The sequence below is a fragment of the Pedococcus sp. P2_A3 genome (assembly GCF_056405035.1).
This window is the reverse complement of the sequence record NZ_JBFUCW010000004.1, coordinates 112,846-206,339: the sequence shown is the minus strand read 5'-3', so window position 1 is coordinate 206,339 and position 93,494 is coordinate 112,846. Positions and strand designations below refer to the sequence as shown.

At 71.2% G+C, this 93,494-nt stretch carries 91 protein-coding genes (1 of these 91 running past the window's edge); 46 read left to right on the top strand and 45 right to left on the bottom strand.

The window, feature by feature from the left end:
- Positions 1–185 precede the first annotated feature (185 nt).
- Positions 186–1,862: a PucR family transcriptional regulator gene (locus AC1DX8_RS05315; RefSeq protein ID WP_477628873.1), complete on the bottom strand. Its 1,677-nt coding sequence runs from the start codon at positions 1,860–1,862 to the stop codon at positions 186–188.
- A 109-nt stretch (positions 1,863–1,971) separates the two neighbouring features.
- Here AC1DX8_RS05315 and AC1DX8_RS05310 point away from each other — a divergent pair, with 109 nt between their 5' ends.
- Genes AC1DX8_RS05310 through AC1DX8_RS05290 form a run of 5 tightly spaced genes read left to right on the top strand, consistent with a single transcriptional unit; the run spans position 1,972 to position 7,086 of the window.
- Positions 1,972–2,868: an oxamate carbamoyltransferase subunit AllH family protein gene (locus tag AC1DX8_RS05310; protein ID WP_477628872.1), complete on the top strand. Its 897-nt coding sequence runs from the start codon at positions 1,972–1,974 to the stop codon at positions 2,866–2,868.
- Positions 2,865–4,481 (top strand): FdrA family protein, encoded by a 1,617-nt coding sequence (locus AC1DX8_RS05305; protein ID WP_477628871.1) that lies wholly within the window; start codon positions 2,865–2,867, stop codon positions 4,479–4,481. The genes AC1DX8_RS05310 and AC1DX8_RS05305 overlap by 4 nt, the downstream gene beginning before the upstream one ends.
- Positions 4,478–5,890 (top strand): YlbE family protein, encoded by a 1,413-nt coding sequence (locus AC1DX8_RS05300; RefSeq protein WP_477628870.1) that lies wholly within the window; start codon positions 4,478–4,480, stop codon positions 5,888–5,890. The genes AC1DX8_RS05305 and AC1DX8_RS05300 overlap by 4 nt, the downstream gene beginning before the upstream one ends.
- Before the next feature lie 49 nt (positions 5,891–5,939).
- On the top strand, positions 5,940–6,812 hold the full coding sequence (locus AC1DX8_RS05295) for a bifunctional methylenetetrahydrofolate dehydrogenase/methenyltetrahydrofolate cyclohydrolase (RefSeq protein WP_477628869.1): 873 nt from the start codon (positions 5,940–5,942) through the stop codon (positions 6,810–6,812).
- Positions 6,813–6,816: 4 nt separating this feature from the next.
- Positions 6,817–7,086: a DUF3017 domain-containing protein gene (locus AC1DX8_RS05290; protein ID WP_477628868.1), complete on the top strand. Its 270-nt coding sequence runs from the start codon at positions 6,817–6,819 to the stop codon at positions 7,084–7,086.
- 59 nt (positions 7,087–7,145) lie between these two features.
- On the opposite strand, the gene AC1DX8_RS05285 is transcribed toward AC1DX8_RS05290, so the two are convergent.
- Positions 7,146–8,138, bottom strand: coding sequence for a malate dehydrogenase (locus tag AC1DX8_RS05285; protein WP_477628867.1), 993 nt, complete (start codon positions 8,136–8,138; stop codon positions 7,146–7,148).
- Positions 8,139–8,283: 145 nt separating this feature from the next.
- Here AC1DX8_RS05285 and AC1DX8_RS05280 point away from each other — a divergent pair, with 145 nt between their 5' ends.
- Positions 8,284–9,285: a GNAT family N-acetyltransferase gene (locus AC1DX8_RS05280; protein WP_477628866.1), complete on the top strand. Its 1,002-nt coding sequence runs from the start codon at positions 8,284–8,286 to the stop codon at positions 9,283–9,285.
- Between the two features lie 67 nt (positions 9,286–9,352).
- Here AC1DX8_RS05280 and AC1DX8_RS05275 read toward each other — a convergent pair whose 3' ends face one another.
- The 5 genes from AC1DX8_RS05275 to AC1DX8_RS05255 all read right to left on the bottom strand — a co-directional run bounded on the left by AC1DX8_RS05275 (position 9,353) and on the right by AC1DX8_RS05255 (position 15,723).
- Positions 9,353–9,871: a hypothetical protein gene (locus AC1DX8_RS05275; RefSeq protein WP_477628865.1), complete on the bottom strand. Its 519-nt coding sequence runs from the start codon at positions 9,869–9,871 to the stop codon at positions 9,353–9,355.
- 202 nt (positions 9,872–10,073) lie between these two features.
- Entirely contained in the window at positions 10,074–10,484 is a 411-nt protein-coding gene (locus AC1DX8_RS05270; RefSeq protein ID WP_477628864.1) for a nitroreductase family deazaflavin-dependent oxidoreductase, read from the bottom strand.
- A 64-nt stretch (positions 10,485–10,548) separates the two neighbouring features.
- Complete coding sequence (locus tag AC1DX8_RS05265; protein ID WP_477628863.1) at positions 10,549–12,762, bottom strand: NADP-dependent isocitrate dehydrogenase; 2,214 nt, start codon at positions 12,760–12,762, stop codon at positions 10,549–10,551.
- A gap of 215 nt (positions 12,763–12,977) precedes the next feature.
- Entirely contained in the window at positions 12,978–13,769 is a 792-nt protein-coding gene (aqpZ, locus tag AC1DX8_RS05260) for an aquaporin Z (RefSeq protein WP_477628862.1), read from the bottom strand.
- Between the two features lie 391 nt (positions 13,770–14,160).
- Entirely contained in the window at positions 14,161–15,723 is a 1,563-nt protein-coding gene (locus AC1DX8_RS05255; protein ID WP_477628861.1) for a S10 family peptidase, read from the bottom strand.
- 50 nt (positions 15,724–15,773) lie between these two features.
- Here AC1DX8_RS05255 and AC1DX8_RS05250 point away from each other — a divergent pair, with 50 nt between their 5' ends.
- A complete protein-coding gene (locus AC1DX8_RS05250) occupies positions 15,774–16,577 on the top strand; it encodes an exodeoxyribonuclease III (RefSeq protein ID WP_477628860.1) in 804 nt (267 codons plus the stop codon).
- 92 nt (positions 16,578–16,669) lie between these two features.
- Here AC1DX8_RS05250 and galK read toward each other — a convergent pair whose 3' ends face one another.
- Genes galK through AC1DX8_RS05230 form a run of 4 tightly spaced genes read right to left on the bottom strand, consistent with a single transcriptional unit; the run spans position 16,670 to position 21,748 of the window.
- Complete coding sequence (gene galK / locus AC1DX8_RS05245; RefSeq protein WP_477628859.1) at positions 16,670–17,833, bottom strand: galactokinase; 1,164 nt, start codon at positions 17,831–17,833, stop codon at positions 16,670–16,672.
- Entirely contained in the window at positions 17,830–18,945 is a 1,116-nt protein-coding gene (gene galT, locus AC1DX8_RS05240; RefSeq protein WP_477628858.1) for a galactose-1-phosphate uridylyltransferase, read from the bottom strand. The genes galK and galT overlap by 4 nt, the downstream gene beginning before the upstream one ends.
- Positions 18,942–19,754, bottom strand: coding sequence for a DeoR/GlpR family DNA-binding transcription regulator (locus AC1DX8_RS05235; protein ID WP_477628857.1), 813 nt, complete (start codon positions 19,752–19,754; stop codon positions 18,942–18,944). Before AC1DX8_RS05235 ends, galT begins: the two co-directional genes overlap by 4 nt.
- Positions 19,755–19,759: 5 nt before the next feature.
- A complete protein-coding gene (locus AC1DX8_RS05230) occupies positions 19,760–21,748 on the bottom strand; it encodes a beta-galactosidase (protein WP_477628856.1) in 1,989 nt (662 codons plus the stop codon).
- A 279-nt stretch (positions 21,749–22,027) separates the two neighbouring features.
- Here AC1DX8_RS05230 and AC1DX8_RS05225 point away from each other — a divergent pair, with 279 nt between their 5' ends.
- From AC1DX8_RS05225 to AC1DX8_RS05195, 7 genes are read left to right on the top strand one after another with little or no spacing between them, the layout of a single operon-like run.
- Positions 22,028–23,383: an ABC transporter substrate-binding protein gene (locus AC1DX8_RS05225; protein WP_477628855.1), complete on the top strand. Its 1,356-nt coding sequence runs from the start codon at positions 22,028–22,030 to the stop codon at positions 23,381–23,383.
- A gap of 27 nt (positions 23,384–23,410) precedes the next feature.
- Positions 23,411–24,337: a carbohydrate ABC transporter permease gene (locus AC1DX8_RS05220; RefSeq protein ID WP_477628854.1), complete on the top strand. Its 927-nt coding sequence runs from the start codon at positions 23,411–23,413 to the stop codon at positions 24,335–24,337.
- On the top strand, positions 24,334–25,266 hold the full coding sequence (locus AC1DX8_RS05215; protein ID WP_477628853.1) for a carbohydrate ABC transporter permease: 933 nt from the start codon (positions 24,334–24,336) through the stop codon (positions 25,264–25,266). Before AC1DX8_RS05220 ends, AC1DX8_RS05215 begins: the two co-directional genes overlap by 4 nt.
- A complete protein-coding gene (locus AC1DX8_RS05210) occupies positions 25,263–27,413 on the top strand; it encodes an alpha-galactosidase (RefSeq protein ID WP_477628852.1) in 2,151 nt (716 codons plus the stop codon). Before AC1DX8_RS05215 ends, AC1DX8_RS05210 begins: the two co-directional genes overlap by 4 nt.
- A 4-nt stretch (positions 27,414–27,417) precedes the next feature.
- Complete coding sequence (trpS, locus tag AC1DX8_RS05205) at positions 27,418–28,449, top strand: tryptophan--tRNA ligase (RefSeq protein ID WP_477628851.1); 1,032 nt, start codon at positions 27,418–27,420, stop codon at positions 28,447–28,449.
- Between the two features lie 41 nt (positions 28,450–28,490).
- Complete coding sequence (locus AC1DX8_RS05200; RefSeq protein ID WP_477628850.1) at positions 28,491–29,006, top strand: 2'-5' RNA ligase family protein; 516 nt, start codon at positions 28,491–28,493, stop codon at positions 29,004–29,006.
- Between the two features lie 2 nt (positions 29,007–29,008).
- On the top strand, positions 29,009–30,091 hold the full coding sequence (locus AC1DX8_RS05195; RefSeq protein ID WP_477628849.1) for a YihY/virulence factor BrkB family protein: 1,083 nt from the start codon (positions 29,009–29,011) through the stop codon (positions 30,089–30,091).
- Positions 30,092–30,224: 133 nt separating this feature from the next.
- Here AC1DX8_RS05195 and AC1DX8_RS05190 read toward each other — a convergent pair whose 3' ends face one another.
- The 6 genes from AC1DX8_RS05190 to AC1DX8_RS05165 all read right to left on the bottom strand — a co-directional run bounded on the left by AC1DX8_RS05190 (position 30,225) and on the right by AC1DX8_RS05165 (position 36,397).
- Complete coding sequence (locus AC1DX8_RS05190) at positions 30,225–31,562, bottom strand: D-alanyl-D-alanine carboxypeptidase family protein (RefSeq protein WP_477628848.1); 1,338 nt, start codon at positions 31,560–31,562, stop codon at positions 30,225–30,227.
- Positions 31,563–31,573: 11 nt separating this feature from the next.
- Positions 31,574–32,341 (bottom strand): succinate dehydrogenase iron-sulfur subunit, encoded by a 768-nt coding sequence (locus tag AC1DX8_RS05185; RefSeq protein WP_477628847.1) that lies wholly within the window; start codon positions 32,339–32,341, stop codon positions 31,574–31,576.
- The gene (gene sdhA, locus AC1DX8_RS05180) at positions 32,341–34,116 is read right to left on the bottom strand and encodes a succinate dehydrogenase flavoprotein subunit (RefSeq protein WP_477628846.1); all 1,776 of its coding nucleotides are present in this window, start codon (positions 34,114–34,116) and stop codon (positions 32,341–32,343) included. The genes AC1DX8_RS05185 and sdhA overlap by 1 nt, the downstream gene beginning before the upstream one ends.
- 28 nt (positions 34,117–34,144) lie before the next feature.
- Positions 34,145–34,615, bottom strand: a complete 471-nt coding sequence (locus AC1DX8_RS05175; RefSeq protein WP_477628845.1) for a succinate dehydrogenase hydrophobic membrane anchor subunit — start codon at positions 34,613–34,615, stop codon at positions 34,145–34,147.
- A gap of 16 nt (positions 34,616–34,631) precedes the next feature.
- Positions 34,632–35,009: a succinate dehydrogenase, cytochrome b556 subunit gene (gene sdhC, locus AC1DX8_RS05170; RefSeq protein WP_477628844.1), complete on the bottom strand. Its 378-nt coding sequence runs from the start codon at positions 35,007–35,009 to the stop codon at positions 34,632–34,634.
- Positions 35,010–35,254: 245 nt separating this feature from the next.
- Entirely contained in the window at positions 35,255–36,397 is a 1,143-nt protein-coding gene (locus tag AC1DX8_RS05165; RefSeq protein WP_477628843.1) for a glycosyltransferase family 4 protein, read from the bottom strand.
- Positions 36,398–36,497: 100 nt separating this feature from the next.
- Between AC1DX8_RS05165 and AC1DX8_RS05160 the strand changes: the two genes are divergently transcribed.
- Complete coding sequence (locus tag AC1DX8_RS05160) at positions 36,498–37,607, top strand: mannose-1-phosphate guanylyltransferase (protein WP_477628842.1); 1,110 nt, start codon at positions 36,498–36,500, stop codon at positions 37,605–37,607.
- Between the two features lie 109 nt (positions 37,608–37,716).
- Here the strand turns inward: AC1DX8_RS05160 and AC1DX8_RS05155 are convergent, their stop codons facing one another.
- Positions 37,717–39,306, bottom strand: a complete 1,590-nt coding sequence (locus AC1DX8_RS05155; RefSeq protein ID WP_477628841.1) for an ABC transporter permease — start codon at positions 39,304–39,306, stop codon at positions 37,717–37,719.
- A complete protein-coding gene (locus AC1DX8_RS05150; RefSeq protein ID WP_477628840.1) occupies positions 39,303–40,229 on the bottom strand; it encodes an ABC transporter ATP-binding protein in 927 nt (308 codons plus the stop codon). Before AC1DX8_RS05150 ends, AC1DX8_RS05155 begins: the two co-directional genes overlap by 4 nt.
- A 53-nt stretch (positions 40,230–40,282) precedes the next feature.
- Between AC1DX8_RS05150 and AC1DX8_RS05145 the strand changes: the two genes are divergently transcribed.
- From AC1DX8_RS05145 to AC1DX8_RS05105, 9 genes are all read left to right on the top strand, one after another.
- Complete coding sequence (locus tag AC1DX8_RS05145) at positions 40,283–40,771, top strand: GbsR/MarR family transcriptional regulator (protein ID WP_477628839.1); 489 nt, start codon at positions 40,283–40,285, stop codon at positions 40,769–40,771.
- Between the two features lie 170 nt (positions 40,772–40,941).
- A complete protein-coding gene (locus AC1DX8_RS05140; RefSeq protein ID WP_477628838.1) occupies positions 40,942–42,549 on the top strand; it encodes an acyl-CoA mutase large subunit family protein in 1,608 nt (535 codons plus the stop codon).
- A gap of 96 nt (positions 42,550–42,645) precedes the next feature.
- On the top strand, positions 42,646–43,857 hold the full coding sequence (locus tag AC1DX8_RS05135; protein WP_477628837.1) for an amidohydrolase: 1,212 nt from the start codon (positions 42,646–42,648) through the stop codon (positions 43,855–43,857).
- Positions 43,858–44,004: 147 nt separating this feature from the next.
- Positions 44,005–45,048 (top strand): BMP family lipoprotein, encoded by a 1,044-nt coding sequence (locus AC1DX8_RS05130; protein ID WP_477628836.1) that lies wholly within the window; start codon positions 44,005–44,007, stop codon positions 45,046–45,048.
- A 284-nt stretch (positions 45,049–45,332) separates the two neighbouring features.
- Positions 45,333–46,799 carry an ABC transporter ATP-binding protein gene (locus AC1DX8_RS05125; protein WP_477628835.1) on the top strand — a complete coding sequence of 489 codons (1,467 nt, stop codon included), beginning with the start codon at positions 45,333–45,335 and terminating at the stop codon, positions 46,797–46,799.
- Complete coding sequence (locus AC1DX8_RS05120) at positions 46,796–47,914, top strand: ABC transporter permease (RefSeq protein WP_477628834.1); 1,119 nt, start codon at positions 46,796–46,798, stop codon at positions 47,912–47,914. The genes AC1DX8_RS05125 and AC1DX8_RS05120 overlap by 4 nt, the downstream gene beginning before the upstream one ends.
- The gene (locus tag AC1DX8_RS05115) at positions 47,911–49,176 is read left to right on the top strand and encodes an ABC transporter permease (RefSeq protein ID WP_477628833.1); all 1,266 of its coding nucleotides are present in this window, start codon (positions 47,911–47,913) and stop codon (positions 49,174–49,176) included. Before AC1DX8_RS05120 ends, AC1DX8_RS05115 begins: the two co-directional genes overlap by 4 nt.
- Before the next feature lie 87 nt (positions 49,177–49,263).
- Positions 49,264–49,662: a cytidine deaminase gene (locus AC1DX8_RS05110; protein ID WP_477628875.1), complete on the top strand. Its 399-nt coding sequence runs from the start codon at positions 49,264–49,266 to the stop codon at positions 49,660–49,662.
- A gap of 206 nt (positions 49,663–49,868) precedes the next feature.
- The gene (locus AC1DX8_RS05105) at positions 49,869–51,158 is read left to right on the top strand and encodes a thymidine phosphorylase (RefSeq protein WP_477628832.1); all 1,290 of its coding nucleotides are present in this window, start codon (positions 49,869–49,871) and stop codon (positions 51,156–51,158) included.
- Here AC1DX8_RS05105 and AC1DX8_RS05100 read toward each other — a convergent pair.
- Both AC1DX8_RS05100 and AC1DX8_RS05095 read right to left on the bottom strand, forming a co-directional pair.
- Positions 51,139–52,170: an alpha/beta hydrolase gene (locus AC1DX8_RS05100; protein ID WP_477628831.1), complete on the bottom strand. Its 1,032-nt coding sequence runs from the start codon at positions 52,168–52,170 to the stop codon at positions 51,139–51,141. The two genes, AC1DX8_RS05105 and AC1DX8_RS05100, sit on opposite strands and share 20 nt — an antisense overlap.
- Before the next feature lie 84 nt (positions 52,171–52,254).
- A complete protein-coding gene (locus tag AC1DX8_RS05095; protein ID WP_477628830.1) occupies positions 52,255–52,854 on the bottom strand; it encodes a TetR/AcrR family transcriptional regulator in 600 nt (199 codons plus the stop codon).
- Between the two features lie 101 nt (positions 52,855–52,955).
- Here AC1DX8_RS05095 and AC1DX8_RS05090 point away from each other — a divergent pair, with 101 nt between their 5' ends.
- Together AC1DX8_RS05090 and AC1DX8_RS05085 are read left to right on the top strand one after the other, a co-directional pair.
- Positions 52,956–53,321, top strand: coding sequence for a cupin domain-containing protein (locus AC1DX8_RS05090; protein ID WP_477628829.1), 366 nt, complete (start codon positions 52,956–52,958; stop codon positions 53,319–53,321).
- Positions 53,321–54,493 (top strand): adenosine deaminase, encoded by a 1,173-nt coding sequence (locus tag AC1DX8_RS05085; RefSeq protein ID WP_477628874.1) that lies wholly within the window; start codon positions 53,321–53,323, stop codon positions 54,491–54,493. Before AC1DX8_RS05090 ends, AC1DX8_RS05085 begins: the two co-directional genes overlap by 1 nt.
- A gap of 3 nt (positions 54,494–54,496) precedes the next feature.
- On the opposite strand, the gene AC1DX8_RS05080 is transcribed toward AC1DX8_RS05085, so the two are convergent.
- Positions 54,497–55,321, bottom strand: coding sequence for an RDD family protein (locus AC1DX8_RS05080; RefSeq protein WP_477628828.1), 825 nt, complete (start codon positions 55,319–55,321; stop codon positions 54,497–54,499).
- 22 nt (positions 55,322–55,343) lie between these two features.
- Here AC1DX8_RS05080 and AC1DX8_RS05075 point away from each other — a divergent pair, with 22 nt between their 5' ends.
- On the top strand, positions 55,344–56,339 hold the full coding sequence (locus AC1DX8_RS05075) for a stage II sporulation protein M (RefSeq protein WP_477628827.1): 996 nt from the start codon (positions 55,344–55,346) through the stop codon (positions 56,337–56,339).
- 45 nt (positions 56,340–56,384) lie between these two features.
- Here AC1DX8_RS05075 and AC1DX8_RS05070 read toward each other — a convergent pair whose 3' ends face one another.
- From AC1DX8_RS05070 to AC1DX8_RS05025, 10 genes are all read right to left on the bottom strand, one after another.
- The gene (locus AC1DX8_RS05070; protein ID WP_477628826.1) at positions 56,385–57,677 is read right to left on the bottom strand and encodes a DUF58 domain-containing protein; all 1,293 of its coding nucleotides are present in this window, start codon (positions 57,675–57,677) and stop codon (positions 56,385–56,387) included.
- Positions 57,677–58,786, bottom strand: a complete 1,110-nt coding sequence (locus AC1DX8_RS05065; protein ID WP_477628825.1) for an AAA family ATPase — start codon at positions 58,784–58,786, stop codon at positions 57,677–57,679. The genes AC1DX8_RS05070 and AC1DX8_RS05065 overlap by 1 nt, the downstream gene beginning before the upstream one ends.
- Positions 58,783–60,087, bottom strand: a complete 1,305-nt coding sequence (locus AC1DX8_RS05060) for a DUF4350 domain-containing protein (RefSeq protein WP_477628824.1) — start codon at positions 60,085–60,087, stop codon at positions 58,783–58,785. Before AC1DX8_RS05060 ends, AC1DX8_RS05065 begins: the two co-directional genes overlap by 4 nt.
- Positions 60,084–60,731 carry a DUF4129 domain-containing protein gene (locus AC1DX8_RS05055; protein ID WP_477628823.1) on the bottom strand — a complete coding sequence of 216 codons (648 nt, stop codon included), beginning with the start codon at positions 60,729–60,731 and terminating at the stop codon, positions 60,084–60,086. The genes AC1DX8_RS05060 and AC1DX8_RS05055 overlap by 4 nt, the downstream gene beginning before the upstream one ends.
- A complete protein-coding gene (locus tag AC1DX8_RS05050; protein ID WP_477628822.1) occupies positions 60,728–61,966 on the bottom strand; it encodes a DUF7847 domain-containing protein in 1,239 nt (412 codons plus the stop codon). The genes AC1DX8_RS05055 and AC1DX8_RS05050 overlap by 4 nt, the downstream gene beginning before the upstream one ends.
- Positions 61,967–62,146: 180 nt before the next feature.
- A complete protein-coding gene (locus AC1DX8_RS05045; protein WP_477628821.1) occupies positions 62,147–62,773 on the bottom strand; it encodes a uridine kinase family protein in 627 nt (208 codons plus the stop codon).
- 3 nt (positions 62,774–62,776) lie between these two features.
- The gene (locus AC1DX8_RS05040) at positions 62,777–63,679 is read right to left on the bottom strand and encodes an aldehyde dehydrogenase family protein (RefSeq protein WP_477628820.1); all 903 of its coding nucleotides are present in this window, start codon (positions 63,677–63,679) and stop codon (positions 62,777–62,779) included.
- A complete protein-coding gene (locus AC1DX8_RS05035; RefSeq protein ID WP_477628819.1) occupies positions 63,676–65,124 on the bottom strand; it encodes an aldehyde dehydrogenase family protein in 1,449 nt (482 codons plus the stop codon). Before AC1DX8_RS05035 ends, AC1DX8_RS05040 begins: the two co-directional genes overlap by 4 nt.
- 28 nt (positions 65,125–65,152) lie before the next feature.
- Positions 65,153–66,169, bottom strand: a complete 1,017-nt coding sequence (gene deoC, locus AC1DX8_RS05030) for a deoxyribose-phosphate aldolase (RefSeq protein ID WP_477628818.1) — start codon at positions 66,167–66,169, stop codon at positions 65,153–65,155.
- A gap of 973 nt (positions 66,170–67,142) precedes the next feature.
- Positions 67,143–67,433 carry a hypothetical protein gene (locus AC1DX8_RS05025; protein ID WP_477628817.1) on the bottom strand — a complete coding sequence of 97 codons (291 nt, stop codon included), beginning with the start codon at positions 67,431–67,433 and terminating at the stop codon, positions 67,143–67,145.
- A gap of 185 nt (positions 67,434–67,618) precedes the next feature.
- On the opposite strand from AC1DX8_RS05025, the gene AC1DX8_RS05020 reads away from it, so the two are divergent.
- The 10 genes from AC1DX8_RS05020 to AC1DX8_RS04975 all read left to right on the top strand — a co-directional run bounded on the left by AC1DX8_RS05020 (position 67,619) and on the right by AC1DX8_RS04975 (position 72,785).
- On the top strand, positions 67,619–69,133 hold the full coding sequence (locus AC1DX8_RS05020) for a recombinase family protein (RefSeq protein WP_477628816.1): 1,515 nt from the start codon (positions 67,619–67,621) through the stop codon (positions 69,131–69,133).
- Entirely contained in the window at positions 69,130–69,663 is a 534-nt protein-coding gene (locus tag AC1DX8_RS05015; protein WP_477628815.1) for a hypothetical protein, read from the top strand. Before AC1DX8_RS05020 ends, AC1DX8_RS05015 begins: the two co-directional genes overlap by 4 nt.
- A gap of 337 nt (positions 69,664–70,000) precedes the next feature.
- On the top strand, positions 70,001–70,159 hold the full coding sequence (locus tag AC1DX8_RS05010; protein ID WP_477628814.1) for a helix-turn-helix domain-containing protein: 159 nt from the start codon (positions 70,001–70,003) through the stop codon (positions 70,157–70,159).
- Entirely contained in the window at positions 70,156–70,341 is a 186-nt protein-coding gene (locus AC1DX8_RS05005; protein ID WP_477628813.1) for a hypothetical protein, read from the top strand. Before AC1DX8_RS05010 ends, AC1DX8_RS05005 begins: the two co-directional genes overlap by 4 nt.
- On the top strand, positions 70,338–70,574 hold the full coding sequence (locus tag AC1DX8_RS05000) for a hypothetical protein (protein ID WP_477628812.1): 237 nt from the start codon (positions 70,338–70,340) through the stop codon (positions 70,572–70,574). The genes AC1DX8_RS05005 and AC1DX8_RS05000 overlap by 4 nt, the downstream gene beginning before the upstream one ends.
- The gene (locus tag AC1DX8_RS04995; protein WP_477628811.1) at positions 70,574–70,930 is read left to right on the top strand and encodes a hypothetical protein; all 357 of its coding nucleotides are present in this window, start codon (positions 70,574–70,576) and stop codon (positions 70,928–70,930) included. Before AC1DX8_RS05000 ends, AC1DX8_RS04995 begins: the two co-directional genes overlap by 1 nt.
- A gap of 155 nt (positions 70,931–71,085) precedes the next feature.
- A complete protein-coding gene (locus AC1DX8_RS04990; RefSeq protein WP_477628810.1) occupies positions 71,086–71,370 on the top strand; it encodes a hypothetical protein in 285 nt (94 codons plus the stop codon).
- Positions 71,367–71,678, top strand: a complete 312-nt coding sequence (locus tag AC1DX8_RS04985) for a hypothetical protein (protein ID WP_477628809.1) — start codon at positions 71,367–71,369, stop codon at positions 71,676–71,678. Before AC1DX8_RS04990 ends, AC1DX8_RS04985 begins: the two co-directional genes overlap by 4 nt.
- Positions 71,678–71,872: a hypothetical protein gene (locus AC1DX8_RS04980; protein ID WP_477628808.1), complete on the top strand. Its 195-nt coding sequence runs from the start codon at positions 71,678–71,680 to the stop codon at positions 71,870–71,872. Before AC1DX8_RS04985 ends, AC1DX8_RS04980 begins: the two co-directional genes overlap by 1 nt.
- Before the next feature lie 103 nt (positions 71,873–71,975).
- Positions 71,976–72,785 carry a phage major capsid family protein gene (locus AC1DX8_RS04975; RefSeq protein ID WP_477628807.1) on the top strand — a complete coding sequence of 270 codons (810 nt, stop codon included), beginning with the start codon at positions 71,976–71,978 and terminating at the stop codon, positions 72,783–72,785.
- A 301-nt stretch (positions 72,786–73,086) separates the two neighbouring features.
- Here AC1DX8_RS04975 and AC1DX8_RS04970 read toward each other — a convergent pair whose 3' ends face one another.
- On the bottom strand, positions 73,087–73,323 hold the full coding sequence (locus AC1DX8_RS04970; protein ID WP_477628806.1) for a hypothetical protein: 237 nt from the start codon (positions 73,321–73,323) through the stop codon (positions 73,087–73,089).
- Positions 73,324–73,652: 329 nt separating this feature from the next.
- Between AC1DX8_RS04970 and AC1DX8_RS04965 the strand changes: the two genes are divergently transcribed.
- Positions 73,653–74,015 (top strand): hypothetical protein, encoded by a 363-nt coding sequence (locus AC1DX8_RS04965; RefSeq protein WP_477628805.1) that lies wholly within the window; start codon positions 73,653–73,655, stop codon positions 74,013–74,015.
- Between the two features lie 62 nt (positions 74,016–74,077).
- On the opposite strand, the gene AC1DX8_RS04960 is transcribed toward AC1DX8_RS04965, so the two are convergent.
- The gene (locus AC1DX8_RS04960) at positions 74,078–74,440 is read right to left on the bottom strand and encodes a hypothetical protein (RefSeq protein ID WP_477628804.1); all 363 of its coding nucleotides are present in this window, start codon (positions 74,438–74,440) and stop codon (positions 74,078–74,080) included.
- Positions 74,441–74,643: 203 nt separating this feature from the next.
- On the opposite strand from AC1DX8_RS04960, the gene AC1DX8_RS04955 reads away from it, so the two are divergent.
- A complete protein-coding gene (locus tag AC1DX8_RS04955; RefSeq protein WP_477628803.1) occupies positions 74,644–75,213 on the top strand; it encodes a hypothetical protein in 570 nt (189 codons plus the stop codon).
- Between the two features lie 32 nt (positions 75,214–75,245).
- A complete protein-coding gene (locus AC1DX8_RS04950) occupies positions 75,246–75,557 on the top strand; it encodes an HNH endonuclease (RefSeq protein ID WP_477628802.1) in 312 nt (103 codons plus the stop codon).
- Here AC1DX8_RS04950 and AC1DX8_RS04945 read toward each other — a convergent pair.
- A complete protein-coding gene (locus tag AC1DX8_RS04945) occupies positions 75,511–75,888 on the bottom strand; it encodes a response regulator transcription factor (RefSeq protein ID WP_477628801.1) in 378 nt (125 codons plus the stop codon). The two genes, AC1DX8_RS04950 and AC1DX8_RS04945, sit on opposite strands and share 47 nt — an antisense overlap.
- A 167-nt stretch (positions 75,889–76,055) precedes the next feature.
- Here AC1DX8_RS04945 and AC1DX8_RS04940 point away from each other — a divergent pair, with 167 nt between their 5' ends.
- Complete coding sequence (locus AC1DX8_RS04940; RefSeq protein ID WP_477628800.1) at positions 76,056–76,532, top strand: hypothetical protein; 477 nt, start codon at positions 76,056–76,058, stop codon at positions 76,530–76,532.
- 33 nt (positions 76,533–76,565) lie between these two features.
- Here AC1DX8_RS04940 and AC1DX8_RS04935 read toward each other — a convergent pair whose 3' ends face one another.
- From AC1DX8_RS04935 to AC1DX8_RS04910, 6 genes are all read right to left on the bottom strand, one after another.
- The gene (locus AC1DX8_RS04935) at positions 76,566–78,284 is read right to left on the bottom strand and encodes a phospho-sugar mutase (protein WP_477628799.1); all 1,719 of its coding nucleotides are present in this window, start codon (positions 78,282–78,284) and stop codon (positions 76,566–76,568) included.
- 14 nt (positions 78,285–78,298) lie between these two features.
- Complete coding sequence (locus AC1DX8_RS04930) at positions 78,299–79,150, bottom strand: purine-nucleoside phosphorylase (RefSeq protein WP_477628798.1); 852 nt, start codon at positions 79,148–79,150, stop codon at positions 78,299–78,301.
- Between the two features lie 115 nt (positions 79,151–79,265).
- The gene (locus AC1DX8_RS04925; RefSeq protein ID WP_477628797.1) at positions 79,266–80,354 is read right to left on the bottom strand and encodes an ABC transporter ATP-binding protein; all 1,089 of its coding nucleotides are present in this window, start codon (positions 80,352–80,354) and stop codon (positions 79,266–79,268) included.
- Positions 80,351–81,199, bottom strand: coding sequence for an ABC transporter permease (locus tag AC1DX8_RS04920; RefSeq protein ID WP_477628796.1), 849 nt, complete (start codon positions 81,197–81,199; stop codon positions 80,351–80,353). Before AC1DX8_RS04920 ends, AC1DX8_RS04925 begins: the two co-directional genes overlap by 4 nt.
- A complete protein-coding gene (locus tag AC1DX8_RS04915; protein ID WP_477628795.1) occupies positions 81,196–82,122 on the bottom strand; it encodes an ABC transporter permease in 927 nt (308 codons plus the stop codon). Before AC1DX8_RS04915 ends, AC1DX8_RS04920 begins: the two co-directional genes overlap by 4 nt.
- Positions 82,115–83,251, bottom strand: coding sequence for an ABC transporter substrate-binding protein (locus AC1DX8_RS04910; RefSeq protein WP_477628794.1), 1,137 nt, complete (start codon positions 83,249–83,251; stop codon positions 82,115–82,117). Before AC1DX8_RS04910 ends, AC1DX8_RS04915 begins: the two co-directional genes overlap by 8 nt.
- Positions 83,252–83,425: 174 nt before the next feature.
- On the opposite strand from AC1DX8_RS04910, the gene AC1DX8_RS04905 reads away from it, so the two are divergent.
- Together AC1DX8_RS04905 and AC1DX8_RS04900 are read left to right on the top strand one after the other, a co-directional pair.
- Positions 83,426–84,832 carry an NAD(P)H-quinone dehydrogenase gene (locus tag AC1DX8_RS04905; protein ID WP_477628793.1) on the top strand — a complete coding sequence of 469 codons (1,407 nt, stop codon included), beginning with the start codon at positions 83,426–83,428 and terminating at the stop codon, positions 84,830–84,832.
- 241 nt (positions 84,833–85,073) lie between these two features.
- A complete protein-coding gene (locus tag AC1DX8_RS04900) occupies positions 85,074–85,832 on the top strand; it encodes an antitoxin (protein WP_477628792.1) in 759 nt (252 codons plus the stop codon).
- A 120-nt stretch (positions 85,833–85,952) separates the two neighbouring features.
- Here AC1DX8_RS04900 and AC1DX8_RS04895 read toward each other — a convergent pair whose 3' ends face one another.
- The gene (locus AC1DX8_RS04895) at positions 85,953–87,746 is read right to left on the bottom strand and encodes an acetyl-CoA carboxylase biotin carboxylase subunit (protein WP_477628791.1); all 1,794 of its coding nucleotides are present in this window, start codon (positions 87,744–87,746) and stop codon (positions 85,953–85,955) included.
- A 111-nt stretch (positions 87,747–87,857) separates the two neighbouring features.
- Here AC1DX8_RS04895 and AC1DX8_RS04890 point away from each other — a divergent pair, with 111 nt between their 5' ends.
- Both AC1DX8_RS04890 and kynA read left to right on the top strand, forming a co-directional pair.
- Positions 87,858–88,694: an aldo/keto reductase gene (locus AC1DX8_RS04890; RefSeq protein ID WP_477628790.1), complete on the top strand. Its 837-nt coding sequence runs from the start codon at positions 87,858–87,860 to the stop codon at positions 88,692–88,694.
- A 64-nt stretch (positions 88,695–88,758) separates the two neighbouring features.
- Positions 88,759–89,613 (top strand): tryptophan 2,3-dioxygenase, encoded by an 855-nt coding sequence (gene kynA / locus AC1DX8_RS04885; protein ID WP_477628789.1) that lies wholly within the window; start codon positions 88,759–88,761, stop codon positions 89,611–89,613.
- 54 nt (positions 89,614–89,667) lie between these two features.
- On the opposite strand, the gene AC1DX8_RS04880 is transcribed toward kynA, so the two are convergent.
- A complete protein-coding gene (locus tag AC1DX8_RS04880) occupies positions 89,668–91,047 on the bottom strand; it encodes a glucose-6-phosphate dehydrogenase (RefSeq protein ID WP_477628788.1) in 1,380 nt (459 codons plus the stop codon).
- 87 nt (positions 91,048–91,134) lie between these two features.
- On the opposite strand from AC1DX8_RS04880, the gene AC1DX8_RS04875 reads away from it, so the two are divergent.
- On the top strand, positions 91,135–92,094 hold the full coding sequence (locus AC1DX8_RS04875; RefSeq protein WP_477628787.1) for a PfkB family carbohydrate kinase: 960 nt from the start codon (positions 91,135–91,137) through the stop codon (positions 92,092–92,094).
- On the opposite strand, the gene AC1DX8_RS04870 is transcribed toward AC1DX8_RS04875, so the two are convergent.
- Positions 92,091–92,816, bottom strand: a complete 726-nt coding sequence (locus AC1DX8_RS04870; protein WP_477628786.1) for a M50 family metallopeptidase — start codon at positions 92,814–92,816, stop codon at positions 92,091–92,093. The genes AC1DX8_RS04875 and AC1DX8_RS04870 overlap by 4 nt on opposite strands.
- A gap of 45 nt (positions 92,817–92,861) precedes the next feature.
- Positions 92,862–93,494: the 3' portion of an SDR family oxidoreductase gene (locus tag AC1DX8_RS04865; protein WP_477628785.1), read on the bottom strand. It continues 357 nt past the right edge of the window; the window shows 633 of its 990 coding nt (coding positions 358–990); its start codon lies off the right edge, out of view; it ends in the stop codon at positions 92,862–92,864.

The window sequence follows — 93,494 nt, the reverse complement described above, 5'->3', positions numbered from 1 at the left end:
GGGCACGAGGGGTCAGGGCAGCGTTAGCGTGGGACACGAGGGCCTCCTGTTTTGTGAGCGGATACCTAGGCAGTTCCACTCCACCGCGGGAGGCCCTCCCGCGCCACTGATCAGATCAGCGGATCACACCCACTCAACCAACGTCCCCGGTCAGTACAGCTAGCAAAGGTTCCTGGCGAGGGCGGTCAGATGCCGCGCATCTGGTGCACCTTGAGCGCCAGGGCGAGCTTGAGCCGCAGCTGCGGGTCGGTGGTGAACGGGCCCAGCATCTTCTCCAGCTTCACGATGCGGTAGCGCAGCGTGTTGTAGTGGAAGAACAGCTGGCGCGCGGTCTCGGCCACGTTCATGTTGGTGTCGATGAGGATCGACAGGGTCCTGCGCAGGTCGGCGTTCTCGGCGGAGTCGTCGGTCGACAACGGCCCGAGCGCCTCGTCGACGAACCGGCGCAGGTCGGCGCTGTCCGGGATCAGCGCGAGCAGCCGGAACACCCCGAGCCCGTCGAAGTGGGTCACCGCCGAGTCACCGTGCAGCTGCCGGCCGACGCTCACCGCCGACAGGGCCTCGTCGTAGGCCTGGGGGAGGTCGGCCACGGACTCGACCGGGCGCGAGACACCGGTGGAGAAGGTGCGACGTCCACCGCCGCCGATCCCGCTGATGACGCGGACGATCTCGGTGACGGTGCGCATGATCGCCTCGGTGTCGGCTCCTTCGGGGACCGCGCAGAGGGCCACCACCTCCTGGCTGAACCCCATGACCGGGGCGCGGGGGTCGCGGACCGCCATCGCCTGGTTCCAGGCGCGCGCGAAGCGCTCCTGCAGGACGCCCACCTCCTCCGGCGAGCGGGACGAGTGCGCGTCGTCCTCGTCGGTCTCCGCCACGACGACCACGAGCCGGCGGTCGATGTCCCAGCCGAGCGCCGCCGCATGGGCCACCGCCTCGCCGGGGGTGCCGGCCCGACCGGCCAGGGCGTCACGCAGGAACTCCGCGCGGTACTTGCTCTCCACCGCCGAGACGGCCTGTTCCTTGGTGATCGCCAGTGCCGCGACGGTCGCTGCGCGCTCGAGCAGGTGGACGTCGTCGGCGGTGAGCGACCGGTCGCCCACGAAGGCCGCGAGCAGGCCGTGGTTCAGGTTGCCTGCCGCGATCCGCACCATGGCCCGTCGGGCCTCGACGCCGTGGCTCCGACGGATGCCGACCGGCTCGTGCTCGGTGATCAGCCGCCCGGTGCGGTCGAAGCAGTCGAGCGCCAGCGCCGCCGCGAGGTCCTCGTGGGAACCGGCCTGCGCCAGCACCCGGCCGTCGCTGCTCGTCACCATGGCCGCGCCGCCGAGGAAACCGGCCAGCCGCTGGCAGAGGTCCTCGAGCCCACCGCCGGCCAGCACGACACCGACGAGGATCTGGTGGGCCTCCTCGACGCGCTCGAGGATGCCGGACTGCTGGTCGAGGACCGCGCCGAGCACCTCGGTGACGATGCGTTCGGCCCGCACGGTGCGGGGGGCGAGCACGAGCGGGAGCCCGACCGTGGTCGCCCGCGCGCGCCAGCGGCGGACCTGGTCGGCGGACCCCCCGGCGATGGCCAGGGCGGCGGCGCCGTCGAGGGCGCTCTGGTCGAGGGGGTCCTGACCGGCCGCCTCCCACGCCTCCACGGTCTCGGCGTCGGTGCAGACCAGGTGGTGTCGTGGCGTGGCGGCGGCTCCGAGCAACGACGCCCGCACCACCCCACGGAGCAGCTGGTCGGGTTCGTGGACCAGCTCGGTGCCCGCCAAGGAGGGCAGGGTGAGGAGCCCTTCGAGGCTCACGCCCCCCACGAGGTCGCGGCTCGGAGCGGGGCCGACGGCCGATGGCAACTCCGCGTCAACCACGCCGCCATCCTTGGCAACATTCACCATGAGGTGACTGTAATCGCACTCGATAGCGTCGCTGCGTCAGTCCGCCGAATCACGACGGACCAGCGCGCGGAGGAGGTCGGTGATGGCACCGCCCACGACGACCTGGCCGGCAGCGGTCTCGGCCCGGTCGGTGGCCCTCGTCCACGGTGCACCACGACCAGCCACCGTCCTGGCCGTCTTCCCGACCGCGCTATACCTGCGGGTCGGTGGGCACTGCGACGTGCTGCCCGTCGTCACCCGGGGCGGGCTGCGGCTCCCCACCGCGCTCGCCGTGGCCACCGACCTGCCGACCGTGGGCTGGGGCGCCCAGCCGGGTGACGAGGTCGTGGTCGGCGGTGGAGCGGTGCGCCTGGCCGCGGTCACCCTCCGGGCCGTGCGCACCTGGCACCCGCGCTCCGTCCCGCGCGCCACCACAGCCCTGCGCGGCGGCCGCCTCTCGACTCTGTCGCTGCCCTGGCGTGCCCCCGCCCGAGGCGTCGTCGACCTGCTCCTGCGCCGCGACCGCGCGCCATACGCGCTGGCCGACCGGGTGGGCGCGCTCGTCGGCGCGGGGCCGGGACTCACGCCCAGTGGCGACGACGTGCTGTGTGGCGTCCTGCTCGGGCTGCACCTGCACGCGCACAGTTCACCGGCGCTCGTCGCAGAGCTGTGGCCGGCGGTCGAGCCCCGCCTCGCCGCGACGACGAGCCTGTCCGCGGCCTTGCTGCGCGAGGCTGCCGAGGGGTATGCCGCCGAGCCGGTCACGCGGCTGCTCGAGTGCCTCGCCACCACAGCGACACAGGGCGACGCGGCTCCTCTCCGGGAGGCGGCGCGCGCGGTGCTCGCGATCGGCCACACCTCGGGTGCCGACCTGCTCGGGGGGCTGGCCGGGTGCCTCGACGCCCTGTCCTCGCCGTCCGTCGTCACCCCGCCGACCATGCTGACGACTCCCGCCACGCTGCCCGCCGACCTGCCCGCCACCCCGAGGAGCCTGCCGTGACCGACCACCTCGAGGTCCGCAGCGGTGCCTACTACGACTCGGTCAGCCTGATGCAGGTCTCACGGCAGGTGGCCGGGGCGAGCGGGGTGTCCGCGGCGCAGGTCGCCATGGCCACCGAGCTCAACCTCGAGGTCATCGCGGCCATGGGCTTCGCCGTGCCGCAGGGCGTCCAGCCCAACGAGCTCGTCGTGGCCGTCCGGGCCGAGGACGACGACGGCATCAAGGCCGGGCTGGCAGCCCTCGAGGCGGCCCTGGCCGGCTTGCGGTCGGCCGGGTCGGGCGCGGGGGGTTTCGGTGAGGCTCCGCCACCGCGCACCCTCGGCCGTGCGATCGCCGCAGGTGACGCCACGCTGGCACTCGTCTCGGTGCCGGGGCAGCACGCTGCCGTGGAGGCCTTCGACGCCATCGCCCGAGGGGTCTCGGTGATGGTTTTCTCCGACAACGTGCCCGTCGAGGAGGAGGTGCGCCTCAAGGACGCCGCCGCCCGACAGGACGTGCTGGTGATGGGTCCTGACTGCGGCACGGCCGTCGTGGGCGGGGTGGCGCTGGGCTTCGCCAACGTCGTCGACCGCGGCCAGGTGGGCATCGTCGCCGCGTCGGGCACCGGCGCCCAGCAGGTGATGGCGCTGCTCGACGCCGCCGGAGTCGGGGTCAGCCACTGTCTGGGAGTGGGCGGACGCGACCTCTCGGCCGCCGTGGGCGGGCGGTCCACCCGCCAGGCCCTCGCCGCGCTCGCTGCCGACGACGCGACCGAGTCGATCCTCGTCGTCTCGAAGCCGCCGGCCGCCGAGGTGCTCACCGAGCTGGAGGAGTATGCCGCGGGGCTCGGCACGCCGGTGCACTGGGCGACGCTGGGCGCAGGACGCCCCGACCTCACGGCAGCCGTCGAGACCTTCCTGGGCTCGCTCGGCCGCGAGGTCCCGACCTGGCCGCAGTGGGACGCCCTCGCCACCCCCACCCCCACCACCCCCACCTCCGCCACCTCCGCCACCCCCGCCCTCGGGTCTTTGAGTGATCCGACGGGTCCTGGTCCGTCGGATCGCTCAAAGACTGGGGGTCGGGCGGGTGATGGGTACCTGCGGGGCCTGTTCTGTGGCGGCACCCTGGCCGACGAAGCGATGCTGGTCGCCGCTCAGCAGCTGGGCGACGCCGGGATCAGGTCCAACATCCCGCTGGCGCCCGATCTGGCCCTCGGCGCGGACCTGCGCGCCGACACCCACCTGGTCATCGACTTCGGTGACGACGAGCTCACCCGCGGCCGGGCCCACCCGATGATCGACCCCACGCTGCGGCTCGAGCGGATCGCCGCCGAGGCGACCGACCCGGGCTGCGGGGTGCTGCTCCTCGACCTCGTGCTCGGCCACGGCGCGCACCCCGACCCCGCCCCCGAGCTGGCCGACGCGATCCGGGCAGCCCGGGCGGTGGCCGCGGCCGCGGGTCGTGAGCTGCCGGTCGTGGTCTCGCTGACCGGCACCCGCGGCGACCCGCAGGGCCTCGAGTCCAGTGCCGCCCGCCTGGCTGCGGCCGGTGCCTCGGTGCACCTGTCCAACGCGGCTGCCACGAGGCAGGCGCTGGCCCACCTCGGCCGCGACCGGGACGGAGCGACCCGATGAGCACCCCCCTGCACGGACTCCTGCAGAGCGACCCGGTGGTCGCGACCGCCGGCGCCTCGATGTTCGCCGACGCGCTGCGTGACCAAGCCGTCGAGGTGACCGAGACCGACTGGCAGCCACCGCTGGACGGGACGGCGCCACACCTGACCCGCGTGATGGGCGATCCGCGCCGTGTCGAGGCGAACCGGATCGCCCTGGAACGCATGACGTCGGCGGGGGCCGACTTCGTCGACGTCCGGCCGGCCAGCGAGGCGCTCGGGCTCGAGCGCGGCACCTTCCTCCACGCAGGCCCGCCCATCGAGTGGGAGCGCGCCTCCGGTCCGCTCCGGGGCGCGCTCATCGGCGCGATGCTCTTCGAGGGCATGGCCGACTCGCCCGAGGCGGCCGAGGCCGCCCTGGCCCGCGGAGACGTCGAGCTCGAGCCGTGCCACCACCGTGACGCCGTCGGCCCGATGGCGGGCGTCGTCTCCCCGTCGATGTGGGTCTACGAGCTCCGCGACGAGGTGCACGACCACACCTCCTGGTGCTCCCTCAACGAGGGACTCGGCAAGGTGCTGCGCTACGGCGCGTACGGCCCTGAGGTGATCGACCGGCTGCGCTGGATGAACACGGTGCTGGGACCGTTGCTGCAGCAGGCGATTCGCGCCGCGGGCCCGATCGACGTGAAGTCGATCATCAGCCAGATGCTCCAGATGGGCGACGAGGGCCACAACCGCAACCGTGCTGGTTCGCTGATGCTGCTGCGCGAGCTGTTGCCCTCCCTCATCACCGCCGACGGCTCGTCGGCCGACATCGCCGAGGCCGTGCGCTTCTCCGGCGCCAACGAGCACTTCTTCCTCAACCTCGGGATGCCGGCCTGCAAGCTCTCGACGCTGGCGGCGGAGGGCATCGCCGGGTCGACGGTCGTGACGACGATGGCCCGCAACGGCACCGACTTCGGGATCCGCACCGCGGGCACCGGCGACCGGTGGTTCACCGGGCCGGCCAACACCCCCGAGGGGCTGTTCCTGGGCTCGTACGGCCCCGACGACGCGAACCCCGACATCGGCGACTCCGCCATCACCGAGACGGCCGGCATCGGTGGCTTCGCCATGGCGGCGGCCCCGGCCATCGTGAAGTTCGTGGGGGGCGACGTCCCGCTCGCCCTGCGCGCCACGCGCACGATGTACGAGATCACGGTGGGTGAGCACACGGCCTACCAGGTGCCGATCCTGGAGTTCCGGGGAACGCCCACGGGCATCGACGTCGCCGCCGTGGCGCGCACCGGGATCCTGCCCCAGATCAACACCGGCATGGCCGGCCGGGTCGCCGGCACCGGCCAGGTGGGGGCCGGACTGGTCACCCCGCCGGCGGAGTGCTTCACCCAGGCGGTCGCCGCGCTCGCGGCGGCGGTGCCCCGCGCGGGGTGACGCCCCGCCGGTACGGAGCCGCCGACGCGGCGTGGCAGGATGGGCGACCGTGACGGCACGCATCCTCGACGGCAAAGCGGTCCTGGCGACCATCAAGGACGAGCTCCGCGGGCGGGTGGACGTGCTGCGCGAGCACGGCGTCGTCCCCGGTCTCGGCACGGTGCTGGTGGGGGAGGACCCCGGCAGCCAGTGGTACGTCAACGCCAAGCACAAGGACTGCGCCGAGATCGGCATCACGAGCATCCGTCGTGACCTGCCGTCCAGCGCGACCCAGGCCGAGGTCGAGGCCGTCATCGACGAGCTCAACGCCGATCCCGGGTGCACCGGGTTCCTCGTGCAGCAGCCGACCGGCCTCGACGAGTTCGCGCTGCTGTCACGGGTCGACCCCACCAAGGACGTCGACGGACTGCACCCCACCAACCTCGGCTGGCTGGTCCTCGGCAAGGAGGCGCCGCTGCCGTGCACGCCGGCCGGCTGCATCGAGCTGCTCCGCCGGTTCGACGTGCCGATCGCGGGCGCCCGCGTCGCCCTCGTCGGCCGGGGCATCACCGTCGGTCGTCCGCTCGGCCTGATGCTCACCCGTCGCAGCGAGAACGCCACGGTGGTGCTCTGCCACACCGGCACCCGCGACCTCGCAGCCGAGGTGCGGCAGGCCGACATCGTCGTCGCCGCAGCTGGTCAGCCGGGCCTCATCACGGCCGACATGGTCAAGCCGGGAGCCGCCGTGCTCGATGTCGGCGTGAGCCGGATCGTCGCCGAGGACGGGAAGTCCAAGGTGGCCGGCGACGTGGCTGACGACGTCGCCGAGGTGGCCGGCTGGGTCAGCCCGAACCCGGGCGGCGTCGGACCGATGACGCGCGCGATGCTGCTGTCCAACATCGTGGCGGCCGCCGAGCGCCAGCTCGCCGAGACCTCGGCCTGACCCGGTGACCGCGCCGCGCCTGGGCTGGTGGTGGGTCGCCGCCCCGGTGCTCGTGGCCGGTGTGGTCCTGTTCGCCGTCGACGAGGTGCGCCCGGCCGGCTACACGATGGCGGCCGGCCTGGGCTTCGCGGCCCTGTTGCGCCTGGTGCTGCCGACCGCCCGCAGCGGCGGGCTCGCAGTGCGCTCGCGGGGCGTCGACGTGGCGACCATGGCCGTCCTGGGCCTGGCCCTGGCGTTCATCACCTCAGTGCTCGACCTGTCGCCCCGCAGCTGAACGCGAAGCGGCCGCCCCCGGGTGGGGGCGGCCGCTTCGAGGTATGCGGTGGAGCCGGGTCAGCCGAGCAGGCCGAGACCGCGGACGGCGTCGCGCTCCTCCTCGAGCTCCTTGACGGACGCGTCGATCCTGGCGCGGGAGAAGTCGTTGATCTCCAGGCCCTGGACGATCTGCCAGTCGCCGTTGCTCGTGGTGACCGGGAACGAGGAGATGAGCCCCTCCGGCACGCCGTACGAGCCGTCGGAGCGCACTGACATCGAGACCCAGTCACCCTCGCGGGTGCCGAGCGCCCAGTCGCGGGCGTGGTCGACGGTGGCGGAGGCTGCGGAGGCGGCCGAGGAGGCGCCGCGGGCATCGATGATCGCCGCGCCGCGCTTGGCCACGGTCGGGATGTAGGTGTCGGCCAGCCACGCCTCGTCGTTGACCAGCTCGGCGGCGTTGCGGCCACCGACCTCGGCGTGGAACAGGTCGGGGTACTGGGTGGCGGAGTGGTTGCCCCAGATGGTCATGTGCGTGATGTCGGTGACGGCGGCGCCGGTCTTGGCGGCCAGCTGGCTGATGGCGCGGTTGTGGTCGAGGCGCGTCAGCGCCGAGAACCGCTCCTGCGGGATGTCGGGGGCGTTGCTCATCGCGATCAGCGCGTTGGTGTTGGCCGGGTTCCCGGTCACCGTGACGCGGATGTCGTCGGCGGCGACGGCGTTCAGGGCCTTGCCCTGCGGCGCGAAGATGCCACCGTTGGCCTCGAGCAGGTCACCCCGCTCCATACCCGGTCCGCGCGGACGCGCGCCGACGAGGAGGGCGTGGTTGACGCCGTCGAACACCTTCTCGGCGTCGTCGCCGATCTCGACCTTGGCCAGCGTCGGGAACGCGCAGTCGTCGAGCTCCATGACGACCCCCTCGAGCGCCTTGAGCGCCGGGGTGATCTCAAGGAGCCGCAGCTCGACGGGGGTGTCCGGGCCGAACAGCGAACCGCTCGCGATCCGGAAGAGGAGGCTGTAGCCGATCTGGCCGGCGGCGCCGGTGACGGCGACCTTGACGGGGGTAGTGCTCACGGTGGGCCCTTCACTCTCGGGACTGGTGCGGCTGGTGGCGGGGGGACGGGTTCTCCAGGGTGCTGTCTTCTTCAGGGTGCTGTCCCTCCGGAACCGACGCTAGCAGGGCTGCGGCGGCCACCACCGGGGTGGTTAGGGTCGGACCATGCCGACGCCCGACTTCGTCCTGGCCCTGCGCGAACGGCTGGGTCACGACCTGCTGTGGATGGCGGGGGTGACCGCGGTGGTGCGCGACGAGCGGGGACACGTCCTGCTCGGACGGCGCGCGGACAACGGTCGGTGGGGGCTGGTCAGCGGCATCCTCGAACCCGGTGAGCAGCCAGCCGCCGGGCTGGTGCGGGAGATCGAGGAGGAGACCGGTGTCGTCGCCCGGGTCGAGGCGCTCGCCGGGGTGTGGACCCAGCCGGAGGTGACCTACCCCAACGGCGACCGCGCCCAGTACCTCGACCTGTGCTTCCTCGCCCGGCACGTCTCGGGGGAGGCCCGCGTCAACGACGACGAGTCGACCGAGGTCGGCTGGTTCGCCGTCGACACGCTTCCCGACGGCCTCGCCGACAACTCGCGGCGCAAGCTCGCGAGCGCCCTCGCCTACGACGGACGGGCCAGGTTCGTGGGCGACGGCCTCGGAGCCGGGTATGCCGCCGTGCCCGACGACCGCGCGCCGGCGCCTCTCGCCGTGCTCGGCGATGGCGGCGTGGTGCTGCGCAGGGCCACCGCCGGCGACGTCGCTGCGATCGTCGGGCTGATCGCCGACGACCAGCTCGGGGCGACCCGCGACGACCCCGGCGACCTCACGGCATACCTGCGGGCCTTCGCGGCGATCGACGCGGACCCGTCGCAGCTGCTCGTCGTGCTCGACGACGGCGGTGCGGTCGTGGGCACGATGCAGCTGAGCTTCATCCCCGGGTTGTCGCGCGGCGGCGCGACGCGGGCCCAGGTGGAGGCGGTGCGGGTGGCGGCGAGTCGCCGCGGCCACCGTCTCGGGGAGCAGATGATCCGGTGGGCCGTGGACGAGTCATCACGCAGGGGCTGTCGACTCGTCCAGCTGACGACCGACAAGAGGCGCGGCGACGCCCACCGGTTCTACGAACGGCTCGGGTTCACGGCATCGCACGAGGGGTTCAAGCTGTCCCTGGGCGCGCACTGAGCCTGCCGCCGACACGCTGAGGTGGGCCCCGGGGTCCTGCTGGCGCCCGGGGCGCCGCCTCAACGTCTCAGTGCGCAGGCTTGTAGGCGATCTGGATCTGGATGGCCACGCCGGGAGGCGGCCTGAACCCGAAGACGCTCGTGGCGGTCTGGTGCCCGGGTACCAGGCTCAGCCCGGTGTCGTTGGCCGTGAGGGTCTCGACGTCGACCTGGCCACGGAACCGGTTCGTGTCGACCTCGTCCGTGAAGAGGGTGGTCGGCCCGGCGCTGCCGGGAGCCACCCACCAGCGGGTGATCTCCGCCTTGAGGCTCACTGCGCCGCTGAACTCGCCGTGCGCACAGCCCGCACCGTCAAGCTCCCCGGACGTCGCTCCGGTGACGGGGTTGCGGTCGAGCTCGGCCCAGGCCCAGAAGCCCCCGAGGTCGCTGCCACAGAACGCCGTGGTGTTGCAGTTGTAGGACATCTCCAGCTGGTAGACGTCGAGGCCGCCGTTTCCGGTGGTGGCCTGCGCCCCCGACGGGGCGAGCAAGAGGACTGAGGCAACGCCGAGCGCCAGTGCGGCCAGGCGCGCGAGTAGTCGTTTCATGGGCATTCCCCTGGGTGAGTCGGGCATGCCACGCGCCGGCGGCCCGTGGCAGGTCGAGTCGAGGTGGTGCGGACGCCTGGCTGGCCACCCACCACGGTAGGACGGCCCTGTGCGACGGGCATCCACCACGATGCGTAGGCGAGGTGGAGTCACCGAACCGGGTCCCGGCTACGCGTCAGGAGACGCGGCGCAACCAGATCAGTCAGGAGACGCGACGCAACCGGATCACCGGCATGACCCGGGTGGTCTTGGTCTCGTAGTCGCCGAACCCGGGACGGAGGGCGACGATGGTCGGCCAGGCCGCCGCTCGCTCCTCGGCGTCGAGCTCCTCCGCGTCGACCTGGAAGCGCTCGGTGCCGACCTCCACGTCGAACCTCGGGTGGGCACGCACGTTGTGGTACCAGTCAGGGTTGGTCGGCGCACCACCCTTCGACGCCACGACGAGCATCGAGCCGTCGTCCTGGGGGAAGTAGACGAGCGGGTTGACCCGGACCGTGCCGCTCCGGGCGCCGATGGTGTGCAGCAGGATCATGGGCGCGCCCTCGAAGTAGCCGCCGACGCGACCCTCGTTGGCGCGGAACTCCGCAATGACCGATTCGTTCCAGTCGCTCATGCCTGTGCCAACCGCTCGGGCGGCCGGGTCATTCCGGGCGCCCGAGCGGTCGGCGTGGGACGGGTCAGCGCAGGGCGGCCAGCGCCTTGTTGAAGGTGGCGGACGGGCGCATCACGGCGGTCGTCTTCTCCGCGTCGGGGCGGTAGTAGCCCCCGATGTCGGCCGGGTGACCCTGCACCGCGAGGAGCTCCTCGGTGATGGTCGACTCCTGCGCGGCAAGGGTCTCGGCCACGGTCGCGAACGACGCGGCGAGCTCGGCGTCCTCGGTCTGCGTCGCGAGCTCGTGAGCCCAGAACAGCGCGAGGTAGAAGTGGCTGCCGCGGTTGTCGATCTGGCCGACCTTGCGGGCCGGGCCCCTGTTCTCGTTGAGCAGCCGCTCGGTGGCGCGGTCGAGGGTGTCGGCCAGCACCTCCGCCCGGGCGTTGTCCGTCGTCGTCGCCATGTGGCGCAGGCTCTCCGCGAGGGCCAGGAACTCGCCCAGGCTGTCCCAGCGCAGGTAGTTCTCCTGCACCAGCTGCTGCACGTGCTTGGGGGCCGATCCACCCGCACCGGTCTCGAACAGGCCGCCACCGTTCATCAGCGGCACGACCGACAGCATCTTGGCGCTGGTGCCGAGCTCGAGGATCGGGAAGAGGTCGGTGTTGTAGTCGCGCAGCACGTTGCCGGTGACCGAGATGGTGTCCTCGCCCTTGCGGATCCGCTCCACCGAGAAGGTGGCCGCGTCGACCGGCGACATCACCCGGAGGTCGAGGCCCTCGGTGTCGTGCTCCGGGAGGTAGGCGTTGACCTTCGCGATGAGGTTGCGGTCGTGGGCGCGTGACTCGTCGAGCCAGAAGACCGCAGGCGTCTGCGAGGCCCGGGCCCGGGTGACCGCCAGCTTGACCCAGTCGCGGATCGGGGCGTCCTTGGTCTGGCAGGCGCGCCAGATGTCGCCCGGCTGCACGTCGTGCGACATCAGCACCTCACCGGCCGCGTTGACGACCTGCACGGTGCCGGCCTCGGTGAGCTCGAAGGTCTTGTCGTGGCTGCCGTACTCCTCGGCCTTCTGCGCCATCAGCCCGACGTTGGGGACCGAGCCCATGGTGGTGGGGTCGTAGGCGCCGTTGGCCCGGCAGTCGTCGATGACGGCCTGGTACACCCCGGCATACGAGCTGTCGGGGATGACGGCCAGGGTGTCGGCCTCGGCGCCGTCGGGGCCCCACATGTGGCCGGAGGTGCGGATCATGGCCGGCATCGACGCGTCGACGATGACGTCGCTGGGCACGTGCAGGTTGGTGATCCCCTTGTCGGAGTTCACCATCGCCAGCGGGGGACCGTCGGCGATGCCCTTGTCGATGGCGGCCTTGATCTCGGCCCCCTTGTCGCCGAGGGCCGCGAGGCCGTCGATGATCGAGCCCAAGCCGTTGTTCGCGGACAGGCCGGCCGCAGCGAGGTCAGCGCCGTACTGCTCGAACACCTCGGGGAGGAACGCCCGCACCACGTGGCCGAAGATGATCGGGTCGGACACCTTCATCATGGTGGCCTTGAGGTGCACCGAGAACAGCACGCCGTCGGCCTTGGCGCGGGCGATCTGCTCGGCCAGGAAGGCGTCGAGGGCCGCCGCGCGCATGACGGTGGCGTCGACAACCTCGCCCTCGAGCACGGTGAGACCCTCCTTGAGGACCGTCGTGCCGTGGTCGGTCACCAGCTGGATGGTCAGGGTGTCGGCCGAGGGGAGGACGACCGACTGCTCGTTGGAGCGGAAGTCGTCCTCGCCCATGGTGGCCACGTTGGTCTTGGAGTCAGCGCTCCAGGCGCCCATCGAGTGGGGGTGCTTGCGGGCGTAGTTCTTCACCGCGGCGGGGGCGCGTCGGTCTGAGTTGCCTTCGCGCAGAACCGGGTTCACCGCACTGCCCTTGACGCTGTCGTAGCGGGCCCGAGCGTCGCGCTGCTCGTCGGTGGTGGCCTCATCGGGGTAGTCGGGGAGGGCGTAGCCCTTGCCCTGCAGCTCCGTGATCGCGGCCTTGAGCTGGGGCAGGGAGGCCGAGACGTTGGGCAGCTTGATGATGTTGGCCTCGGGGGTCGTGGCCAGCTCGCCGAGCTCGGCGAGGGCGTCACCGCTCCGCTGGTCCTCGGGTAGCACGTCGTCGAAGGCCGCGATGATCCGGGCCGACAGCGAGATGTCACGGGTCTCGACGTCGACCCCCGCGGTGCCGGCGAACGCCTCGATCACGGGGAGGAAGGAGTAGGTCGCCAGCATGGGCGCCTCGTCGGTCAGCGTGTAGATGATCTTGGCCATGGAGGCGACTCTCTCCTGAGGTGGGTTCCGGGATGTCGGTCTGCGAGGACGGTGTTCAGGCTATCGGCCCGTGGAGCTGCCGTCCCTGCGCTGCCACCACAGTATCTTGATATCAAGATACCTGCGCAAGCCGTCCGACGGCATCGCCCGACCGCGACGAGGCCCCCAGCACCGGGATGCGGTGAGGGGGCCTCTCGGGCGGAGCGGTGGGGAGGTCAGGTGGTCGGCTTGAGGTCCTCGGGGTCGACGACGCCGGTGATGTCCTCGTCGCGCCGGTCGACGCCGGTCACGAGGTGGTAGGTCGCCCCGGCGATCACTGCGCCGACGATGGGCGCGACCCAGAAGGCCCACAGCTGGCCGGGCGCGCCGTTCCCGTTGAAGAACGCCACGGCGGTGGAGCGGGCCGGGTTGACCGAGGTGTTGCTGATCGGGATCGAGATCAGGTGGATGAGGGTGAGGGCCAGGCCGATCGCGATCGGGGCGAAACCGGTCGGGGCCCGGTCATCGGTCGCGCCGAGGATGACGTAGAGGAAGAAGGCCGTGAGGATCGCCTCGGCGCACAGCACGGCCACCAGCGTGTAACCGCCGGGGGAGTGGTCGCCGTAGCCGTTGGCCGCGAGGTGGCCCGTGGCGTCGAAGCCGGGGACGCCGCGGGCGATGCCCCACAACGCGAGCCCGGCCAGCAGGCCGCCCAGGACCTGGGCGACGAGGTAGGCCGGGACGTCCCTCCAGGGGAACCGCTTGGCCACCGCGATCCCGAGGGTGACTGCGGGGTTGAAGTGGGCGCCGGAGACGTGCCCCACGGCATACGCCATGGTCAGCACGGTGAGGCCGAACGCGAGGGCGACGCCCAGGAAACCGATGCCGAGCTGGACCCCCTGTCCGGTCACGACGTTGGGGGCCAGGTACTTCGCGGAGAAGATGGCGCTCCCGCAGCCACCGAAGACGAGCCAGAAGGTGCCGAGCGCCTCGGCGCCCAGACGTGCGGTCAGTGCAGGTGTGCGCATGCGCAGCTCTCCTTGTGCAACAGGGGGCCCACCCGGCCCGTGCCGGGACCACTCTCCCGCACGAGTCGGCTTTGCACACGTGCGACACCCTGAGCGCCGCGGCGCGCCGACCCTCCGCCGAAGGGACGATGAGGGCCTCATCGGATCCGTCTGATGACGCGCCGCAGATGGGGCATATGCCGTGGAGTGGACAGGCAGTTCGCGCGATCGTCCCGGACGCGGTGCGTCGGTCGCCTACCTTCAGGTCAGGGTCACGGCTGGCCGGGTGCAGGGGCGGCCGCCGTGGTCCGCACCACGTGGATCGGACCCACGCAGTGTCCGTGGGACGAGATGTCGCGGTCTACTTCGGCAGCAGGGATGCCGAAGTCGACGGCGGCCGGGGCCGGCGACGCTAGCCCGTCATCCCGCCGGATCTCGTCGCACTGGCGCTCTCGACGAACGCCGCGAGGTCCTTGGACTGCTGGAGCCGGCTCGGCTCGTGCACGTACATCATGTGCCCGGCCTCGTAGTAGGCGTGCTCGACGTTGGCGCGCAGCGACTCCGGGATCTCAAGGTGCGCCACGACGTCCTGCGCCCCGTAGTAGGGAGTCGCCCCGTCGTGGTAGCCGTAGGCGATGTGGACCTTCAGGTGCGGGTTCGCCCTCATCGCCCGGGCCAGCTGCGCGCTCACGTCGACCGGCTTGCCCTCGAACTCCTTGAAGGACCACTCGGTGGAGGCCAGCTCCGACAGCTGGGTGTACGGCAGGTCGTTGCGGTAGCCGAGCTCGTCCCGCACGTAGTGGTTCCACGCGGCGGCGTACGGTCCGCTGATCGCGTCCATCGACGGGTCGGCGTCCCACGTCTCGGCGTTGCCCCGGGCCAAGGGGCCGGTGAAGCGGGAGTCGAGGCGGCCCACGGCCAGGCCGCGGTCGCGCAGCAATTCGGTGAAGAAGCGCACGTGCTCGAGCCGGAGGCCGGCGCGGTCGACGTACTCCTCCGACAGCCCCGTCAGCGCCGCGAGCCGGGTCACGTGCTCCGCCCGTTCCGCCGCGGTGAGCCGGGACCCTCGCGACAGCGCCCACGGGTAGTCGCGGGCGGCATACTCCTCCGCCTCGGCGAGGACGGTCTTGAGTGACTTGCGCCCGTGCTTGCCGTGGAAGTGGGCGGTGGCGGCGTAGGTGGGCAGGTAGTCGACGTGGGCGCGGTCGTTGCGGAACTCGAAGTCGACGGTGGCCAGGTCGAGCACCGAGCTGATCAGCATGATGCCGTTGACGTACAGCCCGTGGCGGGTCTGCAGGTGCTCGGCGAGGGCGGCCGCGCGGATCGTGCCGTAGGACTCCCCGGCGATGAACTTCGGTGACAGCCAACGGTTGTGGCGCGTGGTCCAGAGCCGGATGAGCTCGCCGACGCTCTCGATGTCGGCCTTGAACCCGTGGTAGTCCTTCGGCTTGCCGCCCTCGACCGCGCGCGAGTAGCCGGTCGACACGGGGTCGATGAAGACGAGGTCGGAGACGGCGAGGAGCGTCTCGGTGTTGTCCACGAGGTCGTAGGGCGGCGGCGTCAGGTCGCCGACGTCGCCCGAGTCGACCCGTCGCGGCCCGAGCAGCCCGAGGTGGAGCCAGACCGAGCTGGACCCCGGGCCACCGTTGAACGCGAACGTCACCGGGCGTCGCGAGCCCGCCGGCGCGTCGAGGACGTAGGAGGTGACGCTGAGCTCGGCCTTGGCCTTGTGGCCCTTGAAGACGCCGTCCTCGAACACCTCTTCGTTCAGCACGATCCGTCCCGCCGTGGCGGTGTAGCGCAAGGTGCGCCGACCGATCTTGAGGGTATGCCGCGTGGTCACCAGGTCGTCCTTCGGCGGCGTGGGTGGTGGCTGGACGTTCGGCTTCGCACCGGCGGCGTCGCCCGACGGCAACGGGGACGTCGCGGCGGGTGTCGTGGGCGCGGGGGAGGTCTTCGGGGTCTCGTCGGCCATGGTGGGCACCCTAGTGCGGGTCGCAGGGCCGAGGCACGGACAATGTGGGCGTGCGACTGATCTCGGCGAACGTCAACGGCATTCGCGCCGCGGCTCGCCGAGGGGGGATGGCATGGCTGGCGGGGCAGCAGCCGGACGTGCTCTGCCTCCAGGAGGTGCGCGCCACCGACGGGCAGCTGCGCGAGTGCCTCGAGCTGGGTGGGTTCGGGGACTGGCACGTGGCCCACACCGAGGCCGAGTCGAAGGGTCGGGCAGGTGTCGCCGTGGTGAGCCGGGAGCCGCAGTCCCGGGTGCAGGTCGCCGTGGGGCCAGCCGAGTTCGACGGCACCGGGCGGTGGGTGGAGGCCGACCTCGAGACCCCGGCAGGGACCGTGACGGTGGCCTCGACGTACGTCCACACCGGCGACGCGGGCACGCCCCGGCAGGAGCAGAAGCTGCGCTTCCTCGATGCCATCGGTGCCCGCCTCGACGCCTGGACGTCCTCGGGGGCGCTCGCTGTCGTCACCGGCGACCTCAACGTGGCGCACCGGGAGGACGACCTCAAGAACTGGAAGGGCAACCTGCGCAAGTCCGGGTTCCTGCCCGAGGAGCGCGACCGCTTCGACCGGTGGTTCGAGGCCGGTCACTGGGTCGACGTGCACCGGGCGGCGCACGGCCCGGGCCCGGGTCCGTACACCTGGTGGTCCTGGCGCGGCAAGGCGTTCGACAACGACGCGGGCTGGCGGATCGACTACCAGCTCGCGAGCCGTCCCCTGGCGGCCCGGGTGGCCATCGCGTCCGTGGGCCGCGCCGTGGCCTACGACCTGCGGTGGTCCGACCACGCGCCGGTCGTCGTCGACTACGACCTGGGCTGACGGGCTGGCGGCTGACGGCTGACGGCTGACGGCTGACGGCTGACGGGTGGCGTACTGGTCCGGCTCGTCGCGCTCGACCGCGGGGGCCGGGGTCAGCGGTCGCGGGTGGCGGACCCGGAGGCGGTGACGACGAAGCAGTCCGGCGCGCCGAACCCGTGGTCCGCGAAGGCCCGCTCCACGGCCGCGATGGTCGGGTCCGCCTGGTCGGCCGCCACGAGGGCGATGGCCGACCCACCGAAGCCCCCACCCGTCATCCGCGCTCCCAGCGCTCCGGAGGCGAGAGCCGCCTCCACGGCCGTGTCGAGCTCGGCGACCGAGATCTCGAAGTCGTCGCGCATGGAGGCGTGGGAGTCGACGAAGAGGCTGCCCACCGAGTGGAAGTCGTTGCGGCGCAGCGCCGCGACCGTCTCGCGGACGCGCTCGATCTCGGTGACGACGTGCCGCGCCCGGCGCCGGAGCAGGTCCGAGGACAGTGTGGAGAGGCTGGCCGACAGGTCGTCGACAGTCACTTCGCGCAGGCTGCTCACGTGCAGCTCCCGGGCAGCCTGCTCGCACGAGCTGCGGCGCTCGGCGTACTGCCCGTCGACCAGCGCGTGCTCGGCCCGGGTGTCCACCACGAGCAGGGCGAGCCCGTGGGCAGCGAGGTCGAAGGGCACCTGCTCGGTGGTGTGGTCGCGGCAGTCGAGAAGCAAGGCGTGCCCCCTCTCGGCGAGCAGGGCGGCGGACTGGTCCATGCCTCCCGTGGGTGCCTGGGCCACGGTGTTCTCGGCCTCCACGCACACGGCGGCCAGCGCCGTACGCCCTGTCGGGGTCTCGAGGAGCCCGAGGTCGTGCAGGTCCGCCGCTGCGGCAGCGACAGCGCACTCCAGGGCCGCAGAGCTGGACAGACCAGCCCCCAGCGGCACCCGGCCGTCGACGGCGACGTCGAGCCCGCCCACGGCATACCCGGCCCTGCGCAGGGCCCACGGCACCCCGGCGACGTAGGCGGCCCAACCAGCAGGGTGGCCGGCACCGACCTCGTCGAGGTCGACCTCGACGACGCCCTCGCCTTGTGCGGAGACGACCCGCACGAGGTCGTCGTCGCGACGACGGACGGCGGCGAAGGTGCGCTGCGGCAGGGCGATCGGCAGGCAGAGGCCCGCGTTGTAGTCGGTGTGCTCCCCGATGAGGTTGACCCGGCCGGGGGCCGACCACACGCCGGACGGCTCGGTCGCGAACGTCGAACGGAAGAGCTCTGCTGCGCGCTCGACGCTCACCGGGCCACGTCCCGCAGGCGCTCCGCGATCTGCTCCGGCGGCACGTCGTTGACCCAGCCACCCACGCCGGACTCGGATCCGGCGAGGTACTTGAGCTTCTTGGGGGACCGCAGCACCGACATCACCTGCAGGTGCAGCCTCGACACCTCCCGACCGCGCCCGCTCGGGGCCTGGTGCCACCCGGCGATGTAGGGCAACCGGATCGGGGATCCGTCCTTGGCCACGTAGTAGCGGTCGAGCCGCTTCAGCAGGTCGAGGTAGACCTCGGCCAGGTCGTCGCGCTCGGCCGGCGTGAGGGCCGGTAGGTCGGGCACGTCACGCCGCGGTGCCAGGTGCACCTCGACCGGCCAGCGGGCCGCGAAGGGCACGTAGGCCACCCAGTGCTCGCTCTCGCCGACGATGCGGACCTTCGCCTCCAGCTCGGCGGCGAGCAGGTCGGCGCCCAGCAGTCTGCCAGTGCGCGAGTGGTGCTCGCTCGCCTGCGCCAAGATGGCCGCTGAGCGTTGGGGCACATAGGGATACGCGTAGATCTGGCCGTGCGGGTGGTGGAGGGTGACCCCGATCTGCTGCCCACGGTTCTCGAAGCAGAAGACCTGCTCCACCTCGGGCAGGGCGCCGAGCTCGGCCGTGCGGTCGGCCCAGGCGTCGACCACGGTGCGCGCCCTTGCCGGGGTCAGGTCGGCGAAAGTCGAGTCGTGGTCACTGGTGAAGCAGACGACCTCGCAGCGCCCGAGGGCAGGCGCGGTGCGGTTCAGCTCGTCGCCCGGTTCGCCCCCGTGTTCGTGGTCAGAGACCGGCGCGTAGGAGGGGAAGCGGTTCTCGAACACGACGACGTCGTAGGACGACTCGGGCACCTCGGAAGGCACGCTCCCGGTGCCCGTGGGACACAGGGGGCACTCGTCCTTGGGTGGCAGGAACGTGCGGTTCGAGCGGTGCCCCGCGACCGCCACCCAGTCGCCGACCAGCGCGTCGTGGCGCACCTCGCCCGACCGCGCGCGCTCGCCGAGCGGGCGCTGGTCCTCCGCGGTGCGCGGCGGGGCGTCCGGGGTGTCGTCGAAGTAGATGATCTCCCGCCCGTCCGCGAGCCGGCGGCTGGTGCGGGTCAGGCTCATGGGGTGCTCCCTCGGCGTCGGGTGAACCTGGTGCGGGGCTGGGTGGCGATCGTGAGCTCGGCCCCGGCCTCGGTGAGGGCGGTGCGGGCGCGGTTCCCGAGCCCGTCGTCGGAGACCACGAGGTCCACCGACGACAGCGGGACGATCGTGCTCAGGCCGACGGTGCCCCACTTGGTGTGGTCGGCCAGCACGCAGACCTGTCGTGACATCTCGACCATCGCCCGGTTGGTCTCGGCCTCGACGAGGTTCGGGGTGGTGAGCCCGGCGTGGGCGTCCATCCCGTGCACGCCGAGGAAGAGCCGGTCGACGTGGAGCATCCGCAGGGTCGTCACGGCCACGGGCCCCACGAGGGCGTCGGACGGGGTGCGGACACCACCGGTCAACACGACCGTCTGGCCGGGGGCCCCGGACTCGTGGAGCAGCTGGGCGACCGGCACCGAGTTGGTGACGACGGTGAGGTCTGGCACCGCGCACACGGCACGCGCGAGCTCGAAGGTGGTCGTGCCTGCGGAGATCCCGATGGCCGCACCGGGCTCGATGAGCGCGGCGGCCGCCTCGGCGATGGCGACCTTCTGCGCCTGCATCAGGCCGGACTTGGCGGTGAAGCCGGGTTCCTCCGTGCTCCGGTTTCCCATGGCGAGGGCGCCACCGTGCACCCGCTGCACCAGGCCCTCCCCGGCCAGCTGCTCGATGTCGCGACGCACGGTCATGTCGGAGACGCCGAGCTGCTCCACCAGCTCGGACACGCGAACCGCGCCGCTCTCCTCGACCAGCCCGAGGATGGTGGTGCGTCGCTGGCTCGCAAGCATCTCGTTCAGTCCTCCCTGACGACGGCGACGGCACCCGGAGCAAGGGTGACGGTCGGTCCCACCGGGCCGTCCGCGACCACATCATGGCCGCTCGCGGCCACGTCCTGGGACTCCGCGGTGTCGTTGACGAGGAAGAGCCACGACCCCTCGGCGCTGCGACGCCGGGTGGCCTCCACCCCGGGTGGAACGGCTGCGGCGGGCCGGACACCGCCCGCCTCCGTCACCCGCGCGAGCACCTCCGCCAGCGACTCGTCGTCGAGCAGCGTGCTCAGGTACCACGCGGCGCCTCGGCCGGTCACGCGGCGCGTGAGGCTCGGTCTCTCGGTCAGTGGGCCGGCGGCATACCGGTCGAGCACCTCGGCGTCGACCGCGGTGACGTCCTCGCTCCAGAGCCGTCCGGTGCCGCCCTCGGCGAGCGCGACGGTCTCGCCGGGCATGAGCGGGAAGAACTCCTCGACGCGCACCCCGAGCAGGTCGCGGAAGGCCCCGGGGTAGCCGCCGAGCCGCACGTGGTCGTCCTCGGTGGCGATGCCGGAGAAGAAGGTCACGAGCACCTGGGCGCCGGCCTCGGCCGCCGACGCGATGGCGGCGGCGTGCTCGTCCGTCACCAGGTAGAGGGTGGGGACCACGACGACCCGGTATGCCGCGAGGTCGGCACTGGGGTGCACGACGTCGGCGGTGATGCCCTGGTCGCGCAGGACGCGGTGGATGGCGTGCGCCGTGGTGGGGTAGCGCAGCTCGCTGGACGGCATGGCAGGTCCGTGGGCGGCCCACTGGGCCTGGTAGTCCCAGAGGATCGCGACGTCGGCCTCGACGCGCGAGCCCTTCACCTCGCCGAGCCGGCCGGCCAGCGCCCCGAGCTCGCAGACCTCGCGGAACCGCGCGCTGTCGCGGCCCGCATGGGGGACCAGGGCACTGTGGAACTTCTCGGAACCAGACCTGGACTGCCGCCACTGGAAGAAGCCGATCGTGTCGGCACCCCTTGCCACGTGGGCGATGCTGTCGCGCACGGTCTGGCCGGGGTCCTTCGCGGGGTTGACGTGTTGCCAGTTCACGGCGCTGGTGGAGTGCTCCATCAGCAGCCAGGGCGCGCCGCCGGCGAGGCCGCGGGTCAGGTCGCCGCTGAAGGCGAGCTCCGCACGGGGGTGCTCCAGGGTGTCCACGACGTAGTGGTCGGTGCTCACGATGTCCTGGTCGGGCGCCCACTGGTGGTAGTCGAGGTGGTCGAAGTGCGCGAGCGTCATGAAGTTCGTCGTCACCGGCACCCCGGGGGACAGGTCGTTGAGGACCGCCTTCTCGCTGCGGTGGAAGTCCAGCAGGGTGTCGGACTGGAAGCGCCTGTAGTCGAGCTCGTGGGTGGGGTTGGCGAAGGTCGTGGTGAGCCGTGGGGGCAGGACCTGCTCCCAGTCGGTGTAGCGCTGGCTCCAGAAGGCGGTGCCCCACGCGTCGTTGAGCCGGTCGAGGCCGGCATAGCGGGCCTCGAGCCACCGCCGGAACCCGGCCGCGCAGGTGTCGCAGTAGCAGGGGATGTTGTGGCAGGCGTACTCGTTCGAGACGTGCCACAGGGCCAGGGCCGGGTGGTCGTGGTAGCGCTGCGCCAGCTGGGCGGTGAGGGCCAGGGCGTGGTCGCGGTAGATGCGCGAGCTCGGGCACCAGGCCTGGCGGCTGCCCGGCCACAGGGTCCGTCCCTCGTGGTCGACCGGCAGGATCTCCGGGTGGGCGGCCGAGAGCCACGGGGGCGGGGTGGCGGTGGCGGTGGCGAGGTCGACCGCGATGTCGTTCTCGTGGAGCAGGCCCATGATGTCGTCGAGCCAGCCGAAGTCGTACTCGCCCTTGGCGGGCTCCAGCCACGACCACGAGAAGACGCCCAGCGTCACGAACGAGACCCCGGACTCCCGCATGAGCTCCATGTCCTCGGCCCACACCTCGCGGGGCCACTGCTCGGGGTTGTAGTCGCCTCCGAAGGCGATCCGATCTGTCGGCCACTGACGCATGGGCGACAGTCTTGCGCTGCGCTGGAAGCCATGTCAACAAAAATCAACAATCCGCGCCCGAGGTGGTTGAAGGTTCGCAGAGAGTGGGGGCGAGATGAGCGGACGACGTTGTGGTTGAGCGGATCCTGCGACAGATCACGATGGGAGACCGGTTCGGACAAACGCTTGACACCGGGTGGCTCGGCAGTCATCCTCGTTTCTTGTTGGTGGTTTTTGATCGAATCTGTCGAGATGATCGACCTCACCACGCCGGTGCAATTCGCGTTCAAAGGAGACCGCATGTCCCGCCCCGCCTCTGAGGCCGAGTACCTCGCCAGCCTCGTCCCCGCCTCCGTCCGCGGCGTGAGCCGCCGGACCCTGCTCCGCGGCGCCGTCGGCGCCGGTGCCCTGCTCGCTACTCCCTCGCTGCTGGCCGCCTGTGGTGGCGGCAGCACCGGTGGCTCCAGTGGTGGGGCCGCGACCGGCACCGTCACGGTCGGCTCGAACCAGTCGGACGCCGTGCCGAAGGCCGCGATCCAGGCCGTCATGGACGCCTTCCAGAAGGCCAACTCGGGCCTGACCGCCAAGATCAACACGATCGACCACAACTCCTTCCAGGAGAACATCAACAACTACCTCCAAGGCTCGCCCGACGACGTGTGGATGTGGTTCGCCGGCTACCGGATGAGGTTCTTCGCCTCCAAGGGACTCGCGGGTGACGTCTCGGACGTCTGGAAGGGCCTGTCCGGGGCCGGGATGTCCGACGCGCTCAAGAAGTCCTCGACCGGCGACGACGGGAAGCAGTACTTCGTCCCCTCGACCTACTACCCGTGGGCCATGTTCTACCGGAAGAGCGTGTTCCAGCAGCACGGCTACCAGGAGCCGAAGACCCTGGACGAGTTCAAGGCCCTCGGCGCCCAGATGAAGAAGGACGGCCTCGTCCCGATCGCCTTCGGCGACAAGGACGGCTGGCCCGCCATGGGCACCTTCGACCAGCTGAACCTGCGGGTCAACGGCTACCAGTTCCACGTCGACCTGATGGCCGGCAAGGAGGCCTGGAACAGCCAGAAGGTGAAGACCGTGTTCGACACCTGGGCCGGTCTGCTCGACCTCCACCAGCCCGACTCGCTCGGACGCACCTGGCAGGAGGCCGCCCAGACGCTCCAGCAGAAGAAGGCGGGCACCTACCTGCTCGGCTCCTTCGTCGCACAGCAGTTCGGCAAGGGGGCGGAGCAGGAGGACCTCACGTTCTTCAACTTCCCCGAGATCGACTCCAACATCGGGGCGGATGCCATCGAGGCGCCCATCGACGGCTACATGATGGCCAAGCGACCCAAGAACGAGGCCGGGGCCAAGAAGCTCCTCGGCTACGTGGGCTCCGCCGCGGCGCAGAACATCGTCGTCAAGGCCGACCCGAGCGTCATCGCGACCAACGACCAGGCCGACAAGACGGCCTACACGTCGCTCCAGAAGAAGTCGGTGGAGTTCGTGTCGCAGGCCAAGTCGATCGCCCAGTTCATGGACCGTGACACCCGCCCCGACTTCGCGTCGACGGTGATGATCCCGGCCATCCAGTCCTTCCTCAAGAACCCGAAGGACATCGACGGCCTGGTCAACAACATCGAGAAGCAGAAGAAGAGCATCTTCGCGAGCTGACGCCCGCGACGACGCCGAGGAGCCATCGTGTCGACACAGACCACGACCAAGAACGCCAAGCCGAAGCGCTCCAAGTACAAGGGCATCGACCACCTCTCCCCGGTGGACCGGGTCGTCGTCTCCCTGATGGTGGGCGTCCCGACCTTGCTGGTGCTGTGGCTCGTGGTCGCCCCGGCGATCGGGTCGGTCCTGCTCTCCTTCACCAACTGGGACGGGATCGGCCCGATCTCCTCGGCCAAGGCCGTGGGGCTCCAGAACTACAAGGACGTCCTGACGATCTACCCGCCGTTCGTGCCGGCACTCCAGCACAACCTGATCTGGTTGGCGGTGATGTTCTTCATCGCCACCCCGATCGGGATGTTCCTGGCCGTGCTGCTCGACCGCGAGGTGCGGGGGTCACGGGTCTACCAGACCGCGATCTACCTGCCGGTGGTGCTGTCGCTGGCCCTGGTCGGATTCATCTGGCAGCTCATCTACAGCCGTGACCAGGGCTTCATCAACCAGGTCACCGGTGGCTCGATCGACTGGTACGGCGACCAGCGCTACAACCTCTGGGCGGCCCTGCTCGCCTCGAGCTGGCGACACGTCGGCTACATCATGCTGCTCTACCTGGCTGGTCTGAAGGGCGTCGACCCGACGCTGCGCGAGGCGGCCAAGGTCGACGGGGCCAACGAGCGCACCACGTTCTTCAGGGTCGTCTTCCCCGTGATGTTCCCGATCAACATCATCGTGCTCGTCGTCACCGTCATCGAGTCGCTGCGGGCCTTCGACCTGGTCTGGGTCATCAACAAGGGCCGCAACGGCCTCGAGCTGATCTCGACCCTCGTGACGAGCAACATCGTGGGGGAGGCCAGCCGGATCGGCTTCGGGTCGGCCCTGGCCACCTTCATGCTCGTCATCTCCTCCATCTTCATCGTCATCTACCTACGGATCGTCATGAGGGAGCAGCGATGACTGCCAGCAGCGAGGCCCCGCAGGTCGCGGTGCCCGGGACCAAGAACCCGCTCGTCGGCAAGCGCACCCAGTCGGCCGGCACCAAGAAGGGCAACCGCGGCATCCAGGTCTTCCTGGCCGTGGTGGCGCTCGTGTGGATCTTCCCGGTCGCCTACGCCGTCCTCAACAGCTTCCGCGACTACGCCTACACGTCGAAGCACGGCTACCTGTCCTTCGGCGGGTTCACGCTGGCCAACTACAAGAACGCGTGGGAGCAGGCGAACTTCTCCCACACCATGCTCAACTCGGCCTACATCACGGTACCCGCCGTGCTGCTGACGCTCTTCCTGTCGAGCTGCGTGGCGTTCGTGGTCGCACGGTTCTCGTTCAAGTTCAACCTCGCCCTGCTCGGGCTCTTCACCGCGGCCAACCTGCTGCCGCCCCAGGCCCTGCTGATCCCGGTGTACCGCATGTTCCGCTCCATCGAGGTGCCGTTCTGGGTCAGCGACTCGGGCACCCTGCTCAACTCGTACTGGGGCCTGATCCTCGTCAACGTGGCGTTCCAGACCGGGTTCTGCACGTTCGTCCTGTCCAACTACATGAAGGCCTTGCCGCGCGAGATCTACGAGTCGGCCGTGGTCGACGGGGCCGGGGTCCTGCGCCAGTTCTTCCAGCTCACCCTGCCGCTGTGCCGCCCGCCGCTCGCGGCGCTGGCGACGCTCGAGGTCACCTGGATCTACAACGAGTTCTTCTGGGCGACGGTGCTCCTCCAGTCGGGCGACAAGTACCCCGTGACGAGCTCGATCAACAACCTGCGGGGCCAGTTCTTCACCGACAACAACCTCGTCGCGGCCGGTTCGGTGGTCATCGCGCTGCCCACCCTCATCGTCTTCTTCCTCCTGCAGAAGCAGTTCGTCGCAGGCCTGACCCTGGGAGCCACCAAGGGATGACGTCGCAGACCGTAACCCTCCGGTCCGCTGGCACCTGCCTCGTCCTCGAGACCTCCGGGGGCGGCCTCCCGAGAGTGCTGCACTGGGGTGCCGACCTGCCCGACGCCGTGGTCGCCGAGCTGCCCGGCATCGTGGTCGGCCCGGTGCCCCACAACGCGCTCGACGAGCCGTGGCCGCTGACCGTGCTCCCCACCGCCGGTGACGGCTGGCTGGGCACCCCGGGGTATGCCGCGCACCGCGCCGGCGGCGCCGCCGCACCACGGTGGGACGTCACCTCGCGCCTCGACGGCGAGCGCTCGCTGGTCAGCACCGCCCGCGACGGTGCGACCGAGGTGGTGCTGCGCCACTCGCTCGACGAGCACGGGGTGCTCCGGGTGTCGACGTCGGTGACGAACCGTGGCGACGCCGGGGCGGGGCCCCTCGATGTCGGCGCGCTCCGGGCGCTTCTCCCGCTCCCGTCGCGCGCCACCGAGGTGCTCGACCTGACCGGTCGGTGGTGCCGCGAGCGCTCGCCCCAGCGCTCGGTCCTCCAGGACGGCACCCACCTGCGGGCGTCGCGTCGCGGCCGCACCGGTCACGATGCCACCCTCCTGCTGACCGTGGGCACCGCCGGCTTCGGCTTCCGCACGGGGGAGGTCTGGTCGGTCCACGTCGCGTGGAGCGGCAACCACGAGCACCTCACCGAACGACTCCCCGAGGGCGCCGGCATCCATGCCGCCGTCCTCGGCGGTGGAGAGCTCCTCGAGCCCGGCGAGGTGCGCCTGGGGCCGGGAGAGACCTACACGGCGCCCGACGTGGTGTTCGTCCACGCCACCGACGGCCTGGACGGGCTGTCGCGCAGGCTGCACCGCAGCCAGCGCAGCACCGCCACCCACAGCAACACCCCGCGACCCCTCGTGCTCAACACCTGGGAGGCGGTCTACTTCGACCACGACCTCGACCGCCTGACGCAGCTCGCCGACGTCGCTGCAGGGATCGGCGTCGAGCGGTTCGTCCTCGACGACGGCTGGTTCGGGAGCCGGCGCGACGACACCAGCGGGCTGGGCGACTGGGTCGTCTCCACCGACGCCTGGCCGCAGGGGCTGGGCCCCTTGGTCAAGCACGTCAAGGGACACGGCATGGAGTTCGGGCTGTGGTTCGAGCCCGAGATGGTCAACCTCGACTCCGACCTCGTGCGTGCCCACCCCGACTGGGTCCTCGGTCCCCTCGCCGGGCCCCCGCGGCCGTCGCGCCAGCAGCACGTGCTCGACCTGGCCAACTCGGCCGCGGCAGCCCACGTCGAGCAGCAGATCAGCGCCCTCGTGGGCGAGCTCGGCATCGACTTCATCAAGTGGGACCACAACCGCGACCTGCACGAGGCGGTGCGCACCGGCCCCGACGGCGTCGACCGTCACGCGGTGCACGCCCAGACGGCGGCGTTCTACGCGCTGCTCGACCGGTTGCGGGTGGCCCACCCGGCACTGGAGATCGAGTCCTGCTCCAGCGGGGGCGCGCGGGTCGACCTCGGTGTCCTGGCCCGCACCGACCGGATCTGGACCAGTGACTGCAACGACGCGCTCGAGCGTGCGCAGATCCAGCGCTGGACCTCCCTCCTCGTGCCCGCCGAGCTGATGGGCACCCACATCGGCCCGGCGAGAGCCCACACGACCCACCGCACCCTCGATCTCTCCTTCCGCATGCTCGTGGCGCTGCAGGGCCATGCCGGGCTCGAGTGGGACATCACCACCTGCACGCCCGACGAGCTGACCGCGCTGACCGCCTGGTCGGCGCTCTACCGCGAGATGAGGCCGCTGGTGCACACCGGCGACCTCGTGCGGGCCGATCTCCCCGACGAGCGGGGCCTGCTCGTGACCGGGACCGTCGCGCCGGGAGGTGAGCAGGCGGCATACACGGTCCTGCGGACGCAGACCGGTCCCTCGGTGACGCCGGGCCTGCTCACCCTCCCCGGGCTCGATCCCCAGCGGACGTACACTGTCCGGGTGCGTCCTGAGGCAGGGCTGCCGGAGGCGACCCAGGTGCGCGGCCCCGGCTGGTGGGACCGCGCCCTCGACGAAGGCATCACGGTCAGTGGAGCGGCGCTGGGACAGGTCGGTCTGGCGCTTCCGGTGCTCTCACCCGCCCAAGGTTTCCTTCTGCACCTGACCTGACAGAATGACGGGCATGCCTGAATCGTCCGCACCCGCTGCGCTGCCCCGGATCCTGTCCGGGATGCAGCCGACCAGCGACTCTCTGCACCTCGGCAACTACCTCGGGGCGCTGGTCAACTGGGTGAAGCTGCAGGACGACTTCGACGCCTACTACTTCGTCGCCGACCTCCACGCGCTCACCGTGCCCACCGAGCCGGCTGTGCTGCGCCACCGCACCCGCGTGACCGCCGCCCAGTTCCTCGCCGGCGGAGTCGACCCCAAGACCTCCGCGGTGTTCTGCCAGAGCCACGTCACCGAGCACGCCGAGCTCGGCTGGGTGATGAACTGCCTGACCGGCGACGGCGAGGCGCGGCGGATGACCCAGTTCAAGGACAAGGTCGCCAAGGGCCAGAACGCCAACGTCGGGCTGCTCACCTACCCGATGCTGATGGCCGCCGACATCCTCATGTACGACGCGGCCTACGTGCCGGTCGGGGAGGACCAGCGCCAGCACCTCGAGATCACCCGTGACCTCGCCGAGCGGTTCAACACGCGGTTCGGCGAGACGCTCGTGGTGCCGGACGCCTACATCGTCAAGGGCGCCGCCAAGATCATGGACCTGCAGGACCCGACCTCGAAGATGAGCAAGACGGGGTCGTCGCCCAAGGGCCTGATCGACCTGATGGAGGACCCGGCCAAGATCGCCAAGAACATCCGGTCGGCCGTCACCGACACCGACGGCGAGGTCCGCTACGACCCCGAGCACAAGCCGGGCATCTCCAACCTCCTCGTCATCCACTCGGTGCTGTCGGGCACTCCCGTGGAGGAGGTCGCGGCCTCGTTCGAGGGACGCGGCTACGGCGACCTCAAGAAGGAGGTGGCCGACGTGGTGGTCGAGCGCCTCACGCCCTTCCAGGAGCGGATGACCGAGCTCCTCGACGACCCCGCCGAGCTCGATCGGATCCTCGCCGATGGCGCGGACCGGGCACGCGAGGTCGCCCAGGCCACGATGGCCCGCGTGCGCGCGGCCGCAGGACTGCTGCCCAGTGCTCGCTGACCACCGCATGCCCGACGACAGCCTTCGGTAGGGTCGCCGTCGTGCCCACCATCGGTGTGTCCATCGCCATCCCGTCACCCCATGCGGAGATGCTGCAGGCCAAGCGCGCCTCGTTCGGCGACCCCTTGGCCGACTCGATCCCGACCCACGTGACCCTGCTGCCGCCCACCGAGGTGGAGGGTGATGAACTGTCCGGCGTCGTCGACCACTTGGCGGACGTTGCGGCCCAGGGCCGCGCGTTCCCGATGGTGCTGCGCGGCACCGGCACGTTCCGTCCCATCTCGCCGGTGGTGTTCGTGCAGGTCTCCGGTGGGCTGGCCGACTGCGAGCTGCTTGAGAAGTCGGTGCGACGGGGTCCGCTCAAGCGCAAGCTGGACTTCTACTACCACCCGCACGTGACCGTGGCGCACCACGTCTCCGACGACAACCTCGACCGTGCCTTCCGCGACCTCGCCGACTTCGAGTGCACCTTCGACGTCACGGACTTCCACCTCTACGAGCACGGCGCCGACGGCGTGTGGCGACCGGTGCGGTCGTTCGAGCTGGACGGAGCCTGACGGTGCAGACCCTCAAGGCCTGGTGGGCGCGGATCCAGGCGACACCCGCCTGGCGCGCCTGGAAGCGCTACGGCGACCACCGCGGCAACCTCATCGCGGGCGGCGTGGGCTACTTCGCCTTCTTCTCGGTGTTCCCCGCCGTGCTGCTGGCGTTCACCGTGTTCGGGATCGTGCTGCGCAGCCAGCCCCAGCTGCTCGCCGACACCAAGGACGCCATCAACAACCTGCTGCCCGGGTTCGTCAAGACGCCCGACCAGCCCAACGGCGTCATCGACGTCAGCGTGCCCACCGGTGCGGCCCTGTCGGTGCAGGGCGTCATCTCGGTCGTCGGGCTCATCCTGGCTGGCACCGGCTGGTTGGGCGCGCTGCGGGACGGCATCCGCGCGATCTTCGGAGTGCAGGGCACCCCCGGCAACGCGGTGGTCACCAAGCTCCGCGACCTGGGGGTCCTGCTCCTCCTGGGGGTCGCGATCCTGCTGTCGGCTGCCGTCGGCGCCGTCGCGGGGACGGCTGCCTCCTGGTTCGCCGACCTCATCGGACTCGGTGGCCAGGCCTGGGTGCTGACGATCGTCGCCCTCGTCGTGGGCGTCGCCCTCGACGGCTCGATCGTGGCGGTCATGCTGCGCATCCTCTCGGGGGTCCACCTCCCCTGGCCCGCGGTCCGCCACGGCGCGATCTTCGGTGGGATCGGCCTGACCGTGCTCAAGATGTTCGGCACGCTCCTCATCTCGAGCACCACGCACAACAAGCTCTACCTCGGGTTCGCGCTCGTCGTCGGCCTGCTCGTGTGGCTCAACTTCATGTCGCGGGTCATCCTCATCTCGGCGGCCTGGGCGGCCAACGACCTCGACACCGGCGTCGCGGCCCCCGGCCTGACCACCGGCCAGGTCGACAAGCTCGTGGAGGGACCGGACACCGAAGCCCTGGTCACCGTCCGTGAGCGGACCGACGCGGGCCTGCCCACCTTCGGCCAACGCGCCGCCGACCGCACGAGCGTCGCCGCGGGTGCGGTGCTCGGGGCGGTCGGCGCAGTCGCGCTCGGCACGGTCGCCCGCGGCATACGAAGCCTGGTCCGCCGCTCCTGACCCGCCGCTCGTGACCCGCCGTGCCCCGACTGCCCCGTGAGTGGGAAGGGCCGTGTCTGGGCGGGACCGTGACCGGGCGCCCGCGGTGGGTCGACTGGCCCGGTCCAGCGGCGGTCGGTACCGCGGGGTCGGGTCAGCGGTGTCGCGCGGCGCGACGGGCCTTGACGACCCGGCGCCGGGCGATGACCAGGACCGTGAGGGCCAGCAGCACGACGGCGGTGCCGGCGAGCCCGAGCGTCGTGAGGGACACGACGACGCGGTCGTCCGGGGTGGAGGCGGGGATGGCCGCCCTGGCCCCCGCCCCCGCCGCCCCCGCCGCCCCCGCCGCCCCTGGCGCGACCGGCTCACCGGCGGGGGGCGGGAGGCTGGGCGTCGCGGTGTTCGGTGGCAGGGTCGGCGGGGTCGTGACCGAGCCCGGGGCGACGAGCTCGCCCACGGCTCCGGCGCGGGCGCCGTACGCGAAGGCCCAGTCGTACATCGCCGCCTGCGGCCGCCACGACGAGTCCAGCCCGTACATCTCGGTGAGCAGGTAGGTGCGCCCGCCACGGGTCACCGCCGAGATGAAGGTGCGGTTGGCCTTCTCCGTGTAGCCGTTCTTGACCCCGATGGTGCCCTCGTAGTTGTAGAGGAGCCGGTTGTGGTTCTGGATCTTGAACGTCGCCCGCTTCTTCCGCTTCGGGATCAGACCCCCGGGGAAGTCGACCTGCTTGGTCGCGACATACACGCGGAAGTCCTTGAGCTGCAGCGCTGCTCGCCCGATCAATGCGAGGTCGTAGGCGCTCGACGTCTGCCCCGGCACGTCCAGGCCCGACGGGTCCTTCGCGACCGTGTCATGCGCCCCGAGGTATGCCGCGTGCTCGTTCATCGCGGCCAGCGTCGCCTCGCGCCCGCCGCCGGCCTCGGCCAGCGCGTAGGCCGCGTCGTTGCCGGACGACATCAACAGCCCCTGGAAGAGCTGGCGTCCCGTGTAGGGCAGCCCGGGGACGAGCCCGACTCGCGTCCCGTCGGCGTGGGCGTCAGCCTGGGTCGCGACGAAGACCTTGGTGGCCGGCACCTCGGGGATCAGGGTGAGGGCGGTGAGCGTCTTCAGCGTGCTCGCCGGCAGCAGCCGCGCGTGGGCGGCCTTGGCGGCGATCACCTTCCCCGAGTCGAGGTCGGCCAGCACCCACGACACGTCCTTCAGCACGGGCGGAGCGGGCACCCCGGCCGGCAGGTCCGTGACGACCCCCATCGACGCCAGCTGCGGCCCCCCGATCGACATCAGCGGGTCCACCGTGCTCGCCGGCGTCGGGAGCGCCTTCGTCGTGGGGCTGGGTTGGGGCGTGCTCACCGCCGCGACGGCAGCAGCGGGCGAGAGTGCCACCGCCGAGCCGGGGACTGCGACCGCCACCACGAGCGCGACCGTCGAGACCAAGCGCCCAGCTCGATGGCCGCGACACCCGGTGGCGCGGCTTCGCGACGACTCTGTCACGAGGACCAAGGCTAGAAGCGCGAGGTCAGGAGCGCGCGCTTCACTTCCTGGATGGCCTTCGTCACCTCGATGCCGCGAGGGCAGGCGTCGGTGCAGTTGAAGGTGGTGCGGCAGCGCCACACCCCTTCCTTGTCGTTGAGGATCTCCAGGCGCTGCGTGCCACCGTCGTCGCGGCTGTCGAAGATGAAGCGGTGGGCGTTGACGATCGCGGCAGGGCCGAAGTACTGGCCGTCGTTCCAGAACACCGGGCAGCTCGTGGTGCACGCGGCGCAGAGGATGCACTTCGTGGTGTCGTCGAACCGGTCGCGGTCGGCCTGGCTCTGGATCCGCTCGCGCGTCGGCTCGTTGCCCTCGGTGATGAGGAACGGCATGACCTCGCGGTAGGCGTCGAAGAACGGCTCCATGTCGACGATGAGGTCCTTCTCGACGGGAAGGCCCTTGATCGGCTCGACGGTGATCGGCTTGTCGGGGTTGACGTCCTTGATCAGCGTCTTGCAGGCGAGCCGGTTCTTGCCGTTGATCCGCATGGCGTCCGAGCCGCAGACACCGTGGGCGCAGGACCGGCGGAACGACAGCGAGCCGTCCTGGTCCCACTTGATCTGGTGCAGCGCGTCCAGGACACGGTCGGTGGCGTGCGCGGTGACCTGGTAGGTCTCCCAGTGCTGCTCGCTGTCGGTCTCGGGGTCGAACCGCGAGATCTTGAGCGTGACGGTGAACGACGGGACGGCCCCCGCCTTGGGGGAGTCGCCGGTCGTGGCCTTCTCTGCAGTGGCGGTCATCAGTACTTGCGCTCCATCGGCTGGTAGCGGGTGACGGTCACGGGCTTGTAGTCGAGGCGCACCTCGTCGGCGAACTTGGGCCCCTGCTCCACGTCGGTGACCGGCGCGCGGTAGGCCATCGTGTGGCGCATGAAGTTCACGTCGTCGCGGGCCTCGTAGTCCTCGCGGAAGTGTCCGCCGCGGGACTCCTTGCGGGCCAGCGCGCCGAGCGTGATGACCTCGGCAAGCTCGATGAGGAAGCCCAGCTCGATGGCCTCGAGCAGGTCGGTGTTGTAGCGCTTGCCCTTGTCCTGCACGACGACCGCGGCGTACCGCTCCTTGAGCTCGTCGATGACGCCGAGGGCTTCCTTCATGGAGGCCTCGGTGCGGAACACCTGGACGTTGCGGTCCATCGTCTCCTGGAGCGCCCGGCGCAGGTCAGCCACTCGCTCGCCGCTCTCGCGGGTGCGGATGGTCTCGACCATTCCCTCGACGAGCCCGGCCGGGTTGGCCGGCAGCTCGACGAACGGTGCGTGCGCGGCATACTCCGCGGCGGCGATGCCGGCTCGGCGCCCGAAGACGTTGATGTCCAACAGGCTGTTGGTGCCGAGGCGGTTGGACCCGTGGACGGAGACGCACGCGACCTCGCCGGCCGCGAAGAGGCCGGGGACGACGTCGGTGTTGTTGCGCAGCACCTCGGTCTCGACGTTCGTGGGCACGCCACCCATGGCGTAGTGCGCCGTCGGGTAGACCGGCACGGGCTCGGTGTAGGGCTCGACGCCGAGGTAGGTGCGGGCGAACTCGGTGATGTCAGGGAGCTTGGCGTCGATGTGGGCCGGCTCGAGGTGGGTGAGGTCGAGGAGCACGTAGTCCTTGTTGGGACCAGCGCCGCGGCCCTCGCGCACCTCGTTGGCCATCGATCGCGCGACGATGTCGCGGGGTGCGAGGTCCTTGATGGTGGGGGCGTAGCGCTCCATGAAGCGCTCGCCGTCGGCGTTGCGCAGGATGCCGCCCTCACCACGGGCGGCTTCGGACAGCAGGATGCCGAGGCCGGCGAGGCCGGTCGGGTGGAACTGGAAGAACTCCATGTCCTCCAACGGGATGCCGCGGCGGAACGCCACGCCCATGCCGTCGCCGGTGAGGGTGTGCGCGTTCGACGTGGTCTTGAAGACCTTGCCGGTGCCTCCGGTCGCGAAGACCACGGACTTGGCCTGGAACACGTGCAGCTCGCCGGTGGCCAGCTCGTAGGCGACGACCCCCGCGGTGTGCTCGACGCCGTCGGCGCCGGTGTTCATCAGCAGGTCGAGGACGTAGAACTCGTTGTAGAACTCGACGCCCTGCTTGACGCAGTTCTGGTAGAGCGTCTGGAGGATCATGTGGCCGGTGCGGTCGGCGGCGAAGCACGACCGGCGGACGGCGGCCTCACCGTGGTTGCGGGTGTGGCCTCCGAACCGGCGCTGGTCGATCTTGCCCTCGGGCGTGCGGTTGAACGGCAGGCCCATCTTCTCGAGGTCGATGACGGCGTCGATGGCCTCGCGGCACATGATCTCGGCAGCGTCCTGGTCGACGAGGTAGTCGCCACCCTTGACGGTGTCGAAGGTGTGCCACTCCCAGTTGTCCTCCTCGACGTTGGCGAGGGCGGCACACATGCCGCCCTGTGCCGCGCCGGTGTGGGAGCGGGTCGGGTAGAGCTTGGTCAGCACCGCCGTGCGCGTGCGGGTGCTGGACTCGAGCGCGGCGCGCATGCCTGCACCACCGGCCCCGACGATCACGACGTCGTACTTGTGCGTCTGCATCAGTGTTGGTTCCTTTGGCGATCCAGGGTCATCGTGCGCACACGGAGAGGGTGGAGGAGGGGTCGAGGCACGGGTCGAAGGTGAAGATGACCAGGGTGCCCAGCACCATGACGAGCAGCGCGCTCGCGACGAGGAGACCCTTGAGGATCCACCGCGTGCGGTCCTTCTCGGTGTAGTCGTTGATGATCGTGCGGACCCCGTTGAACCCGTGCAGCTCGGCCAGCCACAGCATCAGCATGTCCCAGGTCTGCCAGAACGGGCTGGCCCACTTGCCGGCGACGAACGCGAAGTCGATGCCGTGGATGCCCTCGCCGAGCATGAGGTTGACGAACAGGTGGCCGAAGACGAGGACGAGCAGCAGCACGCCGCTGGCCCGCATGAAGACCCACGACCAGAGCTCGAAGTTGCCGCGACCCTTGGAGACCCGGCGATAGCGGGACTTCTTCTTGGAGACGGCGTCGGGGCCGGCGTGGTAGTTGGTCTCGGTGGTGGCGCTCATGAGTTCCCCCGGCCTCTCAGTGCGTGAACACGATGGTCAGGTGCCGGATCGCGAAGGGCGCGAAGAGCACGACGAAACCGATGACGACGCCCCAGAAGAGCCGTCGCTGGTACTTCGGCCCCTTGGACCAGAAGTCGACGGCGATGATGCGCAGGCCGTTGAGCGCGTGGAAGATCACCGCGGCGACGAGGCCCGCCTCGGCCAGCCCCACCACCGGGTTCTTGTAGGCCCCCATCACCTCGTTGTAGGCGTCGGGGGAGACCCGCACCAGCGCCGTGTCGAGCACGTGCGCGAAGAGGAAGAGGAAGATCAGTACGCCGCTGATGCGGTGGGCCACCCACGACCACATGCCCTCGCGGCCGCGGTAGAGGGTCCCGTTGGCTGCCTGCGCCACTGCGCGTCCCTTTCGAAGCAGATGTCACGGCAGTCGTCGTCCAGCGTCGAGGGCCGTAGTACGCCCGTCAGGTTATCGGCCCGGCAGCGTGCACCGTGAACGCCCCTGCTGTGAGAAACCAGACAGGGCGGGTTACCGGCCGGTATGCCGCGTCCCCACCTCGCGAAACGGTGGTTGCTCGACGACACGGGGTCTGTGGGCGCCGTTTCGTCGAGCAACCACCGTTTTGCCAGGGGTAGTCCGCCCTAGCCCGCCAGAGATCGGGCCCGCTGGGCGGCGTCGTAGTGCCCGAGCAGCTGGTCGGTGAGGGCCGCCCACGAGCGCCCGGCGACCTGCCGTCGCGCGGCCTCGCCCATGGCCCGCCGCTTGGCGCCGTCGCCGGCCAGGTGGAGCACCGCCTCACGCAGGGAACCGGGCTCGTCCGGCTCGAACAGCAGACCGGTCCGCGAGTGGTCGACGAGGTCGAGCGGGCCACCCCTGGCGGGTGCGACCACCGGCAGCCCGGTGGCGGCCGCCTCCTGGAGGGTCTGGCCGAAGGTCTCCCGCGTGCCGGTGTGCACGAAGAGGTCGAACGCGGCATACGCCCGCGCGAGGTCGTCGCCCTGGCGGCGCCCGAGGAAGACGGCGTCGACCCCGGCGGACGCGAGCGCGGCGGCGTCGTGGGCACGGGTCGGGCCGTCGCCCACGAGCACGACCTTGAGCCCGGCGACCCCGGCGAGAGCCGTCAGCCGCTCCAGCTCCTTCTCGGGGGCGAGCCGGCCGACGTAGCCGACGAGGACCTCGTCGTCGGGAGCGAGGGAGCGGCGCAGGGCGCGGGTGCCGGCGTCGAGCCGCCAGCCGGGGTGGAACTGGACGGCGTCGACCCCCCTGGCCCACAGAGCCGTGCGGGGGATGTCGTGCGCCCGCAGCTCGGCCAGCGTGGCGGACGACGGGGCCAGGGTCAGGTCGGCGACCTCGTGCATGCGACGGATCCAGCGCCAGGCCGCTCGCGCCGCCCCGCGCCCCACCACGCCGGGGCCGTGCTGCCGGATGTAGCTGGGCATGTCGGTCTGGTAGACGGCCACGGTGGGCAGTCCCAACCGGTCGGCGGCCGACAGGGCGCTGGCCCCGAGGACGAACGGCGACGCGACGTGCACGACGTCTGGGGCGAAGTCGCGCAGCAGGGTCTCCACCTCGCCACCGAGGGGGAGGCCGACCGGGAACTGCCGCACGGGCACGGACGCGAGGCCGTGCACGGCATACCCGGCGTAGCTCGTGGGCGCGGGTCGGGGGGCGACGACGAGGACCTCGTGGCCGCCGTCGCGCAGGCACTCCACCACCCGGCAGACACTGGTCGTCACGCCGTTGAGGTAGGGGAGGAAGGACTCCGTCACGATGGCCACTCGCACGACTCCAGCGTCCGCACCCGGGGTGAGGAGACGGCCACGGACAGGGGTGTGTCGGGTGAGCGGGAGGTGACCGGCTGGTGGGTCGGCTAGCGTTCCGGCCATGTCATCGGCGGCGACCACCGAGGTTGCGACAACGAACGACCACTTCTGGGCGGTGATCCCTGCCGGCGGAGCGGGCACGAGGCTGTGGCCGCTGTCACGGGCCACCTCGCCCAAGTTCCTCCATGACCTCACCGGCACCGGGCGCTCGCTGCTCCAGGCGACGTGGGACCGGTTGACCCCGCTCACCGGACCGCGCGTGCTCGTCGTCACCGGCGACGCCCACCGGGTGGCCGTGGCCGACCAGCTGCCGGGCCTGCCCGACGACCAGCTGCTCGCCGAGCCGGCGCCCCGCGACTCGATGGCTGCGATCGGCTGGGCTGCTGCGGTGCTGGAGGCGCGTGACCCGTCGGCCGTGCTCGGGTCGTTCGCGGCCGACCACGTCATCGGCGACGAGGATGCCTTCCGGGCCTGCGTCGTCGAGGCGGTGGCCGCGGCCGAGGGGGGCTATCTCGTCACGATCGGCATCGAGCCCACCCATCCCTCGACCGGGTTCGGCTACATCGAGCTGGGCGACTCGCTGGGGTCGGGCACGGTGCACGCGGTGACGCAGTTCGTGGAGAAGCCCGACCGCGCCAGGGCGGAGGAGTACCTTGCCACGGGCCGGTTCCGCTGGAACGCGGGGATGTTCGTCGTACAGGCCACGGTGCTGCTCGACCTGCTCGCGCAGTGGCACCCCGCGCTGGCCGCTGGGCTGCGGACCCTCGCTGCCGACCCGTCGCAGCTATCCACGGTGTGGCCGGGTCTGGAGAAGATCGCGATCGACCACGCCGTCGCCGAGCCCGCGGCGGCCGAGGGCCGGGTCGCCGTGGTGCCGGGTGGCTTCGGCTGGGACGACGTGGGCGACTTCAGCTCCCTCGGTGCCCTGCTCTCCGACGCCGCCGGTATGCCGGGCGTGCGGGTCCTCGGCGACGCCTCCACCGTGCGGGTGGTCGACGCGGGTGGGGTGGTCGTCCCCGGGGGTGACCGCATCGTGGCCGTCGTCGGGCTCGAGGACGTGGTCGTCGTCGACACGCCGGACGCGCTGCTCGTGATGTCACGCGAGCGCGCCCAGGACGTCAAGGCCGTCGTCGACGCGCTGCGCGCCGAGGGACGTACCGACCTCCTCTGACCCCCCCGCCCGACCGAGCAACCTTTGCTAGCAAACGTTGCTCGGTCACGGACAGGTTGCACGGTGTCCGCGAACGAGGAACCTGTGCTGGGACGACCAGCGTCCGGCGTCAGGTGGCGAGGTCGCGGCGCCGGAAGGCCGTTGCGCCGAGGAGAGCCGCCACGGCCGCGACGACGAGCAGCCCCACGAGCCCCAGGGCGTTGGCGTCACCGCCGGGCAGGCTGCCGAGGTGGTCGAACGGCGACAGCCCGAGCGCCCACTCCGGGAGCGACAGGAGGGCGCCGAACTCGCCGAGCAGCACGAACACGGCCAGCAGCCCCCAGGCCAGCGACGACCACCGGGGGAGCAGCCCGAACAGCACGACCGTGAGCGAAACGCACACGAGGACGGCCGGGGCGGTCGCCAGGGCGGCCGGGAGCAGGTCCGACACCCCGGTGCCGGTCACCGCTCCCGCGGCGAAGCCCGCCGCGACCCCCACGACGGCGAGCAGCCACACCGAGCCGGCCGCCGCGATGACGGCGTGGCTGGTGAGCCAGCTCCACCGGCTGACCGGTGTCGCCAGGACGACCTCTCCGCGTCCGGTGGCCTCTTCCGAGTGGAGCCGGAGCGTCGTCGAGATGCCGTATGCCGCGGCCCCGACGGCCATGAACCGCAGCTCGGCCCCGAAGAAGACGTCGACGATCGATCCCTGGCCGCCGCTCATCTTGCGGAACATCTCCTCGACGGCCGGGCTGTCGACGATCTGGTTGACCGAGCTCGCGATGCTCCCCACGACAACGCCCAGCACGGCATACCCGATCGTCCACCCCAGCAGCGACCCGCGGTGCAGGCGCCAGGCCAGGCCCAGGGGGGAGCCCAGCGACGCACTCGCCCGGGACGCGCCCGGGCGGGCGGCCCACAGGCCGGCCCCGAGGTCACGCCGCTGGAGCAGCACGTCGGCCACCCCGAGGAGCGCCGTCGTCAAGGCGACCGCAGGCACAAGCCACCACAGCCGGTTCTCCCCGAACGGGCTGACCTGTTCCGCCCAGCCGAGGAACGACGCATAGACGAGGTCCTGGCCCCGGCCCGTCGTCGTGTCGGCCATCGCGCGCACGGCGAAGGCCACGCCGAGCGCGGCGATCGCGATGCCACCGGCCCCGCGGGTCGTGGAGGTCAGCTGGACCGCGACGGCGGTGATCCCGGTCATGACCAGCCCGGCGACGACCTCGACCGCACCCAGGGCGAGCGCGCCGGTCGCGTCGACCCCGGTGGGCAGCAGGCTGAGGGAGGAGAGCGCGGCGGTGCCGACGACCGCCGACAGCGCGAGCAGGACGGCAGCGGTCAGGGGTGCCCGGCGGCCGACGACGCCACCCGCGACGAGCTCGAAGCGGCCCTCCTCTTCCTCGGTGCGGGTGTGCCTCCGCACGATGGCGAAGGCGAGGAACGCGCTGAACAGGCTGCCCATCATGATCGTCTTGAGCACGCCGATGCCCTCGGAGGTCAGGGAGGGGAGCGGCCCGTACAACGCCGTGAGCGACGGGTTGTCGGCCATGACCTTCGCGCCGGCGGCGGCCTGCGCAGGGTCTGCGTAGAGGTCCAGGGTGGCGGCCATCGAGGCGTAGGCCGTGGCGGCCATGAGGAGCGCGCCGATCGTGATGATCCACCGGTCACGGCGCCACGCGAGCCGCAGGAGTGCCCCGGTGCCGGCGAACGACGTCATGCCGAGACCTCTGCCCGGGGGGCCGGGGCGGGCAGGGCGTCGCGGTACTGCGAGAGGAACAGCTCCTCCAGGGTCGGCGGCTGGCAGGTCAGGGCCTCGATGCCGTGCGTGCCCAGCCGCTGCAGCACCTCGCCGACCGCGCTCGTCTCGACCGACAGCACGACGCGGCCGCGGTCGTCCCGGGCCGAGTCGACCCCCGGCCAGCTCTCGGCGTCCACCGTGGCGACCGGCCGGGCGAGGGTGGCAGTGATGCTCGTGCGGGTGAGGTGGCGCAGGTCGCTGAGGGTGCCGGAGTCGACGATCCGGCCGGCCCGCACGATGCTCACGCGGTCGGCTGCGGTCTCGACCTCCGAGAGGATGTGGCTGGACAGCAGGACCGTGCGACCCTCGGCGCGGACGCGGGCCAGGTGTTCCTGGAAGACCTTCTCCATCAACGGGTCGAGCCCTGAGGTGGGCTCGTCGAGGACGAGCAAGGGGACGTCGGAGGCCAGCGCCGCGACGAGCGCGACCTTCTGCCGGTTCCCCTTGGAGTAGGAGCGRCCCTTCTTCGAGGGGTCGAGCTCGAAGGCCGTCAGCAGCTCAGCGCGGCGGGCCTCGTTCACGCCTCCGCGCAGACGGCCCAGCAGGTCGATGACCTCGCCACCGGTGAGGTTGGGCCAGAGGACGACGTCGCCGGGGACATAGGCGAGCTGCCGGTGCAGCTCGGTGGCGTCCTTCCAGGGGTCGCGGCCGAACACCTGCACCGTGCCGCCGTCCGATCGCAGCAGGCCGAGCAGCACCCGGATCGTCGTGGACTTCCCGGCGCCGTTGGGGCCGAGGAAGCCGTGCACCTCTCCCTCGTGCACCGTGAGGTCGAGCCCGTCGAGTGCGGTGGTGGTGCCGAACTTCTTGGTGAGGCCGACGGCCTCGATGACAGCGGTCATGGCCCCGACCATACACTGTTTTCAGAAATCTCTGAATGATCTAAACTCCCTTCATGGTCCCCTCTCCCGCCGCCGCCGCCGCCGACCCGGCACGGTTCGTCGAGCGCTTCGGGTCGGCCCTGACCGCGGCGGGGATGCAGCGCCTCCCCTCGCGGGTCTTCGCCGCACTGCTGGCCGACGACGACGGCCGGATGACGGCAGCCGAGCTCGGGGAGGTGCTCGCGGTCAGCCCGGCGTCGGTGTCGGGTGCGGTGCGCTCGCTGCAGCAGATGCGGATGATCCACCGGGAGCGCGAGCAGGGCAGCCGGCGTGACGTCTACGTCGTCGCCGATGACGCGTGGCACGACGTGATGATGAACTCGGCCAACATCTACGCCCCGCTCACCCAGACGCTGCGCGAGGGCGTCGACCAGGTCGGCGGCCGGGGCACGACGGCCGGCGACCGGCTGGCCCTCAGCGTGGCCTTCCTCGAGTTCGTGACCGAGGAGATGCAGCAGCTCTCCGACCGCTGGGACAAGCGCCGCGCCGAGCTCGGCTACTGACCGCACCACACCGACGCTCTCTCATGCAAAAGGCGAGTTAGCGCCGAGTCCGATGGCGCTAACTCGCCTTTTGCATGAGAAGCCGCCGCCGCCCGGGGGTGACCGAGCCCACGGTGAGGTGGGCCACGAGCGGCGACCACGCGGCATACCGGCTCACTATCGTGGGCGGCATGGCCGCCGACGTCCCCGAAGACCGCTTGCAGACCCGCACGGAGTCCGACCTCCCGATCAAGCCCGTGTATGCCGCGGGCGACCTCGCGGACTTCGACGCCGACTCCCAGCTCGGTGCGCCCGGGGAGTTCCCCTACACCCGGGGTGTCTACCCGAACATGTACACCGGGCGTCCGTGGACGATGCGGCAGTACGCCGGGTTCGGCACCGCGAAGGAGTCCAACGAGCGCTACCACGAGCTCGTCGCGAACGGCACCGGCGGGCTGTCCGTCGCCTTCGACCTGCCGACCCAGATGGGGTACGACTCCGACGAGGCCATCGCCCACGGCGAGGTCGGCAAGGTGGGCGTCGCGATCGACTCGATCGACGACATGCGCACCCTCTTCGGGGGGCTCCCGCTCGGTGACCTGTCGACGTCGATGACGATCAACGCGCCCGCCGCGACCCTGCTGCTGATGTACCAGCTGGTCGCCGAGGAGAACGGCGCCGACGCGTCGCGGCTGGCCGGCACGATCCAGAACGACGTGCTCAAGGAGTACATCGCGCGCGGCACCTACATCTACCCGCCGAAGGAGTCGCTGCGGCTGATCAGCGACATCTTCGCCTACTGCCACAAGGAGCTGCCGCGCTGGAACACCATCTCCATCAGCGGCTACCACATGGCCGAGGCCGGGGCGACGCCCGCGCAGGAGATCGCCTTCACCCTGGCCAACGCCAAGGAGTACGTGCGAGCGGCCCAGGCTGCTGGGCTCGACGTGGATGACTTCGCCCCGCGGCTGTCGTTCTTCTTCGTGGCGCGGACGACCCTGTTGGAGGAGGTCGCGAAGTTCCGGGCCGCCCGCCGGATCTGGGCGCGGATCATGCGTGACGAGTTCGGGGCGAAGAACCCCAAGAGCCAGATGCTGCGGTTCCACACCCAGACCGCCGGGGTGCAGCTGACCGCCCAGCAGCCCGAGGTCAACCTCGTCCGGGTGGCGCTCCAGGGCCTCGGCGCAGTGCTCGGTGGCACCCAGTCGCTGCACACCAACTCCTTCGACGAGGCGATCGCGCTCCCGACCCAGAAGGCCGCCCGCCTCGCCCTGCGCACCCAGCAGGTCATCGCCTACGAGACCGACGTGACCAAGACCGTCGACCCGTTCGCCGGGTCCTACGTCGTCGAGTCGATGACCGACGACGTCGAGGCCGCCGCGCTCGACCTGATCCAGGCCGTCGAGGACCGCGGGGGAGCGGTCGCCGCGATCGAGCAGGGGTTCCAGAAGTCCGAGATCGAGCGGTCGGCCTACCGCATCGCGCTCGAGATCGACAGCAAGCAGCGCACCGTCGTCGGGCTCAACCGGTTCGCCCTCGACGAGGAGGAGCCCTACGAGCCGCTGCGGGTCGACCCCCAGATCGAGCACGACCAGCGCGAGCGGCTCGCCGCGCTGCGGGCCGAACGCGACAACGCCGCCGTCGAGGCCGCTCTCGAGGCGGTCCGCGAGGCGGCCCGCGGCACCGACAACCTGCTCTACCCCATGCGCGAGGCCCTGCGGCTGCGCGCCACCGGCGGCGAGGTCAGCCACGCGCTGCGCGACGTCTGGGGGCTCTACGTCCCGCGCGAGACGTTCTAACCCCGCCCCAACCCGAGTCTTTGAGCGATCCGACGGACCAGGACCCGTTGGATCGCTCAAAGACCCGCCGACGCCGCGAGTAGAGTGCGCGCTGACATGACCGACAACCTCCTGATGGCGCTGTGCGCCACCATCGACGCCCTCGCCCCGGAGCTTCTCGACCTCCAGCACGACGTGCACGCCCACCCGGAGCTCTCCCGCGGCGAGGCCCGCACGACCGCGGCGGTCGCCGAGCGGCTGACCGCTGCCGGGATCGCCCTGCGCACCCTTCCCGTGAGCGGACTCGTCGCAGACCTCGGCGCGGAGCAGCCGGCCTACCGCGTGGCGCTGCGGGCCGACCTCGACGCCCTGCCGGTGGGGGAGCGCACCGGCCTGCCGTGGGCCTCGACCACCGAGGGCATCTGCCACGCCTGCGGGCACGACGTGCACATCGCGGCCCTCGTCGGCGCCGGTCTGGCGCTCAAGCAGCAGGAGGAGGCACTGCGCGAGCAGGGCATCGGCGTGCGGCTGCTGTTCCAGCCCGCCGAGGAGGTCATCCCCGGCGGCGCCGTCGACCTGATCGCGGAGGGGGCGCTCGACGGAGTCGACGCCATCTTCGCCGTGCACTGCGACCCCAGCCTCGACGTGGGCAGCGTGGGCCTGCGCGAGGGCCCCATCACCGCGGCGGCCGACCGCGTCAGCGTCCACCTGAGCGGTCGCGGTGGCCACACCTCGCGCCCCCACCTCACCGAGGACCTCACCTTCGCCCTCGCCAAGGTGGTCACCGAGCTGCCCGCCGTGCTGTCCCGACGGCTCGACCCCCGCACCGCCTTCGCGCTGGTCTGGGGCGAGGTGCACGCCGGCCAGGCGGCCAACGTCATCCCCTCGAGCGGTGCCATCGCCGGCACGCTGCGCATGCTCGACGCGCAGGCCTGGACGACGATCGGCCCCCTCCTCGCCGAGGCGGTCCAGCACGTCGTGGCCCCGTATGCCGTGACGGCAGTCCTCGAGCACGTCCAGGGGGTGCCGCCCGTCGTCAACGACCTGGAGGCGATCGAGGTCCTCCGGGCGGCGGTCGAGGGCACCGGTCTCGTGGCCGTCGGCACGCCCCAGTCGCTCGGCGGCGAGGACTTCGCGTGGTACCTGCGCCAGGTGCCCGGCGCGATGGCCCGGCTGGGCACCCGCACGCCCGGCGGCCCCACCTACGACCTGCACCAGGGCGACCTCGTGGTCGACGAGGGCTCCGTGGTCCAGGGAGCGCGGCTGCTCGCAGGTGCCGTCGTCGCCGGTGTGGTCAAGACGCGGGCCGCAGCTCCTGCACCTGCATGAGTGACAGTCGCGGATCGGTAACGGTTTGTGCCCCAAGTACTCCAAGGCTGACGAACGACTTGGTTCGTCGGGCTATCCTCACGGCCTAGTGGCGCACCAGAGCGCCTCATGCATACCAAAGAACAGGAGACAGCCTTGCGTCACACGATGAAGGTTGCAGCGGTGATGTCGGTGGCAGCACTGACCCTCGCCGCATGTGGTGACTCGGGCGATGGCTCGGGGTCCAGCGGTTCCAGCTCGAGCACGACCAAGAAGGCCACGATCAAGGTCGGCATGGCCTACGACGTCGGCGGCCGTGGTGACCAGTCCTTCAACGACTCCGCAGCGGCGGGTCTGGACAAGGCCAAGTCCGAGCTCGGCGTGGACACCAAGGAAGCCGCCGCGGTCAACGGCGAGAACGAGGCCGCCCGCGAGGAGCGTCTCCAGCAGCTCGTCGACGCCGGTTACACCCACGTCGTCGCAGTGGGCTTCGCCTACGCGAAGTCGGTCGGCAAGGCCGCCAAGGACAACCCCGACGTGCACTTCGCCATCGTCGACGACGCGTCGGACGACTCCAAGGGCCCGAACGTCGACCAGATCACCTTCGCCGAGAACGAGGGCTCGTTCCTCGTCGGTGCGGCGGCTGCCCTGAAGTCCAAGACCGGTCACATCGRCTTCGTCGGTGGCGTCAACGTCCCGCTGATCAAGAAGTTCGAGGCGGGCTACATCGCCGGCGCGAAGGCCGTGAACCCGGCCATCAAGATCGACTCCCAGTACCTCACCCAGCCGCCGGACTTCAGCGGCTTCGGTGACCCGGCCAAGGGCAAGACCGCCGCTGACGGCATGTACCAGAAGGGCGCCGACGTGGTCTACCACGCTGCCGGTGGCTCCGGTGGTGGCGTCTTCACGGCAGCCAAGGCCGCGGGCAAGCTCGCGATCGGTGTCGACTCCGACCAGGCCCTCACCGCCCCCGCTGCAGTGCGCTCGGTCATCATGACGTCCATGATCAAGAAGGTCGACGTCGCGGTGTACGACTTCATCAAGTCGGCGTCCGAGGGCAAGGAGCTCACGGGCAACAACATCTACGACCTCAAGGCCGGCGGCGTGGACTACTCCACGACCGGTGGTCAGATCGACGACATCAAGGCCAAGCTCGACGACTTCAAGGCCAAGATCATCTCCGGCGAGATCAAGGTGCCTGTCACCCCCTGATCAACCTTGCTGTTGAAGGGCCCTTTGTAGGGCATGTGGGCAACACACGGCCCGGGCGGCGCGGTAGCGTCGGACCCGGGCCGTGTGCTTGTCTGATCGCCCACCGCACCCGGCGGACCACCGCTGTCGGATGTGCCCCCATTTGCGCCACCCGCCCGCGATGTCGCGGGCCCGGACCAGGAGTGTGAGCCATCACTGCTTCTCCAGCGCTGACCCCGACCTCGACCTCGGAAGGTGGTGCCCCGGCCGTCGAGCTGGAGGGGATCACCAAGCGGTTCCCGGGGGTGGTCGCCAACAAGGACATCACCTTCTCGGTGCGCCGCGGCACGGTCCACGCGATCGTCGGGGAGAACGGCGCGGGCAAGTCCACGCTGATGAAGATCCTGTACGGCGTGCAGCGCCCCGACGAGGGCACCATCAAGGTCAACGGACAGGTCGTCAACCTCCACTCGCCGTCGGACGCCATCGCGGCCGGCATCGGCATGGTCTTCCAGCACTTCATGCTGGCCGACAACCTCACCGTCCTCGAGAACGTCGTCCTCGGCGCGGAGAAGCTGCACGGCATCGGTGACGGCGCGCGCCGCGAGATCAAGCGCATCTCCGATGCCTACAAGCTCGACGTCGACCCCGACGCGCTCGTCGCCGACCTCGGCGTGGGCGCCCGCCAGCGCATCGAGATCCTCAAGGTGCTGTTCCGCGGGGCCAAGACCCTGATCCTCGACGAGCCGACGGCGGTGCTCGTGCCCCAGGAGGTCGACGAGCTGTTCGACCAGCTGGCCGAGCTCAAGGACGAAGGGCTCACCGTCCTGTTCATCTCGCACAAGCTCGACGAGGTGCTCAGGGTCGCCGACTCCATCACGGTCATCCGCCGTGGCACCACCATCGACACGGTCGACCCCGCGTCCGTCAACGCCCGGCAGCTCGCCGAGCTGATGGTCGGCTCCGAGCTCCCGTCCCCCACGACCGAGGAGTCCACCGTCACCGACCGCGTGCTCCTCCGGCTCGACGACATCGTCCTCGGTGGGGGCACCGGCCGCCCGATCCTCGACGGCATCTCCCTCACCATCCACGCGGGCGAGGTGCTCGGGATCGCCGGGGTCGAGGGCAACGGCCAGGCCGAGCTCGTCGAGGTGATCATGGGGATGCGCGAGCCGAGCTCCGGCGAGGTCTTCCTCGGTGACACCGACATCTCCGACTGGCACGTCCGCGAGATCCGTGAGGCCGGGGTGGGCTACATCCCGGAGGACCGGCACCGCCACGGCCTGCTCCTCGAGGCGCCGCTGTGGGAGAACCGGATCCTCGGCCACCAGACCGAGTCGCCGAACGTGAAGGGCCAGCTCATCGACGCGGCCGCGGCGAAGGCCGACACCGAGCGGATCGTCAAGGAGTACGACGTCCGCACCCCGTCGATCTTCGTCACCGCCGGGTCCCTCTCGGGTGGCAACCAGCAGAAGCTCATCATCGGCCGGGAGATGAGCCACGAGCCCAAGGTCCTCATCGCCTCGCACCCCACCCGTGGTGTCGACGTGGGTGCCCAGTCGAGCATCTGGGACCACATCCGGGCCGCCCGTCGCAAGGGACTGGCCGTGCTCCTGATCTCTGCCGACCTGGAGGAGCTGATCGGCTTGTCCGACACGATCCGTGTCATCCTGCGTGGCCGCCTCTCCGGTGAGTTCGACCCGGACCACGTGACCGCCGAAGACCTCGGTGCGGCCATGACCGGCGCCGGTGAGAAGGAGCAGACGGCATGACCCGCCTCAACCCACGCCGGATCGTGATGAGCCTGGCCGCCCCCGTGCTGGCGCTGGTGGTCGCGTTCGTGGTGACCTCGCTCGTGCTGGTCGCCGTCGGCGACCCCGTGGGAGAGGTCTGGAAGACGATCCTCGCGGTGCCCAAGCCCCGGCAGACCGTCAACATCATCAACGCCGCGTCGGTCTTCTACCTGTCCGCCATCGCGGTCGCGGTGGGCTTCCGGATGAACCTGTTCAACATCGGGGTCGACGGCCAGTACCGCGTCGCAGCCTTCGCCGCAGCGATCTTCGCCGGCCAGGCCTGGCTCCCCGGGTGGCTCAACGTCATCGTCGCCATCATCGTCGCCATGGTGGCGGGCGGGCTGTGGGCCAGCATCGCGGCATACCTCAAGGTGAAGCGCGGCGTCTCCGAGGTGATCTCGACGATCATGCTCAACGCCATCGCCACCGGCGTGGTGAGCTGGCTCCTGCTCAAGGTCTCCAGCCGCGGAGAGGGCTCCAACAGCATCGAGACCAAGACGATCCCCGAGTCCTCGCAGCTGCAGGGCTTCAAGCTGATCCCCGGCGCGACCAACCGCGTCTACACGTTGCTGATCCTGGCCGTCCTCGTCGGCCTCCTCTACTGGTTCGTCCTGGGGAAGACCCGGTTCGGGTTCGACCTGCGGGCCACCGGTCGGTCCGAGAGCGCCGCGGTCGCGAGCGGGGTGAACGTGCCCCGCATGGTGATGACGGCGATGATCGCGTCGGGTGCCCTCGCCGGGCTCGTGGGCATGCCCCTGCTGTTCGGGCAGGACCACAACTACGGCACGACGTTCCAGTCGGGGCTCGGGTTCGCCGGCATCGCCATCGCCCTGCTCGGGCGCAACAACGCGGTCGGCATCGGTTTCGCCGCGCTCCTGTGGGCCTTCCTCGACGTCCAGTCCAATGCGCTGCAGATCCAGGCCAACGTGGCCCAGGAGCTGGTCAACATCATCCAGGGCGTCATCCTCTTCGCCGTCGTCATCGCCTACGAGCTGATCCGCCGGGCTGACAAGCGCATCGAGCAGACGAGGGTCGCGCGCGAGCTGGCGGCCCAGCGAGAAGCCGCCCCCGCCACGGAAGGAGCCCCGGCATGAGCGCCGCAGGACTCGAGGTCGGCAGGGAGGCCGTCGTCGACCGCCCGAAGCGTCGTCGGTTCGGCCTGCGCGAGTGGTCCATCGTGGCCGTCGGTGCGATCGCCGTCATCTCCGTGCTGCGCCTGGTGACCGGCGCCGACGACATCGCGTCGTCCGGTGCCCTCGCCGCGGCCATCGGCCTCGCCGTGCCCATCGGCCTCGCCGGTCTCGGTGGCCTGTGGTCCGAGCGGGCTGGTGTGGTCAACATCGGCCTCGAGGGCATGATGATCCTCGGCACGTGGGGAGCCGGGTTCTTCGGCTACCACATGGGCCCGTGGGCCGGCGTCCTCGGCGCGATCGTCATGGGCATGCTCGGTGGGCTGATCCACGCCGTCGCCACGGTGACCTTCGGGGTCGACCACATCGTGTCGGGTGTCGCCATCAACATCATCGGCCTCGGTGTCGCCAAGTACCTCGCCGCCCGGTTCTTCAACGGGCTCCCCGGTGGTGGGCCGACCCAGTCGCCGACCATCGACTCCCTGCCGGACTTCACGATCCCCGGGCTGTCCGACGGGTTGGGCACCGTGGAGAAGAAGGACTGGTTCTTCGTCAGCGACGTCGCCGCCATCCTGCGCGCCCTGTGCACCCACGTGTCGGTCCTGACGATCATCGCCGTGCTGCTCTTCGTCGCGACCTGGTGGGTGCTGTGGCGGTCCGCGTTCGGGTTGCGGCTGCGGTCCGTGGGCGAGTCCCCGGTGGCGGCGGAGTCGCTCGGTGTCAACGTGCTCCGCTACAAGTTCCTCGCCGTGATCGTCTCCGGCGGCCTCGCCGGGCTCGGTGGAGGTTTCCTGGCCCTCGTCGCGGCCAACATCTACCGCGACGGCCAGACCGGTGGCCGCGGCTACATCGGCCTCGCCGCGATGATCTTCGGCAACTGGCGTCCGGGCGGACTGCTGACCGGTGCCGCGTTGTTCGGCTACACCGACGCCGTCCAGCTCCGCGGCGGCGCCACGGTGCACGCGTTCCTGTTGCTGTTCGCGGTGCTGCTCGTCGCCGTCGGCGTCTGGCAGATCGTCCGCAACCAGCGAGTGGTCCATGGCGGTCTCGCGATCGTGATCGGCGTCCTCGTCGGCTGGTGGTACTTCGCGGTCGACGCCGTGCCGGCCGAGCTCACCGGCACCACCCCCTACGTCACGACGTTGCTGGTCCTCGCCTTCGCCTCACAGCGGTTGCGCATGCCTGCAGCCGACGGCCAGATCTACCGCAAGGGCGAGGGCAGCTAGGTGTCCACTGACCTCGGGTCCGAGCAGGGGGAGGGGTATGCCGCGCAGCCCGCTGCGCCGCATACCGCACCTCCCGCTCCGGAAGACGTGGACTGGGAAGCCTTGCGCGCCAAGGCGATCGAGATCATGGGCAAGGCCTATGCGCCGTACTCGCACTTCCCCGTCGGGGTGGCCGGCATCGTCGACGACGGCCGCGTGGTCGCGGGCTGCAACGTCGAGAACGCCGCCTACGGCGTGGGGTTGTGCGCCGAGTGCGGCATGGTCTCCGCGCTGCACGCGACCGGTGGCGGCAGGCTCGTCGCGGTGTCGTGCGTGGGTGGCGACGGCCAGCCGCTGATGCCGTGCGGTCGCTGCCGACAGCTGCTCTGGGAGAACGGCGGGCCCGAGTGCCTGCTGCTCACTCCCGAGGGTGTGCTGCCGATGAGCGAGGTGCTGCCGCAGGCCTTCGGTCCCGACAACCTGACCGCGGCCCACCACCCCGCCTGACCCCGCCGGATCCCGCTCGACCCCGCCTGACCCCGCCTGACCCCGCCCGACCCCGCCCGCGGAATTCGGCCAATCGCCCGGTTCTCCCGGGCTCTTCGCCCCGCGCAGCCCGTGAAGTCGGCCCATGGGCCGGGTCCAGCCGGGGGCCAACGCTCCACCCGGGGCACGGATGGTCGGGCCGGTCGTGGGTCTGACACGATGGCCCCATGAGCGAAGCCTTCGATGCCGTCGACGTCATCATCGCCAAGCGGGGCAAGGGCGAGCTGTCCGATGCGCAGATCGACTGGGTGATCGACGCCTACACGCGCGGTGCCGTCGCGGACGAGCAGATGTCGAGCCTCGCGATGGCGATCCTGCTCAACGGCATGAACCGGCGCGAGATCTCCCGCTGGACCGGCGCGATGATCAACAGCGGCGAGCGGATGGACTTCTCGGGCCTGTCGCGCCCGACCGCCGACAAGCACTCCACCGGTGGCGTGGGCGACAAGATCACGCTCCCGCTGGCGCCGCTCGTGGCAGCCTGCGGCGTCGCGGTGCCGCAGCTCTCAGGTCGTGGCCTCGGCCACACGGGCGGCACCCTCGACAAGCTCGAGTCGATCCCGGGCTGGCGGGCGGCAATGAGCAACGAGGCGATGATGAAGCAGCTCGAGGACGTCGGCGCCGTCATCTGCGCCGCGGGCGACGGACTCGCCCCGGCCGACAAGAAGCTCTACGCCCTGCGTGACGTGACCGGCACCGTCGAGGCGATCCCGCTCATCGCGTCGTCCATCATGAGCAAGAAGATCGCCGAGGGCACGGGTGCCCTGGTGCTCGACGTGAAGGTCGGCAGCGGCGCGTTCATGAAGAACGTCGACGACGCCCGCGAGCTGGCCCGCACGATGGTCGACCTCGGCACCGACGCCGGGGTGAAGACCGTGGCGATGCTGACCAACATGCAGGTGCCGCTCGGCCTGACCGCGGGCAACGCGATCGAGGTGCGCGAGTCGGTCGAGGTGCTGGCCGGTGGCGGGCCGGAAGACGTCGTCGAGCTGACCCTCGCGCTGGCCCGCGAGATGCTCGCGTGCGCCGGACGCGAGGACGTCGACCCTGCCGATGCCCTCAAGGACGGCCGCGCCATGGACGCGTGGAAGGCGATGATCCGCGCCCAGGGCGGAGACCCCGACGCCCCTCTCCCGGTGGCCAAGGAGAGCCAGGACGTCCTGGCCCCGGGCGACGGGGTGCTGACCCAGCTCGACGCCCTCAAGGTCGGCATCGCCGCATGGCGCCTCGGCGCCGGACGGGCCCGCAAGGAGGACCCGGTGCAGGCCGGCGCCGGCGTCGAGATGCACTACAAGCCGGGTGCCACGGTGCGGGCCGGAGAGAAGCTGCTGACCCTGCACACCGACACCCCGGAGCGCTTCGAGCGCGCCCTGGAGTCGCTGGACGGGGCGTTCACCATCGCCCCCGAGGGCTCGCGCCCCGACCTGCTGCCGCTGGTCATCGAGAAGATCTCCTGACCCGGTCGGCCGCCGCAGCAGCGAAGGACGACACCCGCTCGACGACCTCGGGGCTCCAGAGCACCCGACGGTGACCGCGCCCCTCGGTGACAAACAGGCGTGCACCGTGCCACGCGCTCGTCACCCGCACGGCGCCGGCGAGCGGTGCCTCCCGGTCGCCGCGGTCGTGGACCACCAGCAGGTGGGGCAGCGAGGGGTGTCGAGCGGCCATGGTCAGCAGGTCGAGCTCGGCCACCGGTGTGCCCACGCGACGTTCGGCCCGGCGCACCATCACCTCCTGTGACCGGGGGCCCACCCCGAGCGCCCGGGCGAAGACGGGCAGCATCGCCTCGACCCCGTCCGGTGGCGCCACGAGCACGAGGGAGTCGGGTCGCACCCCGAGCCCGAGGGCATGGACGGCGGCAAGGCTTCCGGCGGAGTGGGCCACGACGAGCGTGGGGCGCCCGAACTCGGCCACCACCGCCGCCAGCCCCTCGGCCATCTCCACGAAGGTGGTCGAGCGTCCACCGTGCACCCCCGGCCCGGAGTCGCCGTGGCTGGGGGCGTCGAAGGCGACGACGCACAGGCCACGGGCCACCAGCGGCTCGACGTGCGCGCCGAGCTGCTGCCACCAGCCGCCCCACCCGTGCACGAGGTATGCCGTGGGGTTGCCCCAGTCGCCGTACACCCGGCCGCGGACGGTCCCGTGGGCCCAGCGGACCGAGAAGGGCTCACCGCCGCGAGGGGTGCGGGCCGAACGAACCGCCTCCGCCGGGCTGGCCGGCAACCGGAACCACAGGTGCTCCGCGACGAGCCCGCCCAGCTCGGGCGAACGTCGTTCCAGCGTCGCGAACAGCTGCCGGACGGCCGGTGACCCGGGCAGGCCGGTCGCTGCGACGACGGCCTCGGTCCCGCTCGGGGAGGTGCGCAGGGCCGGCCGGGACGGGCGGATGCGCAGGACCGGCCGGGACGGGCGGACCGGCAGGGCCGGGTGGGACGGCAGGGCGGGGTGGGACGGCAGGGGCGCGGCCACGGGGGAGCGCCGCGCGGGACCAAAGAAACGATCGATCGTGCTTTTCTGAACCGACATGACGAGACCTCTCCTGGGGGTGGGTGATCAGGCGCGGATGTGGTCGAGCAGGCGCTCGAACGCGTCCCGGGTCCGTCGTTCGGCGGCCGGGTCGCGGAGCAGGCGAGCAGAGAAGTTGTAGCCCAGGACGATGGCGAGCAGGTCGTGGGCGAACGCGGCGGGGTCGGCCGAGTCGGAGAACTGTCCCTCGGTCATGCCGCCACGGACGATGGTCTCGATGGAGTCGAGCAGGTCGCGCTCGATCTGCACGACCTTGCTGCGGACCGGCCCCTCGGGTTCGTCGTCGAACTCGCTGGCCACCGAGACGAAGATGCACCCGCCGGGCAAGGCGTAGTCGGCGTAGCCGCCCCACCCGAGCCAGCGGTCGAAGAGGGTGCGCAGCCGCGGCTCGCCCCGGGGTTCCTTGAGGGCGGGCCGGACGACGAGCTGGGTGAAGGCCTCGGCGGCGTAGTCCATGACAGCGGACTGCAGCCCCTCCTTGGACCCGAAGTGGGCAAAGAGCCCGCTCTTGGACATCTCCATCGCGTCGGCGAGCCCGCCGATGGTGATGCCGCGCAGGCCGAGCTGGCTCGACTGCGCCAGGGCGACGCGAAGCACCGAGTCGCGGGTCTCGTCTCCCTTGCTCATGGAGCCAATAAAAGCACGACCGTTCGCACCAGGCAAGGGCGTCAACGATCGGTGTGCCCCGCCGTCCGGTCCGGCCCGACCCCCAGCACTAGGCTGGGCGGGTGCCTGAGCTGATCACGAACCCCACGACCATTCCCGTCCCCGGCGGCAAGATCATCGCCGAGCACGTCGGCCGGGTGAACACCGGCACCGAGGCCGTCTCGGTGGCCCACATGAAGGCCCCGGCCGACTGGACCGAGCCGTTCCAGGCGCCGGACTTCGACGAGATCACGCTCGTCGTCTCGGGTGCGGTCCTCGTCGACCACGACGGCGGCCAGCTGCGCGTCGAGGCGGGCCAGAGCGTCGTGACCCGCGCGGGCGAGCGAATCCGCTACTCCACCGGCTCCGAGGGTGCCGAGTACGTCGCCGTCTGCCTGCCCGCGTTCAGCCCGGAGACCGTGAACCGCGACGAGGAGGAGGGCGCGTGATCTTCGGCCGCAAGGAGTCCAAGGACGCCGACACCTCGAGCCTGCAGAGCCAGGTCCTGCGCGCCCCCAAGGCGCTGCTGCACGACCACCTCGACGGTGGGCTGCGCCCCGAGACCATCGTCGAGATCGCCGACCAGGTCGGGTATGCCGGGCTGCCGGCGTCCGACTCCGACAGCCTGGGCGCGTGGTTCAGGGAGAGCGCCGACTCCGGGTCGCTGGTGCGCTACCTCGAGACCTTCGACCACACCCTGGCCGTCATGCAGACCGCCGAGGGGCTGCGCCGCGTCGCGCGGGAATGCGTGCTCGACCTAGCCGCCGACGGGGTCGTCTACGCGGAGAGCCGCTATGCCCCCGAGCAGCACCTCTCCGCGGGGTTGGCGCTCGAGGACGTCGTCGAGGCCGTGAACGCCGGGTTCCGGGAGGGTGAGGAGCTGGCCGCCAAGGCGGGCACCCCGATCCGGGTGACGGCGCTGCTGACAGCCATGCGGCACGCGGCCAAGAGCACCGAGATCGCCGAGCTCGCGGTGCGCTACCGCGACCAGGGAGTCGCCGGGTTCGACATCGCCGGGGCCGAGGCGGGCTTCCCGCCCACCCGGCACCTCGACGCGTTCGAGTACCTCCGTCGCGAGAACGCCCACTTCACGATCCACGCCGGGGAGGCGTTCGGGCTCCCGAGCATCTGGGAGGCGATCCAGTGGTGCGGCGCCGACCGGCTCGGCCACGGCGTCCGCATCGTCGACGACATCACCGTCGGCGACAGGGCCTTCGGCGACGACGTCGCGGCGGCGATCGCCGCAGACACGGACGACGTGCACCTGGGCCGGCTCGCGGCATACGTGCGTGACACCCGCATCCCGCTCGAGATGTGCCCCAGCAGCAACGTCCAGACGGGCGCCGCGGAATCCGTTGCGCTGCACCCGATCTCGCTGCTCAAGCGACTGCGTTTCAGGGTCACCGTCAACACCGACAACCGGCTGATGAGCGGCACGTCGATGTCGCGGGAGATGGGCCTGCTCGTCTCGGACGCGGGGTGGACGATCGACGACCTGCGCTGGGTGACCATCAACGCCATGAAGTCCGCGTTCATCCCGTTCGACGAGCGGCTCGCCATCATCGAGGGGATCGTGAAGCCCGGCTACCTCGCGCTCGAGCAGCCGACCGTGCCGGTCTGAGCCTCAGCGGTCGAACGGGTCCGGGGGGAGCAGCCGGGCGAGGCGCTGGTCCTCGCGAGCCAGCCGCTCGGCATCGCGACGACGCCGGTCTGCGATGACGGCGGCGAGGACGTACTCGGCATGGAACCCGGCCGGTGGCGGGGGTGAGACGTGGGGGAGGACTGAGCGCAGCAGGGTCTCGCCCAGCGCCTGGCGCGAGGCGGGGTTCAGGCCCTGGGCGCGCCCCAGGAACTGTCGGACGGCGATCGCCAGACCGGGCGGCAGGGCGGCCAGGTCGGCGCCCGCCGCCCACTGGGCCAGGGGCGGAGGCATGACCGGTGGGGGGAGCAGTCGCAGCGACGCCCGCTGCGACACGACGTAGGTGCCCGCCGCCATGTCGCCGAGCCGCTTGGCCCGCGGGCTGATCAGCGCCGAGACCAGGGCACCGGAGCCGAGGAGCAGGTAGATCTCGGGCCACCCGACCAGCGCCCGTGTGAGCGCATGACGCGCCGTGATGGGGCCGCCGTCGTCGCGGACCACCCGGAGCCCGAGGGCGAGCTTGCCGAGGGTGCGTCCGCGGGTGAGGGTCTCGACCACCGCGGGGAGGGCCACGGTCACGCCGACGACCAGCAGGATCGACATGGTCCGGGCCACGGCCGACGAGGTGCCGCCGAAGACGACGCCGACGGCCATGGCGCCGACCACCAGGACCACCAGTGCGACGAGCAGGTCGATCATGCCGGAGGCGGCCCGGGAGGGCACCCCGGCGATGGGCAGCTCGACGGCGACCCCTTCGCCCGTCACCATGTCGTCGCCCGCGTAGCTGCGGTAACCGGCCCCCGTGCTCATGGCCGAAGCATAGAGTGGCGCCGTGGACCTGGATGCGTATGTCGCCGCACGCAGCCGGCACTGGGGGCGCCTCGAGGAGCTGGCCAAGCGACGTCGCCTGACGGGCGCGGAGGGCGACGAGCTGCTCGACCTCTACCAGCGGGTCTCCACCGACCTGTCGGTCGTCCGGTCGGCGACCCCGGACCCGTCGGTGGTGGCGTACCTGTCGATGCTGCTGACCCGTGCGCGCGTCAGCATGGTGGCCACGCGGACCAGCACGTGGTCCGACGTCCTCGGGTTCTTCACCCGGACGTTCCCCGCAGCCCTCTACCGCACCCGCTGGTGGTGGGTGAGCACGGCCCTGTCGAGCGTGCTCGTCATCGCCCTCGTCGCAGCGTGGACGCTGCGGCACCCGGAGGTCTACACGAGCCAGCTCACCCCGGCCGAGATCAACGCCTACGTCGGCACGGACTTCGAGCACTACTACAGCGAGTTCCCGCACCACGAGTTCGCGACCCTGGTGTGGGTCAACAACGCCTGGGTCGCGGCCCAGTGCATCGCGCTCGGCGTGCTGGGTCTGCCGGTCCTCTACGTGCTGTTCAGCAACGTGCAGAGCGTCGGGGTGATCGCTGCCCTGATGATGGCCAACGACCGCACCAGCCTGTTCTTCGGCCTGATCCTCCCGCACGGGCTGCTCGAGCTCACCGCCGTGTTCGTCGCCGCTGCCGTGGGCCTGCGGCTGTTCTGGTCCTGGGTCGAGCCCGGGCCACGCACCCGACTGCAGGCCTTCGCCGCGGAGGGCCGTACCGCCGTGGCCATCGCGATCGGCCTCGTGGCGGTGCTGCTGGTCAGCGGCTCGATCGAGGGTTTCGTCACGCCGTCCGGGCTGCCCACCTGGGCGCGGATCGGTATCGGCGTGGTGGCCGAGTCGACCTTCCTCGTCTACGTCTTCGTGGTCGGCCGCCGCGCCCACCTCGCGGGGGCCACGGGTGACCTCGACGCCCGCGACGTGGGCGACCAGGCGATCGTGGCCACCTGACCTGCAACCTGAGCACCCCAGAGGGCGCCCAGGTTGCAGGAAGGGTCAGAGCAGTCCCTGCCGCTTGAGCATGAGGTAGTGGTCGGCCAGCCGGATCGGCAGCAGGTCGGGCGGCTCGTCGAGGACGTCGACGCCGAGGCTGGTCAGGGCGGCCGCCGTGCGCCGGCGCAGCGCCGTGGTGCGTTCGGCGGCGGCCGCGTCGTAGACCTCGGCCACGGTCGTGCGAGTGGTGCGCATCCGGCCGACCGCCGGGTCGGCGACCGACGCGACGACCACGCGGTGGTGGGCGCTGAGGGAGGGCAGCACCGGCACCAGCCCCTGCTCGATGGCGGAGGACTCGAGCGGCGTGAGGAGCACGACGAGGGCACGCTGCGTGCCGAGCCGGCGGATCTCGGTGGCCAGCAGCCCCCAGTCGGCCTCGATCAGCCTGGCCTCGACGGGGGCGAGGGTGCTGATCGTGTCGTGCAGCAGCGTGGCCCGGTCGCTGCCCCCGACCCGGGCCTGCACCACCCGGTCGCCGGCCAGCAGCTGCACCCGGTCGCGGGCGTGACCGGCCAGCGCGGTCAGGAGCAGGGCGGCATCCATGGCGGCGTCGAGCCGCGGCGCGTCGTCGACGCGCCCCGCCGACGTGCGCGAGGTGTCGACGACGATGACGATGCGGCGGTGCTGTTCGGGCTGCCAGGTGCGGACCACGAGGTGCTGGCGCCGCGCGGTGGCGCGCCAGTCGATGCTGCGCACGTCGTCGCCGTCCACGTACTCGCGCAGGCTGTCGAACTCGGTGCCCTGTCCGCGGGTGCGCAGCGCGGCCCGGCCGTCGAGCTGGCGGAGCACCGCCAGCCGGCTCGGCAGGTGCTTGCGGGCCGGGAAGGGGTGCAGGGTGCGAAGGCGGCCGGCCAGCTCGAAGGAGCGTTGTCGGGCGGCCAGCCCGAGGGGGCCGGTGGAGCGGACCGTCACGCGGTGCGCGGACCGGTCACCGCGGCGCGTGGGGTGCATCGCTGTCGTGATCCGCACCCGTTCGCCGGCGGGGACGTCGAGGGAGTGCCTCGTGGCCTCGGCCCCGGCCGAGGGCGGCCACGCGTCGCGGATCGCGCCGCGCACCCTGCGACGGCCCCCGTTGGTGACCAGGACCGAGGTGCTGGTGCCCTCGCCGAGGCGCACCTGACCGGGACCTTCGCGGGTGAGGGTGAGTCCGCGCGGCGACGACGCGAGCAGGACGTCGAGCCCGATGAGGACGATCATCACGACCCACCACCAGCGCACCGTGTCGCCGTGCGGCCACACGGCGACCGGCACCAGCCCCAGGAGGGCCAGCGCGACGGCGCGGTAGGTCAGGGACATCAGCGCGGGACCGGCACCGCTCCGAGCGCGCTCTCCAGGACCGCTGTGACGCTGACGCCTTCGAGCTCGGCCTCCGGACGCAGCGAGAGCCGGTGCGCGAGGGTCGCGTGGGCGAGCGCCTTGACGTCGTCCGGGGTGACGAACCCGCGACCGTTGATCCAGGCCCACGCCCGCGAGGTCGCCATGAGCGCGGTGGCCCCGCGGGGGCTCACCCCCAGCGCGAGTGACGGCGAGTGCCGGGTGGCCCGGGCGATGTCGACGATGTATGCCGTGACCTCGTCGGAGATCTCGACGGTGCGGACCGCTGCGGCGCCGGCTGCGAGGTCTGCGGCGGAGGCGACCGGACGAAGTCCCGCGGAGCGCAGGTCGCGGGGGTCGAAGCCGGTCGCGTGCCGACGCAGGACGTTGATCTCGTCCTCGCGCGGGGGGAGGGGCAGGGTCACCTTGAGCAGGAACCGGTCGAGCTGGGCCTCCGGCAGGGGGTAGGTGCCTTCGTACTCGACCGGGTTCTGGGTGGCCGCGACCATGAAGGGCTGCGGCAGCGGGTGGGCCCGGCCGTCGACGCTGACCTGGCGCTCCTCCATCGCCTCCAGCAGCGCGGACTGGGTCTTCGGGGGAGTGCGGTTGATCTCGTCGGCGAGCAGCAGGTTGGTGAAGACCGGTCCGGGGCGGAAGGTGAAGTCGCTGTTCGCGGCGTCGTAGACAAGAGAGCCGGTGAGGTCGCCGGGCATCAGGTCGGGGGTGAACTGCACCCGCTTGGTCTCCACGTCGAGGGCCGCCGCGATGCTCCGCACGAGGAGGGTCTTCGCGACGCCGGGCACTCCCTCGAGCAGGATGTGACCCCGCGCGAGGAGCGCCACGAGCAGGCCGGCCACCGCTGCATCCTGGCCGACGACCGCCTTGGCCACCTCGGCCCGGACGGCGAGGAGCGCCGCGCGCGCGTCGGGTGCAGCGGCCGGGGGTCCACCCGTCGACGACGGCGGCACGACGGCCGGTGCCGTGGCTGCGGTGGTGGCACCCGCGGCGTCGGGTCCGGCCGCGGGGGCGTCGGTGCCCACGGACTCCCCTGGTGGAGCCGGCGGCGGTGGGAACTGGTGCTGGTCGGTCATGACGTGCGGACCCTCTCCTCGAGATCGGCCAGGGCGTTGGCCAACGTGTGCAACTCGACATCGGTGGTGGGCGGCGGCCCGGTGAGCAGCGCCGCGACCTGGGCGGGCGGCATACCGGAGGCGGCTGCGGCAGCAGCCTGCACCGCGTCGACGGCGTGGGGTGACAGCGCAAGCCTGCGGGCGAGGCGCTCGGTGCTGCCGAGTCGCAGCACGGCGGCGGCGCGCCCACGGTCGCGGGCACGGCGGTAGATCCTGCCGCGGCTCTCGGTGGTCTCGACCGCGCGGACGACGACCGGCAGCGGCTCGGTGGCCAGCGACCCCATGCGGCGACCGCGGACGAACGCGAGCACGAGCACGGCGGTGCCGAGCATGACGGCTCCCGGGGCGAGCCAGTCGGGCCAGGGTGATGGGCCACCGGTGCCGCTCTCGCTCGCGACGTCAGCGATCCCGGGCTGGTACCAGACGAGTCGTGGGGAGTGCCCCATGGCGCGAACGGCCAGGCCGGCGTGCGACTCCTCGCCGACCCGACGGTTGGTGAAGGCACTGCCGATGCCGACGGCCACGACCTCGGGGTGGCTCGCACCGGCCGGCACGACGGCCAGTCCGGCCCCGAACCCGAAGTCGCCGGGCGCAGGGTCGTCACCGCCGCGTGGGTTGGGCAGCGCGAAGCACAACGTCGCGGCCGGCCCGCCGCCACGCTGGACGGGCACGAAGCGGGTGTCGACCAGGGCGGCGGTGTCGTCGGCGCGCGCGACCGTCGTGCGGCAGCCGGCCGTGACCGTCGTCTCGGTGCCCGCGCCGGTGGAGGTGAGGGGCAGGTCGAGGGAGGCCAGCTGCTCGGCCGTGGGCGCGACGAGGACGAGCCGGTCCGCCCCGGAGGTGACCTCGCGCAGGAGCTCGGTGGTGTCGCTGCCGAGGTAGGCGGGGTTGCCGACGACCACCGTGGTGCCGGAGCCCGGAGCTGCGTCGGCGAGCGCGTGGGCGGAGCGGACGACCTCGACGGCGACCCCGTGGTCGCGCAACACCTCGACGAGTGCCTTGCCGCCCATGGGTCCGGCGTCGTCGGGGTCGAGGACCTGGTCGGGCGCGGTCGTGGCGAGGGCCATGGCGACCAGGGCCGACACCCCCACGGCGACGACGAGCCCCCACACCGCTCGTCGACGCAGGCGGGTGGCGCGGTCAGCCCGGGGGAGCGGTCCGCCGAGGGTGGGGGTCGCCGCGTGCGCGGCGGGAACGGACGGTGTGATGGGAAGGGTCGTCGTGGCGGGGCGTGTCGTGGGGGCGGGCGTGGCTGGGGTCACGATCCCACCAGCTCACCCAGGACCGGCCTCGCGGCCAGGACGGTGGCGTCGAGCTCGGCGGTGGCCGTGGCCAGGGCCTGGGTGGTGCGGCGGTGGCCGTAGCGCACGGCGTCGAACTCCGTGGCGCTCGCGGCGAGGGAGGCAGCCTGGGCAGGGAAGACCGGGGCCAGCGCCAGGGCGACCTCGTGCGCGGTGCGTCCGGGCAGGTCCGTGAGCAGCGTCCGCTCGACGGCAGAGGTGGCCAGCGCCCGGTAGCTGTCGAGCAGCACGGCGTCCCAGTCGCCACCGGCCTTTGCTGCGCGGGCGCGGGCACGGTAGTCGGCGGCGCTGAGCCCTTCGTCGTCGAGGACGGCCCGCCCGGACCGGCCGCGGCGGGTCGACGGCTCGGCGCGGACCAGGCGCAGGATCACGAGCGCGGCCACCGCGAGGACCACGGCCACCACGAGGGCGGCCCCCCAGGCGGGGATCAGCCCGGCCCCCGGCTGGCCGCTGACCAGGTGCTGCAGCCACTCGACGAACCGCTGCCAGAGCGAGGGCTCCGTCGTGTACCGACCCTTGGCGAGCTCGTCGAGCACCCACTGCCTGGCCTGGGGGGAGCTCGGGTCGAGCGGTGGCCCGGCGAACGGGGTGGTCGGACTCGTCATCTCGCGGCGGTGGCTCCCGGCCACTGACGTGCGGCGTCGGCCTGGGCGGCGGTGATCAGCTGCACGTCGAAGCCCTCACGGCGGATGCGCTGGTCGACGTAGAGCAGGGCGTCCACCCCGGCGGTGAACGGGGTCGTCAAGGCGCCGGTGATCAGGCCGGACACCCCCGCCACGATGGCTTGGAAGACGTAGACGTTCCCCGGGTCACCCGAGGCGACGATGCCGACCCCGCCGATGATGCCCAGGGGGACGGCCAGGATCTGGGCCGCGACGCCCACGATGATGCTGGTGAGGAAGCGGATGCCCAGGACGCGCCAGAACTGGCTCCCCGACGTGAGCCGCCAGGAACGGGTGATGCCCTCGCCCACGCCGACCTTCTCGAGGACCACGGCGACCCCGACGAAGGCCAGGCGGGTGGAGAGGAACAGGACGAGGACGATCGCGACCAGGGCCGCGACGACGGCGAGCAGGATCGCCCCCACGAGACCCGAGTTGTCGGACGCCGTGGCCGCCCCGACGACCGCGATCACCGGCAGCACGAGGACCGCGGTGAGGGCGAGCAGGATGGCCAGCCCCGTGACGATGGTGGCGCCCACGAGGGGGATCAGCCGACCACGCGTGCCTTCCCAGGTCTGTCCGGCGGTGACCTTGCGTCCCATCACGGCCTGGCTGATGACGAAGGCGACGAACCCCGTCAGGAGGATGGCCGACCCTGACGTGCCCAGCGAGGGGACGACCGATCCCAGGGTGCCGGCGACCGGGAAGAGGGTCTGGGTGGACTCGAGGTCGAGGGACTCCTGTGAGGCCACCCAGGCACCGAGCGCCGTGGTGGGGACGAGGAAGATCAGCGTGGTGACGAAGGCCAGACCCATGGTCGCGGCGACGTTGCCACGGATCGCCTTGATCACGGCGCCGTAGAGGTCGCCGAGGGCGAGTGGTCGCAGCGGGATGACCCCCGGCCGGAACTCCATCGCCGGGTGGGCTCCCCACGGCTGGCCCGGGACCGGGGGCCCGGAACGGCCCGTCGCGGAGCCGGGCGGGAAACCATGCGGGGAGGGACCGGGCGGGAAACCCTGCGGCGCGGAGCCGGACGGAGGCGCGGCCTGCGGGGGGTATGCCGGGTGCCCACCGGACGGGGTGGCCGGCGATGGGTATGCCGGGTGCCCACCGGACGGGGTGGCCTGCGGTTCCACGGGCCCACTGGTGCCGGGTGCCACCCACTGCGGGTCGGTCATGTGCGTACTTCCCCCTCGCTGACGTGCTGGCACCCTAACCGACGGACGTGTCGTCCGGGCGCCGAGCCGCGAGAATCCGCGAAACGGTGGTTGCGCCACAAAACGGGCTCCAGAGACCCCGTTTTGTAGCGCAACCACCGTTTTGCGAGGAGGGGTCGCTCGACCTGGGGCGGTCTTGGGTCAGCGGGCCAGGGCGGACAGCAGCGGTTCGAGGTCCTTGGCCCGCGCGGAGACCGCTCCGAGCGCCTCCTGCCGGGCCACGACGCGCGGTTCGTCGCGCATGAGGGCCAGGCCGCGACGCACCAGTGTCCACGGTGGCTTGCGGTGCTCGGACAGGTCGCGCAGCAGCCGCCAGACGAAGGTCACCAGCCGGTGGTGGTGGACGCAGTAGGCGCCCGCCAGCAGCCCGCGGTCGCGCAGGTCGCCGATGATCTCGGCCGCGAAGATGCCCTCCGCCAGGACCAGGTCGTGCGGGTCGGCGCGCACGGTCCCGGTGTCGACCGCCCGGCTGAGGGAGATGTCGTAGACCGGGGTCTCGACCTCGCCCGTGGCGACCAGCGTGCTCAGGGCGTCGACGGCCGCACCACCGTCCCAGGAGTCCGGGTGGTCCCAGTCGACGATGCCCAGCTCCTCGCTGCGCGGCATCGCCGGGTCGTCCTCGTTGCGGTAGAAGTCGTCGAGCCGCACGATCGGCCAGCCGTGCGCGCCGTGGAGCCGGGCAGCCAGCCGGGACTTGCCCGCGCCGCTGGGACCGGCAAGGACGACCACCCGGGCGGTGGTCGTCGCGTCCGGTGAGGGGATCGGCAAGGGTCAGCGACCCTTGGGGTGCCAGACCGTCTTGGTCTCGAGGAACGCCGTGATCCGCCACAGGTCGGGGGTGCGCGACCAGTCCGGCTCGACTGCCTCCGACCCCTCGCCCGCCGGGCGCACGACCCGCTTGAGGTTCTCGGCCGAGGCCAACTCGAGGTCGCCCCAGCTCACGCCCTCGGCATCGGCGGCGCCGGTGAGGTCGATGGCGTTGACGTCACGGTGCGACGCGAGCCACGGCGCCACCTCGGCCGTGCGCCCGGTGATGAGGTTGATGACCCCACCCGGGACGTCGGAGGTGGCGAGCGCCTCGGACAGCGTGATGGCCGGCAGGGGACGCAGCTCGCTGGTGAGGACGACCGCTGTGTTGCCGGAGCAGATCACCGGGGCCAGCACGGACACCAGCCCGAGCAACGAGGAGCGCTGCGGCGCCAGCACGGCGACGACGCCGGTGGGCTCCGGAGCGGAGATGTCGAAGTACGGCCCCGCGACCGGGTTGAGCCCGCCGAGGACCTGCGCGAGCTTGTCGGTCCACCCGGCATACCAGACCCAGCGGTCGATGGCCTGCGAGACGATCGTCTCGGCACGACGTTCGGCGACGCCTTCGCTGGCGCGCACCTCGGCGACGAACTGGGCCCTGCGGCCCTCCATCACCTCGGCGACGCGGTAGAGCACCTGGCCCCGGTTGTATGCCGTGGCGCCGGCCCAGCCCGCGAACGCTCCGCGTGCGGCGACGACCGCGTCACGGGCGTCCTTGCGCGAGCCCTGGGCGGCGTTGGCGAGGAACCTGCCGCGGCCGTCCACGACCTCGTAGGAACGACCCGACTCCGAGCGCGGGAACTTGCCGCCGATGTAGAGCTTGTAGGTCTTGCGCACGTCGACGCGTGCCTCGGCCGTGGGGCTCACTTGCTGTCTCCCGTCGTGACGTAGGCGGAGAGGCCGTGGCGGCCACCCTCCCGCCCGTAGCCGGACTCCTTGTAGCCACCGAAGGGGCTGGTCGGGTCGAACTTGTTGAAGGTGTTGGCCCAGACGACGCCGGYCCGGAGCTGGTCGGCCATCCAGAGGATGCGCGAGCCCTTCTCGGTCCAGATGCCTGCGGACAGGCCGTAGGGGGTGTTGTTGGCCTTGGCGACCGCCTCGTGCGGGGTGCGGAAGGTCAGGACGGACAGCACCGGTCCGAAGATCTCCTCCTGCGCGATGCGGTGGGTCTGGCTGACCCCCGTGAAGACCGTCGGGCGGAACCAGAACCCCTTGCTCGGCAGCTCGCAGCCGTTGTCCCAGCGCTCGGCGCCCTCGGCCTCGCCGGCGGCGGTGAGGTCGACGATCCGCTGCAGCTGGGCCTTGGAGTTGATCGCGCCCACGTCGGTGTTCTTGTCGAGCGGGTCGCCGACGCGCAGCGTCTCGAGGCGGCGCTTGAGCCGCTTCTCGACGTCGGCCGCGATGTTCTCCTGGACCAGCAGACGAGACCCGGCGCAGCAGACGTGACCCTGGTTGAAGAAGATGCCGTTGACGATGCCCTCGACGGCCTGGTCGAGCGGGGCGTCGTCGAAGACGATGTTGGCCGCCTTGCCGCCCAGCTCGAGGGTGGCCTTCTTGCGGGTGCCGGCGATCGAGCGGGCGATCATCTTGCCGACGCCGGTGGAGCCGGTGAAGGCCAGCTTGTCGATGTCGGGGTGGTCGACGATGGCCTGCCCTGTGGCGCCGGCACCCGTGATGATGTTGACGACACCCGGCGGCAGGTCGGCCTGCTGGACGACCTCGGCGAAGAGGAGCGCGGTCAGCGGCGTGGTCTCGGCCGGCTTGAGGACGACGGTGTTGCCGGTGGCCAGGGCGGGCGCGATCTTCCAGGCCAGCATGAGGATCGGGAAGTTCCAGGGGATCACCTGGCCCACGACGCCGTGCGGCCGCGGGTTGGTGCCGAGGCCGGCGTAGTCGAGCTTGTCGGCCCAGCCCGCGTGGTAGAAGAAGTGCGCCGCAGCCAGGGGCACGTCGACGTCGCGGCTCTCCTTGATCGGCTTGCCGTTGTCGAGGCTCTCCAGGACGGCGAACTCGCGGGCCCGCTCCTGCAGGATGCGGGCGATGCGGAAGAGGTACTTGCCGCGGTCGGCGCCGGACATCCGGCCCCAGACACCGTTGTAGGCACGACGGGCGGCGGCGACCGCGCGGTCGACGTCGGCGTCGCTCGCCGAGGTGACCTCGGCGAGGACCTCCTCGGTGGCGGGGCTGATGGTCTTGAAGGCGGAACCACCCTGCGACTCGGTGAACTCACCGTTGATGAACAACCCGTAGGAGGGCTTGATGTCGACGACGGCGCGGGACTCCGGCGCCGGTGCGTACTCGAACTTGGCCATGGCTTCAGGTTCCTCGAATTCGCAGGTGTCAGTAGAGGCTGGGGGAGTCGTCGGTGACGTAGTCGGCGCCGGAGTAGGCGCCGATCGCCATCCGCTGGCGTTGCAGGAGGAGGTCGTTGAGGAGGCTGGAGGCGCCGAACCGGAACCAGTGTGGGTCGAGCCAGTCGTCGCCGGCGATCTCGCTGACCGTGACGAGGAACTTGAGCGCGTCCTTGCTGGTGCGGATGCCGCCGGCCGGCTTCACGCCCACCATCTCGCCGGTCAGGTCGCGCCAGTCGCGGACGGCCTCGAGCATGATCAACGTGACCGGGAGGGTGGCCGCGGGGGAGACCTTGCCGGTGGAGGTCTTGATGAAGTCGCCGCCGGCCAGCATCGAGAGCCAGGACGCCCGCCGCACGTTGTCGTAGGTGACCAGCTCGCCGGTCTCCATGATGACCTTGAGCCGGGCGCGGCTGCCGTCGGTGCGGACGCAGGCCTCGGCCACCTCGGCGATCTCGCGGAAGACCGTGAGGTAGTCGCCGGACAGGAACGCGCCCCGGTCGATGACCATGTCGATCTCGTCGGCTCCGGCGGCCACGGCGTCGCGGGTGTCGGCCAGCTTGACCGGCATGAGCGCCCGGCCGCTCGGGAAGGCCGTGGCAACCGAGGCCACCTTCACGCCGCTCTGCCCGAGGGCCTCCTTGGCGGTGGGGACCATGTCGCCGTAGACGCAGATGGCCGCGGGCCGAGGCGTCGACGGGTCGGTGGGATCGGGCGTGATCGCCTTCGCGCACAGGCCGCGCACCTTGCCCGGGGTGTCGGCGCCCTCCAGCGTCGTGAGGTCGATCATCGACACCGCGAGGTCGATGGCCCACGCCTTCGAGGTCGTCTTGATCGAGCGGGTGCCCAGACCTGCAGCACGTGCCTCGCACCCCACCTGGTCGACCCCCGGGAGTCCGTGCAGCCAGCTGGTGAGGGCTGCGTTGGTCAGGCGGGAGACGCCGAGGAGATCGCGCGCCCTGGCCGTCGCGTCGACGGAGGGGGCCGCAGCTGTGGGGGTGCTCACCGAGTAATCCTATCGGTGTCCCAGCATGTGGTCAGTCTCGAGGTTGCGCGGCTGACGGGTGGCTGCGACTGTCAGTCAGCAGGGCCGGAGCCCCGCGTGACGGTCGCGGTGTGGGTGGCGCCCGAGTCGTGGTGTCAGTGCCTGGGGCAGGCCCCCGAGGTGGCGACGCCCTGTGACGCGCCTCGGTGTTTCCTGTGGACGGTGCGGACGGCGGGCTTCGGATGTGGACAGAGGGTGCCGTGACGATGCCGTATCTCGTTGCGGTGCAACAGTTTTCGTGCGTATGGGTTGTCAGACCCTGTCTGTAGGTTGGTTGCATGTCCGGGGGGATGTCGTTCGAGGAGCGTCGCGTGGCGGTGCTGGCGGCGTGTGCCGCGTTGACCGGGGTGGACGAGTCCTGGTGGGCGGCAGGCGGTGCCGACCTCGGGTCGCTGATGGGTGCGTTGGACGAGCTGGCCGTGCGGGTCGACGCGGCGCGGGTGCAGCTGCTGGCCGAGGCGGTGGACCGGGGTGAGGCCGGGGCGGGTCGCGGGGGTGCGCACGCGTGGCTGCTGGACCACTGCCCGTCGCTGCGGGCGGGCGGGTCCGCGCGGGTGGTGCGGTTGGCCGAGGCCGCCGCGGATGACCGGTATGCCGCGGTGACAGCGGCCGTCCGCGAGGCGCGGGTGCCGCTGGTGACCGCGGCGGTGGTGGTGGAGGAGTTCGACCGGTTGGCGCCCCGCCTGGCCGACGGTGCGGAGGGGCCGGTGCTGGCCGGGCTGGTCGACGTCGCGTCGTGGGGCCGCCCGAAGGACGTGCGCGGGCTCCGGGAGCGCCTGGTCGCCAGGTATGGGGCGCTCGGAGAGCTCCAGGCCGAGCAGGACCGGGCGTGCGAGGCGCGGTCGTTGTCGCAGCCGTTCGCCGACGGGACCGGGTTGTTCGAGTACACGATGGTCGTGGACGCCGAGGCCAAGGCGGTCATCGAGGCGGCGGTTCAGGGGCTGTCCGCGCCCCGCCCCGCGCAGGGTGAGCCGGACCGGCGCCCGTCGGGGCAGCGGCGGCTGGAGGCGTTGCTGGAGGTGGTACGGCGTGGCGTGGCGTCCGCGGGCGGGGTGGCCACGACCCCGAAGGCCGAGCTGTTCGTGACGGTGACCCTCGACGACCTCGTCGCCCGGACCAACGCCGCGACCGTGTTCGCCTCCGGGGAGGCCGGGGCGCTGCTCGCCCCCGAGACCGCCCGGCGGATCGCGTGCGACGCCGGGATCGTGCCGGTGGTGCTGGGCAAGGACGGTCAGGTCCTTGACCTGGGCCGCCGGTTCCGGCTGTTCACCTCAGCGCAGCTGCGGGCGTTGTGGTTGCGGGACGATGGGTGCACGTTCCCGGACTGTTCGGTCCCGGCGTCGTGGTGCGACGGGCAGCACATACCCTCTGAAAGTGGTTTGATTGAACCACCGAGAGGAGCAGGGAGACATGGCACAGAAGCGAGCGGCGATCTACTGCCGGATCAGCGACGACCGGCGCGGCACGGAGGCGGGTGTCACGCGCCAACGCGAGGACTGTCTGGCACTGGTCGAGCGCGAGGGCTGGACGCTGGCGAGCGACGACCCTCACGACACCTTCACCGACAACGACATCAGCGCCTACAGCGGGAAGGTGCGCCCGGCGTACGCGCGGCTGGTGAACGCCATCAAGGCGGGCGAGGTGGACGTGGTGGTGGCGTGGCACCCGGACCGGCTGCACCGGTCGGTGCGCGAACTGGAGGACTGGATCGACTTGCAGGAGGCGACCCGCACCAAGGTCGTCACCGTGAAGGCCGGCGAGTGGGACCTGTCCACTGCGGCCGGGCAAACCATTGCACGCATCCTCGGCGCGGTAGCGCGAGGCGAGTCGCAACAGAAGGCCGAGCGGGTGCGGCGGGCGATGCTTCAACGCGCTGAGCAAGGGAAGGTGCACGGTGCGCTGCGGACCTATGGCTACGCAGGGCGGCGCAACGACGACGGCACGCACACGCTCGAGGTGGTGCCGGAGGAGGCGGCGGCCATCCGCGAGGCGGCGCRCCGGGTGCTGGCCGGTGAGGCTTTGCTGTCGGTGGTGAAGGACTTCAACGCGCGCGGCATCCCCAGCCTGCGCGGAGGGCAGTGGTCGCGGAGCACGCTGCGCGGGGTGCTGGTGAGTGCCCGGGTCGCCGGGTGGCGCGAGCACACGCCGGGACGGACGAACGACAACCAGCAGGGATCCCTGTGGCGGGGCGGCGAGTTCGTCGCCAAGGCCGAGTGGAAGGGCATCCTGACGCGCCAGCAGGTCGAGCGGCTGCGCCGGACCCTGACCGACCCTGCGCGGGCGCGCAAGGCCTCTGGTCGTACCTACCTGCTGTCCGGCGGACTGGCTGTGTGCGGGGTGTGCCAGACGCCGATGCGTGGCCGCCCGACGCGCGACGGAAAGCGTGAGTACGCCTGCACCGCTGCGCCGGTCGGCAAGGGCTGCGGCGGGGTCAGCGTCAAGGCCGAAGCTCTGGAGGCGTACGTGGTCAGGCTGGTGCGGGCTGCGGTCGAGTCCGGTGAGGTGACGGAGCGGCTGCGCGTGGGCAGTGGTGACGTGGACGAAGCCGTGGCGCTTGTGTCCGCGCTGGAGACGGACTTGTCGTCTTTGAGCGAAGACTTCGGCCATGGCCGGATCAGCCGGGCGGAGTGGATGGCCGCACGCGAGCCGCTGACGGCACGACTGGAGTCCGCGCGGCGCGACCTGGCACGACGCGACGGCGCGGAGTCGCTGGCGCTGGTGTCCGGCGGAGTCACGGCATGGGATCGACAGTGGCGCGCGGCGCAGCGCGCCGACCTGCTCGAGAAACAACGGGCCATGTTGCGCGCGATGGTCGCCGGGGTCGCCATCGCTCGCGGTGTGCCGGGTCGCGCGCGATGGAAGGACGCCGAAGGCAACTGGCAGACCTTCGACCCTGACCGGGTGAGTCTCGACTGGCGCGCATGACGCGGCAGGAGCCACTGTGGCGCGCTGGCAGCGGCCTCTCCGGCCCGGACTCCTCAGACCCGCTGCGCGCCCCGCTGGCGGGCTGTATGCGCTGCTGTGCGGTGGCCTGCCCGATACGACGCCACGACCGCTACTACGACCTGTGGCGGCAGTGCTGGCACGACCACGACAGGGACGACGCCCACGCGCTGGGACGGCACCACTGGTGCCTGCCGGGCGACGCGCGGCCCCTGCCCGACGATGACCCGCACGCGCTGTGCGCCGACCACCACGACACGGCAAACGCCTGCCACTGGGCTGGGCGCTGGAGGGCGGCTGCGCTGGCACTGGCCGCGACCTTGCCCGGGGCGCGGCCACTCGGGGTGGTCCTGCTCGACCCCGTGCGCGGGCCCGGTCCGGGTCCTCGCATACCGGGTACGCGAGGACCCGGACCGGGCCCGGACCCACGCAGGCCGAGGTCGAGTGACGAGACGATGGCGGGGGCCAAGGCGCGTGCAGTCGTCGTGTGCCGTCTGGCTCACATCCACTGACGTACCAACGGTTTCCACTCACGCCCTCACGCGTTGCCACGTGAGGCACCACGTTGCTACGCTGGCCGCGTTGTGCGGGGGGTTCAACCCGAGTCTGGACGTGCGTGAGCAGGTTGCCACGTGACGGATCCGGTGGTTACGCTCGCCGCACCATGCGGGGAGTGACCCTGCAACCCAAGCCCTGACGGCATCGCCGGTCGGGGCTTTTTCTTTGCCCGCGTCCGCTCTGGCCGGGCCGACATCACCATCCATCGAGCGCCTGTCTCCCCGTGGGGCCGGGCGCTTTGTCATGCCCGGAAAGGGAACTCGTATGACACAGGGGACAACACCACGAGCCGTGGATCGTCGCGAGGCCGCCGCCATGCTGGGGCTGGGACTCACGACGCTCGACCACCTGATCCGCCAGTCGCGGCTGCCGGTGGTCCGGATCGGCCGTCGCGTGCTGGTGCCAGTGCACGGCATCGAGGCGCTGCTGCGGGGAGAGATGCGGTCATGAGCGGTGCCGTGCACCCACACGACCGCCCAGGCGGGCCGGCCGATGGCCTGACGGATGACGAAATTCGTCGCCGCTGCATCGCGTCCCGCGCGGCGCAGGGTCTTCCGCCGACGGTGCAGGACGGTGCAGCGCTGGACCGTCTCGTGGCACTGCTGCGCGACGACGAGGCAGCCCTGGCATGAGCCCGGACACGAGAAGGGCCGCCCCGGACAGGCGGCCCCAGAACTCACAAGAGGACGTAGCAGGCGCAACGCTACTCGACCCCACGGACGCCGACTACTACGCCGCGCTGCTCGCGTGGGCGCGACCGCTGCTCGACATGGACCGTCGCCGCGACGAAGCCGCGCGACGGGCGACCCCGCTGGGTGACGGGCGGCGCGACCCCTTCGGGGCCGTGACCGATGGGCGCTCCTGATGACGTGGGCGAAGATTCCTGACGAGTTCCCTGACATGTGCGCCTCGGTGGACCTGAGCGACGCCGCCTTCCGGACTCACGTGGAGGCGCTGTGCTGGGTCATGCGCCGCGAGAACGGGGGCTTCATCACCGACCGCGACGTGCGCCGGTTCGGCGAGTCCAAGGACGTGAACCGGGCCGTCTCCGAGCTGCTCGCCACGGGCTTCTGGCGCACTGCCGTCGGTGGCTACACCGTCATGGCCCTCATGGAGCACCAGCCCGAGCCCGAGGTGATCCGAGCCAGACGCCGGAACGACGCCACGCGCCAGCGACGCAGGCGCAGGAAGGCTGCCGGGCTATCGGACGAGGAGTCGTAATCACCGGTGTCACGGCGTGACACCCCACGTGACCATCCGCGTGACCCGGTACGGGTCGGTCAGGTTCGGGACGGGGTCACCTCTACTACGGAACTACGCCTAGAAGAACAGGAAGAAGAGACCGCAGAGTATTCGTGGTCGGCGGGGCCGGGCGCGTGACTGGCGACGTGCACGTCTACGCCACGGCTCGGACCCGATATGCCCTGCTGGTCATGGACCGACCAGAGGGCTACGGCTGGCTACGGGCCCACGGGTTCCCCGCGTTCTGGTGCCGCAAGCGACAGGGGTTTCTCCTGCGTCCGACCGCTCTGCCGGACCTGCGCGCGATGTGCCAGTACGAGGGCATCGCGACGACCGAGCACAACGCCAGCGGCCCGCGACAGGCCGCGATCCGCAGACACCACGCAACGCACCGACACACGACGAGGAGAACTGCATGACGAACACGGACAACCCCACGGTGGAGGCCCGCATGGCGGACCTGTCGGCAGCCTGCGCAGCGGTTGTGACGTACCAGCGAGGCGACCGGGCTGGGACGGCCACGGCCATGAGTGCCATCCCGAAAGCCCGATCCGGCGAGACGCTGCTCGCGCTCGCCGTCCTCCTCGTGGACCAAGTCGCACGAGCCGCCGGGCTGCCGTGGGACGCGGTCATGAGCGGCGTCATGGCCGCGCTGCTCGACCCCGACGAGCGGGCCTTCGTCGGCCTCGGGGTCCAGTTCGCCAGCGACGACAGCGATCAGGGCTGATGGCTGCCCGGGACGAGCGGTACCGCCAGCAGCGCGACAGGTACCGGCGCGCCCTGGTGGAGGTGGCAGCCGTGTCCGTCGTGGGCGGCATCAGCGCCGTGGCCGACTTCCTGCCCACCGAGCCCGGTCTTCGGGCCGAGGTGCAGCAACGGGCGCGTGATCTGGCGCGTGAAGTGGACCGGCTGTCTCGTTAACGGGCAGAATGAGCGCAGGGCCGTGCTGATCTGAGCCGCCCGGTCAGGCCGCGAGCGTCGAGCCGCGTGCAGACGAAAGCTTCGTCTGCACAGGTGGCTCGAAATGCCTATCAGTACAACCTCTTTCAGCGGCAACGCCTTCCCTACAGAGGTGTTCGCTCCTATCTTGAATCGCGGCCTTTCCGGGGCTCGGTTCTTCGATTCGCTCACCCGCCGCGATATCGGCGGCAACTCCGCCACGTTCCCCACTGTGGACCCCTCCGGGTTCGACTGGGTGGCCGAACTCGGCGTCATCCCCGAGGTCACGCCCGGGGACTCCTCGTCGGTGGTCGCGCCAGCCAAGATGGCCGGCAACATCCTGCTGTCGAACGAGTCGCTGGCGGACAACACGTTCGACCTCGCGGCCGGCATCGGGGACGCGATCAAGGGCTCCATGGGCCCCGCCGTGGACACCGGGTGCCTGTACGGCGGTGCCGCCTCGGAGGAGCCGGACGGCGTGTATGCCGCCCTGTCGAACGTCGCGGGCTCGACTCTGCGCGCTGCGGTGATCGCCGCCGCCGCCGAGATCATGGGATCCGGGGGCGACCCCAACACGGTGTTCGTCACGCCGAGCATGTGGGCCGAGGAGATGTCCCGCGAGACGGCGGGAGGACCGGTCAACACCGGGGCCGACCTGACGATCGCCGGGCTGCGCGCTGTGGTCGTGCCCAGCCTCGCGGCGGGCAACGGCATCGTGGCCGACACGACCCGCTGCTACGGCGTGGTCCGGCAGGACTTCCGCGCCGAACTCAACACCCAGTCCGACCAGGCGTGGAGCCGCGACGGGGCGCAGCTGCGCGTCATCGCCCGACTGGCCGCCGTCATCCCGGCACCAGTCAGCGCGGCCCGTTCGCTCACCGTGGACGCCGCGTAAGGACTCGACAAGGCTTCCGACCTTCAAGGGGTCGGGAGGCCCGGCCCATCCGTGGGTCGAGCACAGGTGGTGGGGCTAGGGCCCGGTGCTGGCGCGTTTCATGTCCGCGTCAGCACCGGGTTACCCGACGCTGACCCGTCGGTGGGCTTCCGTAACGACATCACCGTCGTCCGGGCTGTCGGCGGGTTCGGTTTCGGGTTTCTATATCCGAGCGCCGTCGCACGGATCAGCGACGAGGCCTAACCAGAACGGCAAGGTCTGATCGACAGCGGCTGCCCATTCGAGCACTCAGGCTACTCGGCTAGTCAGGTACTCCGAGGTCATCACGAGCCTGCCTGATGAACCGATCGAGGGACTCCTGCACCCGACGTGTGGGCATCTCGGCACTCGTCCCGCTGTACGACATCAGGTTCTCGAACATCTCCTCGGCTATGGCGTCTGCCTCAACCGAACCAAAGACCTTGACCCTTGAGAGCGTGTTGTACAGCGAGGAGAAGAACTCGAAGTCTGGCTCGTCTCCTGCCACATTCATGGCCACGACCGTGTCGTAGTCCCGATGGAATGCTGAGGAGAACTCCGCATACGCATCCCGTCGTTGCTGCCTTGCCCAGACGGCCTGCTCGTGTTCACGGTCTCGGCCTTCCCGGGCTACCGCGGCGCTCGCCCCACCACTGCCCGAGGAAGCCGCCCCCGAGGGCAAGAACGCCGCCGAGGGCGGTCGGTGCGAGCGTCGACCAGTCCATGGCGATCATGCTGCCGTCCGGCTCCGGGAGGCGTGGGCCGACACGCCTGTCAGGGGCAAGCACTATCGCCGGAAACGCGCTCTCATGCCGATGTGCGTGCGATTAGTCGGGCATGATGACGGCCATGGCAGACGGCTGGCCGGACCGATCCGAGGTTAATCAAGCCTGGCGCGAGGTGATCGCAGGTGCACGCAGCAGGGAGAGCGTGCATGACTGGTCAGTCCCTTGGGTGGAGGGGCATCTCGCCCCCGGACCTGCGTCGGACCTGATGGTCAGCAATGGCCTGCAATACCTGCACGGCCTCGACCTATCGACCCGCGATGTCGACGGATTACGCCGGTACATGTTCGATGATCTCGAGGTGGTCGTGCGCTATGAGGCCTGGCTCGCGCGATGCAGTGACTATGACCAGAACCCAGAAAGCTGGTCACGATGCCAGAAGGAACTTGCGCGCAAGGCTATCGCCGCCGAGCGTGACAAGCCCTGACCCTCAGACGTCCGCTTCTGCCGCGGGTAGAGCGCGATCCTGCCGATGTGGCGCGCGGCCCGTCACGTCGCAGGGGGAACCACCTCGAGCACCTCGGCGTGGCCGACCACGCGCGAGCCTTCAAGCATCGTGAGGCGCAGCCCAGACGCGATGCGAGGCCAGTACGCCGGCGCCAAGGGATGCAGTCGAACCACGGTCTCCTCGCCGGGAGCCATCCATCGGCCAGGGCCGGACTCGATGGTCAGCGGCGCGTCATGCGAGTCGCGATGGACCTCCGGCGGAAAGGCCCAGTGTGACCGGTACCCCGAGGCAATCGGAGTCTGGCGCCCACCCTCCTGTGTCGAAACTAGACGCAGACGCGCCCTGATGTAGCCACCGTCGTGCTCTCCAGCAGTCCAGCGCTCGTGCTCCGACTCGATGTCCACGGGCTGATTCTGTCGCACGCTCATGCCGCGATCCGCGCCGGGCCGGAACCCTCAACCACTACGTGAGGGTTGCGTCTGCCACAACCTGCGGCCGCACGGAAACGCTTGACCGGGGGTTCGCTGGCCTTCGCCCGCATGATCTCACCCCCCACCCCTTGGCGAGTCGTGGCCGCGTGCGGCGCTCGACGGGTCATCATCGACGGGTGACATCGCATGACCTGATGCGCAGCGCCGCACTCGACGCCCTCGACCGACTCCACGGGGTGGCCTGGCACAACGACATCGAGTCCTTCTACGCGCCCCTCAGCGAGACGCTGGTGTGGATCACGGCACTGGCTGACGCGATGGACAAGATCGAGGAGCCGAAGTACTCCGGGGTCGCCTACGCCCGGAACTGTGTCCTGCACGGGTTTGTGGTTGTTGCGGCGGTCCACGAGCAAGGGCCTTGGAGCCGGAGTCCTCTGCTGGGTGATGTCCCGCGCTTCACCGGCAGAGCCACGGCACGAATCTGGGGCTTCACCGACGATCCCGAGCCCCACGACCCAACGTGTGGGAAGCCCGAGCGCAACAAGAAGCGCCGGGGCGACTACAACACGCACGTCGCAGGGCACTCGGTCTTCCCGATGGTGGACGCACTGATGCTCGACCTTGGAGTGAACATCTGGATCAAGCAGGACGGTCTCCTGCCTCGGCGCGAACCACGCCGCGCCAGTTGTCCGCCCGGCTACATCCCCCTGCGAGACGGCGACGAGTTTCTCGAGACACGCCCCTGACCTGCGAGAATGTCCGCATACTTTGCGGACGCATGTGCCACCACCTGCACCACTGGGCCGATGGTGGCGCCACCGACCTGGGCAACGCCGCGTTGTTGTGCGGGCGGCACCACACGATCGTGCACCGCAAGGGCTACCACGCGGAACTGGTCAACGGGCGAGTTGTCTGGCACCTGACCGTCGGCGCCTACGACCACTGGCTCACCACCCGCCACGCCACAGCCGCCGACCGGATGGCTGACGTCGTCGACGAGCCGGCATGCCGAGCGGACGCTGGGCCACTCCCGCCACGGGCCGCTACCCGCGGCTGGCGCCCTTGGCCGTCAGGGACTGGACCCGACTGACCAGCTCGCGGCCGCGAAACGGCTTGACCATGTAGTCATCAGCTCCTGCGGTGAAGGCCTGGCCGATGTCGTCCTCCTGGGCCTTGGCGGTGAGCATCAGGACGGGGACGTCCTTGCCTCGTGGGTCCGCCCGGATGGCCCGGCACACCTCCAGCCCGCTCAGCCCCGGCATCATCCAGTCCAGGATCACCAGGTCGAGCTGCTGGGACAGTGCGGCGCCCAGCCCGGTGTCGCCGTTGTCCTCGACGACGACGTCGTAGCCGACCCGGCTCAGCAGGGCGACCACGAGGTCCTGGATGTCCACGTCGTCCTCGACCACGAGAACCTTCATCGGTGATCCCTCCCGAGCGGATCGTCGCGAGCCGCAGCTGATCTGTCGGGACGCCTGCCCCGCACCCTACGGGGGCTGACCCGAATGACGGTGCACTCCGGCGTCGTGCAGGTGCGCGACACCGCGCCACGTTGCCGAATCGTCCCATGTGGGGCAGTCTCACCCGCGTGGACCGCGTCGAGTTCGTGCAGCTCAGGGCAGCGATGACGGTCAACCTCCCGCCGGCCTCCGGTGCCCTGACCGCCGACGCCGCGTCCACGCTGCGCCGTCGGCTGGTGTCGAGTGTCATGTTTGCCCAGGTCGAGGTGGAGGCGACGGAGGATCCCGAGCGCCTGCTCATCGCCATGGTCCGGTTCCGGCCCGGCACGCCTGAACGTCAGGTGGCCAGCTTCCTCGAGGCGGTCTGGATCACCGAGCTGCGCCTGGACGGTCTGGACGTCTTCAACTTCCTCGTCGAGGACGGCCACGTCGAGTTCGAAGCCGTCACCGGAGACCAGCAGTCCGGCTACTTCCTCAGCCTGCAGCTGATCGCCGTCAGGGGCGAAGCCCGGGACTTCGAGGACAGGCCGGACTCCGCGACCCAGCCTCCCGGCGACCCGGAGACGGACCCCGGGCAGACCCGGAAGCGGTTCTGGCGGAAGTAGTGGGGTGGTGGTCACGCCAGCGAGCTCGCCTGGTCAGACCCGGGTGAGGTCCTCCATGGCCGCGCGGATGCCGGCCAGCCTGTCCGCGGCGACGTTGCGGGCCGCCTTGAGGTCGGAGGACACCGGCTCGATGACCTCGAGGTAGACCTTCAGCTTCGGCTCGGTGCCTGACGGGCGCACGATGATCCGGGAGTCGTCGGCGAGGTAGTAGCGCAACCCGTCGGTGGGCGGCAGTTCCTCGCTGCCCTCGGCCAGGTCGTCGGCGCGCGAGACCGCGGTGCCCGCGACGTGGGCTGGCGGGTTCTCGCGCAACCGGGTCATGACGGTGCCGATGAGGGACAGGTCGGCGACCCGCACCGAGAAGGAGTCGGTGGCGTGGACCCCGTGCGCCACCGCGAGGTCGTCGAGCAGGTCGGTCAGCGAACGCCCCTCGGCCTTGAGGGTCGCCGTCATCTCGGCCACGACCAGGGCGGCGCTCACCCCGTCCTTGTCACGCACGTGCCGTGGGTCGACGCAGTAGCCGAGGGCTTCCTCGTAGCCGTACCGCAGTCCCTCGACGCGCGAGATCCACTTGAAGCCGGTCAGGGTCTCCTCGTGCCGCACCCCGGCTGCCTTGGCCATCGCTGCGAGCAGCCGCGACGACACTATCGAGTTGGCGAAGACGTCACCGTCGGCGACGCCCCGCGCGAGGATGTGCGCGCCGAGCAGCGCACCCACCTCGTCGCCGCGCAGCATCCGCCAGCCACCGGGGCCGGGCACCGCGACGGCGCACCGGTCGGCATCGGGGTCGTTGGCGATGACCACGTCGGGTCCGGTCTGCTCGGCGAGCTCGAGCGCCGCGTCCATCGCCCCCGGCTCCTCGGGGTTGGGGAAGTGCACGGTCGGGAACGCCGGGTCGGGCTGGGCCTGGCTCTCGACGGGGATCGGCGCGGCATACCCGGCCCGGACGAAAGCCTTCGCGACAGTTGCCGAACCAACGCCGTGCAGGGCCGTGTGGACCACCGTGACGTCGCGAGGGGTGTCGGCAGCCACGACGGTGACGACGTCGTCGAGGTAGGCCTCGAGCACGTCGTCACCCAGCGTCTCCCAGCCGTCATCGGCGAGGGGGACGTCAGCGACGGCGACGACCCGCGCGATCTGGGTCGCGATGCCGGCGTCAGACGGCGGCACGATCTGCGACCCGTCCCCCAGGTAGACCTTGTAGCCGTTGTCCTCGGGCGGGTTGTGGCTCGCGGTCACCATCACGCCGGCATCGGCGCCGAGGTAGCGGATCGCGTACGCCAGCACAGGGGTCGGCAGTGGTGAGGGCAGGATCGCGGCGCGCCCACCCGCTCCCAGCACGACGGCCGCGGTGTCACGGGCGAACACGTCGGAGTTGCGTCGGGCGTCGAAGCCCACCACCACGAACGGTTCCGGCTTGCTCGCCGTGAGGTATGCCGTGAGGCCGGCTGCCGCGCGGATGACCACCGAGCGGTTCATCCGGTTGGGGCCGGCGCCGAGGGCGCCGCGGAGCCCTGCGGTCCCGAACTCGAGCATGCCGGAGAACCGGTCGGCGAGGTCGTCGAGGGCGTCCTGGTCGCCGGTCTTGGCGTGGGCGAGCAGCTCGCCGAGCTCCACCCGGGTCTCGTGGTCGGGGTCGTCGTCCACCCAGGCCTGGGCGGCGTCGACCAGCTCCTGGGCGTGCTCGCGGGCCCTGGCCTCGGGGCTGGCAGGTGAGTCGGCTCCGCGGCCGTGCCGCGCGGCATACGTCATGGCGTGGCTCCTTCTCAGATGGTCGCGACGACGGCGGCGAGGAGCTTTCCGCACCGTTCGGCGGCAGCCTGGCCGGCTTCCATGACCTCCTCGTGGGACAGCGGCTGGTCGCTGATCCCGGCGGCGAGGTTGGTGACGAGCGAGATGCCGAGGACCTCGAGGCCGGACTGGCGGGCTGCGATGGCCTCCAGCGTGGTCGACATGCCGACCAGGTCGCCGCCGAGCACCTTGGCCATCTGCACCTCGGCCGGGGTCTCGTAGTGGGGGCCCCGGAACTGCACGTAGACGCCCTCGTCGAGCCCGGGGTCGACCGCCCGTGCGAGCGCGCGCAGCCTCGGGGAGTAGAGGTCGGTGAGGTCGACGAAGTTGGCGCCCTCGATGGGGGACGTCGCCGTGAGGTTGAGGTGGTCGCTGATCAGCACGGGGGTGCCGGGCCGCCACGCGGGGTTGATCCCGCCGCAGCCGTTGGTCAGCACGATGGTCCTGCAGCCGGCTGCTGCGGCGGTGCGGACGGCGTGCACGACGGCGCGGACGCCCTTGCCCTCGTAGAAGTGGGTGCGCGTGCCGTAGACGAGCGCCCTGCGGCCGGTGTCGGCGATCGCCACGGAGCGCATCGTGCCGCTGTGCCCCGCCACCGCGGCCTTCGCGAAACCCGGGACGTCGGCGTTGTCGATCGTCGCCAGGGTCTCGCCGATGCGGTCACCGGTCTGGCCCCACCCCGAGCCGAGGACGAGCGCGACGTCGTGGCGGTCGGTGCCGCTGCGCTCGGCGATCACCGCGGCGGCGGCCCTGGCCACCTCGAACGGGTCGGTCGCCGGGTCGGCCAGGTCGGGGATGCCCACGGACGGGCTGCTCTGCTCGCTCACTCCCGAAGACTACCGACGCCGCGACCGGGCGGCGACGGCGACGGAGCGGACGGTCGCGATCGTCGGGAACGTCCCCCCTGCACCGCCGAGGACGCCGACTCAGTCCTGCGCCGACTCAGTCCTGCGCCGACACGGCCAGGGCCGGTTCGCCGGTGGGACGAACGGTCACCCGCGCGCCGGGGGAGTATCCGCCCACGGAGCTGCTGGGCACTTGGACGATGGCCCGACTGCCGTCGGCGAGGGCAACGACGACCCGGCCGTGCGCCCCCAGGAAGCTCACGCTCGTCACGGTGTGGGCACCGCTCGGGTCTGCCTGGACCACCAGGTGCTCGGGCCGCACCAGCACCGTCACGGGTCCCGAGCCCGCCGAGCCGTCGAGCAGGGGCACCGAGTGGCCGAGGACGGTCGCTGCCTTCGCATCGGCTTCTCCCGCAAGCCGGTTGGTGACCCCGACGAAGTCGGCCACGAAGTCGTTGACCGGCCGCGAGTAGAGCTCCTCGGGAGCAGCGATCTGTTCGAGGCGGCCGCTGCGCATGACGCCGACCCGGTCGGCGACGGCCAGTGCCTCCTCCTGGTCATGGGTGACGAACAGGGTGGTGGTGCCCACCTCGAGCTGGATGCGACGGATCTCGTCGCGCAGCTGCACGCGGACCTTGGCATCGAGCGCGGACAGCGGCTCGTCGAGGAGCAGCACCTGCGGCTCGATCGCCAGAGCCCGGGCCAGGGCGACGCGCTGCTGCTGGCCCCCGGACATCTGGTGGGCGAACCGGTCGGCCTGCGTGGACAGCCCGACGAGCTCGAGCATCTCGGCGGCGCGGGCGCGCCGCTGCTGCCCGGACTGGCGGCGCAGCTGCAGGCCGAACTCGACGTTCTGTCGCGCCGTCATGTGCGGGAACAGGCTGTAGGCCTGGAACACCATGCCGAGGTCGCGCTTGTTGGTGGGCACCCGGGTCAGGTCCTTGCCGTCGACCTCGATCCGACCTGCGTCGGGGTCCTCCAGCCCCGCGAGGCAGCGCAGCGCCGTGGTCTTGCCGCACCCCGAGGGCCCCAGCAGGGCGACCAGCTCGCCCGGGGCCAGTCGCAGGGTGAAGTCGTCGAGCGCCTGGATCGGGCCGTAGCTGCGGCCCAGGCCGGTCAGCTCGACCGCCACCCCTCGCGGGCCACTGGCGGCGGTCTGGTCGGCTGTCGTGGGGGCGGCGGTCATGAGAGCTCCTTGCGGGGGCGCCGCAGTCGGGCCAGCGGTGAGGTCGCGCTACGGGCGCCGCCGACGAAGGACATCGCGAACAGGATGACGAAGGCGAACACGAGCGAGGCCAACCCGACGGCGACGGAGATCTGCGAGTCCGACTTGCCGATGAGGTACATGGCCACCTGGAGGTTGGTGCGGCTGAACAGGTTCGCGATGGTGAACTCCCCGAGCGTCAGGGCCACGGCGAGGAACGACGCGGACAGGACGGCCGTGCGCAGGTTGGGCAGGATCACGCGCAGGATGACCGTGGTCCAGCTCGCCCCCAGCGAGCGGGCCGCCTCGCTGAGGGTGCGGACGTCGATGGCCCGCAGGCCCGCGTCCAGCGCGCGATAGGCGTAGGGAAGCACCAGCACGACATAGGCGAAGGCCAGCCAGATCGCGTTGCCGCCGAGGAAGTAGGTGACCCAGGCGTACACGGGGGTGAGCCCGACGACCAGCACGATGGCGGGGACCGTGAGGGGCAGCAGGCAGAGGAACTCGACCGTGCGGCTGAGCCCCGGAAGGCGAAGGCGCACCCACGTCATCGTCGGCACCAGCAGCAGCAGCATGATCACGACGGTGAGCACGGCCAGCCCCATCGACGCGATGAAGCCGGCCTTCAGGTCGGGATAACGAGTCGCGATCGCGCCCAGGTCGAACAGCTGCGACCACGTCGCCGCGCTGCGCTTGCCGGTCACGTCGCGGGTGGTGAACTCGAGCATGGCGAGCAACGGCAGGCCGAAGAAGACCAGCGTCAGGGTGACGACGACCCAGCGGAAGACGTTCTGGCGGCGCCGCATCGCGGCGCGCTGCCCGCTCACCGGACCAACCACTTCGACGCGCGCCGGTCCAGCACGGCATACGCGGTCATGACGACGGCGACCACGACGACCATCTCGAGCGCCATTGCCTTCCCCACGCCCTCCTGGCCCAGCACGACCTCGGAGGTGAAGGTGCCTCCGATCTGGAGCGGCAGCAGGGGCGCGCCCTGCGAGACGAGCGCGGCCGCGGTGGCGTAGGCCGAGAACGCGTTGGTGAACAGCAGCAGCAGTGCGCCGATGAAGGACGGCATGAGGATCGGGCCGGCGACCTTGCGCCAGTAGAGGAAGGTGCTGCCACCGAGGGTCTCGGTCGCCTCCCGCCACTGGGGGCGCAGTCCCTCGACCGCGGGCAGGAAGACGATGAGCATGAGGGGCACCTGGAAGTACAGGTAGACGAGCATCAGGCCCTTGTCCCACTCGTACAACCAGAGCCCACCGCTGGTGCCGAGGACCCTGGTGAGGAAGCCCTGGGCCGAGAAGGTCGCCAGGAACGCGAAGGCGAGGGCGACCCCGCCGAACTGCGCCAGGACGCCGCACAGCGAGGTGACGAAGCGCTTGAGCACGCCGGTCGGGGAGGCAGTCGACACGGCATACGCGAGGATCGCGCCGAGCACGGCACCGGCCAGGGCGGTCACGGCGGAGAGCACCACCGAGTGCCACAGGGCGGAGGTGACGGCCGGTTCGCCCAGGGCGCGGAGGTTGCCCAAGGTGGGGCGGCCACCGCTGATGAACGCCCCGATCACCACGACCAGCGCGGGGATGACGAGGAAGACCATGACGTAGGCGAAGAACGGGACGACGCCCAGCAGGGCGCCCGACGGCCGGAGGCCACCGAGCGCCCTGACGCGTCGAACGCCAGCTGCCGGGGTGTCAGCCCCCTGGCCGCCAGCCCCCTGGCCGCCAGCCCCCTGGCCGTCAGCCAATGGCGTTGGCCCATTCCTTGGTGAGGTAGGCCTTGGCGGTGTCGGAGTCGGCCGGGCTCGGGACGACGGGCGTGCCGCTCACGGCGGGCAGCGCTGCAGCGGCCGTCGCGTCGAGCGTGCCGGCCTTCTTCATGTCGTCGAACCGGACCGGGCGGGCGCCGCCCTTGAGCCACAGGTTCTGGCCCTCGTCGGAGTAGAGGAACTCCTGCCACAGGCGAGCGGCCGCCGGGTGCGGGGCGTCCTTGTTGATGGCCTGCACGTAGTAGCCGGCCACGACCGCGTTGTCGGGGACGTAGACCTTCCAGGTCGGGACCTTGGCGGTCTGCGCGGCGTTCAGGTAGTCCCAGTCGATGACGACCGGGGTCTGGCCGGAGGCGATCGTCGCAGGCGTCGGGTCGACCGGGATGAAGTTGCCGGCGGCCTTGAGCTGCTTGAAGAAGTCGACGCCCTTGGCGACGTCACCCGCGGTGCCACCGCTGGCGATGGAGGCCATCTGCACCCCGGCGAAGGCAGCGCCGGCCTTGGTCGGGTCGCCGTTCAGGGCCACCTTGCCCTTGAAGGCGGGCTTGAGCAGGTCGGCGAACGCCGTGGGGGTGGGGACCTTGGAGGAGTCGTAGCCGACGGACATGTAGCCGCCGTAGTCGTTGACCCACGTGCCGTTCGCGTCCTTGAGGTCTGCGGGGACCGAGTCGAACTTCTCGACCTTGTAGGGAGCGAACATCGCGGTGTTGGCGGACGCGACCGCGGCACCGAGGTCGAACACGTCGGGGGCGCTGGCCTGCCCCTTGAGCCGGGAGGCAGCCGAGATCTCGTCGGCGCTGCTCGCGTCGGGCTGGGCGCTGGTGACCTTGATGCCGTACTTGGTGCCGAACGCGCTGATGATGGCGCCGTAGTTCGCCCAGTCCGGGGGCAGCGCGATCACGTTGAGGGTGCCTTCCTTCTTCGCCGCGGCGACCAGGGCGTCCATGCCCCCGAGGTCCTTGGCCGAGGTGGCGGTCTTGGCCTTGTCGGCGCCGCCGCCCGAGCTGCCGGAGCCGCTGTCGGACGGGGGAGAACAGGCGGCGACGGCGAGGGAGGCGGCTGCTGCGACGACGGCGAGGAGTGCCGTGTGGCGGGGACGAACTGTCATGTGTGTTCCATCCTGACTGTGAGCCCGTCCGACGGGCGGCTTCGTGCTGTGGAAATGCTGGTGTCGACGCGGAACGTAGTGTCTGTCCTTGGACCATAGGGCCCACAGCGCGTTGCGGGAAGGCGAAGAGCACGTGGCGACGAGGGGTCGACCCCGGGGTGGTTGGATGGTCGCGTGAATGCGCCCCAGTCCTCAGTGGTCATCCTCGGCGGCGGCCCGGGCGGCTACGAAGCAGCCCTGGTGGCCGCGCACCTGGGTGCCACGGTGACCGTGGTCGACCGTGACGGCGTCGGCGGTGCGGCGGTGCTCACCGACTGCGTGCCGTCCAAGACGCTGATCTCCACCGCCGACTTCATGAGCCAGTTCGAGACGGCGTCCGACCTCGGCGTGCACCTCGAGGACCACGAGGGAGACGAGGTCTCCGACTCGGTCGCCGAGCTCGCCGCCGTGAACCGTCGCATCCTGGCGCTGGCTGCCGCGCAGTCCCGCGACATCGGGGCACGCCTCGCGGCCGACGGCGTGGAGGTGCTCGTCGGCACGGGGCGGCTCCTCGCGCCCGGCACGGTGGAGGCCAGCCTCGCCGACGGGACGACCAGGACGCTCAGCGCCGATGTCGTGCTCATCTCGACCGGCGCCACACCCCGCGTGGTCCCCACCGCCCAGCCGGACGGGGAGCGCATCCTCACCTGGCAGCAGATCTACTCCCTGGCCGAGCTCCCCGAGCACCTCGTCGTGGTCGGTTCCGGCGTCACCGGTGCCGAGCTGGCCCAGGCCTACCTCGGGCTCGGCTCCCGGGTCACCCTGGTGTCGTCGCGCGACCGGGTCCTCCCCGGCGAGGACGCCGACGCCGCCACCGTCATCGAGGACGTCTTCCGCAAGCGCGGCATGGACGTGCTCGGGCGCTCGCGCATGGCGTCGGTGTCCCGCACCGAGTCGGGCGTGGTGGTGCGGCTCGAGGACGGCCGCGAGGTCGAGGGCAGCCACGCCCTGCTCGCGGTCGGGTCCGTCCCCCAGACCTCGGGCATCGGCCTCGAGGACATCGGCGTCGCCGTGAGCGAGTCCGGACACATCGTCGTGGACAAGGTCTCGCGCACCTCCGTGCGCGGTGTGTATGCCGCGGGCGACTGCACCGGCGTCCTGCCCCTCGCGTCCGTGGCCGCCATGCAGGGGCGGATCGCGATGGCGCACTCCCTCGGAGACGCGGTCGCGCCGCTCAACCTCCGGGCCGTCTCCGCCAACATCTTCACCGACCCCGAGATCGCCACCGTCGGGTTCTCCCAGAAGGACCTCGACGAGGGCACGGTCGACGCGACGGCGGTCATGCTGCCGCTGGCGACCAACCCGCGCGCCAAGATGCAGGGCATCACCGACGGCTTCGTGAAGCTGTTCGCGCGCAAGGGTGGCGGCACGGTCGTCGGTGGCGTCGTGGTGGCGCCTCGGGCATCGGAGCTGATCTACCCCGTGACCCTGGCGGTGCAGCACGGGCTGACCGTCGACCAGCTGGCCGGGACCTTCACGGTCTACCCCTCGCTGTCCGGCTCGGTGGCCGAGGCCGCGCGCCAGCTGCACCAGCGCGACTGACTCGCGCCACGGCGGCGCGACTGGCTCATGCGGGCCCGCGCGACTGACTCGCGCCGCGGCGACTTCTGGCCACCAGTCCCGCGGCTGGCCGCGGTTGTCGGGGGTTCCTGCAGCACCTGTGGCCAGGAGGGCAGGAGGATCTGGCCCCGCTGCGAGGGCGGTTTTCCCCGGTTGGTGGGTAATGTCCACGCTGAGCGCACTGAGACGCGCACACTCCGCGGTCCCGAGGAAAGGCGAATCAATGGCTGGCTCCTGGCTCGACAAGGTGAAGGACTACGTCAAGGGCAATCCGCAGCAAGCGGACTCGGCGATCGACAAGGTCGAGGACGTCATCGACAAGCAGACCGGGGGCAAGTACTCGGACCAGATCGACAAGGGCAGCAACGCGCTCCGTGAGCAGCTGGGCCTGCCCGAGCAGCAGCCGGCACCCGCGCCTGCCCCGGAGCCCGAGCCGGCCCCGGCCCCCGCGCCCGAGCCGGCACCAGCTCCCGCCCCCGAGCCGGCCCCCGCGCCCGAACCCATTCCGGCCCCCGCGCCCGAACCCACCCCGGAGCCGCTCCCCGAGCCCGGTGACCCGGTCCCCTCTGACCCGACCCCCAACCCGGTGCCGTCCGAGCCGGCCCCGGACCGTCCGAGCTGGGACGAGCCCGCCCCCACCACGCCCACCACCCCTGCCCCGAACCCCTCACCGTCCACCGGCGACCCCCAGCCGGGCTCGTCAGACGGGCCGCTCACGCCCGGTGAGCCCCAGCAGCCGGGTCAGCCGGGCGGGCCGCTCGACCCCGCGCAACGGCCCAGCGGTTCGGCCGGCACCGAGTCCGCGCAGTCCACCGAGCCCGCGCAGCCCACCGAGCCCGCGGCGCCGACGGAGCCGGCCGAGGTCCCGGAGAGCGGTCCGGCCCAGGTGCCCACCGACGAGCCGGCCAGCACCACGGTGCCCGAGCCCGGCCCGGACACCGGCGAGGCGGGCACCAAGGAGCTGCCTCCGTTCGGTCGCTGACCCGACCCGCCTCGGCACGGCACCGCGCAGGAGGCACACGGCACACGACGGCGGCGCCGTCTCCCGGCTGGGAGGCGGCGCCGCTGTGGTTCCTGGTGCAGTGCTGGGTATGCCGGGTGGTCAGTCCTTGATCTCGGCGATGACCGCGCCGTTGGTCACCGTCTGGCCGACCTCGGCGACCAGACCGCTGATGGTGCCGGCCTTGTGGGCGTTGATCGGCTGCTCCATCTTCATCGCCTCGAGGACGACGACCAGCTCGCCGGCGGCGACCTCCTGGCCCTCCTCGACGGCGATCTTGACGATGGTGCCCTGCATGGGGGCGGTGAGGGAGTCGCCGGAGGCGGCCGCGCCGGCCTTGGACCCGCCGGAGCGTCGGGGGGCCTTCTTCTTGGCGGCGCTGGGGCCGCCACCGAGCGAGAGCCCGTCCGGCAGGACGACCTCGAGGCGCTTGCCGCCGACCTCGACGACCACGCTCTGGCGCTCGCCGGACTCCTCGGGGGCCTGGGCGACGACGCCGGAGTAGGGCGGGATCTGGTTGTCGAACTCGGTCTCGATCCAGCGGGTGTGCACCGTGAACGGCTTGTCGCCCTCGGGGGCGAAAGCGGGGTCGGACACGATGGCGCGGTGGAACGGCAGCACGGTCGGCATGCCGTCGACGGTGAACTCGGCCAGGGCGCGGCGTGAGCGCTCGAGGGCCTGGTGCCGGTCGCGGCCGGTGACGATGAGCTTGGCCARCATCGAGTCGAACGCGCCACCGATGACGTCGCCGGCGACGACGCCGGAGTCGAGGCGGACGCCGGGGCCGGACGGGGGCTCGAAGACGGCGACGACGCCGGGGGCAGGCAGGAAGTTGCGGCCGGCGTCTTCGCCGTTGATCCGGAACTCGATGGAGTGACCGACCGGGGCGGGGTCGTCGTACCCGAGGGCCTCGCCGTTGGCGATGCGGAACTGCTCGCGCACCAAGTCGATGCCGGTGACCTGCTCGGTGACCGGGTGCTCCACCTGCAGGCGGGTGTTGACCTCGAGGAACGAGATCGTGCCGTCCTGGCCGACGAGGAACTCGCAGGTGCCGGCGCCGGTGTAGCCGGCCTCGGTGAGGATGGCCTTGGAGGCGCGGCGCAGCTCGGCGTTCTGCTCGTCGGACAGGAACGGCGCGGGCGCCTCCTCGACGAGCTTCTGGTGGCGGCGCTGCAACGAGCAGTCGCGGGTGGACACGACGACGACGGTGCCGTGGGTGTCGGCCAAGCACTGGGTCTCGACGTGGCGAGGCTGGTCGAGGTATCGCTCGACGAAGCACTCGCCGCGACCGAACGCGGCGACGGCCTCGCGGGTGGCGGAGTCGAACAGCTCGGGGATCTCCTCGATGGTGCGCGCGACCTTGAGGCCGCGACCGCCTCCACCGAAGGCCGCCTTGATCGCCACCGGCAGGCCGAACTCCTTCGCGAACGCGACGACCTCGTCGGCATCGGCCACCGGGTCGGCGGTGCCGGGCACCAGGGGGGCGTTGGCGCGCGCGGCGATGTGGCGGGCTTTGACCTTGTCGCCGAGGGAGTCGATGGCCTCGGGCGACGGGCCGATCCAGGTCAGCCCGGCGTCGATGACGGCCTGGGCGAACGAGGCGTTCTCGGCGAGGAAGCCGTAGCCCGGGTGGACGGCGTCGGCCCCGGACTTGCGGGCCACCTCAAGCAGCTTCTCCTGGACGAGGTAGGAGTCGCCGGGGGTCGTGCCGCCGAGGGCGTAGGCCTCGTCGGCGACCTTGACGTGCAGGGCATCGCGGTCCGGGTCGGCATACACCGCAACGGAGCCGATGCCACTGTCGGCGCACGCGCGGGCGATGCGCACGGCGATCTCGCCCCGGTTGGCAATGAGGACCTTGGAGATCGGCTTCGTCGTCGTCTCGGAGATGGGCGCCATGCGCGGGAGCCTAGCCCGTTTCCGTGGCGTCACCCCCACCTGCCCGGTGTGGCCTCGCTGACACTGGCGGCGGTCAGGAAGACCTTGCGGGCGCGGCATACAGTCGAGGGCATGACCTCCGTCCCGAACCTCCAGCTCTCCACCGGCACCGACACGATCGACATCCCCCAGCTCGGGTTCGGGGTCTGGCAGGTGCCGGACGACGAGGTCGACGCTGCCATCTCGACCGCCCTCGAGGTCGGCTACCGCAGCATCGACACGGCGCGGCTCTACGGCAACGAGGAGGGCGTGGGGCGAGCCATCGAGGCGACCGACCTGTCCCGTGACGAGCTGTTCGTGACCACCAAGGTCTGGAGCGACGACCACGGTTTCGACTCCACCATCGCTGCCTTCGACGCGTCCATGGCGCGGCTCGGCCTCGACGTGCTCGACCTCTTCCTCATCCATTGGCCGACGCCGGCGCGGGACAAGTACGTCGACACCTGGAAGGCGCTGCTCCAGCTCCGCGAGGACGGTCGGGTGCGGGCGGTCGGCGTCTGCAACTTCGAGGTCGAGCACCTCCAGCGGCTCCACGACGAGACCGGCGAGTTCCCGGCCATCAACCAGGTCGAGCTGCACCCCTACCTCCAGCAGGCCGAGCTGCGCTCCTTCCACGCGGACCACGGGATCCTCACCGAGGCGTGGAGCCCGCTCGCGTCCGGCGGGTCGGTGCTCGAGGACGCGGTGGTTCGCCGCATCGCCGACAAGCACGGCGTCACGCCGGCCCAGGCGATCCTGCGCTGGCACATCCAGATCGGCAACGTCGTCATCCCCAAGTCGGTGACCCCGGGCCGGATCGCCGAGAACTTCGACATCTTTGGCTTCGAGCTCGACGACGAGGACGTCGCCGCCTTCACGCCGCTGGACCGCTCGGAGCGCACCGGCCCCGACCCCGTCGCCTTCAACTGACCCATGCTGGTATGCCGCGTGGGCGCCCCCAGGGGGCGTCGGGCCGGGCCCTAGGGTGGGCGCCATGAGCGGTGACGACGCACGCGCGGTGCGCGAGATCGAAGAGGGTGTCCAGCGGGACTTCTCCGCGGCGATGTCCTACGGCGACTACCTGGGACTGGACCGGCTGCTGTCCGCACAGCACCCACGCAGCCAGCCGGAGCAGCACGACGAGCTGCTGTTCATCATCCAGCACCAGACCTCCGAGCTCTGGCTCAAGCTGATGCTCCATGAGCTGCGGTCGGCCCGCTCCTTGCTCACCACCGACGAGCTCGCGCCGGCCCTCAAGCGGCTGGCGCGGGTCAAGCGGATCCAGGAGGTCCTCACCGAGCAGTGGTCCGTGCTCGCGACGCTGACCCCGAGTGAGTACGCGCAGATCCGTCCGTTCCTCGCGACCAGCTCGGGCTTCCAGTCGTACCAGTACCGCGCCGTGGAGTTCCTGCTCGGCAACAAGAACCCCGACATGGTCAAGGTCTTCGAGCACGACGAGGCCGCGCGATCCATGCTGGCGCAGCTGCTCGAGGAGCCCAGCCTCTACGACGAGTTCCTGCGCTACCTCTCCCGCCGGGGCTACGCCATCCCGGCCGAGCTGCTCGAGCGTGACCACACGCAGCCCTACCGGGAGAACGCCGAGCTGGTCGACACCTTCGCCGCCGTGTACGCGAGCCCGACGGAGCACTGGGGCGTCTACGAGACCTGCGAGGAGCTCGTCGACCTCGAGGACAACTTCCAGCAGTGGCGGTTCCGACACCTCCAGGTGGTCACCCGCACGATCGGCCACAAGAAGGGCACGGGCGGGTCGTCCGGCGTGGACTTCCTGCGCCGAGCCCTCGACCTGACGTTCTTCCCCGAGCTCTACACGGTGCGCACCCGCGTCTGACCCGAGTCGGGTGCCTCAGCACACGCCAGGGCCGGCCCGGGACCCGCGACTGGCCTACGGCGTGAGCCAGCCGTCGGGGCCGTCTGACCCGGCGGCATACGTCTCCAGGGGCACCCGTCCGTCCGCCCAGGCCTTGATGACCGGCTCCATCACGCGCCAGCACTCCTCGGCGGCGTCGCCGCGCACGGTGAGCAGCTGGCTGCCGTCGAAGATCTGCGCGAGCACCTCGCCGTAGGGCTGCATGCGGGGCGCCGCCAGGGTGGCCGTCAGGGTCTTCTGCTCGAGGTCCACCGGGTCGCCCTCGGCGTTCATGGTGAGGGTGAGCGAGACGGCCCCCGGCTTGAGGTCGATGGTGAGCCGGTCGCCGTCGGAACCGCCGAGGAAGCCGGTGGGCAGGTGCGGTACGTCGCGGAAGTGGGCCACGATCTGCTTGCGCGGCGTGCCGAGGGCCTTGCCGCTGCGCACGACGAACGGCACGCCGGCCCAACGGCTGTTGGCCACCTCCAGGGTGACCTGTGCCAGCGTCTCGGTGTGCCGCCCGGGGTCGACGCCCTTCTCCTTCGCGTAGTCGGGCACCTTCCGTCGCCCGATCGAGCCGGCGGTGTAGCGGGCCCGCCGCGACGACCGCTTGGGGGAGCCGCCCCAGACCTTGGTGGCCCGCAGCACTTGGGCCTTCTGGTCCTGGAGCTCGCGCGCGTCGAGGGTGGCGATCGACTCCATCGCGAAGAGCGCGAGCACCTGAAGGAGGTGGCTCTGCAACATGTCCTTGAGTGCGCCGGCGCCGTCGTAGTAGCCCGCGCGCCCCTCCAGCGCCAGGTCCTCGTCGTAGACGATCTCGACCCGCTCGATGTGTTCCGAGCTCCAGATCGGGGCCAGCATGCGGTTGGCGAAACGCAGACCGACGAGGTTGAAAACCGTTGCCACGCCAAGGAAGTGGTCGATGCGGAAGATCTCCTCCTCCGGCACCACCCTGTGCAGCAGCGCATTGAACCTCACCGCCGCGGCGTGGTCGGTGCCGAACGGCTTCTCGAGCGCGAGCCGCGTGGTCTCGGGCAGGTCCACGTGGCGGAGCAGTTCGCAGACCTTCATGCTCACCTGCGGCGGCAGGGCGAAGAAGATGACCAGCGGTCCGTCGCCGCACTGCTCCAGGAGCGCGCGCAGGGCCGCCTCGTCGAGCAGGTCAGTGCGGATGTATGCCGTGTGCCTCGTGATCGCCGAGGTCACCCTCGCAGGGGGCTTGGCTGCCGTGAAGGAGTCCTTGACCCGCGCCTTCCAGTCGGCCGCCGAGATCTCGACCCGGTCCGCCCCGATCACGCGGATGGCCCGCTCCGGCTCGATGGCCAGCAGGCTGGCCAGCCCCGGCAGCAGCAGCCGGTGGGTCAGGTCACCCCCTGCGCCGAGGATCAACAGGGTGGTCTCGGGTGGGGTCGCCATGTCTCGCAGCATTCCACGGTCGCGCGCCGGCGGCGCGTGGGGAGGGTGGGGAGCGTGGTCGGCGGCCACGCGGCATACTCCCTCAGCATGACCAGGCATGAGGGGCAGCCGCGTGGTCCGCGGGTCATCCACACCGCGCAGGCCTTGGTGGACGAGGTCGTGGAGGTCGACGCCCTGCCGGTCCGTGGCGGCAACTCCATCGCGCAGTCCTACGCGCGGTACGCCGGAGGGGCGGTGAACATCCTTGTCGCCGCGGCCCGGTCCGGTGCGGACGCGGTGCTCGCAGGGGCAGTGGGCACCGGCGCGAACGGTGACCTCGTGCGTGGCGCCCTGGCGGCCGAGGGTGTCGCCGTGAGCAGCCCGCCGGTGCCGGACCTCGACACCGGCATCTGCTTCGTCATGATCGAGTCGAGCGCCGAGCGCACCTTCGTCACGACCCAGGGGGCCGAGCGCCGCATCACCGTGGAGTCGCTGCAGACCTCGGCTCCCGTGGACGGTGACCTCGTGTGCCTGAGCGGGTTCTCGCTGGTCGGGCTGACCCGTGACCCGTTGCTGGCGTGGCTGGACGGGCTGGACGGCGAGGTGGTCGTGGTCCTCGACCCCGGCGCGGCCTTCGGCGACCTCACGGACGACCTGCGCGACCGGGTGCTCGCCCGCACCACGGTGTGGACCAGCAACGCCGACGAGGCCGCCCAGCTGACCGGCGTGGCAGACCCGGCGGCAGCGGCCCACGAGGTCGCCCGTCGGCTCCGGGCCGGCGCGGTGGCGATCGTCCGCGACGGGCCGAAGGGTTGCTGGGTGCAGGAGGTGGACGCAGTGGGGGAGCCGACCTACCTGTCGGGGTTCCCGCAGGACGCGGTCGACACGAACGGTGCGGGGGACACCCACACCGGGGTGCTCGTGGCGTGCCGGGCGGCCGGTGCTGACTGGGTGACGGCGGCGCGCCGGGCCAATGCGGCCGGGGCGATCAAGGTGACCCGACGTGGGCCCGCGACCGCGCCCACGGCAGCGGAGATCGACGAGTTCCTCGCCGAGCAGGGCGGCTAGCCCCAGGCCGCGGCCACCTCGATGCCGGCCAGGGCCGTGGCAGCCGCGCAGACCAGGACGAACGAGGCGACCCAGAACCCCCGCGGCACGTGTGTCAGCGACGCGAGGACGGCCGGGTCGCTGCCGCGGGTCCGCGACGACCGGACCGCCCCGAGGTGCCGCCACGCCCCGATGAGGAGCACGATCCCGGTGCCCATGAGCACCTGGGCCTGCACGGCATCGTCGCGCCACCACCACAGGGCACCCAGGGACGCGATCGCCACGAGCATGACGGCGGCGGTCAGCAGGGAGCGCACGCGCACGAGCGTCAGCACGCAGATCGCGAGCATCACGGTCAGGACGGGAGCGGCCCAGCCGCGTACCGCGGCCCAGACCAGGGCGGCGCCGACGACTGCCGGGGCCGGGTAGCCGGCCCACGTGGAGACGACCCGCCCGAGGCCGCGGGCGGGGCCGACGGTGACCGCGTGGCCCGACATGTCGCCGCGCAGCACGAACCCGGTGAAGCGGCGTCCCACGGCCAGGCCCACCAGGGCGTGCCCGAGCTCGTGGACCAGGGTCACGGCCAGGCGGAGCACCTGCCAGACCGGCGGCACCGCGACCACCAGGATGGCCGCGACGACCGCCACCGTCACGGCAGGGGCGCCCATCGCCACGTCGCCGGGGGCGGTGGCGATCCGGGTGCGCAGCTCCTCCCAGTCCACGGCGGCGAACCTAGCCGACATGGCTGTGACCAGCACGAACGGCTCGCTGGGACGCCGCGGACCGGTTCAGACCCGGTATGCCGCGATGAGCCGGTCGTAGAGCGCGTCGAGCTCGGCGTCGACGGCCCGTCGGGCCGGGTCGGCGTCGTGCCACTCGACGATCTCCCGTGCGCCCTGGCGGAACGGCACCCGGGCCTGCCAGCCCGGGACCAGCGCCTTGATCTTGCTGTTGTCGAAGAGCATCGTGTGGGCCTTGTCGCCCAGGAGGCTGGCGCCGAACTCCTCGTCGGCAGCCGCGACGGCGTCCGATGGGACGTGCACCAGAYGGGGCTCGACGCCTGCGGCCTCCGCGATGTCGGCGTAGATGCGGTTCCAGCTCGGGGCCTCGTCACTGGTGATGTGGAACGCCTCACCGATCGCCTCACGCCGTCCGAGCAGCCCGACGAACGCGCGGGCGAAGTCGGTGTGGTGGGTGATGGTCCAGAGCGAGGTGCCGTCACCGTGGACGAGCACCTCGCGACCCTGGCGCATCCGTTCGATGAGGGTCCAGCGCCCCTCGAAGGGCGGCAGCGTGTGGTCGTAGGTGTGCGAGGGACGCACGATCGTCATGGGGAGGTCGTCGTCGCGGTACTCCCGGACCAGCAGGTCCTCGCAGGCGATCTTGTCGCGGGAGTACTGCCAGAACGGGTTCCGCAGTGG

What these genes read in the sequence shown, in the direction of transcription:
- AC1DX8_RS05310 (WP_477628872.1), top strand. Translation starts at nt 1,972, where the DNA reads ATGGCACCGCCCACGACGACCTGGCCGGCAGCGGTCTCGGCCCGGTCG.
- AC1DX8_RS05300 (WP_477628870.1), top strand. Translation starts at nt 4,478, where the DNA reads ATGAGCACCCCCCTGCACGGACTCCTGCAGAGCGACCCGGTGGTCGCG.
- AC1DX8_RS05280 (WP_477628866.1), top strand. Translation starts at nt 8,284, where the DNA reads ATGCCGACGCCCGACTTCGTCCTGGCCCTGCGCGAACGGCTGGGTCAC.
- AC1DX8_RS05275 (WP_477628865.1), bottom strand. Translation starts at nt 9,871, where the DNA reads ATGAAACGACTACTCGCGCGCCTGGCCGCACTGGCGCTCGGCGTTGCC.
- AC1DX8_RS05270 (WP_477628864.1), bottom strand. Translation starts at nt 10,484, where the DNA reads ATGAGCGACTGGAACGAATCGGTCATTGCGGAGTTCCGCGCCAACGAG.
- AC1DX8_RS05265 (WP_477628863.1), bottom strand. Translation starts at nt 12,762, where the DNA reads ATGGCCAAGATCATCTACACGCTGACCGACGAGGCGCCCATGCTGGCG.
- aqpZ (WP_477628862.1), bottom strand. Translation starts at nt 13,769, where the DNA reads ATGCGCACACCTGCACTGACCGCACGTCTGGGCGCCGAGGCGCTCGGC.
- AC1DX8_RS05255 (WP_477628861.1), bottom strand. Translation starts at nt 15,723, where the DNA reads ATGGCCGACGAGACCCCGAAGACCTCCCCCGCGCCCACGACACCCGCC.
- galT (WP_477628858.1), bottom strand. Translation starts at nt 18,945, where the DNA reads ATGAGCCTGACCCGCACCAGCCGCCGGCTCGCGGACGGGCGGGAGATC.
- AC1DX8_RS05235 (WP_477628857.1), bottom strand. Translation starts at nt 19,754, where the DNA reads ATGCTTGCGAGCCAGCGACGCACCACCATCCTCGGGCTGGTCGAGGAG.
- AC1DX8_RS05230 (WP_477628856.1), bottom strand. Translation starts at nt 21,748, where the DNA reads ATGCGTCAGTGGCCGACAGATCGGATCGCCTTCGGAGGCGACTACAAC.
- AC1DX8_RS05225 (WP_477628855.1), top strand. Translation starts at nt 22,028, where the DNA reads ATGTCCCGCCCCGCCTCTGAGGCCGAGTACCTCGCCAGCCTCGTCCCC.
- AC1DX8_RS05215 (WP_477628853.1), top strand. Translation starts at nt 24,334, where the DNA reads ATGACTGCCAGCAGCGAGGCCCCGCAGGTCGCGGTGCCCGGGACCAAG.
- AC1DX8_RS05210 (WP_477628852.1), top strand. Translation starts at nt 25,263, where the DNA reads ATGACGTCGCAGACCGTAACCCTCCGGTCCGCTGGCACCTGCCTCGTC.
- trpS (WP_477628851.1), top strand. Translation starts at nt 27,418, where the DNA reads ATGACGGGCATGCCTGAATCGTCCGCACCCGCTGCGCTGCCCCGGATC.
- AC1DX8_RS05185 (WP_477628847.1), bottom strand. Translation starts at nt 32,341, where the DNA reads ATGACCGCCACTGCAGAGAAGGCCACGACCGGCGACTCCCCCAAGGCG.
- sdhA (WP_477628846.1), bottom strand. Translation starts at nt 34,116, where the DNA reads ATGCAGACGCACAAGTACGACGTCGTGATCGTCGGGGCCGGTGGTGCA.
- AC1DX8_RS05175 (WP_477628845.1), bottom strand. Translation starts at nt 34,615, where the DNA reads ATGAGCGCCACCACCGAGACCAACTACCACGCCGGCCCCGACGCCGTC.
- AC1DX8_RS05160 (WP_477628842.1), top strand. Translation starts at nt 36,498, where the DNA reads ATGTCATCGGCGGCGACCACCGAGGTTGCGACAACGAACGACCACTTC.
- AC1DX8_RS05155 (WP_477628841.1), bottom strand. Translation starts at nt 39,306, where the DNA reads ATGACGTCGTTCGCCGGCACCGGGGCACTCCTGCGGCTCGCGTGGCGC.
- AC1DX8_RS05145 (WP_477628839.1), top strand. Translation starts at nt 40,283, where the DNA reads ATGGTCCCCTCTCCCGCCGCCGCCGCCGCCGACCCGGCACGGTTCGTC.
- AC1DX8_RS05140 (WP_477628838.1), top strand. Translation starts at nt 40,942, where the DNA reads ATGGCCGCCGACGTCCCCGAAGACCGCTTGCAGACCCGCACGGAGTCC.
- AC1DX8_RS05135 (WP_477628837.1), top strand. Translation starts at nt 42,646, where the DNA reads ATGACCGACAACCTCCTGATGGCGCTGTGCGCCACCATCGACGCCCTC.
- AC1DX8_RS05120 (WP_477628834.1), top strand. Translation starts at nt 46,796, where the DNA reads ATGACCCGCCTCAACCCACGCCGGATCGTGATGAGCCTGGCCGCCCCC.
- AC1DX8_RS05115 (WP_477628833.1), top strand. Translation starts at nt 47,911, where the DNA reads ATGAGCGCCGCAGGACTCGAGGTCGGCAGGGAGGCCGTCGTCGACCGC.
- AC1DX8_RS05105 (WP_477628832.1), top strand. Translation starts at nt 49,869, where the DNA reads ATGAGCGAAGCCTTCGATGCCGTCGACGTCATCATCGCCAAGCGGGGC.
- AC1DX8_RS05095 (WP_477628830.1), bottom strand. Translation starts at nt 52,854, where the DNA reads ATGAGCAAGGGAGACGAGACCCGCGACTCGGTGCTTCGCGTCGCCCTG.
- AC1DX8_RS05080 (WP_477628828.1), bottom strand. Translation starts at nt 55,321, where the DNA reads ATGAGCACGGGGGCCGGTTACCGCAGCTACGCGGGCGACGACATGGTG.
- AC1DX8_RS05070 (WP_477628826.1), bottom strand. Translation starts at nt 57,677, where the DNA reads ATGTCCCTGACCTACCGCGCCGTCGCGCTGGCCCTCCTGGGGCTGGTG.
- AC1DX8_RS05065 (WP_477628825.1), bottom strand. Translation starts at nt 58,786, where the DNA reads ATGACCGACCAGCACCAGTTCCCACCGCCGCCGGCTCCACCAGGGGAG.
- AC1DX8_RS05055 (WP_477628823.1), bottom strand. Translation starts at nt 60,731, where the DNA reads ATGACGAGTCCGACCACCCCGTTCGCCGGGCCACCGCTCGACCCGAGC.
- AC1DX8_RS05050 (WP_477628822.1), bottom strand. Translation starts at nt 61,966, where the DNA reads ATGACCGACCCGCAGTGGGTGGCACCCGGCACCAGTGGGCCCGTGGAA.
- AC1DX8_RS05015 (WP_477628815.1), top strand. Translation starts at nt 69,130, where the DNA reads ATGACGCGGCAGGAGCCACTGTGGCGCGCTGGCAGCGGCCTCTCCGGC.
- AC1DX8_RS05005 (WP_477628813.1), top strand. Translation starts at nt 70,156, where the DNA reads ATGAGCGGTGCCGTGCACCCACACGACCGCCCAGGCGGGCCGGCCGAT.
- AC1DX8_RS05000 (WP_477628812.1), top strand. Translation starts at nt 70,338, where the DNA reads ATGAGCCCGGACACGAGAAGGGCCGCCCCGGACAGGCGGCCCCAGAAC.
- AC1DX8_RS04995 (WP_477628811.1), top strand. Translation starts at nt 70,574, where the DNA reads ATGACGTGGGCGAAGATTCCTGACGAGTTCCCTGACATGTGCGCCTCG.
- AC1DX8_RS04985 (WP_477628809.1), top strand. Translation starts at nt 71,367, where the DNA reads ATGACGAACACGGACAACCCCACGGTGGAGGCCCGCATGGCGGACCTG.
- AC1DX8_RS04980 (WP_477628808.1), top strand. Translation starts at nt 71,678, where the DNA reads ATGGCTGCCCGGGACGAGCGGTACCGCCAGCAGCGCGACAGGTACCGG.
- AC1DX8_RS04975 (WP_477628807.1), top strand. Translation starts at nt 71,976, where the DNA reads ATGCCTATCAGTACAACCTCTTTCAGCGGCAACGCCTTCCCTACAGAG.
- AC1DX8_RS04965 (WP_477628805.1), top strand. Translation starts at nt 73,653, where the DNA reads ATGGCAGACGGCTGGCCGGACCGATCCGAGGTTAATCAAGCCTGGCGC.
- AC1DX8_RS04950 (WP_477628802.1), top strand. Translation starts at nt 75,246, where the DNA reads ATGTGCCACCACCTGCACCACTGGGCCGATGGTGGCGCCACCGACCTG.
- AC1DX8_RS04945 (WP_477628801.1), bottom strand. Translation starts at nt 75,888, where the DNA reads ATGAAGGTTCTCGTGGTCGAGGACGACGTGGACATCCAGGACCTCGTG.
- AC1DX8_RS04935 (WP_477628799.1), bottom strand. Translation starts at nt 78,284, where the DNA reads ATGACGTATGCCGCGCGGCACGGCCGCGGAGCCGACTCACCTGCCAGC.
- AC1DX8_RS04925 (WP_477628797.1), bottom strand. Translation starts at nt 80,354, where the DNA reads ATGACCGCCGCCCCCACGACAGCCGACCAGACCGCCGCCAGTGGCCCG.
- AC1DX8_RS04910 (WP_477628794.1), bottom strand. Translation starts at nt 83,251, where the DNA reads ATGACAGTTCGTCCCCGCCACACGGCACTCCTCGCCGTCGTCGCAGCA.
- AC1DX8_RS04900 (WP_477628792.1), top strand. Translation starts at nt 85,074, where the DNA reads ATGGCTGGCTCCTGGCTCGACAAGGTGAAGGACTACGTCAAGGGCAAT.
- AC1DX8_RS04890 (WP_477628790.1), top strand. Translation starts at nt 87,858, where the DNA reads ATGACCTCCGTCCCGAACCTCCAGCTCTCCACCGGCACCGACACGATC.
- kynA (WP_477628789.1), top strand. Translation starts at nt 88,759, where the DNA reads ATGAGCGGTGACGACGCACGCGCGGTGCGCGAGATCGAAGAGGGTGTC.
- AC1DX8_RS04880 (WP_477628788.1), bottom strand. Translation starts at nt 91,047, where the DNA reads ATGGCGACCCCACCCGAGACCACCCTGTTGATCCTCGGCGCAGGGGGT.
- AC1DX8_RS04875 (WP_477628787.1), top strand. Translation starts at nt 91,135, where the DNA reads ATGACCAGGCATGAGGGGCAGCCGCGTGGTCCGCGGGTCATCCACACC.
- AC1DX8_RS04870 (WP_477628786.1), bottom strand. Translation starts at nt 92,816, where the DNA reads ATGTCGGCTAGGTTCGCCGCCGTGGACTGGGAGGAGCTGCGCACCCGG.